The sequence below is a fragment of the Brachybacterium sp. GU-2 genome (genome assembly GCF_030866705.2).
Taxonomy (GTDB): domain Bacteria; phylum Actinomycetota; class Actinomycetes; order Actinomycetales; family Dermabacteraceae; genus Brachybacterium; species Brachybacterium conglomeratum.
Map to the genome: position 1 here is coordinate 1,707,453 of NZ_CP133037.2, position 114,418 is coordinate 1,821,870.

The 114,418-nt window shown below is 71.1% G+C and carries 88 protein-coding genes, 3 rRNA genes and 1 pseudogene (2 of these 92 only partly in view); 38 read left to right on the forward strand and 54 right to left on the reverse strand.

Annotated features, from left to right (window positions below):
- On the forward strand, position 1 holds a 1-nt sliver of the coding sequence (locus tag RBL05_RS07860; protein ID WP_308739983.1) for a rhodanese-like domain-containing protein. The gene continues 590 nt to the left of window position 1, outside the view; a 1-nt sliver of its 591-nt coding sequence is all that appears in the window; the start codon falls outside the window, past its left edge; the stop codon is cut by the window's left edge — 1 of its three bases falls inside, at position 1.
- 143 nt (positions 2-144) lie between these two features.
- The gene (locus RBL05_RS07865) at positions 145-309 is read left to right on the forward strand and encodes a hypothetical protein (protein ID WP_166649429.1); all 165 of its coding nucleotides are present in this window, start codon (positions 145-147) and stop codon (positions 307-309) included.
- A 100-nt stretch (positions 310-409) separates the two neighbouring features.
- Here RBL05_RS07865 and RBL05_RS07870 read toward each other — a convergent pair whose 3' ends face one another.
- From RBL05_RS07870 to RBL05_RS07915, 10 genes are all read right to left on the reverse strand, one after another.
- Complete coding sequence (locus RBL05_RS07870) at positions 410-1,795, reverse strand: plasmid pRiA4b ORF-3 family protein (RefSeq protein ID WP_308739982.1); 1,386 nt, start codon at positions 1,793-1,795, stop codon at positions 410-412.
- Between the two features lie 27 nt (positions 1,796-1,822).
- Positions 1,823-3,406, reverse strand: coding sequence for a homing endonuclease associated repeat-containing protein (locus tag RBL05_RS07875; protein ID WP_308739981.1), 1,584 nt, complete (start codon positions 3,404-3,406; stop codon positions 1,823-1,825).
- Positions 3,407-3,485: 79 nt separating this feature from the next.
- Positions 3,486-4,625, reverse strand: coding sequence for a hypothetical protein (locus tag RBL05_RS07880; protein WP_308739980.1), 1,140 nt, complete (start codon positions 4,623-4,625; stop codon positions 3,486-3,488).
- A gap of 15 nt (positions 4,626-4,640) precedes the next feature.
- Positions 4,641-7,169, reverse strand: coding sequence for a UvrD-helicase domain-containing protein (locus RBL05_RS07885; protein ID WP_308739979.1), 2,529 nt, complete (start codon positions 7,167-7,169; stop codon positions 4,641-4,643).
- Entirely contained in the window at positions 7,166-13,783 is a 6,618-nt protein-coding gene (locus RBL05_RS07890; RefSeq protein ID WP_308739978.1) for a DEAD/DEAH box helicase, read from the reverse strand. The genes RBL05_RS07885 and RBL05_RS07890 overlap by 4 nt, the downstream gene beginning before the upstream one ends.
- The gene (locus RBL05_RS07895) at positions 13,780-18,696 is read right to left on the reverse strand and encodes an Eco57I restriction-modification methylase domain-containing protein (RefSeq protein ID WP_318604265.1); all 4,917 of its coding nucleotides are present in this window, start codon (positions 18,694-18,696) and stop codon (positions 13,780-13,782) included. The genes RBL05_RS07890 and RBL05_RS07895 overlap by 4 nt, the downstream gene beginning before the upstream one ends.
- 11 nt (positions 18,697-18,707) lie before the next feature.
- A complete protein-coding gene (locus RBL05_RS07900) occupies positions 18,708-21,620 on the reverse strand; it encodes a DEAD/DEAH box helicase (RefSeq protein WP_308739976.1) in 2,913 nt (970 codons plus the stop codon).
- 128 nt (positions 21,621-21,748) lie between these two features.
- Positions 21,749-22,213: a hypothetical protein gene (locus RBL05_RS07905; RefSeq protein WP_308739975.1), complete on the reverse strand. Its 465-nt coding sequence runs from the start codon at positions 22,211-22,213 to the stop codon at positions 21,749-21,751.
- A gap of 594 nt (positions 22,214-22,807) precedes the next feature.
- Entirely contained in the window at positions 22,808-23,422 is a 615-nt protein-coding gene (locus tag RBL05_RS07910) for a DUF6642 family protein (RefSeq protein ID WP_308739974.1), read from the reverse strand.
- 169 nt (positions 23,423-23,591) lie between these two features.
- Positions 23,592-24,665: a restriction endonuclease gene (locus RBL05_RS07915; protein WP_308739973.1), complete on the reverse strand. Its 1,074-nt coding sequence runs from the start codon at positions 24,663-24,665 to the stop codon at positions 23,592-23,594.
- 23 nt (positions 24,666-24,688) lie between these two features.
- On the opposite strand from RBL05_RS07915, the gene RBL05_RS07920 reads away from it, so the two are divergent.
- Positions 24,689-25,630: a hypothetical protein gene (locus RBL05_RS07920; RefSeq protein WP_308739972.1), complete on the forward strand. Its 942-nt coding sequence runs from the start codon at positions 24,689-24,691 to the stop codon at positions 25,628-25,630.
- A gap of 11 nt (positions 25,631-25,641) precedes the next feature.
- Here RBL05_RS07920 and RBL05_RS07925 read toward each other — a convergent pair whose 3' ends face one another.
- The 3 genes from RBL05_RS07925 to RBL05_RS07935 are packed head-to-tail and all read right to left on the reverse strand — an operon-like array spanning position 25,642 to position 32,008.
- On the reverse strand, positions 25,642-28,887 hold the full coding sequence (locus tag RBL05_RS07925; RefSeq protein ID WP_318604269.1) for a helicase-related protein: 3,246 nt from the start codon (positions 28,885-28,887) through the stop codon (positions 25,642-25,644).
- Positions 28,884-30,746, reverse strand: a complete 1,863-nt coding sequence (locus RBL05_RS07930; protein ID WP_308739969.1) for a phospholipase D family protein — start codon at positions 30,744-30,746, stop codon at positions 28,884-28,886. Before RBL05_RS07930 ends, RBL05_RS07925 begins: the two co-directional genes overlap by 4 nt.
- Positions 30,746-32,008: a DUF6361 family protein gene (locus RBL05_RS07935; protein WP_308739968.1), complete on the reverse strand. Its 1,263-nt coding sequence runs from the start codon at positions 32,006-32,008 to the stop codon at positions 30,746-30,748. Before RBL05_RS07935 ends, RBL05_RS07930 begins: the two co-directional genes overlap by 1 nt.
- Before the next feature lie 187 nt (positions 32,009-32,195).
- Between RBL05_RS07935 and RBL05_RS07940 the strand changes: the two genes are divergently transcribed.
- On the forward strand, positions 32,196-33,383 hold the full coding sequence (locus RBL05_RS07940; protein WP_308739967.1) for a PD-(D/E)XK nuclease family protein: 1,188 nt from the start codon (positions 32,196-32,198) through the stop codon (positions 33,381-33,383).
- 119 nt (positions 33,384-33,502) lie between these two features.
- Here RBL05_RS07940 and RBL05_RS07945 read toward each other — a convergent pair whose 3' ends face one another.
- The 3 genes from RBL05_RS07945 to RBL05_RS07955 all read right to left on the reverse strand — a co-directional run bounded on the left by RBL05_RS07945 (position 33,503) and on the right by RBL05_RS07955 (position 36,029).
- Complete coding sequence (locus RBL05_RS07945; RefSeq protein ID WP_308739966.1) at positions 33,503-34,594, reverse strand: hypothetical protein; 1,092 nt, start codon at positions 34,592-34,594, stop codon at positions 33,503-33,505.
- 120 nt (positions 34,595-34,714) lie between these two features.
- Positions 34,715-35,380 carry a hypothetical protein gene (locus RBL05_RS07950; protein ID WP_308739965.1) on the reverse strand — a complete coding sequence of 222 codons (666 nt, stop codon included), beginning with the start codon at positions 35,378-35,380 and terminating at the stop codon, positions 34,715-34,717.
- A 385-nt stretch (positions 35,381-35,765) separates the two neighbouring features.
- Positions 35,766-36,029, reverse strand: a complete 264-nt coding sequence (locus RBL05_RS07955) for a hypothetical protein (protein WP_318604272.1) — start codon at positions 36,027-36,029, stop codon at positions 35,766-35,768.
- A gap of 186 nt (positions 36,030-36,215) precedes the next feature.
- On the opposite strand from RBL05_RS07955, the gene RBL05_RS07960 reads away from it, so the two are divergent.
- The 3 genes from RBL05_RS07960 (at position 36,216) to add (ending at position 40,941) form a co-directional block, all read left to right on the forward strand.
- Positions 36,216-37,958, forward strand: coding sequence for a helicase (locus tag RBL05_RS07960; protein WP_308739963.1), 1,743 nt, complete (start codon positions 36,216-36,218; stop codon positions 37,956-37,958).
- A 313-nt stretch (positions 37,959-38,271) separates the two neighbouring features.
- A complete protein-coding gene (locus RBL05_RS07965; RefSeq protein WP_318604273.1) occupies positions 38,272-39,759 on the forward strand; it encodes a C69 family dipeptidase in 1,488 nt (495 codons plus the stop codon).
- A 171-nt stretch (positions 39,760-39,930) separates the two neighbouring features.
- Positions 39,931-40,941: an adenosine deaminase gene (add, locus tag RBL05_RS07970; RefSeq protein ID WP_308739962.1), complete on the forward strand. Its 1,011-nt coding sequence runs from the start codon at positions 39,931-39,933 to the stop codon at positions 40,939-40,941.
- Between the two features lie 36 nt (positions 40,942-40,977).
- Here add and dld read toward each other — a convergent pair whose 3' ends face one another.
- The 3 genes from dld to RBL05_RS07985 form a co-directional block, all read right to left on the reverse strand.
- On the reverse strand, positions 40,978-42,687 hold the full coding sequence (gene dld, locus RBL05_RS07975) for a D-lactate dehydrogenase (protein WP_308739961.1): 1,710 nt from the start codon (positions 42,685-42,687) through the stop codon (positions 40,978-40,980).
- A gap of 159 nt (positions 42,688-42,846) precedes the next feature.
- Positions 42,847-43,248 carry a GNAT family N-acetyltransferase gene (locus RBL05_RS07980; RefSeq protein WP_308739960.1) on the reverse strand — a complete coding sequence of 134 codons (402 nt, stop codon included), beginning with the start codon at positions 43,246-43,248 and terminating at the stop codon, positions 42,847-42,849.
- A 30-nt stretch (positions 43,249-43,278) separates the two neighbouring features.
- Positions 43,279-43,740 carry a carboxymuconolactone decarboxylase family protein gene (locus RBL05_RS07985; RefSeq protein WP_308739959.1) on the reverse strand — a complete coding sequence of 154 codons (462 nt, stop codon included), beginning with the start codon at positions 43,738-43,740 and terminating at the stop codon, positions 43,279-43,281.
- 309 nt (positions 43,741-44,049) lie between these two features.
- Here RBL05_RS07985 and RBL05_RS07990 point away from each other — a divergent pair, with 309 nt between their 5' ends.
- Positions 44,050-45,780, forward strand: coding sequence for a glycoside hydrolase family 32 protein (locus RBL05_RS07990; RefSeq protein WP_308739958.1), 1,731 nt, complete (start codon positions 44,050-44,052; stop codon positions 45,778-45,780).
- A 129-nt stretch (positions 45,781-45,909) separates the two neighbouring features.
- Here the strand turns inward: RBL05_RS07990 and RBL05_RS07995 are convergent, their stop codons facing one another.
- The 6 genes from RBL05_RS07995 to RBL05_RS08020 form a co-directional block, all read right to left on the reverse strand.
- Positions 45,910-47,277, reverse strand: a complete 1,368-nt coding sequence (locus RBL05_RS07995; protein WP_308739957.1) for an 8-oxoguanine deaminase — start codon at positions 47,275-47,277, stop codon at positions 45,910-45,912.
- Between the two features lie 106 nt (positions 47,278-47,383).
- On the reverse strand, positions 47,384-48,319 hold the full coding sequence (locus RBL05_RS08000) for an FAD binding domain-containing protein (protein ID WP_308739956.1): 936 nt from the start codon (positions 48,317-48,319) through the stop codon (positions 47,384-47,386).
- Between the two features lie 4 nt (positions 48,320-48,323).
- A complete protein-coding gene (locus RBL05_RS08005; protein WP_308739955.1) occupies positions 48,324-49,112 on the reverse strand; it encodes an ABC transporter permease in 789 nt (262 codons plus the stop codon).
- The gene (locus RBL05_RS08010; protein ID WP_308739954.1) at positions 49,112-49,978 is read right to left on the reverse strand and encodes an ABC transporter permease; all 867 of its coding nucleotides are present in this window, start codon (positions 49,976-49,978) and stop codon (positions 49,112-49,114) included. Before RBL05_RS08010 ends, RBL05_RS08005 begins: the two co-directional genes overlap by 1 nt.
- 21 nt (positions 49,979-49,999) lie before the next feature.
- The gene (locus tag RBL05_RS08015) at positions 50,000-50,833 is read right to left on the reverse strand and encodes an ABC transporter ATP-binding protein (protein WP_308739953.1); all 834 of its coding nucleotides are present in this window, start codon (positions 50,831-50,833) and stop codon (positions 50,000-50,002) included.
- A 66-nt stretch (positions 50,834-50,899) separates the two neighbouring features.
- Positions 50,900-51,988 carry an ABC transporter substrate-binding protein gene (locus RBL05_RS08020; protein ID WP_308739952.1) on the reverse strand — a complete coding sequence of 363 codons (1,089 nt, stop codon included), beginning with the start codon at positions 51,986-51,988 and terminating at the stop codon, positions 50,900-50,902.
- Between the two features lie 460 nt (positions 51,989-52,448).
- Here RBL05_RS08020 and RBL05_RS08025 point away from each other — a divergent pair, with 460 nt between their 5' ends.
- Entirely contained in the window at positions 52,449-53,105 is a 657-nt protein-coding gene (locus tag RBL05_RS08025; protein WP_308739951.1) for a nucleoside deaminase, read from the forward strand.
- 82 nt (positions 53,106-53,187) lie between these two features.
- Here the strand turns inward: RBL05_RS08025 and RBL05_RS08030 are convergent, their stop codons facing one another.
- The 5 genes from RBL05_RS08030 to uraH are packed head-to-tail and all read right to left on the reverse strand — an operon-like array spanning position 53,188 to position 60,313.
- Positions 53,188-56,220, reverse strand: a complete 3,033-nt coding sequence (locus tag RBL05_RS08030) for a molybdopterin-dependent oxidoreductase (protein WP_308739950.1) — start codon at positions 56,218-56,220, stop codon at positions 53,188-53,190.
- Positions 56,217-57,521: an XdhC family protein gene (locus tag RBL05_RS08035; protein ID WP_308739949.1), complete on the reverse strand. Its 1,305-nt coding sequence runs from the start codon at positions 57,519-57,521 to the stop codon at positions 56,217-56,219. The genes RBL05_RS08030 and RBL05_RS08035 overlap by 4 nt, the downstream gene beginning before the upstream one ends.
- The gene (allB, locus tag RBL05_RS08040) at positions 57,518-58,945 is read right to left on the reverse strand and encodes an allantoinase AllB (protein WP_308739948.1); all 1,428 of its coding nucleotides are present in this window, start codon (positions 58,943-58,945) and stop codon (positions 57,518-57,520) included. The genes RBL05_RS08035 and allB overlap by 4 nt, the downstream gene beginning before the upstream one ends.
- Before the next feature lie 11 nt (positions 58,946-58,956).
- Positions 58,957-59,991, reverse strand: a complete 1,035-nt coding sequence (gene pucL, locus RBL05_RS08045) for a factor-independent urate hydroxylase (RefSeq protein WP_308739947.1) — start codon at positions 59,989-59,991, stop codon at positions 58,957-58,959.
- A 1-nt stretch (position 59,992) separates the two neighbouring features.
- Complete coding sequence (uraH, locus tag RBL05_RS08050; protein WP_308741109.1) at positions 59,993-60,313, reverse strand: hydroxyisourate hydrolase; 321 nt, start codon at positions 60,311-60,313, stop codon at positions 59,993-59,995.
- A 267-nt stretch (positions 60,314-60,580) separates the two neighbouring features.
- Here uraH and RBL05_RS08055 point away from each other — a divergent pair, with 267 nt between their 5' ends.
- Positions 60,581-61,675 carry an ABC transporter substrate-binding protein gene (locus RBL05_RS08055; protein ID WP_308739946.1) on the forward strand — a complete coding sequence of 365 codons (1,095 nt, stop codon included), beginning with the start codon at positions 60,581-60,583 and terminating at the stop codon, positions 61,673-61,675.
- A gap of 173 nt (positions 61,676-61,848) precedes the next feature.
- On the opposite strand, the gene RBL05_RS08060 is transcribed toward RBL05_RS08055, so the two are convergent.
- The 6 genes from RBL05_RS08060 to RBL05_RS08085 form a co-directional block, all read right to left on the reverse strand.
- The gene (locus RBL05_RS08060) at positions 61,849-62,751 is read right to left on the reverse strand and encodes a MurR/RpiR family transcriptional regulator (protein ID WP_308739945.1); all 903 of its coding nucleotides are present in this window, start codon (positions 62,749-62,751) and stop codon (positions 61,849-61,851) included.
- Positions 62,748-64,064 carry an allantoate amidohydrolase gene (locus tag RBL05_RS08065; RefSeq protein ID WP_318604276.1) on the reverse strand — a complete coding sequence of 439 codons (1,317 nt, stop codon included), beginning with the start codon at positions 64,062-64,064 and terminating at the stop codon, positions 62,748-62,750. The genes RBL05_RS08060 and RBL05_RS08065 overlap by 4 nt, the downstream gene beginning before the upstream one ends.
- Complete coding sequence (locus tag RBL05_RS08070) at positions 64,061-65,329, reverse strand: pyridoxal-phosphate-dependent aminotransferase family protein (protein ID WP_308739943.1); 1,269 nt, start codon at positions 65,327-65,329, stop codon at positions 64,061-64,063. Before RBL05_RS08070 ends, RBL05_RS08065 begins: the two co-directional genes overlap by 4 nt.
- 132 nt (positions 65,330-65,461) lie before the next feature.
- Complete coding sequence (locus tag RBL05_RS08075) at positions 65,462-65,959, reverse strand: 2-oxo-4-hydroxy-4-carboxy-5-ureidoimidazoline decarboxylase (protein WP_308739942.1); 498 nt, start codon at positions 65,957-65,959, stop codon at positions 65,462-65,464.
- Positions 65,956-67,731 (reverse strand): AtzH-like domain-containing protein, encoded by a 1,776-nt coding sequence (locus RBL05_RS08080; RefSeq protein ID WP_308739941.1) that lies wholly within the window; start codon positions 67,729-67,731, stop codon positions 65,956-65,958. The genes RBL05_RS08075 and RBL05_RS08080 overlap by 4 nt, the downstream gene beginning before the upstream one ends.
- On the reverse strand, positions 67,728-68,819 hold the full coding sequence (locus RBL05_RS08085) for an acetamidase/formamidase family protein (protein WP_308739940.1): 1,092 nt from the start codon (positions 68,817-68,819) through the stop codon (positions 67,728-67,730). Before RBL05_RS08085 ends, RBL05_RS08080 begins: the two co-directional genes overlap by 4 nt.
- 99 nt (positions 68,820-68,918) lie before the next feature.
- Between RBL05_RS08085 and RBL05_RS08090 the strand changes: the two genes are divergently transcribed.
- Entirely contained in the window at positions 68,919-69,662 is a 744-nt protein-coding gene (locus RBL05_RS08090) for a DUF1275 family protein (RefSeq protein ID WP_308739939.1), read from the forward strand.
- A gap of 35 nt (positions 69,663-69,697) precedes the next feature.
- Here the strand turns inward: RBL05_RS08090 and RBL05_RS08095 are convergent, their stop codons facing one another.
- From RBL05_RS08095 to RBL05_RS08105, 3 genes are all read right to left on the reverse strand, one after another.
- Positions 69,698-70,372, reverse strand: a complete 675-nt coding sequence (locus tag RBL05_RS08095) for an NTP transferase domain-containing protein (RefSeq protein ID WP_308739938.1) — start codon at positions 70,370-70,372, stop codon at positions 69,698-69,700.
- Between the two features lie 11 nt (positions 70,373-70,383).
- Positions 70,384-71,073: a winged helix-turn-helix domain-containing protein gene (locus tag RBL05_RS08100; protein ID WP_412523791.1), complete on the reverse strand. Its 690-nt coding sequence runs from the start codon at positions 71,071-71,073 to the stop codon at positions 70,384-70,386.
- Between the two features lie 456 nt (positions 71,074-71,529).
- Complete coding sequence (locus tag RBL05_RS08105; RefSeq protein ID WP_308739936.1) at positions 71,530-72,294, reverse strand: SDR family NAD(P)-dependent oxidoreductase; 765 nt, start codon at positions 72,292-72,294, stop codon at positions 71,530-71,532.
- A gap of 150 nt (positions 72,295-72,444) precedes the next feature.
- Here RBL05_RS08105 and RBL05_RS08110 point away from each other — a divergent pair, with 150 nt between their 5' ends.
- Positions 72,445-73,233 (forward strand): SDR family oxidoreductase, encoded by a 789-nt coding sequence (locus RBL05_RS08110; RefSeq protein WP_308739935.1) that lies wholly within the window; start codon positions 72,445-72,447, stop codon positions 73,231-73,233.
- Entirely contained in the window at positions 73,230-73,919 is a 690-nt protein-coding gene (locus RBL05_RS08115) for a FadR/GntR family transcriptional regulator (protein ID WP_308739934.1), read from the forward strand. The genes RBL05_RS08110 and RBL05_RS08115 overlap by 4 nt, the downstream gene beginning before the upstream one ends.
- On the opposite strand, the gene RBL05_RS08120 is transcribed toward RBL05_RS08115, so the two are convergent.
- Positions 73,891-74,016 (reverse strand): hypothetical protein, encoded by a 126-nt coding sequence (locus tag RBL05_RS08120; protein ID WP_308739933.1) that lies wholly within the window; start codon positions 74,014-74,016, stop codon positions 73,891-73,893. The genes RBL05_RS08115 and RBL05_RS08120 overlap by 29 nt on opposite strands.
- 227 nt (positions 74,017-74,243) lie before the next feature.
- Between RBL05_RS08120 and RBL05_RS08125 the strand changes: the two genes are divergently transcribed.
- The 6 genes from RBL05_RS08125 (at position 74,244) to RBL05_RS08150 (ending at position 78,484) form a co-directional block, all read left to right on the forward strand.
- Positions 74,244-74,912, forward strand: a complete 669-nt coding sequence (locus RBL05_RS08125) for a DUF4282 domain-containing protein (RefSeq protein ID WP_308739932.1) — start codon at positions 74,244-74,246, stop codon at positions 74,910-74,912.
- Between the two features lie 104 nt (positions 74,913-75,016).
- Positions 75,017-75,688, forward strand: coding sequence for an RNA polymerase sigma factor (locus RBL05_RS08130; protein ID WP_318604278.1), 672 nt, complete (start codon positions 75,017-75,019; stop codon positions 75,686-75,688).
- Entirely contained in the window at positions 75,685-76,116 is a 432-nt protein-coding gene (locus RBL05_RS08135; protein ID WP_308739930.1) for a protein kinase domain-containing protein, read from the forward strand. Before RBL05_RS08130 ends, RBL05_RS08135 begins: the two co-directional genes overlap by 4 nt.
- A gap of 56 nt (positions 76,117-76,172) precedes the next feature.
- Positions 76,173-77,045 carry a hypothetical protein gene (locus tag RBL05_RS08140; RefSeq protein WP_308739929.1) on the forward strand — a complete coding sequence of 291 codons (873 nt, stop codon included), beginning with the start codon at positions 76,173-76,175 and terminating at the stop codon, positions 77,043-77,045.
- 114 nt (positions 77,046-77,159) lie between these two features.
- On the forward strand, positions 77,160-77,846 hold the full coding sequence (locus tag RBL05_RS08145; RefSeq protein ID WP_308739928.1) for a hypothetical protein: 687 nt from the start codon (positions 77,160-77,162) through the stop codon (positions 77,844-77,846).
- A 2-nt stretch (positions 77,847-77,848) separates the two neighbouring features.
- A complete protein-coding gene (locus RBL05_RS08150; RefSeq protein ID WP_308739927.1) occupies positions 77,849-78,484 on the forward strand; it encodes an OmpA family protein in 636 nt (211 codons plus the stop codon).
- A gap of 95 nt (positions 78,485-78,579) precedes the next feature.
- Here RBL05_RS08150 and RBL05_RS08155 read toward each other — a convergent pair whose 3' ends face one another.
- From RBL05_RS08155 to RBL05_RS08170, 4 genes are all read right to left on the reverse strand, one after another.
- Complete coding sequence (locus RBL05_RS08155; protein WP_010552177.1) at positions 78,580-78,810, reverse strand: sulfurtransferase TusA family protein; 231 nt, start codon at positions 78,808-78,810, stop codon at positions 78,580-78,582.
- A 71-nt stretch (positions 78,811-78,881) separates the two neighbouring features.
- Positions 78,882-79,964 carry a YeeE/YedE family protein gene (locus RBL05_RS08160; RefSeq protein ID WP_308739926.1) on the reverse strand — a complete coding sequence of 361 codons (1,083 nt, stop codon included), beginning with the start codon at positions 79,962-79,964 and terminating at the stop codon, positions 78,882-78,884.
- A gap of 79 nt (positions 79,965-80,043) precedes the next feature.
- A complete protein-coding gene (locus RBL05_RS08165) occupies positions 80,044-80,367 on the reverse strand; it encodes a hypothetical protein (protein WP_308739925.1) in 324 nt (107 codons plus the stop codon).
- Between the two features lie 120 nt (positions 80,368-80,487).
- On the reverse strand, positions 80,488-81,378 hold the full coding sequence (locus RBL05_RS08170) for a TolB family protein (RefSeq protein WP_308739924.1): 891 nt from the start codon (positions 81,376-81,378) through the stop codon (positions 80,488-80,490).
- 142 nt (positions 81,379-81,520) lie between these two features.
- Between RBL05_RS08170 and RBL05_RS08175 the strand changes: the two genes are divergently transcribed.
- Positions 81,521-82,771 (forward strand): MFS transporter, encoded by a 1,251-nt coding sequence (locus tag RBL05_RS08175; protein ID WP_318604283.1) that lies wholly within the window; start codon positions 81,521-81,523, stop codon positions 82,769-82,771.
- A gap of 100 nt (positions 82,772-82,871) precedes the next feature.
- Positions 82,872-84,158, forward strand: coding sequence for an IS30 family transposase (locus tag RBL05_RS08180; RefSeq protein WP_318604284.1), 1,287 nt, complete (start codon positions 82,872-82,874; stop codon positions 84,156-84,158).
- A 194-nt stretch (positions 84,159-84,352) separates the two neighbouring features.
- On the opposite strand, the gene RBL05_RS08185 is transcribed toward RBL05_RS08180, so the two are convergent.
- On the reverse strand, positions 84,353-84,634 hold the full coding sequence (locus tag RBL05_RS08185; RefSeq protein ID WP_259880407.1) for a DUF2277 domain-containing protein: 282 nt from the start codon (positions 84,632-84,634) through the stop codon (positions 84,353-84,355).
- A gap of 236 nt (positions 84,635-84,870) precedes the next feature.
- Here RBL05_RS08185 and RBL05_RS08190 point away from each other — a divergent pair, with 236 nt between their 5' ends.
- A complete protein-coding gene (locus RBL05_RS08190) occupies positions 84,871-85,782 on the forward strand; it encodes a PfkB family carbohydrate kinase (protein ID WP_308739922.1) in 912 nt (303 codons plus the stop codon).
- Between the two features lie 137 nt (positions 85,783-85,919).
- Here RBL05_RS08190 and RBL05_RS08195 read toward each other — a convergent pair whose 3' ends face one another.
- The 5 genes from RBL05_RS08195 to RBL05_RS08215 all read right to left on the reverse strand — a co-directional run bounded on the left by RBL05_RS08195 (position 85,920) and on the right by RBL05_RS08215 (position 92,821).
- Positions 85,920-86,717 carry an SDR family oxidoreductase gene (locus RBL05_RS08195; RefSeq protein WP_308739921.1) on the reverse strand — a complete coding sequence of 266 codons (798 nt, stop codon included), beginning with the start codon at positions 86,715-86,717 and terminating at the stop codon, positions 85,920-85,922.
- 127 nt (positions 86,718-86,844) lie between these two features.
- Positions 86,845-87,135, reverse strand: coding sequence for a hypothetical protein (locus RBL05_RS16925; RefSeq protein WP_010552169.1), 291 nt, complete (start codon positions 87,133-87,135; stop codon positions 86,845-86,847).
- A gap of 520 nt (positions 87,136-87,655) precedes the next feature.
- Positions 87,656-87,772, reverse strand: a 5S ribosomal RNA gene (gene rrf, locus RBL05_RS08205).
- Positions 87,773-87,893: 121 nt separating this feature from the next.
- A 23S ribosomal RNA gene (locus tag RBL05_RS08210) occupies positions 87,894-90,961 on the reverse strand.
- Between the two features lie 340 nt (positions 90,962-91,301).
- Positions 91,302-92,821: ribosomal RNA gene (locus RBL05_RS08215) — 16S ribosomal RNA — on the reverse strand.
- Together the 16S, 23S and 5S rRNA genes form the textbook arrangement of a ribosomal RNA operon.
- 1,599 nt (positions 92,822-94,420) lie before the next feature.
- Between RBL05_RS08215 and idi the strand changes: the two genes are divergently transcribed.
- From idi to RBL05_RS08255, 8 genes are all read left to right on the forward strand, one after another.
- A complete protein-coding gene (gene idi / locus RBL05_RS08220; RefSeq protein WP_318604287.1) occupies positions 94,421-95,002 on the forward strand; it encodes an isopentenyl-diphosphate Delta-isomerase in 582 nt (193 codons plus the stop codon).
- The gene (locus tag RBL05_RS08225) at positions 94,999-96,129 is read left to right on the forward strand and encodes a polyprenyl synthetase family protein (protein ID WP_318604288.1); all 1,131 of its coding nucleotides are present in this window, start codon (positions 94,999-95,001) and stop codon (positions 96,127-96,129) included. Before idi ends, RBL05_RS08225 begins: the two co-directional genes overlap by 4 nt.
- A gap of 209 nt (positions 96,130-96,338) precedes the next feature.
- The gene (locus RBL05_RS08230; protein ID WP_318604290.1) at positions 96,339-97,223 is read left to right on the forward strand and encodes a tryptophan-rich sensory protein; all 885 of its coding nucleotides are present in this window, start codon (positions 96,339-96,341) and stop codon (positions 97,221-97,223) included.
- The gene (locus tag RBL05_RS08235; protein ID WP_318604292.1) at positions 97,220-98,098 is read left to right on the forward strand and encodes a phytoene/squalene synthase family protein; all 879 of its coding nucleotides are present in this window, start codon (positions 97,220-97,222) and stop codon (positions 98,096-98,098) included. The genes RBL05_RS08230 and RBL05_RS08235 overlap by 4 nt, the downstream gene beginning before the upstream one ends.
- Positions 98,095-99,747 carry a phytoene desaturase family protein gene (gene crtI, locus RBL05_RS08240; protein WP_318604293.1) on the forward strand — a complete coding sequence of 551 codons (1,653 nt, stop codon included), beginning with the start codon at positions 98,095-98,097 and terminating at the stop codon, positions 99,745-99,747. The genes RBL05_RS08235 and crtI overlap by 4 nt, the downstream gene beginning before the upstream one ends.
- Positions 99,744-100,091, forward strand: coding sequence for a lycopene cyclase domain-containing protein (locus RBL05_RS08245; protein ID WP_308739916.1), 348 nt, complete (start codon positions 99,744-99,746; stop codon positions 100,089-100,091). The genes crtI and RBL05_RS08245 overlap by 4 nt, the downstream gene beginning before the upstream one ends.
- Complete coding sequence (locus RBL05_RS08250; RefSeq protein WP_263312156.1) at positions 100,088-100,396, forward strand: lycopene cyclase domain-containing protein; 309 nt, start codon at positions 100,088-100,090, stop codon at positions 100,394-100,396. The genes RBL05_RS08245 and RBL05_RS08250 overlap by 4 nt, the downstream gene beginning before the upstream one ends.
- A complete protein-coding gene (locus RBL05_RS08255; protein ID WP_308741194.1) occupies positions 100,393-101,280 on the forward strand; it encodes a prenyltransferase in 888 nt (295 codons plus the stop codon). The genes RBL05_RS08250 and RBL05_RS08255 overlap by 4 nt, the downstream gene beginning before the upstream one ends.
- Positions 101,281-101,361: 81 nt before the next feature.
- Here RBL05_RS08255 and RBL05_RS08260 read toward each other — a convergent pair whose 3' ends face one another.
- Complete coding sequence (locus tag RBL05_RS08260) at positions 101,362-102,819, reverse strand: NupC/NupG family nucleoside CNT transporter (RefSeq protein ID WP_308739914.1); 1,458 nt, start codon at positions 102,817-102,819, stop codon at positions 101,362-101,364.
- A 79-nt stretch (positions 102,820-102,898) separates the two neighbouring features.
- Between RBL05_RS08260 and RBL05_RS08265 the strand changes: the two genes are divergently transcribed.
- From RBL05_RS08265 to RBL05_RS08285, 5 genes and pseudogenes are all read left to right on the forward strand, one after another.
- A complete protein-coding gene (locus tag RBL05_RS08265) occupies positions 102,899-103,408 on the forward strand; it encodes an ArsR/SmtB family transcription factor (RefSeq protein WP_308739913.1) in 510 nt (169 codons plus the stop codon).
- Between the two features lie 81 nt (positions 103,409-103,489).
- Positions 103,490-104,632 (forward strand): FecCD family ABC transporter permease, encoded by a 1,143-nt coding sequence (locus RBL05_RS08270; protein ID WP_308739912.1) that lies wholly within the window; start codon positions 103,490-103,492, stop codon positions 104,630-104,632.
- Positions 104,633-104,659: 27 nt separating this feature from the next.
- Positions 104,660-105,739 (forward strand): ABC transporter substrate-binding protein, encoded by a 1,080-nt coding sequence (locus tag RBL05_RS08275; RefSeq protein WP_308739911.1) that lies wholly within the window; start codon positions 104,660-104,662, stop codon positions 105,737-105,739.
- The gene (locus RBL05_RS08280; protein ID WP_308739910.1) at positions 105,736-106,536 is read left to right on the forward strand and encodes an ABC transporter ATP-binding protein; all 801 of its coding nucleotides are present in this window, start codon (positions 105,736-105,738) and stop codon (positions 106,534-106,536) included. The genes RBL05_RS08275 and RBL05_RS08280 overlap by 4 nt, the downstream gene beginning before the upstream one ends.
- Before the next feature lie 84 nt (positions 106,537-106,620).
- Positions 106,621-107,025 (forward strand): annotated as a pseudogene (locus RBL05_RS08285) (class I SAM-dependent methyltransferase); the annotation flags it as partial.
- Positions 107,026-107,443: 418 nt separating this feature from the next.
- On the opposite strand, the gene RBL05_RS08290 reads toward RBL05_RS08285, so the two are convergent.
- The gene (locus RBL05_RS08290) at positions 107,444-108,193 is read right to left on the reverse strand and encodes a TolB family protein (RefSeq protein ID WP_308739908.1); all 750 of its coding nucleotides are present in this window, start codon (positions 108,191-108,193) and stop codon (positions 107,444-107,446) included.
- Between the two features lie 340 nt (positions 108,194-108,533).
- On the reverse strand, positions 108,534-109,019 hold the full coding sequence (locus tag RBL05_RS08295) for a pyridoxamine 5'-phosphate oxidase family protein (RefSeq protein WP_010550703.1): 486 nt from the start codon (positions 109,017-109,019) through the stop codon (positions 108,534-108,536).
- Positions 109,020-109,288: 269 nt separating this feature from the next.
- Here RBL05_RS08295 and RBL05_RS08300 point away from each other — a divergent pair, with 269 nt between their 5' ends.
- From RBL05_RS08300 to RBL05_RS08310, 3 genes are read left to right on the forward strand one after another with little or no spacing between them, the layout of a single operon-like run.
- A complete protein-coding gene (locus RBL05_RS08300) occupies positions 109,289-110,356 on the forward strand; it encodes a pyridoxal-phosphate dependent enzyme (protein WP_308739907.1) in 1,068 nt (355 codons plus the stop codon).
- The gene (locus RBL05_RS08305) at positions 110,349-112,109 is read left to right on the forward strand and encodes an FAD/NAD(P)-binding protein (protein WP_308739906.1); all 1,761 of its coding nucleotides are present in this window, start codon (positions 110,349-110,351) and stop codon (positions 112,107-112,109) included. The genes RBL05_RS08300 and RBL05_RS08305 overlap by 8 nt, the downstream gene beginning before the upstream one ends.
- Entirely contained in the window at positions 112,106-113,635 is a 1,530-nt protein-coding gene (locus tag RBL05_RS08310; protein WP_308739905.1) for an alanine racemase, read from the forward strand. Before RBL05_RS08305 ends, RBL05_RS08310 begins: the two co-directional genes overlap by 4 nt.
- A gap of 124 nt (positions 113,636-113,759) precedes the next feature.
- On the opposite strand, the gene RBL05_RS08315 is transcribed toward RBL05_RS08310, so the two are convergent.
- On the reverse strand, positions 113,760-114,418 hold the 3' portion of the coding sequence (locus RBL05_RS08315; RefSeq protein ID WP_308739904.1) for a helix-turn-helix domain-containing protein. The gene runs 244 nt beyond the window's last position; 659 of the gene's 903 nt are visible here — the last part of the coding sequence; its start codon lies beyond the right edge, outside the window; it ends in the stop codon at positions 113,760-113,762.

Consider the following 114,418-nt stretch of genomic DNA (forward strand, 5'->3'; position numbering starts at 1 on the left):
AGGCCACCCGACGAGGTCTCCCGCCCCGCGCCGGAGCCCGATGCTCCGGTGCCGGGCGGCCTCCCCCTCCGCGGGGCGCGCCGGACCGTGCCCCGCACCCCGCTCACACCCCTCCTCTCTCACCTCTCACCGAAGGAGCACGCCATGTGCCGAGCCACCACCTGCAACACCTGCGGCAAGACCACCTGGGCCGGCTGCGGCCAGCACGTCGACCAGGTCATGAAGGACGTCCGCCCCGCCGACCGCTGCCCCGGCCACGCCGAGGCGGCCCCGGAGAAGGGCTTCTTCGCCCGGCTGCTGGGTCGCTGAGGCCACCACCGCTTCGCCCTCTCGCAGGGCGACCGCGTTCTGGCCGTTGACCTGCATCCACACGATCTGCTTCGCCAGCCCCCTGACCCGACACCGCGGCTCAGCGGGTCAGCGCCTCCCGGGCAAGGGAAGTCGCCTCCGGGGAGAAGCAGAAGCCCCGCTCGCCGAGCCGCGACGTCACGGTGCCGGTGTTGGCGAGCAGATGCCAGGCAGGCAGGTCGAGGATCGCCCCGGTGGTGACGGGGCCGGACTCGTTCGGTCCGATGATCGCAGTGAGGACGCGCGCGATCTCGACCATCGGCAGCGGCAGTCCCGGTTTCGTCGTCGCGACGTAGGTCAGGAGCACCACCTGGGCGAGCTCCTCGGTCTCGTACCTGCTCGGGAAGAGGGTGTCCAGGAAGAGCTCTCGCACGTTACCGGCCCGGTAGTACGCCCTGGCGCGTCGTGTGAGCAGGAGGGCACCCTTGTGCTTCCGCAGGATCCCGGCGCGCTGCAGGGAGGTGCGGAACATCTGCAGCGGGATGGCGTGGACCTCGCGGTTGTTCGTCCCGGGCCAGTCCGCCATCTGGGGCAGGACCGCGCTCGCGGCCTCGACGTCGGCAGGACGGAGGTAGCCGGCGCCGGTCAGCGGGATGCCGCCCTCGGCGTCGGCTCGCTCGAGGAACCAGGTCAGGGCGCGCAAGGCCGACTCGACTGCGCTGTCCGGGAGCGGGGCGAGCGGGGCGCCGAGCAGCAGAGCTCGGTCCATCAGGTCCTGGCCGGCGCGGGCGCGGCCGATCAGGGTCAGCGGCTCGAGGAGGAGCGCAGTCACGACGTCGTCCTCCGGGCCGGCCAACATCGTCGTGCCCGACCACAGCTCCAGGTCCAGGGCCGCGACGTCGAAGAACGCCGGGTCCTCCAGGAGGCTCTTCAGGTCCTCCTCGTCCCGCAGCCCGCCGCAGTCCTCGGGCGGGGCCGCGCGGCTCCCGCCCGTGGCCCGGGCTGGGGCATCACCCGCCTCCGCCTCCCGCACGGACTCGACGACGATCCCGAGGTCCCAGCCGTCGCCGTAGTCGTAGAGGTACTCCAAGGTGTCGCCCTCCGCCTGGAGCAGCTCGCCGAGCGTCACCTCGCCGGCGGGGATACCGTCAGGGTCCTCCCCCTCCTCGACATCGGAGTCGCACAGGAATTGCTGCGCGGCCTCGTCGAACGGGTCGCCGCCCGCGGCGAAGCGCCACAGGTGGTAGCCCGCCCAGTCGAAGGCGGTCTGGAGCACGGTGTGCACGTCCTCGAGGGAGAGGTCGCTGCGGAGCTCAAGACGGCGCCAGATCGGCGGGGTGGAATGGTGGAGGTCGACGCGGACGGTGAGGACCAGGACGGCCGACGGCTGCGAGCGTCGCCGGTCGACGGGTTCGGTCGCGTTGCCGAACACCTCGTGGTCGAGGCCGGCAGTCATCTCACGGAAGCGGGCGAGGATGTCGTCCCCGGCGTCATCGGTGGAGGGCATGGGGTGATCGTAGGGGCCCGGAAGCAGTCAGCGCGGCCGGCAGGACTCGACCGCAGCGCTCCAGGTACCGAAGCGGTCGACGACGGTCGAACGGGAGGGCGCCGCGTTCTCCTTCGACCAGGTGCCGTACTCGACAGCCCCGCCCTCGGGGTGCTCGATGAGGAATCGGGTCATGTGCTCCCCCACCTCCGCGCGACTGCGGTTCTTGATCTTCGATGCATTGGGGGTGCCGCCGGCCTCGGTCAGCAGCTCGGACCAGAGCTTCCCGGTGCGGCGCTGCAGCGTGGCCATCGTGGGGCGGCCCTCGGCGCGGGCCCAGGCGGCGTACCCGGCGGTGGTGATCCGCGGGCCGAGGGCATCGATCGCCGCGCGCACATGCTCGAGGGGGTCGGGCTCGTCGGCCGGGGTGTCCCAGTCGCGGGGCGCGGTGATCTCCTCGACCCAGGCGGGGTCAAAGTCCTCGGGCGTGTGGAGAAGGGCGAGGGCCGTCGCGACCGTCTCGGTCCAGCTGCCTCCCTCGTGGCCGCACAGGCGCTGTCGGATGAGTGCGCCGGACGGTGCGGCAGGGTGCCGGGCGAGCCACTCCTCGACGGCCCGGAAGGTGGTGCCACCGTCCGGGGCCTGCACGGCGGAGAGGACAGCCGCCCAGAGATCTTCGTCGCTGAAGGAGCTGCGCGGTGCGCCCTTGTCCGTGCCGATCCCGGCGGCCTTCAGGGCTTCGTTCCAGGTGCCGAAGCGGATCGCGGCGGTCTGGTGACCGGGGACGTCGTGCTCACGCGCCCAGGTGGTGAAGGCCTGGCAGGTGGTGCGGCCGGTCTCGGCATGGAAGGCGCGGAGGTCCTCGATGATCTCCGCCTCGGTGCGTCGGGTGGCCTCCCGGGGCGCATCGAAGGCGGGCTCGTGCCGGGAGCGTCGGCGGCCCAGGAGCTGACGCATCTGTTCGACGGACAGGCCGAGCGCTGCCGGTGCCTCGGCGAGCGGGGCGGCGGGGTGGACGAGCGACCAGTGCTCCGCGGCGCCGTCGTGCTCGGAGCGGCGCGCCCGCGCAAGAACCTTCGCGGCGGCGCTGAGGTCGGTGCTGGACCAGGGGGTGTCCCGGGAGAGGATTTGACGGATCCGCTCGCGGGTGACGCCGAAGAGGTCGCCGATCTCCTGGAGGGTCGCGCCGAAGGCGTAGAGGCGGGCGCTGCGGCTCGCACGGAGGTCCTTGCATCCGATACCGGCGAGGACCGTGTCGAGGTACCCCGGCTGCCCCGGCGCGACGACCCCGAGCTCTTGGTCTCGCGGAACCCGCACAAGGCGCAGCACATGCGCGTGCGGGATGCCGAACACCGCTTCCGCCTCCCACCAGGCGCTGTCCGCATGTTCGCGCCGCCAGGCACGGAGCCGACGACGAAGCGCCGCGGCGATCACGGCAGACCCGCCCGGCACGGCCTCTTCGATCGCGGTCTCCACCGAGTCGGGGTACACATCGAGGAGCTCCCCGATCTCGCTGGGGACGAAGCCCTGTTGCGCGAGGTCGAGCGCGCGGTGGACCTCCGCCTCGCTGAGAGGCGGGTGCGGAGCGTCGCTCGCGGGAGCGAGCAGGACGTCAAGCGCTGCGATGGACATCGGATCCCCTTCCGGTGGCACTGCACGAGGTGATACGACGAGTGTGTCGGCGGGGTGTGACAGGTGAGCCGGAACAGCGTCAGAACAATCTGCCTTGCCCCATCTGCGCCCCATCGCGAGCCCTCTCTTCCATCCTCGCGAGGTGCTTCGCGCTATTAACGAGTTCCGCGTCTGCCCATCGCGCCGCGACGAACGTCCCCGCGCGAGTGACAAGACCGGTAACCGTCCAGCCCCGGCCAGCAGCCCTGCCCTCCTCTTGAATCTTCTTCGCGTCCCGCCTGATACCGACAACCACCACGGTCCTGGCGATCACGACGACGAGAACCCCCAAGAGAGCCGCAGGTAGCCAGACCGACAGAAGCATGGTCATCACCAGATCCATCGAGTAACTCAACGCGACGAAGACCCAGGAACTCATCACGTCGAGGGGCGTGGGATCAGGCTTTTGCGACGCGCTCGCAAGTATCAGGATGAAGGCCGAGAACGCGCCCACCACCAGGGCGCCTGCAATTGGAATGAAGACCGGCACTGGTCGCACCGTCGGAAGCGGGTCCCACTCGAAGTTCCGGGCAATGACGAACGGAATCACGACGCACACGAGTAGATGTGCCACCCCACAGGCCACCAAGGCAAGGGCAGGATTCACCCTCGGGAGCCCGTCGAGTGTATCTACTCGGTTATCTGCGCGCGTCTTCCGTTTCTGCGCACGCTTCAGTAACAAGGATTCCGGACCTGGCTCGAAAGTGGCGATGAAGACGGCGATCGCCAGCATGGTCAGATATACCGGAACTGCGATGACGAGCGCTGTCCCCGCCTCTGCGGACCGAGTCGCCCCCACCGTCAGAAGGAACATCGCTGGGGTCAGTGCAGTGATGGGGAGGACTCCGAGGGCGAGGAGGAACGAGCGCACATCGGCCTCCTGCTCCTGATCTCCCAGGGCCATCTGGCCTCCTACGATGGCGACCAGGACGCCGAACTGCACCGTAGCGACCACGCCGAAGCCCCAGCCGAGATACTCGGTGATCTGCTCTCCCGCGCGCAGCACCGAGTCGCCGAGGAACGGCTCCGCCGTGCTCGAACGGTCGAACATGAGCGCCACCTTGATGAGGGTAGGCGCCAAGCAGAACACCGCCACCATGGAGACGACGAGCCCAATGGCCGATCTCACGGACGTCCGGGCCGGTGCGAACGACCCCATCACGGCGGCTCTCTTCCCCATGGGCACCCTCTCTCGTCAGCTCAGCGATGTATCACGGGGAGACAGACCAAGTAGCTGGCTCCCCTCCCCAGCCCACGCCACAGCCAACTGATCCCTCGCTCGCGTCGCCCCCACGTACAGCAGCGACCGCTCCTGCAGCTCCGCCGCCTCCCGCGTCTGCTCGTCGTACGCACCTCGCGCCACGTCGACGCTCGAGGAGTCATCCACCCCGAACAGAACCACGTGCGTGAACTCCATGCCCTTGGCCCGGTGGAAGGTCATCACCAGCGGCGCCCCTCCGCGGTAGCTCGTGTTGCGGTCGACGGAGACGACGCGCAGGCCGCGGTCGTCGAGGGCGCGCACCAGGGTGTCGCGGGTCTTGTTGAACCGGGTGAGCACCCCGATGGTCGAGGGGTCCCCTCCCTCGTCGGCGATCGCCTCGGTCCACTGCCGGATCAGGTCGGCGACCTTCTCGATCTCGTCCGCGAGGTCTACCGCCGGCAAGAACGTCACTTCCGGCCCTGTGCGGATCGAGCGGAACGTGCCGCGCTCGGGCCCATGCGCGACCTCGCTGCTCGGCAGGTCGTCGTCCTCCATGGCGGCGATGTCGAAGTCGCCGCCGCGCAGGATCGAGACGGCGAAGTCGAGGTTCTGCGCGGTGGTGCGGTAGTTGAGCTTGAGCCGCCGCGACCGGCCACGGATCGCGATGCCGTACCGGCCGAGCTTCACGGGGTTGGAGTAGATGCGCTGGTGGGAGTCCTCGGCGATGAACATGTCGTCCTCGCCCTCGGCGACCAGAGCCCGGAGCATTTGCCATTGCGTGGGGCGCAGGTCCTGGCCCTCGTCCACCAGCACGTGGTCGGCGACCCGCTCCCCCGTCGCCGCGGCGCGGGCGTCGAGGATCGCGGCGGCGACCGCGGAGGTCTCGTCCCAGTCCAGAGCGGAGTCGCGCTGTCCGCCTTCGCGGTAAGCGGCGATTACCGACCACACCTCGCGTCGCTGGGCACGGCCGAGCCGGGTCCCGCGGCCCGTGCGGGAGACCCGCAGGTAGTCCGCCTCCGTCAGGATCCGATGGGGCAGCACGACCTCTCTGTACTCGTCGATGAGGAAGGCGGCGGTGACATGCGGCTGTGAGCGGTCCCGGAGCGCGCCAGTTGCGTCTGCGGCCTGGATCGCCGCATCCCATTCGCGGGCGTGACGGGAGAACTTCGGGGTCCGCGTGGTCCAGCCGAGCACGTCGGCCATCGGCGTGAGGTCCTGGGCAGAGGTCACGGCGCCGTGGGCGATGCGGTCCACGCCGGTGACATGGATGCCCGGCGCTCCGAGCGCATCCGGGCGCGGGATGCTCGGAGCGAGGGCACGGACCTGCTGCGCGAGCGCGTCGGCGAGGGTGCGCGTGTAGGTGGTGAGGACGATTCGGGCGCTGTCGCCGTTCTCCGCAGCCTTGCGTGCCAGGCGCACAGCGCGATGGACCAGGACCACGGTCTTGCCCGTCCCTGCGCCGCCGGTGACGCGGTAGGGCCCGCGGGTGTTCACCTCGACGTAGGTCTTCTGCTCGGGGTGGAGGAAGATCCGCCACTTCTCGAAGCTGCCGGAGGAGAGCACCTCGGCGAGCGCCGTGTCGTCCTCGATGAGGCGGTAGTTGGCCTGGGATTTCTCGGCACTCAGCGACTGGAGGACGTCCTCGGTGCCCGAGGGGATGCCCACCGCGCTGCCGCCGGTGACGCCGGTGAAGTACGCGGCGCGCACGTCCTCGAGACTGGTCCCGGTGGCGAGATCGAGCAGGGCAGTCCCCTGCCATCCGGTGGTCGACTCGGCGAGCTCGTAGAGAGCGGTGTCGTCGGCGTCCGCCGCCTGCTCAGCGAGGGATGGGTCGAGGCCGAGGTCGTCGATGAGCTGCTGCGCGGTCACCGAGAGCACCGGGCCCGTCGGCACGGCGGGCTCCGTCCGACGGCTCTCCTCGACGTCGAGGGCGAGTTCGTTCTGCGCGGCGGAGCGTGCCGGCGACGACACGGGCTCGGTCCGGTCCTCCGCCGCCCGCTCCGCGCTCCGGGCCCCGGCCTCGCCGTCTCCCGGCGAGCTTGCCTCGACGTCCGCCTCGCGCGCGGCCTCCGCGGCCTGCTGCTCGGCCAGTCGCTCGGCCTCGAGCTGTGCGGCGAGCGCGGCGGCGCGGGAGCGGACCTCCTCCTCGCTGTAGCCGCCTCCGGTCTGCACGGCGTCGTCGTCGGAGCGGATCTCGGTGGTGCCCGAGATCGGATTCATGCGCAGGTAGAGGGTGGGCGCCTTGGCGTAGGCGGCGTCGTGGTTGTAGACGCCCTCGACCAGCCAGACGTTCTGCCCCGACGAGTTCAGGCGGAACACCAGCACCCGGTACTTGCGGTTCACGCGGACGGACCGGATCCGGTCGTCCTTCACGTTCTGGAGCGGCTCGACGTGCAGGCCCGGTGACTCGGGCGTGGTCCGCAGCATCTCGAGGGTGGAGGTGACCTGTCCTGCCACCTCACGAGGCACCTGCTGCAGGGTCGGCAGGAAGGTATCCGAGATGGCGATAATGCCGTCGCTCATGAATCTCCTCCGTCGCTCAGCTCCAGTGCCGCCAGGACAGTCTCGGGGTCCGGTCCGACAATCTCCCACCCATCCTTCTCGAGGGCGGCACGTTCACGGGCCTCGAGCTCCGAGGTGGTGACGCCGACCTTCCGCTCCGGCCAAGCGATCTCCAGCGGGGTGCCGGCGCCGTACTCGTCGCCGATGACGGGCGGTTCGATGTCGTAGCGGGCGAGGACGCCGATGAGCTGCTTCTCGGTCTCGTCGTACGCCTCGTCCAGCGCCTCCTGCCAGGCCGGGGACAGCGGCTCCTCCGCCCCGGTCCCGCGCTCGGGGACGAGGGCGTAGTCGGCAGGGAGCGCGGTCGGGTCCGGCACGGCCTTCGCGTTCGTCGGCCGCGAGTCCTGGGCGCGATCGGCCGCCGACCGCTCCGCGGACGCGGGCGCCGCCGGCGCCTCGGCCGACGGGACGCGCGGAGCGCGCGCCTCGTCCGAGCTCACGTCGATACCCGCCTCGACGAGACTCTTGGTGGTCAGACGCAGGGAGCTGCCGTGCGGCTCCCCCTGGGCGAGGTTCGCCAGGTGCAGCCAAGCCCGCCACAACTCGGCAGAGCTCTCGCGGCGCAGCGCCTCCTCGCGGTCGTCGAGGACGAGGGTGAGGCTCCGACGCGGCGGACCGAGCAGTCCGACGACCGCGAGCTCGTCGCGGCCGCGCACCACGGCAAGGCGCATCGGATCGGTGAACGAGTCGGGCTTCCTCCCGTCGAGGAGGTTCGCGCCGAGGCGCTCGGCGGAGTCCTCACCGGGGGTGGTGAGCGCGGAGCGGTCCGTCGTCGGGACGAGCAGGTACGGCAGCTCCTCGCCGAGGCGCCGCAGGCGGTCGGTCTTCGCCCGTCGGACAACCCGAACCAAGATCTCGAGCGGGGTCGCTCGCAGCATCGGTTCGAGCTCGCGGTACTGGATACCGCCGTCGGCCCACTGCCGGACCATGCCCTCGTCGACGAAGGGCGGCAGGTCGCCGGTGGAGCGGGCGCCCTCCGGGGCGACCTCGCGGGCGGCGTCCTCGTCGAGGTCGGCATCGGTGATCGAGAGGACCATGTACCCGGCACGGCGCACCCGCATCCGCTTGACCGCGTCGTCTGCCACACGGTTCCTCGCTGCGGTGGCGTGGAAGGTGCGTCCGTCGGTGAAGATCGCGATGCCTTGGACGTCGCTGCCCGGCCAGGTGAGGACGAAGTCGGGACGGGCTCCGGCGATGTCAACCTGTGAGGCAAGGGTGAAGGTCTGCCCGCCGTGCCGCACGCTGATGTCGGTGCCGCGGGTGGTGACGTCGGCGCCGTCGATGCCGCGCATGGCCTGGATGAAGGCGTTGCGGAAGCGTCGTTCGAGGGAGGATTCGGTGACGGCGGTCAGCTCGACGTCGCGCTCTTCGACGGCCCACTGCATCGCACCGGGCTGTGCGTCCTCGCCTCCGAGCAGGATATGCAGCGCCTCGATCGCAGTGGTGCGGCGCATGTTCTCGTAGGCGATGGGGCGGACGTACGGCAGCAGGCAGCGGTGGCAGGCGGCGAGGCCCTCATCCTGGCAGGGGCAGGCCTCGAGGGTGCGCAGCCCGGCGATCAGCACGTCCCACGCCGACGGTGCGGAGGCGAGCTCGAAGAGGTATCCGGTGCCGCCGACGATGGTGTCGGAGAGCAGTACGGCCTGGTGCCCGGCCTGGTTCGGGTGAGCGATGACGTCCACCTCGAGGTTGCCGATGCTGCCGCCGAAGCGGGTCTCGATGCCGAGCTGAAGAGCGGCGACGAGGTTGACGAGCAGGTCACCGGCAGCGGCGTCGAGGATCTCCGGCGGGAGGGTGATCAGCACGGTCTCGGTCTGCAGGGTGCGGGAGAGCAGGGCGGGGCGGTTGTCGCCGTCGCGGGCGTAGCGCAGATCGCACCAGGCCTGGTGGTCCTGCGGTTTGTTCCCTCCGGTGTCGGAGTCGTGGTGCCCGCAGCGGGAGCACAGCAGGAATCCGGGGGCCGTGCGCTCCTCACCGGAGATGCGGATCGTCTCGGTGCCGGACTGGGGCCTGCCCAGGTTCAGCCGGGTGAGGGTGGTGCCCCGATCCAGGCGCATCCCGAATCCGGTGCCGACGACGTTCCAGCGGTGGACGGTGCGGGCATCGTGGTAGGAGACCGACAGCGCCTGCTCGAACTGCACCTTCTCTCGATCGTCCTTGGCGTCGCCGATGCGGGTGCGGCTGCGACTCATGGTGGAGTAGACGCGGGTGAGGTCGATGACGTCGCGGTGCTGTCCGGCGTCGGCGATCTCGGCGCTCTGGCAGCTGGGGCAGGCCTGGGGCGGCTGGTCCTGCTCGAACTGGTGCGCGAGGCCGCAGCGGGGGCAGAACGCGGTGGGGCGCAGCGCGGCGCCGTCGATCCCGATGTCGACCGCGTCGACGACGAGCTCACGGCCGTGGGCGTAGAAGTGCGCGCCGGGAGCCAGCTCGGTCAGGGCCGCGGCGCCGGAGCGGGAGTAGCTGACCGGTTCGTGCTTCCAGGTCTCGTCCTCGTCCTTCCAGATGACGGTCGCCTCGAGCTGAACCGCGTCATCGACGAGGGTGAAGTTGGGCAGCAGTCCGTAGCGTTCGAGCACGCCGATCCAGTGGGCGGCATCGAGGGCGGAGACCTCGGCGCTGAGCTGTCCGGCTCTGCCGCGCAGTCGGCGGCGCTCCTTGTCCTGCTCGTCGGCCGACATGCCGGGCTCGGCGCCGATCTCCTCCTGCTCGGCGGAGATCAGGAGGTCCTCGGCGCGGAGAGCGGCCATCGCCTCGGCGCGCTCGTCAGTGACGGGCTGGTTCTCGAGCTGCTCGATGTTGTCCTGGATCCTGGCCCGACGGCGCCGCAGCTCCTCCCGGCTGCGGTTCCACTGTTCGACGGCGCTGCGCAGCGCGGTCTCGAGACCGCTGGGGCCGTCGCCCTGTGGCAGGGCCCAGATGCGCAGTTCCGTGCGAGCGTTCTCGGTGAGACCGTCCCAGGAGTGGGTGACGGTGGTAAAGCGGTCGAGGAACCTTTCGAGGTGTCGTTCGCCGTTGCGCTGGAGCTCCTCGATGACGTGGCCGAGGAAGGTGCCGGGCGCGGCGGAGGCGAGCACCGGGGTGGTTCGCACGGGCGGCGGCACGCGGTCGTCCCCGGCGAGGGTGTCGAGGACGGAGGCGAGCAGCTGGCGGCGCAGGATCTCTAGGGCGGAGAGGTAGGCGCCGGGGGCGCGGACGGTGCCGTTGAGGAGGTCGAGGGGGTCGTAGTAGAGCCCGGCGGCGCGGCCGCGGCCGGCGACGAAGGTGACGTCCAGGGCGTTGCCGGTCTGGCGTCCGGCGCGGCCCACGCGCTGGAGGTAGCTGGCGACGGTCTTCGGGACGGAGGCGAGCAGCACGGTGGAGAGGTCGCCGATGTCGATGCCCATCTCGAGGGTGGGGGTGGCGACGAGGACGTTCGGGGTGCCGGGCGTCTGGGCGCTGTTCTTGAAGCTCGTCTCGTAGTCGAGGCGGTCCTCGGTGTCCAGCAAGGAGGTGTGCTCGCGGGCGACGACGCGGCGCATGTCGCCCTGGTAGAGGCTGCGGTAGTAGGTGGAACTCAGGCTGCTGGGGCCGAGCGTGCCGGGGCAGCGGTGGCGCAGGCACGGCCCGTCCTGCAGCGGGGTGAGGACGGCGTCGGTGCCGGTGACGGTCTCGCGACATTCGTCGCAGACGAGCATCGGAGTGGGGTCTTCGGCGGTGCCGGTGGGGCGGCATGCCTCGATGCGGTCCGGGACGAGGGCGAAGCTGCGCAGGCCGCTGGTGGTCTCGACGACGTCGAGCAGGCCGAGCTCGGTGAGCGCGTCGAGGAGGGGGCGCAGGAAAGTCGAGGCGGTGCCGCGGTCGCGGGCGAGCGCCCTCGCGGTCCAGTCGGCGTACCAGCCGGAGCGGGCGGTCGCGTCCTCGAGCTCGCTCTTAGCCCCCTGTCGGCCGATGCTGGGCAGCTGCGGCAGGGCGCGCCCCGTGGGGAAGGCGGGCATGAGCTCGGGCTCGGGGCGTCCGCCCCAGAGCTTGTAGACAGGCCCGCCTTCGCGGCGGTAAGGCTTCAGCCAGTCGTGGGCGATCGCGCCGTGGGTGCGGAGGCGTTCGAGGATGCCGCGCACCCAGCGGCGGCGCACGGCCGTGTCGTCCCCGTCGAGCTGGCGGGTGCTCGCGCCGAGGGCGCGTTCGGCGGCCTGGTCGAGCTCGTCGTCGGTGGCGCGCACCTGGGCGAGGGCGGAGCCGGTGAGCAGGAGGGTGCGGCCCACCTGGCCGGTCAGGCCCAGTTCGAGGCCGACGTCGAAGGTGAGGCGCTTGACGACGCGAGCCGTGGCGCGTTCCCGGTCCCGGGCGCGGAAGCCACGACGAGGGTCCGCATCCTGGTGCCAGTAGGCGGTGAGCTTGTCGGAGTCGGTGATGGTCGGGTGCAGCAGCCGGTAGCGCTGCTCGTCGGTGGTGGCCTTCGCGAGCATCCGCTCGACGATGGTGCTGATCGGCGCGGGCTCGGTGGTGAGCGCCTCGTGGATCACCGAGCGCATGGTGAGGCTAAAGGAGCGGGCCTCGACGAAGCCGGCGCGGTGGGCGGCGTCCTGGACGGAGTCGGTGAAGACGAGTGCCTTCTTCTCCTGCAGGTCCAGGCCCGGCGTGCCGAACAGGCTGGTGAGGGAGACGGAGAGCAGCGTCGCGAGCCGTGTCCCGAGGAAGCGGATGCCGTCCTTCTCGCCGCAGGCGGGGCAAGTCTGGTCGTTGGCGTGCTTGTCCGCGTCGAGTCCGGCGTGGACGAGCACGCGGAGCACGGCGGCGTCGGGGTCGCCTTCGAGGGGACCATGCCGGTCGAGGGTGGCGGAGGAGAGGTTGAGGTAGCGGCGCCGGGAGGTCTCCTCGGTGGCGACCTCGGGGTCCTCGTCGGTGGTGGTGACGTCGAGGAGGAGGGCACGGAAGCGGCCGGTGCGCTCGGCGGCGTCCTTGCGGATGGTGTCGGGGCGGAGGTCGAGGTCGTCGCCGACGGCGCGGGTGGTGGCGCCCCAGCCGGAGCGGCCGCAGTGGCGGCAGTAGATGGCGGGCAGGGCGAGGTCCTCGTCCTCCTCCAGCGCATCGGACCAGCGGAAGGCGGGGGCGGTGGTCACGGCGCGGTCCACGCGGGTGATCTCGCGCAGCCACAGGTGCGCCTCGAGGTTCGGGAACGAGTTTCGGGGCGCGTCCTCGCGGGCGCGCTCGTGGGAGAGCACGGCGAGCAGGGCGGTGGTGAAGTCCTCGGCGATACGCGGCTGGGTCACCCACGGCAGCACGGTGGCGGCGAGCTCGCGCAGCTCGGTGGCGCGGGAGGTCTCGCGGAGGATCTGGCCGACGAGGGGGTGGGCCAGGAGGAGATCGCGCGGGGTGAGGTCACGCTGCGCGGCGACGGTGCTCGCACGCTCCTCGCCGTCGGCGGTCCAGAGCACGTCGAGGACGTCCGCGGTGAGGGCGTCAGCATCCAGCGGGGTGCCGGGTTCGAGATGGGGGCCGACCGCGGTGGCCATCGAGCCCGCAGCAGGGAACTGCGCGGGGCTGAGCGAGGCCCCGTCCCCCTCCGCATCGCCGGCACGGTCGGCGGTGATCTCTCGGGAGGGGCGCACGAACTGCTCGAGGTCCACGCGGGTCTCGGTGATCACGGCGTCTTCGCCGATGTCGGTGCCGAAGACGGTGCGGGCGAAGTCGAGCATGGCGGTCGCGGCGTCGGCCCCGTCGCCGAGGGTGGCGGAGGTGGCGACGGGGGTGAGGTGCACGCGGCCGGGCGCGATCTGGTCGAGCACAAGTCGCAGGCGGCGCAGCAGCATGCCCACGTCGGTGCCCTGCGCGCCGTCGTAGGTGTGGAACTCGTCGAGCACCAGGTAGCGCAGCGAGGCGGCGGAGGCCTCCCAGAGGGGCCGGTCGGCGCGGCGCAGCAGCAGCTGGTCGAGCATCTTGTAGTTCGTCAGCAGCACGTCCGGGGCGCTGCCGCGGATCATCTCGCGGTCGGTGATGAGGGAGTCCGCGGTGACGACGGTGGAGGGCTCGTGGGAGGCCTCCCCGGTGTAGAGGGCGGCGGTGAGGCCCTGATAGGTGGGGTTCCCGGTGAGCAGCTTCGCGAGGCGGCCGGCCTGGTCGTTCGCGAGCGCGTTTATCGGGTAGAGGATCAGCGCTTTGATCCCGCCGATCCCGGCCTTCTTCGCGCGGGCGGCGTGGGCGAGCACGGGGTAGAGGAAGGACTCGGTCTTGCCGGAGCCGGTGCCGGTGGTGACGATCGTGGGCTGCGGGAGACGGAACCCGACCTCGTCCTGCTCCCCCGGTGCCTGCGGGCTGGTGGTGAGGCGGGAGAAGGCGGCGGCCTGGTGGGCATAGGGCTCGAACCAGTCCGGCAGGCTCGGAACGAGCTCTCGTGCCCAGGCGGCGTCACTGCCACCGGCGAAGGGCAGGCGGGTGCGCAGGTAGGGGCCGAGGAAGATCCCGGAGCGCTCATCGGTGAGGAAGGCGTCCAGCGCGCTCGCAACCGACGGGTCCGCCAGCGAGATCGCCGTGGTCACGTAGTCGATGACCGCGCGGCGCAGATCCGCGGCCTGCCGGGTGGGCAGCAGCTCCGTCATGATCCGTTCTCCTCCATCCGCCGGGTGAACTCGGCGTAGGCCTGGCGCATGTCCGCCTCCCGGTCGAGGATCCGGAACGGCTGCTCGTAGACGATGGTGCGGCCGGTGCCGGTAGCGCTGGGATGTACGGCGGTGCGGTCCTCGAGGGGCAGGCCCGTCTCGGGCCGGCCGGCCTTGTTCCAGGCGGTGCGGACGGAGCTGGGGATCTGGCGACCGTTCGCGTCGAAGATGTACGCCTTCTTCCCCTCACCGCGGTCATAGTCGTTCAGGACCCCGAACTGGGTGCGGTAGATCGTCACCAGATCATCGATCGAGATGCCGGTGACGATCGCCATGATCGCGTCGATCTCCACCAGTGCCTGGCGGCGGTCCTCGTCGATGCGCAGAGGCGAGGCCATCGACCACTCGGGGCCGACGTCGCTGAGGGCGGGGCGATTCAGACGGTCGAGTCCGCCGGTCCATGCATCGAGGCGAAAGCCCTTGTCATACACCGATTCCCGCAGAGATGAATAAGCTCCTGTCAATGAATTCAACCGCATCACCCTCAGCGTCGCCGCCAAGGCCAGCGGATGCAGGTGATCCACAACAGGAAGTCGATATACGACAGAAAGTGAAATATTAGACGCCGTCGACGAGCGGACGACCATATCGGACAGCAAGCTCGACATTGATGCCGCAGCAAGGACCAAATCCGTCAAATCCCCCTCGGGGAGCCCGATCGAATATACAGTCAGGACCTGGGAAGCCTCAGGAGGGAAGAGGGCGGGAAACAAGGTTCTCTCGCCATTGACGGCAGCCATTGCTCGCCACATCAGTCGATAGTGTTCACGCACAGGGGTGACGCGCGCAGTCCCGCCATTGCGTCCCGTACCCAGCGCCCAAGTCCCATAGGACTCGTCATACTTTCGAGGGGAAGCCGCCAGACGAACCGGCTTGTATTCCGTAGCCGGCAGGAAATTAGGGTCGAGCCATTCAATGCCAACGAACGAATAGTCCTGCTGATTAGACATCGACTCATTACGCTCGGCGTATATTGGCGTAGAATTGGAGAACATTGCACCCTGAAGGATCAGGTCACCCCAATCCGTCGGCCGCCCCCACCTTCGCTCTATGTCACCATTTGTGCGAGCCTTAGCCTCATCCCAACCAAGACTAAATTTCGGCTCGAGATCAATCAGCTTCTTAGACTTTGAGAGCTTATTGAGCACGGCTGCGGATGAAGAGTTAACACTAGCGAGCATCCTCGATGACCCGACGCTTACCTTCGGATCCCCCGACTCCATCAAAGCGTGCCAGAGCCCAAGCTCGCGCACAGTATTTCTCTGAATTCTCCGGAGATGGGGAGAGAGATCCCACTTCCCGCTACTGTCTTTAAGTCCAGGCTCAACACCAGTTCCATCGTGAGCGAGGGAGCCTTCAACGACCGATGGATGATAAAGCGCTACCGCACTTATGAAATCTACTACTCGACGCGCGCCGTAAATGTTCACCGAATAGAGCATCTGATCTGAAACTTCGGAGAACAGGCGGAGTTTATTCAGGAATCTCCAATGCCGACGAAGCCTCGGATACAAGGCGGAGCGCATTGAATACCCTCTAGCGTCGGTAAAGTGAGACACCGGATGCACGAGCGCCGCAATTCCCGAGTCGGACGCGTTCCTCCAAGTCAGCGACATGAAGTCTCGGTAGAGATCCGGCCTGGTCCCCTGGAGCTCAGGGTACATCGACGATGCTGCAACAAATTCAGCGATTGCAGAAATGTTTGAAGTTTCGCACGAAATAACCTCAAGAGCCCCTTCGCGTGAGAGCACTCCCTCGCGCCTGATCGCTTTCTCAGCGTTTGATGGCTTACTCGTTATCGCCCACCAGGGATCAAATTCCCCCAGTAGCGCGGCGACCTCTAGGTCCGGCCGGACCCACGGCGGGTTCCCCACCTGCAGGTCGAAGCCGCCGCGGCCGAAGGCGGCGGCGAAGTCGAGCTCCCAGTGGAAGAACCGCTGCTCGGTCGCGATCTCCACGCAGCGCTTGAGCCACTTCGTGTTGTTCACGAGCTGCTCGATGTTCGCGGCGCCACCCGCACCAAACATCATCTCGACCATGTCGAGCTCGTCCCACACGTCGGCGCTGCCGAGGGCGAGCTGACCCGCGCCAGGCCCACCGACCTTCTTCGTGTGCTTCACGACCTCGAGAGATGTGCCGAGGATCTTTTGCACCGTCTCGAGCCACTGGTGGAACGTCGGCGGCGCCACATCGTCGTCAGGGAGGACGGGCCAGAACCACAGCGCGCACCAGGCATTCATCACCAGGCGCAGCCGCTGGTAGGCGGAGTTCGCATCCGCCAACGTCTCCTCGATCTGCTCCCGGGTGACCTCGCCGCCCTCGGCGGTCTCCGCGCCCCACACGGGGATCGCGCGGCGGGAGGCCTCCTCCGCGGCGCGAATGCGGCGCAACGCCAGGCCCCACAGCTCCTCGACCCTCTGCGAGAGCTTCTGCAGCTGCGCCAGCTGAGGCTTCGCGAGCTTGCCCGCCCAGCCCTTCGCGTGATCACGCAGCTCCTTCGCCACGTCCGGCGCGAGCTTCTTGATCTCTGCGTCGGATGCCGCGGCGAGCCACCCCTCCCCCGGTAGGAGGAAGTGGAAGATCGTGCCGTCGACGCCGGCGCGGGTGCCATCAGTCCCCGGTTCGTCATGGACCGTGCAGAGCGGGAGGTTTTCCGGCGCAGTCTCCACCACGGCCTTCAGCCGTGCCTGCGCGAGGGTGTCGGCAGAGTAGACGGCGTGACGGGCACCGATAAGAGAGTTGCCGGCGCGCAAGCGCAGACCGAACCACGGCGCCTTCAGACCCGGCGCCATGGTGTCCAGCCACAAGGAAACCTCGGCGAGCTCCACCGCGGTGGAGTTCAGGTCCACCCCGTACACGTTGTGCAGGGCGATGAAGGCCTTCACCCGCTGCAGCTCCTCCGCGTACTGCTCGGGGTCGATGCGCTGATCGAGCTCGTCCTGGCGGCGGGTGAGGTACTCGGCGGCGAGCTGACGCACCGCTTCGATTGCGAACGCGCCGGAGCCGAGGGCCGGCTCGCAGATCGACATCTCCAGGATCTCCGCGGCGGTGGTGCGCCTGCGGCGGATCGGCTCGTGGTCGAAGTTCTCGTCGTCGAACACGACGGTGCCCTCCGGCAGATCGGTCTCGTCGGTGATGACGGGGTCGAGCAGCTCGGCGAGGCCCTGGGAGACGGTGAAGGACGTGATGACCTCCGGGGAGTAGTAGCTCGCGGACTGCTGGCGGGCACGGCCCGAGAGGCGGAACACGAACTCGCCGTGGCGGTAGGTGCGAGGCACTTTCCGGCCGGTCTCGTCCTCAACCATGACGAGGTGCTGGGTCATGGACTCGTCGACGACGTCCTCCGGCACCACCCAGGAGCCGTCCTTCGGATCGCCGCCCTTGGCGACCTCGACGAGGTCCTGGTCTGCGAAGGAGCCGGTGTAGCTCATCAGGGACTCGTAGACTGCGCCGAGCTGGTTGATGCCGAGAGCGACGTAGCTGATGAACCCGCGGTTTTTCCCCTTCTTCACGCGGGAGAGCAGGAGGTTCTCGAGCACGGCCTGCAGGGCCTGGTTCCCGAGCTTCACCTCGTCGATCAGGGCGGTGCGGTTTTTGCGGAAGAGGTCCGCGTCGAGGTTCTCGAACACCAGGGCGCCGCTGCCGTGCTCGGCCATGCCGTCGGCCTGTGCGCCCGTCGGGTGGTGGCCCTTGTTGATGAGGTCGAAGAGGATCTGCAGAGAGCTGTACAGGTAGGTGCCGTGGGCGGCATCGAGCGGGACCTCGCGCTGGGTGAGGTCGCGCAGGCGATCCACCGAGTAGCCGGCCTGGTACTCCGGGGCGCCGACAGGCAGCACGCCCAGCTCCGGGCTCGCCTCCGCATACAGCAGGAACAGGATCCGGTAGAGGTAGCGCAGGGACTGCAGGGCCAGCGGCTGCGCCTGGTCCTGCGGGAGGGGGTCGAGGCCCTGGGCCTCGCGGCGGCGGATCACCTCGTTGGCGATGATCTCGATGCTCTCGCGCACCCCATCGCGGAGGTCCTCGGAGACGCCCACGGCATTGTCGATCGACTCCTGGACGGTGGCGGTCCACCAGATCTGCGAGTTCGCATCCGGGGCGAGGGAGTCCGCGCTGAGCGCGGCGAGCATCCGCTCCACCTCGCCGCCGCGCCTTTGATCGTTGCGCTCGGCGATGGTCTGGAGATCGGCGACGAGATACCGACCCTGCGGCCACAGCTGGGAGGAGGTGAGCACGGCGAAGCGGCCGGCGAGGACGAGCAGGAACTCCGGGGCGTCCTTGCTGATCGCGAGCGCGGAGAGCACCTGCGGGACGGAGGTGAGGCGCTGCTCGTCCTCGGTGCCCTCGCCGAGGATGACATCGGCCGGGAGATGACCGGCCTGCTTGGCGAGGACGTCCTGCACATCGTCGGCGGCGAGCGCATCGAGCATCGCCAGTGGTGCCTCGTCCACGCCGCGGGTTGCGAAGCGGCGCAGCGGGCCGGTGGTGGTCACGTCCCAGCGACCAGGTGCCGCTTCGTCGCCTGTGTCGTCTGTGTAGCCGAGGATCGTGCGGAGCTCGTCGGCGAGCGCGACAGACCGCTCCCCCAGCAGCTCGCGCCGCTGGTCGGGGCGGGCGGTCTCCGGCAGTGCGGCGGCGTCGGCCTGCAGCTCGAGCAGTCGGCTCACCAGGCCGGTGCGGGCAGAGGTGAATCGCTCGCGCGGGCTGCGCCAGTCCGGATCGTCCTCCCCCGTGCTGCGCCACTCCCGCATCAGCGCCTTGGTGCGGGCGGTGAAGGTCTTCGACGCATCATCGGAGGTGAAGTAGTGCTCGCTGATCCAGTCCTCGACCACGTACAGGGCATCGCTGATCGCCACAGGGAAACTCCTCAGGCCTGGGGACGGGGGACGACGACGAGCAGCGGACGCACGAAGGTGCGGTCCGGAAGCATGTCGTGGACGAGCTTCTTCTCCACCTCGAGCGCGTCGCGGGTGGCGAGCAGCAGAGCGGAGCTGCCGCGAGTGCCCTGGGCGTCGGCCTCCCAGCGCAGCTGCTCGGAGTGCCAGCGCTCGACCCGCGCGTTCGCGGCAGCGGTGATGTCCGGCGCGACCTGCTGCTCCATAAACTCCCGGGCGACCGGCACGGCGGCGCGCAGGAGTGCCTGGTACTGGTCGGGGTCCGCGACGGCGGTGCCGATCGCGTCGGGGCCCAGGCCGATCTCCTGGAACAGGGTGGAGGGGGCGACGTGCGGGAGGGCGCGCGGGGTGCCGTCGTCGTCGGCGATGCCGAGCACGGTGGAGGAGACGATCTGGCCGCGGGCGGTGGTCAGGGTGCCCTGGAAGATGATCCAGGGGCGGTCCACCTGGCCGTGGATCACGAACACCTCGCCGCTGGGGACCCCGGCGAGAACGCGGTCGCTCATCCAGTCCAGGACCGGGTGGAGCGGACCGAGGTAGTGGACGTCGGGCCAGTTGGTGCCTGAGTCGTCGTCGAGCGCCGCGCGCAGGCGGCTGCTGGCGACGTCGGTCCGGGAGGTCAGGCGCAGCGTCTCCTTCACAAGGCGGTCTGCGAGGTAGCTCTGCGGGAGATGGTCGAGGCGTCGGCCGAGGTCCTCGCCGGGGGTGAACTGGATCAGTCCCGTCGGCTCATCGAGCACGAGGTCCACGCCGCCCTGGGCGACGGGGCGGCCCGGCTGGGTATGCAGTTCGGTGAGGCCGGAGACGAGGAAGTCGGCGTCGGAATCGAACAGGCCGGTCTCGAAGGAGGTCTCCTGGGCGGCGCGGTGGCCGTCGGGGCGCCGCGGCTGCGGGGCGGAGTCCTGGGCGAGCAGGCCCTGGAGGAAGGCGTTCATCGGGTGGAGCTGCTCGACCTCGGGGAGCACCTCCTCGACGTCCTTCGCGCTGCGGAGCACGTCGATGAGTGCGCGCTCCTCCGCCTTCGCGTCGTACTTCTGCATGAGCGAGGCGGCGTCTCCGAGCTGCTCGTGCGCTTCCCTCTCGCGGTCCAGGAGGCGGCGCAGCACGTAGATGTCGCCGTCGAAGCCCTCGACCTCGGAGAGGTCCAGGAGCAGGGCGGTGATCTGCGGGGGCGTGCGCTGGCCGTAGCGGTCGATACGGCCGTTGCGCTGCTCGATCCGGATCAGGGACCAGGGGACGTCGAAGTGGATCAGCTCATGGCACTGTGCGTGCAGGTTCACGCCCTCCGAGGCGATGTCGCCGGTGATCAGCACGCGGATCGGCGAGGAGCTCTGCTTGAAGGACTCCACCACGCGCTGCTGCTCCACATCCGTGAGGCCGCCGTGGAGCACCGCGATCTGGTCGTCCCTGAGCCTCAGGTCCTTGAGCAGATGCTCGCGCATCCAGGAGAGGGTCGCGACGCGCTCGGCGAAGACGACCACGCGCTCCGGGGAGGTGCGGGAGACGCCCTTGTCCTTCAGCAGCTCGACGAGGCGGCGGTACTTGCCCGAGCGGGGTGAGCCATCGTTCGGGATGCAGGCGTCGTTCAGCGCCGTGAGGCGGAGAAGGGCGTCGGCCTCTGCGGCGTGGGCGCTGCTGGGCGGGACCTCGGCGAGGTGATCCACCTCCACCATCCCCAGCAGATCCCGGGTGCGGTTCCGGAGCGTCGCCTTCAGCGCGACCGGCGAGGAGAGGAACGCCTTGGCGAGCGTCCACGGGAACAGCTGCGAGCCCCTGCCGGACATCGGTCCGTGGCCGACGGGCGGGTGGGTCCAGGTCTGCGCGATCTCCCGGGCGACCGCGAGCTCCTCCTCGGAGGCCTTCACCGGCAGCATCTCCGGCGGGCGGCGCTCGGCCCAGTTCTCCCCCACCTCGTCCTTCACCGAGTCCGAGTAGCGGTGACGGCGGATCATCAGGCGCTGCGTCGCGCCGTCGGCGATCTCCCGCTTCGGGGACACGGCCGTCGGCTCCAGCAGGCTGATCAGCTGGGCGAAGGAGTCGTTGGAGCCGTTGTGCGGGGTGGCCGAGGCGAGGACCAGCGCGTCCGTGTTCGGCGCGAGCACGTGGGCGAGCTGGTTGTTCTGCGTGGACTGGTTCGTGACGTTGTGCGACTCGTCGATCACGACGGCGTCCCAGCGGTGATGGCGCAGGTCGTGGACGAAGCGGTCCTGCTTGAGGGTGTCCATCGAGATGATCACCTTCTCGAAGAAGGTGAAGGGGTTCCGGGAGGCCGGCAGCTGCTGCTTCACCTGCTGCACGCCCTCGGAGTCCAGGCGCACGAACGGGATCGCGAAGCGGGTCCACAGCTCGTGCTGCATCTGCTCGAGCACGTGGCGGGGGCAGACGATGAGGATGCGCCGGCCGCGGCCGCGTCGGATCAGCTCCGAGAGGATCATGCCGATCTCAAGGGTCTTGCCCAGGCCCACCGCATCCGCGATGAGCAGGCGCGGGCGGATCCGCTCGGGGTCCAGTGCCATCTCGACCGCCTCGCGCTGGTACGGGAGATCATCGGCGAGCATCTGAGTGGAGACGGTGAGCTCGGCGTGGTCGACCGGGACCGGGGTCTTGCGGAGTGTCGACTCGATCCATAGACGGGTGCGGCGGTAGCGCGGGGAGGTGTCCGCGACGACGGTCGCGTCCTCGGGGGCGAGCGCTCGGATCCTGTCGAGCGTGGAGTAGAAGGAGGCGGTGGTGTCCTTGACGAAGTCGCTCACGCCGCGGACGGAGTACAGGGGGCCGTCCGGTGTGTCCTCGACGGAGGTGACGAGCCAGGTCTCGTCGCGGACGACGACCAGGGAGCCTGGGGAGATCACTCCGGAGGTGACCTCGATCTGATGCACGCTCACTGCATACCCTCCTGCTCATCGCATCCTCTGGCGACTCTACGACACCTGTCGACTCGAGCACTGGTCAGAGCGACTGGCTGTACTTCTCGCTAGTTTCTGTTACCGGTCCGGAACCTAAGGCCACGCCGTCACCTGCGCCCTCTCTGAACCATCGATCGTCGGTGCGCATCATTCGCCTCAGAGGCGACCCACAGCGCAGCGAGGGGAACTCCCAGCCCACACGTCAAGAGGTTCCCCACGATGCCGAGGAGAAGCAGGATCGGCGCCATGATCACCGATGAAAGGACGTCCCCGGCGTCCAACTTCGGGCTTGGAACACGCAGCAGGTACCAGCCGATGGCCAACGCCATGCAGAGCGTCGGCACCGAGATCGCCCACAGTGAAAGGAGCGGAGGTATCCACTCGAACTTCGCGTCGACCCACCGGCTGACGGGGAACGAGAGAAGCAGCGCCCACAGACCGCCGAGGACCACCCACCAGTCGAGAGGCTCATCGGCGGATGGCTGCTTCGCCGGAGAGGATGGCGCGAAGGGCCTGCCATCAACTGGCACCGCCAGCCGGACGGCAGAGTCACGATTGGCACCGCTCGCCACTTGCCCCACTGTCCCCCGAGGTCGAGCGCGCAGCGCCCGCTCATAGGCAAATGGCGCTTCTATCGAGGCGCGATAGTCCTTCGCGCTCCGAGGTTGCTCCATACAAGGGTGCAACGGCCAGGGCTTGCCAATCGCGTCGAAATATGCGCAGCCTCCGCGCTTGTTGCGAAAGAACCACACAGGCTGGAAGCAGAGCGGGCACTGAGCGTTGGGCTCTTCAGGCGGAGGGTCCCAATTCTCCGCAATACGAACCCCAGGTACCGTCACACGTACGCGTGTCGGCCACGAGGGCTCCCGGAGACGCTCTCTCCCGATGCGTTGCGGCAAGCGCGCCCGATCGAAGTGCCCGAGGCCGGACCTGCTCCCTCGGACCACTTCGTGACTCGACACCCAATGCATCGCCCCATTCCTGCCACGCCGCCAATGCCCACGACGTCGGTACCTGGCCACCCATCCCCCTCTGACGAATCACGCCCGCACACCGATCTCTCGGCACGGCCTACATCTCGGAGGAGTTTAGTTGAATCGTCAGACAGTCTGCGCAGTCCGTCGAGCTCCCGGCCACGGATCTTCACTCATCACTGGAGAACCCGTTCACTCTGACGCCTTGGTTGCGCGCAGCGCCGTGCGGTACACCTCGTTCTTCGTCGCGACGACGAGCCCGAGGCGCTTAGCGAGCACCGGATGGTCCTCCTGGAGCCGCTTGAAGATCCCGTTGGACTTCACGCGGGTGACGAGCTCCTGCAAGAGCAGCATCTCGAACGCTGCGGCGTCGGACCAGAGAACGTTCTTCCGGTAACCGATGACGGCCCGCGCTCCAGTCCTCTTGGCGAACTGCTGCAGCCGCTTCGGGTCCTCCTTGAGGGTGGAGCACGACGCGAAGTAGATGACCTTGCCGGAGCAGGCTCCCGTAAGCATGTCCTCCAGCTCGTCCATGGTCAGAAATCCGTCCTCGTCGCCGCTCATGCTGATGGCGGCGGAATCACCGTGCATCGCGAGCCAGAGCACAGGGAAGGTCGCGTACTCGTCGGACACCCACTTCTCAAGGTAGTACTGGAATTCGGAGACGGTGGCCACGTCCCGGTGGATCCACTGAGCCACCCCCAGCTGTTCGAGTAGCTCGAGCACCGGCCGCACGCTGAGGCGACGCGTCAGGTCGCTCTCCCACTCGCCTTCGAGGCAGAAGATTCCGGGTTGCTTGTCTTGCATCGCTGAGGGCTCCTTCTGTGGATTTCTGAGCTCACAGTAGACGGCGTTGGGAGCATCTGATCGAGACTTCGTTCAGTTGCTCGACCGCATCGCTCATGCCCCTCACGCTCAACTCGGTCGGACCAACGCATTCCTCGTGAGTCGGGCGGCAGGGCTCTTCGAGGCCGAGTCACTCCTCGAAGAAGTCTTGGTCGACGCTGTAGACGACGAACTTCTGCTGCTCTTGCACGCCCACGCCGTAACGGAGCATCAACGCCGTGAGGCGGATGCCGTCGATCAGCACGATCCGGCCCTGGAACTGGTCCGATGCTTCCCGCGCGGCCTTGGTGAAGCGCGACGTCGTGATGAACACGCCGCGGTCGGCGCCCTGTCGATGCAGCGCGCCGAAGAAGGAGTTGATGTCGGGTGCGCCGATCGAGTTGTCGTCGGCGTAGCGCTTGGCCTGGACGTAGACGTTCTGGAGGCCGAGAGGGTCCTGGCGGATCACGCCGTCGATGCCTCCGTCGTGCGACCGTCCGAGGTGCTGCTTCTCGCCTTGGGCTCCGGCATATCCCATCGCCCACAGGAGCTTCAGCACGGCGTCCTCGAAGAACTTCGGGGATGAGCTCTGCAGTGCGGCTCGAAGCTCCGTCTCCACGCCATCATTGATCGAATCCACCTTGTCCGCGACAGCGGAGAGCGGGTCGTCCCCGGAGTCCTCGAGGGACTCCGTTGTCGTCTGCGAGACGCCTCCGGTCTGCGGAGAATCGTCGTTCCCGGTCGCCTCGGAAGCCTGCCTTGCCTTCCGTTCGGCGAGCTCCTTCACGTAGTCGCGCCACGTCGACCATTCCTGCTGGTCCTGCTCGGAGTATTCGGTCACGCCGCGAGCGTTCACCTGCCGTCCCTGCTCTGTGATGCGGTACCGCCCGTACTGCGGGCGCTCGAGCAGACCGGCGTACTTCATCGACGAGCACGCCCAGCCCACCCTGTTCTCGAGGCGGCCCTGCCCCGAGCTGACCTTTTGCGCCGTCACATCATCGCCCAGCCCCATGAGCTCAGCGACGCCGGAGATGATGTCCTTGAGTGCACGGAGCTCGCCGTCCGCCATGAGACGCAGGACTGCCGGGCGGCAGCCATCGATCGTGGGAACTCCGTCGGCCGCGAACTGCGCCATGTCTCTCCTCGTCATCTGCGGATCTTCACGTCCATCGTGCCACTGCTCTGCAGCGGAGAGTTCGGAAGGTGCCAGCAAGCAGTTCGTCACCGAGTCGCGACCTACCCTGAAGCATGGCCATTCCGAATCGCCTTCGTGAACTCGTCAGCTCTGCACAGCAGCCCCAGGACGTCGTTCAAGACGCCATGATCTGGAGGCCCACGTCGTGGGCTCGTCGCTTCGCCCGGCCTCTTGAAGGTCTCCTGAGCCAGGACTACCAGGCTTTGATCACCGACCTCGAACGCATGACGGAGGGTACGAAGCCGAAGAAGGACCCGCGGATCGACCGGAGTGCGGTAAGCGCGCTCTGCGCACCTGAGGTCCTCGGCACCTCCGGTGGGCACATCGATGACACTGCGGTGGTGAGGGCATTCCTCACCTCCATGATCTGGGGATACGGCCTCGTCGGGTATGGCCCCTACCGCACCGAGCGCATCCTGACCCGCGACTCAGCAGCCCCCGACAGGGAGGCCATCGAACAGCTCGTCGAGATCGCTGGAATCGCGCAGTCCAAGGGCGGCGTGGCAGCGTTCGATCACGTGGCCACGAAGCGCCGCCACGGAATCCCCTACCTGAAGTTTCTCGGGCCAGCTTTCGGCACCAAGTTCCTCTACTTCCTCACCAAGGCCTCGAGCGTTCCAACCACTCCGGTGCTGGACAGCGTCGTCCACGGTTGGCTGCAGCAGCACGTTCCCGAGGCCGGTAGCTTTTCCCTCTCGTGGTGGGATACCTCGAGCTATAAGCGCTACGTCGATCTGCTGCACTCGTGGGTGGCTGAGCTCTCCACCCTCGACGGACGAGCTCTCGACGCCGACGATCTCGAGTTCCTGATGTTCAGCGACGCTCGCGGGCAGGTACCGCTGCTCGCCGAGTCGGAGAACGTCACCGTCGAATCGATGCTCGACGATCTGGGCGCGGAAGCCGACGCCCGTGGGGGCGAGAACGACAAGGTCGGAGCACTTCTGGTCGAGGCTCTCCGCGAGTGGTTCGCCCGTCACCCGCAGACCGACGTATGAGCGCTCGAGCTCTAGAGGACACCGCGCTCCGCTGAGTCAACGCGCGGCGGCCGCAGGTCGATCCGCGGCCAGTCGACGTCCTCCCCCATCAGCTTGATCAGGTCCTCCTGCCGTGGCTGGCCCATCACCGAGCGATATGCCCCGAGCGTCCGCTGGAGCCGGAGATACTGTCGTGATTCGCGGCTGAGCGGCATGGCGGGAACGTAGCGTTCGATCTTGGCGGGACCGTCGTGGAGCCAGAACGGGCTGAGCCCGTCGCTGCCCTCCGGCTCGGCAGCGACAGCGGCGTCGAACATCGCCTGCCACGGGTCGTCGTAGCCCTCGGCGAGCGCCGCACGGCCATGACAGTGGGCGATGTTGCGCCGGATCGCGTGCCCCTTGTAGCGGTGCACGCGGCCCTCGCGCTGCTCGAGGTCCACGGGGTTGCCGGGCAGGTTCCAGTGCACGATGGCGTGGCTGTAGGTGTGGAAGTCGAGCCCCTCCTGTCCCACGGAGGTGCTTGCGAGCACGAAGGGCCAGAACGGCGAGTTGAAGCTGTCGCGCACCGAGGCCTCGCGGTTCTCGGCCGCCTCGGAGCTCAGGGCGCGACCGAACCGGGCGGCGATGTTGGAGTTGAGCTTGTGAGTGCTCACCTCGACCTCCAGCCCGTCGGAGCGGAGCGCGTGGATCTCGTTCGCGGCGCTGCGGGTGCCGGCGGTCGCACGGATCCGCTCGGCAATGGTTGCAGCGCGTTCAACTGGCTCGTCGTGGCGCAGTCCGAGGGAGTCGACGAGGGTGTGGACGTACTCGTCGAGCATCGACTGGAGGTTGCCGTCGAGGCAGTAGCGCAGCACCAGCTGCCAGTACCCTCCCTCCGCGACCTCGCTGCCGCCATCGGTGGACGCGCGGACGGCGGCCATCGTCTCCGGCCGGTTGAACAGAGAGCGCAGGCCCTCGGAGATCTCGAGCGCCGCGCGGCGTACGGGTGCGTCGGCATAGGAGTCCTCTCCCCCAGTCGCGCGACCGACGGCGCGCAGTGCGCACACCCCGGGCCCCGCGATGGCGACCTGGGCGAGGACCGCAGCGAGGTCCTCCGGCGGGGCGCCGAGCACGTCCCAGTCCGGGTCGAGGGCGAAGTCGACGTGATCGCCGAAGCGGGAGCCGACCTCGTCGCCGTCGGTCGCCCCGTAGACGGCGCCGCGGAGGGCCAGGTCCTCGATCCCAAGGGCGCGGTCGAGGAGGTAAGGCGCGACGCCGTACCAGCCGGCGGTCTGCCCCTTCACCTCACGCACAGGCAGGTCGAGCGCGTCCAGGCGCTCCTGGATCCGCTCGGTCACCGCCTCCAGCAGCCGGACGCGATCCAGCGGGAGCTCGTCCCTCGTCTCACGGGCGATGGCGAGGGGGTCGCCGAGCTGTGCAAGGGCGACGGAGGGCTGGAGCAGGGCGAGGTGGGGCAAGTTCTGGAGCTTGCCGTCGGCGACGGTGAAACGCAGCAGCCCTGAGGTGCGCGGGTCGTCGTACAGCGCTGCGGCGCCCGTCCCGTGACGGGGCGCGAACTCGCTGAGCCGTCGGTCGGCCTCGTAGCTGAACAGGGCGGAGATCGCCTTCGGGACCACGCTCCAAGCGGAGAACACGAGGCGCTTGGTGAAGCTCTGCGCTCCCTCGGAAGCGAAGGGGCCGCCCGGCGACATGTATGAGAGCGACGGCGGGAGCCAGGCGAGCTTCCAGACCCCGCGGTCCATCGCAGCGTCGATCATGGCGCGGAGCTTCGGGTTGCCGGGATCGATCTGCCGGAAGTGGCGGATGTCGTCCCAGGAGAGCAGCCCTTGCTGGTGCATGTGCAGCAGTGCCGCGAGGTCCTCGTCGTCGCTGTTCGCGAGCTCGAGGGTGCGGCGCTGGGCCACATAGGCGGAGGGGTCCATGAGGTTCACGGGGTACGGGCTCGAGCGCCAGAACTCGAACATGTCCATGCCGTGGGCACGGCGCCCGATCGCGTCGGCCGCGGTCCAGACCTCAAGGTCCTGCGGCCGCAGCTCGAGGGAGGGCATCTCCATCTCGCGCAGCATCCCGTCGGCCACCGCGGTGGAGCCGAGACGCTCCGTCCGGGACATGACCCGCTGGAGCTCGGCTTCGGCGCGGCGCGTGGCCGCCTCTGCGAGGCGGTGCCCGTCGGCCGTGCCCTCGAGCATCCCCTGCCGCACCTCGGCGAGGTGTTCCTTGACGAGGTCCGCGCGCTCGGGGCCGGCGAGGAAGGCGATGGTGTCGTGAAAGTCCTGGTGGTGGTCCTCGGCGTCGAGCTCGTCGGGCAGGGTGAACATCTTGTAGGGCGTGGCGGAGAGGACGAGCGACTTCGCCGAGCGATGCATGATGATCTTCTGCGCGAGCTTCTGGGCATCCGTGTAGTGCTCGTCGCCGGTGCTGCGGGCGCCGGGGAACAGGTCCTTGAAGCGCTGGAACTCGTCGAGGATCACCAGATCGGGAGCGAGCCGGGTGACAGCGGTGCGGGCCATGGCCATGCGCAGCGCGCCGATCATGCGTCGACGCCGCCACCACATGTCATGAGTGACCTCGTCGTCGGCAAGCCAGGTGTCGAGCTCGTCGAACAGGTCGCTGAGGAGGGTCCCGCCGAAGGGACCGGCCTCGGTGCGGAGGGTGCGGGTGAACTCGTCGACGAGGTCGTCGTCGAGGGTGGGGCGGCTCCAGTTCCATTCCAGTCTGTCGGCGAACCGCTGGAACCCGACGGCGTCACGGAAGTAGTCGATGATTCGGTCCTGCGTGAGCCAGAGCCGATCGATGCTGTGGCTGAGCATCCAGTGCAAGAGCACGCGTTCGCCGACGCGTCCCGTGGCATCGCCCAGGCGGAGCGAAGTGCCGGGGGTGAAGGCGATGAGGTCGACGCCGCCGGGCGCGGCGGAACCCATCGTCTGCGGGAGCATCGTGATCCGATCGGCGTTGGTCTGCGCCTGGCCGCCGGTGAGCTCGCGCAGTCGGTCGAGGTTCTGGCTCGCGATCTGGCTGTTGGAGCAGATGTACACGATGGTCACGGTGCGGTCCGTGGTCTCGCGCAGGTGCGAGATCGCGCGGGCGGCGACGCCCTTGGCGATGAGGGTCTTGCCGAGACCCACCTCGTCGGCGACGAGGAAGCGGCTGACGGGGTCTTTATCGGTCCAGAGGCGTCGGAAGGCGTGGTCGACGGTGGCGCGCTGGAAGGGTTTGAGGCCGGCGAGGAGTGCGTCGACATCCACGGCCGTCGACTCTGCGGGCGGTGTCGGGCTCATGGTCGCCTCCTCGACAACGAGAATCGCAGCACCGTGTCCCACAACTGCAGGAACTCGGCCGGGATCAGCTCGTCGGCCTTCGGCAGCGCCAGGACCGCTTCGACCTGCTTCCGCACCGAGAGGATCCGGTCGATGTCGTTCCCGGCCGCGCGCACCAGCGGCTCGAACAGCACGATCGGGGGTGGGGGCCGACGGTGGTCCGTCGCGGCGATGCCGTCGATCGCGCTGATGAGGGTGTCGAGCTCGGGCTCCTGGGCGTGGGCGGTGGTCGGTTCGTCGAGTCCGAGGAGGAGCGCGAGGTAGCGCAGCACGCGGTCACGGCTGTTCAGCATCGCGGCGAGCGCCCGCTGCTCCCGATCGATCACGTCGCCGACGAGCCGGACCTTGAGGAGGCAGCGCCTGGTGGCCCGGGCGGGGCCGTCGCCGTGCGTCGTCTCCACGGCGAGGAAGGGAGTGATCTCGTCGAGGGAGAGCTCCCAGCAGGTCTGCTCGGCGAGCGTGCGGCGGAGTCGCGGAGTGGTGAGCGGCCAGATCACCGTCTCCCCCGGACAGTCCCCCGGGAGCACGAGAGTGAGCCGCGCAGAGACGGCGTCGTCGCCGATGCGGGTGAGGTCCAGTCGCGGTCTCGGGACGGTCCGGGCGAGGGAGCGATGGAACTCCTCGAGCAGGTAGCCGGTGTCGAGGGAGGGATCCTCGATCGCGTCCGGCGCCGGCGTGAAGGGCTCCATGATGGTGCGCAGGCCCATGGCCCTGCCGCCGTCGCCGAGCACCGCGTCGACGCCGCAGACCCGGGTGGGACCGACGAGCACCGCGTCGAACTCGACGTTCCTGCTCCAGGCCTGCCCGGTGAGGTTGGCGCTGCCGGTGATGACGTCCGACTGCCCGTCGCCGCGATCGACGACAACCGTTTTGGCGTGCAGTCCCGTGAGGTCGAGGAGCGTGGACGGGGCGGGACTCGAGTCCCCATCAGTGGCGTCCTCCACGACGGCGCTGCCCTCCGCGCCCCCGTCGACGGCGGAGTCCAGGACGTTGACGTCCCAGCCGCGCAGGGCGCGGCTGCCGAGCTGATCCGCGGCGGCGGCACGGGTCAGAAGCGTGCTCTCCGGCGCACCGGCTCGGATCCTGGTGAGGGTGTCCGCGGCGAGGAACGGGCTGATCGCGAGGACCTTCCGGGGCCGCTCCCGGAACGGCCACGGGGCGGGGTCGCTGCTGAGTCCGAGTGGGAGGAGTGCGCCTCCGGTGAAGGGCTCCGGGGCCTCGAGGCGCACGTCCCGGAGCGTCCGGGCGAGGTCGAGGATCGCGTCGCGGCGGTCTTCGGCGAGGGGGTCGAGGACCATGCCGGTCACGGCCTCGACGGCGGCGCCGGCGGGGGCGCCGTCAATCGCGCCGTCAGGGCCCTCGTCGAGCACGAGGGCGGTGTCCCAAGAGCTGTCGAGGGTGAGGTTGCGGCTGCCGACGACGACCCGGTGGAAGAGTGCGCCGTCGTGGGGGCGGCGGTAGCGGATCGCCCAGAGCTTCGGGTGGAACAGGGCGTTGTCTGTCGGGGGTTCGACCTCGTGCAGGGAGCCCTCGAGGAAGGTATGGATGCGGCTGTACGAGGCGGGGACGTGGATCCCGGCGGCCTGGCAGAACACGGTGGTCCGGCCCATGAAGCGCTGGACTGCGTCGAGCAGCTGCGCGGGATCGCGGTCGTCGATGCGATGCGAGTCGTCCATCTCGGCGAATGCGAAGGTCATCGGGGCGATCAGCATCGCGGTGAGGTTCAGCGAGAAGGTCGTCGTCACGGCGACGTCGACCTCGTGCTCCGGCGGCGGCCGCAGCGCGTCGGTCAGCAGGACGCTGGTGTCGGGCTCGAGCATCAGGCGCTCTCCTCGGCGTCGTAGAGGTCCTGGAGGAGCGTAGTGACGTTCGGCCAGCGGAAGAGGTTCCGGCCGGCGCCGGACGCGCCGCTCCAGGCGTTCAGGGCCTTGAGGTTCCCCGGCCGCAGCCGGGCGCGGCCCTGCTTCACCAGGCGCTCGCGATCGGTGATCAGCTGGCGTGCGGCGGTGGAGTCCGCGACGGCGTGCGGCGTGCGGGTCTGCTCGCACCAGCTCTCGAGGAAGGTCCTGGTCCTGTCGGTGTAGTTGCGGCGTCTGGCCGCCATCAGCTGTCCGAGGGCCAGGAGGTCCTCGGAGTCGAAGGGGCGGGAGGCCGCGGTCTCGTCCGCCCAGGATGCGAGGCGGTCGCGGTAGTGGGCGACGCGGTCGTCGCGGAAGCGCCCCGGGTCCGAGGAGGTCGCCTCGGCGAGCAGAAGGTTGTAGAGCAGGTTCGCGCCGTGGATGTGGAGGCTGAAGCGCTCGGCGAGGTCGAGCAGGGAGCGCAGCTCCCCATCGGCCCGGTGGCTGAGGAGGTCGAGGATCTCCGGTGCCCACGGGGCCGACGGCACGCTGTCGGTGTCGGTCCATCCGGTCGGCCGTTCCTGCACGAGGCGGGCGATGAGCGTCCCGGGGTTGGTGCGGGTGATCGCCTCCCGGAGGTACTCGACCTCGCCCGGGAGCAGGCGGAAGTCGGCGCTCCTCAGCAGGTGATCGGGTGGTGCGGGGAGTGAAGGGTCGAGGCCGTCGGGGATCCGCTCGGCGGCGAGACCGCCGTCCTCCGCGCGGGGGGCCTCGGCGTCCAGGCGCCGGGCTGCCTCGACCCGCGTGAAGAACTCCCGTGAGGTGAGGCCGCGTTCGAGGATCCCCCACTGTGCGAGCATCCCGCTGTAGACCACCGACGGCACCCGCTGGAGGGTCTTGCCCGCGCGGCGGCCGATGATGCCCGGCTCGTCATCGCTCGTCCCGCGCTCGAGGGCGCCGATGAAGTCGCGTTCGAGGTCGTGGTACCTCGTGGCCATCTCGCCGGCCGTCGGGCGCTTCGAGGCCTCCTGCATCAGCCACGGGATGAACAGGACGTAGCGCAGGCGGGTGTGCAGGGTGGAGGTGCCGGGGAACAGCGTGTCCGAGAAGGCGTCCCGGATCGCGCCGACGCCCAGGTCGTCGATCGTCGTCTCGTCGCGGAACTGGTCCACCGCCTCCATCATCCTGCGGCGCTGCTCGGCGTCGACGGCGAGCCAGGCGAAGGTGGACGGCATGGTGTCCATGGTGCACCTTCGGGGTGCGGACGTGGGCCGGAACCCGGTCCTGGCGTCTCAGCGAGAGCGTAGAGACGTGAACATGGAGCGCTCTCGTCAGGCATTCAGCACGAACTTCATGCGCGCCCCCTCAAACGGGGCGATCTACTCTGCCACGGCAGTCACACGCGTTCCTCGAAGCGGCTAGCCTCGACTAATGGCTGCCCCTCCTGCCATCGCCCCGGAGCTCGTGACCGCACTGGTGCCATCCTTGTCGCGGAGCCTGGCAGAACAGTTCAACGTGTTCCGGGTGATGCACCACGGCACCCACGAGAAGCAGCTGTCGAACGTCTTCGCCTGGCTGCTCGATGCGCAGGGCACCCATGAGCTCGGAGATGCACCGCAGCGACTCTTCCTCGATCTCGTGAACGGTGCGCTCCCCGACGGAACACGACTCCCCGCCACGGGGTACGAAGTCGCTCAGGAGGTCGTCACTCCCGGGCACGAAGCGACCATCGATCCGAAGTCCGCGGACATCGCCGACATCGTGCTGTCCTCGCCGAAAGCGGCCGTCGTCGTGGAGAACTTCGGAACCTCCGACGGGCACGGCCACGACTACCGCCGGTATCTCGCGCTCGGCACAGCGGGTAGTCGAGAGGCCGCGGTCGTGCTCCTGTGCGAGCGCCATGCCCCTCACCTCCAGCGCGATGGCTGGGAACAAGCCATCGTGGTCACCTACACCGAGTACCTCCACTCTCTGCACGCCTACATCGCCGACGATCGCGCCTGGGCCCGGACGCATCCGGACCAACGCTTCTTCATCCGTCAGCTCATCGAGCACTTCGTGGAAGGACCCGCAGCGATGAACACCGAGGACACCCTCGCCTTCCTCACCGCGATGTGCGAGACGGGAGAGTCCGCACGGTACGAGCAGCGACCGCGTGACCGCGTGGCGCAGGAGTTCGGCGACCTCATCGCCGCCCATGCCCGCCGTCAGCTCGAGGACAGCCGCGCCCTTCTCGCCTCGACGAAGCGGGCGCTGCGCGCCTTCGCGAGCACGACGCTCACGGGTCAGGTCAATGACAGGATCGCTGCAGGCCCGATCGAGAAGGTCGTCACCAGGTTCGTCGGTCAGTGGGAGTGGTGCGTCGAGCTGCAGCGCGCTGACGGATTCCCGACCGTCTTCCTCGAGTTCGGCCCCACTGCCGTAGTGGAGAAGGAGCGGGTCCCGCACATGCTCCACGACCCTGACTATTCCCAGGTGTTCATCACCCTGCAGGATGCCGAGGTCGGAGGGATCTCGCGCATCGCGCAGACCGGTGTACGTCTCACCCAGGTCCTGGACGGTCTAACGGCCGACGACGTACGGCTGCGGGATGCGGTGCTGGAGATCGCTGGCGAGTAGCGTCGCTCAACGGTGCATGTCACGGAAGTCCTCAGCCCGCAACCAGGCCGTCGTGTGTCTTCCGTGTCCGCCCCGGAAGACCGCTCAAGACAACACCCGCAGCCGTCGGAGGCGGGCGATCACGAACTGCGCAGCGCCCAGCTCTCCGTGAGGTAGTCCAGCGCATGGCCGAGCAGAGCCACGATGTCCGGTCCCGTCGCCTGCGTGGTGTCGATCCGCACGGACGCCTCGAAGCGCGTGTCGCCATCACGTCGGAAGCCCGGGTTGTAGCGCGAAGCATCGCCGCGCTCGAATCCCTTCTCGACGATCTCCGCCCAGTCCCCTTTCGCTGAGGGACGCCCGGACCCCTTATCAGTAAGGAGCAGACCAGCGCGGTCCGGATCGGTCTCCCGGAGGTAGTCGGAGAAGCTGTCGATTCGGATGGCTTCATCGAGAGTCGTCGCGAGGTGCCACGCAGCTTCTCTCTCAGCTCGCCCGTCCGGGAGTACATGGACCCCGAAGCGGAAATCCATCTTCCTAGCAGCCGGCTGCCACCGCACCTCTGCAATGGCGTTCTGCCCCTCTTGTCTCTGCGGGAAAGCACGCCACGACTGGAGCAGTGCATTGCCTCCTCCCGAGGTGACGCCGGGGTACGCCCGGTCCGCGCCTGCCTTGACGACGGCAGGCTTCAGGGCGCGGGTCAGGACGCGTCCCAGGAACGGGTCGGAGATCGACGAAAGCGACTCCGCCTCCCTGCCGTCGACCCCGACGCTCACAGCGGTGATCAGTGCCGACCACGACTCGAGGATCCTCGTCGCGGCCGCAGCAAGTACCGCAACTTCAGAGTTCGTGGACTCCATCCAGCGGCCTACGAGCGACGGGAGGGGAGCCACGGTCCATTGGGGGTCCAAGGCTGAGTCATGTGGGTCCTCCGGGTCCAGGGACGTGAGGAGCAGCGGGACGTCGGCGGCGAATGTCGACAAGTACCAGTCGGACTGCGCCTCGCTGAGGTGGTGACCGAGCTTCACCTCCACTGCACCGATCGTGTCACCGGCTGCGTCCATAAGAAGGAGGTCCGCACGCTTCTCGGCGCTCGCCCGTCCTTCTCGGATCGCTCGAGCGGGCAGCGCTCCGAGAAGGTCCGACCATGGCGTCGGGTCTTCCTCGGTGAAGTAGGCCAGCAGATCGCTGACGTTCGTCTCGCTCGCGAGAATCCTGCCCAGTCCGTTCATCGTCGATCCCCCGCTCAGTAGTGGTCCGCTTCAGGCTCAAAGAATGCCCGAGTCGCCAGACATTCGCTGGAGCTTCTCGCGCACTCCGCCTCGTCTGTCGCGACTCGCGCGTCCGCCGACCTACCCCCGCATGCTCCGATACGGCGTCCGCCCATCGAGCTCGGCGAGGACGACGGCCAGCTCATAGGTCCTCGCATCAGCGCATCGCGGTTCCGTCGCATGCGCGAGCTCGAGCAGCGCGCCGCTGTCATCGGGCACGTCGCCAGTGAGCGCATTGCGGAGGAACCGCGTCCGCACCGGCTCGAAGGCGGCGCGGGGCTCCGCGCCGAGGAGGAGGGCGAGCAGGGCTGTGGTCAGCGGCTTCGCGTCCGGGAGCTGGTCGAGGACGTCGAAGAACCTGTCTGCCCCGAGGTCACGAAGATTCGCCATGCTGCGCACCGTGCACGGGCTCTCGATGATCTGGCCGACGATGCGCAACGTGCGCAGTGCGAGGCGCCGGTCGAGCACGGCTCCCTCCAGCTCGTCGGCGACCTCGGTGACCGGAAGGGAGGCGAAGGCGTCCAGGTCGTCGATCGCTTCGGGGTGCCGGGAGAGGAAGCTCTGCGCCCATGCCGAGGCGTCGAGATTCCGGGCTCGCTCCTCCGAGGGCACGTCCTCGAGGAGGATCGCGGTGAGGAGCGCCGTGCAGAGCCCGACGTCCGGGTCCATCAGCTCCCTGTCGAAGTAGAACTCGGGGATGCGGGAGACGGCCGTGAGCAGTTCCGCGAGCGTCTCGTCCTCCGCCATCGGGCCGAAGATCTCCGTCGCACGCTCCGCCGCTCCCGGTCCGAGGCTCGCCGCCTCCCAGATACGGACGAACTCGTAGCGATGCGAGGGGGCATCGTCAAGCGCGTGCTCGCTTAGGGTGCGCCGCGCATCATCGACTCGCCCGAGGTCTGCGAGAGGTCTGTTCCGTCCAGCACCCGCGCCTCGTCGACGCCCGCGAGGCTGGCGGCAAGCCGACACGTCTCGTCGATCTCGACCGGCGCTGGCACGAGTGCCAGTCGCCCCCTGCTCGGTGAAGTTGTACGACTAGTCGATTCCGGCCCGCTCCTCGCCGTCCGAGGGACAGCCGGGGCCGATGCGACGCGCACCGCTGTGAGCGATCATCGTCGCTCACAGCGGGCGGGCCTCATGCCTGCGGCGAGTCGCCCCCGGCATGGCGGGAGGCGTCGGACTCCTCCGGCTCGAAGGTGTCCTTCGAGCCGACGGTGCCGCCGACGCCCTCGTCGTTCAGCTGATCGAGATCGGTGTCCGTGGAGTCGGCGTCCTGGGAGGAGCGCGACGCTCCCGCGTCGGCGGGATCCTCCGGGCCACCCTGGTGGGAAATTCCCTGGTCCTCCGGGTGGGGATTCGTCTCGTCGTCATCGGGGTGGTACAGCGGGGTACTGCTCATGTCCGAACCTCCTGAGATGGGGTCGTGCGGACACCCACCTTCTCACCGGCATCTGCCGAGTGCCACGGGAACGCCACGACCGGCGCGTCCTGCAGGAACCGCTCGGTAGCGCGGATCGCCGTCGAGGCGCCCCCGAGCACGCCGAGCAGCGGAGCACCCGCCGCCGCGCCCCGCTAGCCTCGAGCGGTGCCCACCTCCCGCCGCTCCCCCTCCACCCGCCGCCGCAGGTCCTCACGTCGTCGTTCGTCGAGCACCTCGCGCCACGCACCGAAGGAGCTCCCCTTCGTCGGCCCCGGCGAGCGGCTGTGGATCCTCGACGTCCCCTACGGCACACAGGTCGAGGGCGCCTCCTGGCATCCGGCCGTGAAGATGCACGTCCACGTCGGACGCACGCTCCCCGACCATCTCGCGCCCTACTCCCCCGGCCCGCACACGCTGGGCCGCTTCCTGGAGAACCTCCACAACCCCGGCTCCCCCGCCCCGGTGCCCGAGCCGACCGACGGCTTCGAGCCGCGGCAGAACCAGTACGAGGCGGCCGACGCGATCGCGGCCCGCGCGGAGGCGGGCGGGCGGATGTTCCTGCTGGCCGACGAGCCGGGCGTCGGCAAGACGATCTCCGCCGTGCTCGGCGCGTCCGCCGTCGGCGACCTGCGCGGCGCGGAGCAGGTGCTGGTGGTCGCGGACCGGCCGGCGGCGATCACGATCGGGCACTGGTGCCGCACGATCACGGCGCTCGGGGACAGCGGGCTGGAGTGGGTGGTGATCACCTGGGACCGGCTGGAGAAGGTCGCGGACCACGACTGGGACGTGATCATCGCCGATGAGGCCCATGCCCTGCGCCGCACCACCACGAAGCGGTGGAAGCTGTGGTCGCGGATCTCCGGGCACACCCGCTCGCACGATGCGGCGCCGTTCGTCATCGCGACCACCGCCACCCCGGGCCACACCCCGCTCGAGCTGCCCTATCTCGCGCCCGCCTATGCGCAGTCGCACGGCGAGCCGATGACCGCCTGGGCCTCGGCGAAGGAGCCAGCCGCGACGTTCACCTCGGCGCTCGAGCGGCACGGGATCGGCCTGGAGAAGGGCCGCTACGGCGCGACCTGGACGACGGATCCGGCCCGTCGGGCGGAGGACCTCGCGCGGGTGCGCAGTTGGCTCACGGACGACGAGCCCGCCGCGATGCTGCACCGCTCCGCGCCCTGGGGGCCGGTGCCGATCTCCGGGATGCCGGTCGCGCTCACCCCGGCCGAGCGCGAGGCGTACGAGGCGGAGTGGGGCGAGTTCTGCCGCGAGATGGACCTCGCCCGCCGCGGACTCAACACCGCGAAGGGTCGGGCGGCGCTGCTGCGCTTCCGACAGAAGGCGGGGCTGCTCCGCGTCGACTCGACGGTGCAGTGGATCGCGCAGCAGGTCGAGGCGGAGCGGCAGGTGGCCTGCTCGGTCGAGTTCGTGACGACCGCCGCCGACCCGATCACCGAGCGTCTGCAGGACGCGGGGATCGAGGTCGCGACGATCTTTGGCCGGGACCGCTTCGACGTCGAGGCCGAGCGCCTGCGCTTCCAGACCGGGGAGGCGAAGGTCTGCGTGTTCACCACGGTCGCCTCGATCAGCCTCCACGCCGGCGAGACCCTCCCCGGCGTGAAGCAGGCGTCCACGGAGCCGCGGGTCGGGATCTTCCATCAGGCCCGCTTCTCCGGGATCGCGGGCCGGCAGGTCACCGGCCGCACCCACCGCGACCACCAGGTCTCCCCCTGGCACATCGCCTACGCCGAGGACACCGTCGAGGAGCAGGTCTCCAAGGTGATGGTGGAGCGGATCGCCGCCGCCTCCGACACCGTCGGCGGAGACACCGAAGGCCTCACCGACGTCGCGCAGCTGCTCGGCGCGGGCTGGCTGCCGACGGCGAGCCTGACAGAGGGCAGCGCTTGACGGGCGGGCCCGCTGTGCGCACTACCCCGCGACTCTGCGCGCTCAGCTGAACAGGCGCAGGATCAGTAACGGCAGGCGCCACAGGAGCTGCGCCGCGCCCGCGATGAGGTCGAACAGCTCCAGGAACAGGGACGCCCCTTCGCTCCGCGAGAATCGTGCTCGTCCCTTGCGTCCCCGCCTCATCGCTGCTCCGCTCCCCCGCGACAGATCGGCACCGCCGGACGCGGCACCATGGTGCGGGCCAGCCTATGCCGGGAGCAGGTCTACGGTGGAGAGCGCACACCGTCCCCCGCACCCCAGGAGTCACCCGCCCATGCCCTGCACCACCCTTCTCGTCGGCCGCCGTGCGAGCGCCGATGGCTCCCCGCTCGTCGCCCGCACCGAGGACTCCTCGGCCGGCAGCTTCGATCCGAAGCGGGCCGTGGTGGTGCGTCCCGAGGACCAGCCGCGCACCTACACCTCCGTGCTCGGCGGGCGCACGATCGAGCTGCCCGAGAACCCGTTGCGCTACACCGCGATCCCGAACGCCCTGCCCGACGAGGGGATCTGGGGCTGCGCCGGGATCAACGCGGCGAACGTCGCCATGAGCGCGACCGAGACGATCACCTCGAACCCGCGCGTGCTCGCCGCGGACCCGCTGGTCGAGCTCGACGGGGAGACGCCGGGCGGCTTCGGCGAGGAGGACTTCGTGACCCTCGTGCTGCCCTACATTCGCTCGGCCCGCGAGGGCGTGCTCCGGCTCGGCGCTCTCCTCGAGGAGCACGGCACCTACGAGATGAACGGGATCGCGTTCAGCGACGCCGAGGACATCTGGTGGCTCGAGACGGTCGGCGGGCATCACTGGATCGCGCGGCGCGTGCCCGAGGACCACTACGTGACGATGCCGAACCAGCTGGGCATCGACTCCTTCGACCTCGAGGACGCCGAGGGTCCCGGCCGCGACCACCTCGCGAGCCCCGACCTGCGCGCCTTCCTGCGGGAGCACCACCTGGACCTCACCCTGCGCAGCGGCTCCACCGCCGGCGACACGGCGTTCAACCCCCGCGAGGCCTTCGGCTCCCACACCGAGCACGACCACCTCTACAACACGCCCCGCGCCTGGTACATGCAGCGCACCCTCAGTCCCCGCGCCGAGGACTGGGACGCAGGCCGCCCCGGCGCGAGCCCCGACGCCGACGACCTCCCCTGGAGCCGCCGCCCGGAGCGGCTGCTCACCGTCGAGGACGTCAAGGATGTGCTCTCCTCCCACTACCAGGGCACCGTCTTCGACCCCTACTCCCCGCGCGGCACCGACGCGGAGCGGCGCGCCTTCCGCCCCATCGGCATCAACCGCCACAACGCGCTGGCGATCCTGCAGGTCCGCGGCGACCTGCCCGCCTCGCATCGCTCTGTGCAGTGGATCGCCTACGCCTCGCTGCCGTTCACGGCGCTGATCCCGATGTTCACGAACGTCGAGGAGGCCCCCGCCTATCTCTCGACCACCGGCGAGACGGTCTCCACCGACAGCTTCTACTGGACCTCGCGGATGATCGCAGCGCTGGCCGATCCGCACTTCCACCAGGTGATCCCGCTGATCGAGCGCTACCAGCAGCGCACCATGGCGCTCGGCCGCGCCGCCGTCCATCGGGCCGACGGGGAGGCCGCCGGGGCCGGTACGGCGGGCGAGGTGCCGGCCGTGCTCGCCGCAGCGAACAACCGTATCGCCGAGCGGATCCGCAGGGAGACCGACGCGCTGCTCGGCCAGGTGCTGTTCACGGCGAGCGACCGCATGACCAACCGGTTCTCGCGGTCGGACGGGTGAGTGGCGCAGCACGGGTTCGCGCCCATCGCCTCGACGATGCAGACGTCCTGGGACGGACCTGACCGATCGACGGATCGACCCCGTACTGCCGTGATCGCACCGCACTGAAGTGCAGCGAGCCTCCTATCCTGGCGAAGTCCTGCCCTGTGACCTCGAGGAGACCGCCCCGTCATGCCCAGCTACGATCGCCCGTTCATCGATTCCCTGCCGAAGGCAGAGCTCCACCTGCACATCGAGGGCACCCTGGAGCCTGAGCTGAAGCTCGAGCTGGCCCGCCGCAACGGTGTCGACATCGGGCAGAGCACGGTGGAGCAGGTGCGTGCGACGTACGACTTCACCGATCTCACCAGCTTCCTGGCCGTCTACTACCCCGCCATGGAGGTGCTGGTCACCGAGAAGGACTTCCATGACCTGGCCATGGCGTACTTCGAACGCGCCGCCGCCGACGGAGTGGTGCGCGCGGAGATCTTCTTCGACCCGCAGGCCCACACCAGCCGCGGCGTGCCCTTCGCCGCCGTGGTCGACGGGCTCTGGTCGGCTGTGCAGGAGGCACGGGGCCTCGGCGTGGAGGGCGCGCTGATCATGTGCTTCCTGCGTGATCACAGCGTCGAATCAGCCGAGGAGACGCTCGCGGCCTCGCTGCCCTATCGCGACCGGATCCTCGGGGTGGGGCTGGACTCCGACGAGCGCGGCAACCCGCCCGAGAAGTTCGCCGCAGTCTTCGACGCCGCGAAGCAGTCCGGCTACCGCCTGACCATGCACTGCGACATCGACCAGGAGCAGTCGATCGCGAACATCGCCACGGTGCTGCACAGGATCGGCGCGGAGCGCATCGATCACGGGACGAACATCCTCGAGGACGGCTCCCTGGTCGCCGAGGCGAAGGAGCGCGGGATCGGGTTCACCTGCTGCCCGCTGTCGAACTCCTTCGTCACCGAGCAGATGAAGGGTCAGGAGATCACCGACCTCCTGCGTCAGGGGCTGAAGGTCTCGGTCGCCTCGGACGATCCCGCTTATTTCGGCGGGTACGTGGGCGACAACATCGAGGCGCTGGCCATCGCCCAGGAGCTCAGCCGCGAGGAGGTCGTGCAGCTGGCCCGCAACTCGCTCGAGATAAGCTGGGCCGACCCTCAGCGCGTCGACGCGTGGGTGGCTCAGCTCGAGGAGATCGCCGCTCGATGAGAGGAGGGAGGGGCGCGGCCGGTCCGGCCGCGCCGCTCACCCCCACCCCTTCTTCGCCGACGTCTCCCCCACCCCGGCGTTGAACATGTTCAGCGGGTCGAGCTCACGGTAGTGGGCGACCAGATGCTCGGGGGCCGGGTAGATCCGGCCGTAATTGTGCTCGGCGGGGACCGCAGCCCCGCGGTCCACCAGCAGCTGCGTCATCCGCTTCTTCAACGCGACCGGGTCCACGCCCTTCTTCGCCACATGGTCCTGGTGCAGGACGTGGCAGAAGAAATGGCCGAAGTAGGCGCTCTCGAGCAGCTGGTCGGAGATCTCCTCGGGCAGGCGCTCCAGCCAGTCCTCGTCGTCGCGGCGCAGCGCCACGTCGAAGGTGACCATCTCCGAGGCCTCGGCGCGGCGCATGACGAAGCAGCGGCTCGCGGCGCTGGCGACGCCGAAGCGGATCAGGGTCGCGCTCTGGGCCTCGTCGGCGTCGCACTCGAAGAAAGCGCCCTCGTGCTCCGGCTCCGCGAAGAACTCGCGCAGGAGCCGCTCCGTCGCCGCGCGCTCGCTTCCGCTGACCACCAGCAGCAGATGGTGGTCGAAGCGGTCGCGGAAGTCGGTCAGTCGGCGCGGGATCCTCTCCGGCACCAGGGAGAAGAGCTTCTGGGAGATCGCATCGGCGGTGGAGGGTCCGAAGCCGGGCAGCTTCGCGAACACGCCGTTGGCCCAGGCCTTCAGCGCGAACATGCGCACCAGGGTGGCCGAGCCGGCGTGCTTGAGGGAGACGTAGGTGTCCTTGCCGTACTCGGTCGCGAGGTCGAAGGCGTGCGCGCTCATGTACTCGCCGGAGATCGGCAGCGGGCCCTCGGCGGCGAGGATGCGGCGGCGCAGCGCCTCGAGATCGGCAGGGCGGTCGGTGCCGATGTAGAAGGTGGCCTTGTCCTTCTCGAGCGGGAAGGTGCGGGTGCGCACGGCGAACACCATGATCTTGCCGGCGTTGCCGGAGGCCTCGTGGAGGAAGGTCGGGTCGGCGTTGAAGCGCGCCGGGGTGTCGACCAGCTGGCGCACGTGGTCCGCGTAGTCGGTGCCGGTGGAGTCGGGCGGCGGCGGGGTGACGTCGGCGGCGTCCCAGTCCCCGCGCTCGAGCCGGTCGAGGATGTGCGTGGGGTCGGTGCCGAGATCGATCCCGAGGTGGTTCACCAGGTGGATCCGGCCGTCCTCATCGACGCGCGCGAAGATCGCCTGCTCCGTGTAGGCGGGGCCCTTGCGGATCTGGGAGCCGCCGGAGTTGTTCGCGATGCCGCCGACGACGGTCGCGCCGATGGAGCTCGAGCCGATCACCGAGTGAGGCTCGCGATCGTGCGCGGCGAGCTTCTCCTCGAGCGAGAACAGGGTGGCGCCGGCCAGGCTGATCGCCTCGCGGGCATCGTTGATGAGGTGGATCCCGTCGATCCGCAGCGTGGAGAGAATGACGATGTCGCGGTCGTAGTCCTGGTCGCCGGGACCGGAGCCGCCGGTGAGACCCGTGTTCGCGGCCTGCGTGATGACGATCAGATCGTGGTCCACGCACACCTGCAGCGCCCGCCACATGTCCACCAGCGAGCCGGGCCGCAGCACGGCGAGCACGTCACCGGCGCCGAAGCGGCCGCCCGTGGTGAACGGCGCGGTGGCACGCGCCGAGGTGAGCACGTGCTTGCGCCCCATGATCCGGGTGAAGGCCTCGACGGCCTCCGCCGATCGCTGGTTCCTCGGTGTGCGCATTTCCGGCTGCTCCTTCGCCTCGGGTGCTGCGAGCACGCTGCGGTGCTCGGGGCCGTCGCGACCCCCTCGACAGCGTAGTCACCTGCGAGCGTCGCATGCGCGGCGAGCGCGACGACAGCGGCGTTCTCGGGCTGTGAGAGGCGCGGACGGCTGCTCAGTTCATGATGCCGTGCCGTCGGCCTCGGCGTTCGCGGCGCGCACGGCCTCGAGGTGCACGGACTTCACCCGGTCCACGGAGTCCGCGAAGTCGTCGTGGCCGCGGACCCAGCGCGCGACGTACGGGCAGACGGGCACGATCCGCTTGCCCTGCTCGACGCTCGCGGCTAGCGCGCCGCGGGTGAGCACGCCGGCCAGTCCCCGCCCGCCGAAGGCGTCGTCGATGACGGTGTGGTAGAAGATCCGCTGGTCATCGGGGTTCTCAGCCGGGGTGGTGAACATCGCGAAGCCTGCCTGGCGGCCGCCGACGAGGATGTCGAAGCGCTGCTTCCCGGGGTTCTCGCGCACCTCGACGGTCTCGTCGGCCGGGTCGACGGTCTCTGCGGGGGTGGTGTCGTCGGTCATCGGTGGTCCTTCCTGAGGAGGGCGCGGCGGTCAGCGGGCGCCGGGCACGGGGTGGTGGGAGAGCAGGGACAGACGGTTGTACGTGGTCATCAGCACCGCGGACCACTCCAGCGCCGCGAAGGCCTGCTCGCCGAGCACGTCGCGGGCGGTCATCAGGTCGCGGTCGCGGACCATCGGCTCGGGCAGCGTCGCGACCGTCTCGCCCAGCAGCAGCGCGGCGCGCTCGACGGCATCGAAGCTGGGCGAGTCGCGCCAGACGGGCAGCTGCGCGACCTGGTCGTCCGGCGCGCCGGCGCGCACGGCCCGACGGTGGTGGAGGTCCACGCAGAAGGCGCAGCCGTTGAGCTGGGAGATGCGCAGGTACATGAGCTCGAGCGTCGTCGTCGCGATCCCGGCGGACTCGTTCTGCTCGGCGACGGCGCGGCGCACCTCGCCGAGCAGGTCCCAGGCCTCGGGCGCGGCCTTGTCCAGGAACGGCAGCGGCCGTCTCATCACGCGCTCCCTTCGTCGGGTCCGTGCTCGCACACTAGTTCACCGGTGCCCGGGTGCGGGGCGGTTCCGCAGGACAACCGAGAGGACGCCCGGTCCGAGCAGGATGATCGCGTGCGGAGGTTCGGTCTCGACGTGCCCGGGCCGTGACCTCCCCGGCGCGGGCTCCCGGCGGCACCGGGCGAGTCGACGCGGGCACCGCTCTCCCGCGGCTCCTCTCACACCCGATGGAGATGCGCACCGCCCCTTCGCTACCGTCGGATGACCGCGTGATGGGGCGCACCGATCCAGTCGCCATGCCCCGGAGCCGCCATGACCCGCCTCGCCCGCCGATCCGTCCTGAAGCGCACCGCCGCGGGGATGGTCCTCGCCCCGCTCGTGCTGGGCGCGGCCTCCTGCACCGTGGGCGAGGACGATCCGGGGCCCGCCCCCGGCGACCGGACGGACACGCCCGAGGACGGGTCCGAAAGCTTCCGCCCCCGCTTCCATCTCACCCCTCCCACCGGCTGGATCGGCGATCCGCAGCGCCCCGTGCGGATCGGCGACACGCTGCATCTCTACGGGCTGCACCACGGCGAGCACACCGTTCCCGGCCCCACCGCCTGGGCGCACTGGACCAGCACGGACCTGGTCACCTTCACGCACCAGGGCACGGCGCTCGCAGGGTCCGACGGGGTCGACGTGTGGAGCGGCTCCGCGGTGGTGGACGAGCAGGACACCGCCGGCCTCGGCGCCGGGCGCGTGATCGCGCTGGCCACCCGGCCCACGGACGGCCGCGCCGAGCTGCAGGAGCAGTACCTCGCCGTCTCCGAGGACGCCGCGACCTTCGCTCTGGAGCCGGATCCGGTGCTGGCGAACCCCGACGGTCCCGCCGCGCGCACCGAGGAGGAGATCGCCCAGGCCTCCTGGTTCCGTGATCCGAAGCTGCAGCGGGACGAGGAGCGGGAGCAGTGGGTGTGCGCGATCGGCCGCGACCACCGCGTGTCCTTCTGGACCTCCCCGGACCTGCGCTCCTGGGAGCAGCGTGAGGACTTCGCCTACCGCGACTTGGATCCCGACGGCCCGGACCTGGGCGGGGTGGAATGCCCGGACCTGTTCCCCCTCACCGCGGACGACGGCACCGCGCACTGGGTGCTCGGCGCGAGCCTGGACGGCAGCGGCGCCGGCGAGCCGACGAACTACGCGTACTGGGTGGGCGTCTGGGACGGCGAGCGCTTCACCCCCACGGACCCCGCACCGCGCTGGCTCGACCGCGGAGAGGACTGGTACGCCGCGGTGACCTGGCCGTCCGCGGAGGACCCGGAGCACGTGCGCCACGCGATCGGGTGGATGAACAACTGGGCCTACGCGCGTGCGGCCTCTGCGACCGCGGCCTCCGACGGCTACGACGGCCAGTACTCGGTGGTGCGCGAGGTGCGCCTGGTGCGCGACGACGACGGCGCGCTGACCCTCGTCTCGACCCCGGTGCCGACTCTCGCCGCGACGGCGACCGCCGAGCGGGACCTCGCGGACCAGGAGGTCGTCCCCGGGGAGACCGACGGCACCGGATCCGACGACGCAGAGGAGGCCGAGGGGCTCACGGAGCTCGGTGCGCTGGGGCGCGCTGTCGCCCTCGAGATGGACGTGAGCTGGGACGATGCCGCCGAGGCGGCGGTGACCGTGGTCGGCTCCGCAGACGGATCCCGGGGCACCCGGATCACGCTCGGCGGCGGCCAGATGCGGGTGGACCGCAGCGGCAGCGTGCTCATGCAGAGCACGGCCGGCGCGGCCGACGAAGGAGCGGGCGCTGCGGACGATGCCGACCCGGACGGCGCCGCGGAGCCCTTCTCGGGACTGACCGCGGCGATCGCCCCGATCGATCCGACCGCTCGCTCCGCGCACCTGCAGATTCTGGTGGACACGCAGAGCGTGGAGGTGTTCCTCGACGACGGCCGCACCGCGATGTCGATGACCGTCCACCCCTCCCCCGGCGAGGAGCACGTGCGGCTGCACGCGGTGGGCGGAGCCGCCCGTTTCACGGGACTGCGCCTGCGCGAGCACTGAGCCGTCCGGCGTCGCACCCCCTCGGCACCGAATCTGCGCAAACGCTTGACCACCGACCGGCGAGCGTTCTACAGTCCCTGATCAAACGTTTGATCACGAGGGAGTGCGCGTACGCCCGTCGGCCGCCCCTCACCCCAGCGCGGCCGCCTGCAGGCGCTCGGCGGACCGCCGGTGCGCGCGCAGCATCTCGCCGAGCGCGGGCGCGACCGGCTCCCCGTCCCTCACCAGCACCTCTCCGGCCACGAGCGTGTGCCAGGCGCGGGCGGGGCCGGTGCGCAGCCAGCCCTCGACGGGGTCGGTGAGCGCGCCGGCGAGCGCGACGGGGTGGGTCTCCCACACCACGAGGTCGGCGCAGGCGCCGGGGCGCAGGTGCCCGATCTCGTCCTCCCAGCCGAGGCACTGAGCGCTCCCCCGGGTCGCAAGATCCAGCGCGTCGCGGGCCTGCATGGAGGCGGGGCCGTTGCGGAGCCGGCCCAGCAGGAGGGCGTTGCGGGTCTCCATCCACAGCGACGCGCTGTCGGTGGAGGCGGAGCCGTCGCAGCCGAGCCCCACTGTCATCCCGAGCTCCTTCCAGCGCAGGGCGTCCATCGTGCCGTGGCCGATCATCATGTTGGAGCTCGGGCACTGGGTGGCGGAGACGCCCGCGCGGCCGAGCCGCGCGACCTCGTCCTCGCTCGGGTAGATGAAGTGGGCGAGCCAGGTGCGCTCCCCCGCCCAGCCCACCCGCTCGAGGTACTCGACCGGGCGGCAGCCGTACACCTCGGCGCAGTAGTCGTCCTCGTCGTGGTCCTCGGCGAGGTGGGGGTGCAGGCGCACGCCGGTGCGCGCGGACAGCTCGGCGGAGGAGACCATGATCCGCTCGGACACGGAGAACGGGGAGCAGGGCGCGAGCGCGATCCGGACCATCGCACCGGAACTCGGGTCGTGGTGGGCGGCGATGACCGCTTCGGCGTCGGCCATGATCGCATCGTGGTCCTGGACGACGGACGCCGGGGGCAGGCCCCCGTCCTCGACGGAGCGGGTCATGGATCCGCGGGTGGCGACGAACCGCATCCCCACCTCGCGGGCGGCGCGCACCTGCGCGTCGACGAAGCCCGGGCGGGGGTGGACGTAGAGGTGGTCGGAGCTGGTGGTGCAGCCACCCATCAGCAGCTCGATCATCGCGACGTAGGTGGAGATCGCGATGTCGTCGACGTCCAGCTGCGCCCACACCGGGTACAGAGCGGTCAGCCAGTCGAACAGGGACCCGTTGATCGCCGGGGCGTAGGCGCGGGTGAGGTTCTGGTACATGTGGTGGTGGGTGTTGATGAGCCCCGGGGTGACCAGGCGCCCGCCGGCGTCGATCCGCTCGGCCGCCTCGGGCGTCGGCTCATCGGCCGCGCCGACGGCGGCGACCCGCCCGCCGGTGAGCGCGATCCAGCCGCCGGGCAGCTCGCGCCCGCGGTCCACGACCAGGTGCGCGGAGTGGATCAGGATGTCGCAGGGGGCGTGGGGCATGAGGGGTCTCCTGGGAGTCGGGTCATCGGGGGTCGGCCGACGGGGTCGTGCGAGGCCGGAGCGGCGCGGGACGATGCGTGTCGAGGTGCCTCAGGCGCAGACCCGCTCAGCGCAGGTGCCCGCCCGCGCCCTCGAGCGGATGCGCCGCCTCCCGCACCGGGGCGGGAGGGGTGCTGAGCTCGGCGACGATCTCCTGGGCGAGCAGCACGGACATGTCGCGCCGCCACTCGGGCAGGCCGTGGATGTCGTCGTGGACGAGCCGGGCCGGCAGCGCCGCCTCCACCCGCCGAGCCACCTCCGCGTCCCCGGCGCCGAGCGGCACCTCGAGCTGCACGGGCCGCACGGTCGCGGCGGTGATCGTCAGGCGCAGGCGCCCATCGCCCAGTTCGCGGCCGATGAGCAGTGCGCCGGAGCGGCCCAGGTTCGACAGGGACAGCCGCCGGAACGCCGCCCGGGACTCCAGCGACGCGCGCGGGATGAAGAAGGAGCGGATCAGCTCCCCGCGGCCGAGCACGGTGCGGCCGTCGCCGAGCACGAGCTGCGCGACCGGGACGCGACGCTTCCCGCCGCCCGGCGCCCACAGCAGCGCGTCGGCGTCCAGGCCCGCGAGCAGAGAGGTCATGGGCCCGGCCGGCAGGGCGGTGGCGACATTGCCGCCCACGGTGGAGGTGTTCCAGATCTTGAAGGAGGCGACGAACGCGTCGCAGCACGGGCGGATGAGCGCGGTCGCGGGCCACTCCTCGACGCTCGGGAACCCGCCCGCCCGCGCCTGCCGGGCCGTGCCGGGGCGGAGCACGCCGTAGGGCGCCTCGCTGCCGGGGAGCGCGTAGAGCTGGGCGATGGTGCAGGTCGAGGCGATCTCGAGACCGCTCTCCCACAGCTCCCACGGCTCCCAACCGGCCGAGCGCAGATCGAGCAGGCGGCGCAGGCGGTCGCTGCCGTACGAGAACAGGACCGTGCCGCCGCCGAGCCAGGCGTCCCCGGCCCGGAAGTCGTCGGGGTCGGCGGTGGCGAGCACCTCCTCGACGGTCGAGAGGTCCACGGGCTCAGACCGTCTGGCCCATGCGGCGCAGCACGAGCCGCTCGAGCACGGAGACGATGCCGTAGAGGAGCAGGGACGCGGCGGTGACGACCACGACCGACGCCCACACGCTCTCGTAGCGGGCGCGGGAGACGTCCGAGACGATCTGGTAGCCGATGCCCTGACCGGTGGCGAGCCATTCGGCCAGCAGCGCCCCGGTGAGCGCGCCCGGGATGGAGATGCGCAGCGCGGTGAAGAAGGCGGGCAGCGAGGCGGGCAGGGCGACCTTGCGGAACGCGGCGACCTTGGAGCCGCCGAACACGGAGACCACGTCCACCATCGCCGGGGACGCCGAGCGCAGCCCGAGCACGATGGTGACCAGCGCCGGGAACAGCACCACGACCCCGCCCATCGCGGCGACGGTGGCGGTGCCGCGGCCGAAGATGAGGATGAGGATCGGGGCCATGGCGACCAGCGGCACGGAGCGCAGCAGCATCGCGAGGGGCAGCAGGGCGTCCTCCACGCCGCGGATCAGGGTGAACGCCGCGGCGACGACGAGCGCGAGGGCGAGCCCGGCGACGAAGCCGATCGCCGCATCGGCGAGGGTGATGGTGAGGTTGTCCGCGACGGCGGCGCGGTGGGCGGCGGCGTCCTCGTCCAGCGCGAGGTAGCCGAACACGTCCAGCGGGCCCTTGCCGATGAAGCTGGAGACGTCCAGGATCCGCAGGCCGCCGGCCCAGATGGCGAGGACCACGGCCAGGGAGATCGCCACGCCGAGGGTGGAGCGGGAGAGGGACTTCAGGGCGTGGGTCATCAGGACCTGCCTCCTTCGGTGCCGGCGGACCAGGGGGTGGCGAAGCGGGCGATGAGCGCGAGGACGGCGAAGGCGCCGCCGGCGAGGAGCCCGCACACGATGGCCACGCCCCACACGCGCTCGATCTCGAGGGACTGCTGGGCGTTGACCATCGCGGGCCCGAGCCCGCGGTCCACGCCGCCGACGTACTCGCCGAGCACCGCGCCGAGCAGCGCGCCGGGCGCGGCGATCTTCAGGGAGCTCAGGACGCTGGGCAGGGCGGAGATGATCTGGACCTTGCGCAGCTGGGTGAGGCGGGTGCCGCCGTACACGGTGATCACGTCCAGCGCGGCCTTGTCGGCACTGCGGAGGCCCAGGATGGAGCCGACCAGGGTCGTGAAGAACACCGACAGGGCGGCGAGGACCACGGCGGTGCCGGAGGGGGCGCCGGAGGTGGGCGGGCCGAGGACGATGAAGATGATCGGGCCGATCGCGACCAGCGGCAGGCAGTAGCTGATCACGCCGAGCTGGGTGATGATCCGCTCGAGCGCGGGCACCACCATCACCACCCCGGCGAGCAGCAGCGCGAGCGCGTTCCCGGCCAGGTAGCCGAGTCCCGCCTCGGCGAGGGTGACGGACGCGTTGCGGGAGTAGTAGCTCCATCCGTCGGCCGCGAACTGGGCGATGATGGCGCCGGGGGTGGGGATCGCGCCGCCCTGGGCGGCGCCCGCCCCGGACAGGACGGTCGCGGCGAGCAGCCACCACACGGCGATGACGCCGAGCGTGCCGAGCGCGCCGAGCGCCCAGCGGGGCAGGGGCTTGCGCGGCCGACGGGGCGCGGCGGCGGGGGCGGGGATCTTCTCCGCGGCGGCGGTCGAGGTGGTCATGGGGTGAGTCTCCGTCCCGTCTCAGGCGCTCTCGGGGAGTGCGGCGGTCGGGGCGCCGAAGAGGACCTCGGAGGCGTGGTCGCACAGGGCGTGGAACTCGGGGGTGCGCATCATCTCGGGGGTGCGGGGGCGGGGCAGGTCCACGTCGAACACCTCGACGATCCGGCCGGGCCGTGCGCTCATCACGGCGACCTGGTCGGAGAGGAACACGGCCTCGGAGATGCCGTGGGTGACCATGAGGGTGGTGGCGGGCTTCTCGGTCCAGATCCGCAGCAACTCGAGGTTCAGGCGCTGACGGGTCATGTCGTCCAGCGCCCCGAACGGCTCGTCCAGCAGCAGCACCTCGGGCTTGACCACGAGCGCGCGGGCGATGGACACACGCTGGCGCATGCCGCCGGAGAGCTGGCCGGGCTTGGCGTTCTCGAAGGCGCGCAGGCCCACGAGGTCCAGGAGGTCGTCGATGTAGGGCTCGTTCTCAAGCTTCCCGGCGACCTCGAGCGCGAGGCGGATGTTGCCGCGCACGGTGCGCCAGGGCAGCAGGGCCGAGTCCTGGAAGGCGATGCCGAGGCGGGAGCTGGCCCGCAGCTCGGCGGGGCTCATCCCGTCCACGAGGGCGGTGCCGGCGGTGGGGGTCTCGAGACCGGCGAGGATCCGCAGGATCGTGGACTTGCCGCAGCCCGACGGGCCCAGCAGCGACAGGAACGCGCCGCGGTCGGCGGCGAGGTCGGTGTCGGTGAAGGCGGTGACGGGCTTCCGGCCGGAGGTGTAGGTCTTGCTGAGGCCCTGGAGGTCGATGCCGGTGGCGCCGGCCCGGGGCAGCTCGGGGGTGGGGCGGGGCGTGCTCTGCGCGGTCATTCTGGTGCCCTTTCGGGGTGCCGGATCAGGGAGGGGCGGTGCTGGCGGGGCAGTGCGTGGGTGGGGTCAGGCGGGGAGGAGGTCGGGGTTCTCCTCGTAGACCTCCTGCAGCAGGGTCGGGTCGAAGAAGGCGTCCTGGTCGACCTCGTGCCCGGCCAGGGCCAGGAGCTCGATGTTCTTCGCGGCGAGCTCGTCGGAGATGGTGAACAGGCCGTTCGCGTCGGTCTCGTCGCTGACCACGAGCTGGTTCTGGGCCTCGGCCTGGCGCTGCTCCTTCTCGGGGTCGAGCCCCAGGTCCGCGCCGTACTCCTCGTAGGCCAGGCGCGCGGACTCCTCGGGGTCGGCGAGGGCGTCCTTCCAGCCGCGCACGGTGGCGTCGAGGAAGCCCTTCAGCTCCTCGCGCCGCTCGGCGACGTTCTGGAGGGTGGTGACGAAGGCGCCGGAGACGAAGGGCAGGCCGTTGTCGGCCAGCGGCAGGTTCACGGCCTCGAGCCCGGCGAGGGAGACGGTGATCGCCTCGTTGGTCAGGGTGCAGATCTGGCCGTCGACCTCGCCGTTGATCAGCGGCTGGGGGTCGAACTGGACGGTGACCCGCTCGACGTCGGCCGGGTCGATGCCGTTGACCTCGAGGAGCGCATCGAAGAGGACCTCGTTGGTGCCGGTGGCGACGCCGATCCGCTTGCCGACGAGGTCGGCGGGGGTGGTGATGGGGGTGGCGGAGGTGGAGCAGATGGTGAAGGGGTTGCGCTGGAACTTCGCACCGAGCAGCACCAGCGGCGCCTCCTCCCCCGCGACCATCGACCCGGCCGCCAGCGGGGTCGTCATCCCGACCAGTGCCGAGTCGGACAGCACCATCGCCTCCGAGGAGGTGCCGGAGGGGCCGCCGGGGATGAGGGTGACCTCCGTGAAGCCGGCGTCGGTGTAGTAGCCGCGGGAGTCGGCGAAGTACTCGCCGGCGAACTCGGTGGTGCGGATCCAGTTCTGGTTCACCTCGAGGGTGCCGAGGCTGCCGCCCGCGCTCGCGCCGTCGGCCGACCCGGAGCAGCCCGCGAGGGCGAGGGCGGGGGCGGCGAGCGCACCGGCCAGCAGCAGTCGGCGGGAGGGCGCGGCGGTGACTCCGGGGAGCGCGGCGGGGGCGGCAGGACGGCGGTGCATCGAGGGCGCTTCTTTCCACTGGTTCTCGTCCGCGCGGTGGTCCTGCGCGGTATCGGGGACCGTGCGGCGCGTGGGGTCCGGGGCGGCCGACGGGGGCCGGGACCGGGCTGCGCAGGAACTCCTGCGCAGCAGGTGCTCCGCAACAGGTCATCCGATGGCGGCCACGCTATGGAACGGCTGTTTCGTGAGGGGTGCGCTCCTGTTTCGGGGGCGTAACACGGGACCCGGGCAGGTCTCGGCCAGGTCTCGGACGGGTCTCAGCGCGGTCGCGGGATTGACGCGGGATCGACCTGGGCGGAGCTCGCCACGATCTCGTGCCTCACCGAAACACCGTCGACACATCCCGCGCCTAGCCTGGCCGCGGTCGGAGGGACGGATCGGCTCCCGTCACTCCCGCCACCCCACGCACCCACTCACCGGGCCGTCATCGCAACGGCCCGCGCTCCGCCGGGAGGCACCCATGGCCCCGCAGCACCGCTCTGACACCATCTCTCCTGTCACCTCCTTCGGCGCGTCGATGCCGGTATGGGTGGACGAGGAGGTCGCCGCGCTCGGGCACGGCCCGGTCGGGGACGGGCAGGAGGCGCGCACGGTGCTGATGCGGCTGCTGAACCGGCTCGCGGACCGCAACATGCGCGAGGGCGGCGGCGGGCCCTTCGCCGCGCTCGTGCGCGACCCCGCCAGCGGCGAGATCGTCACCGCCGGCGTGAACCGGGTGCTGGCGTCGGGCCTCTCCTCCATGCACGCCGAGGTCACCACCCTGTCCCTCGCCCAGGCGCGGCGCGGGACCTGGGATCTGGGCGCAGCGGGGGCGGCGCCGCTGGAGCTGTGGGTCAACGCCCGCCCGTGCGTCATGTGCTACGGCGCGACCATGTGGTCCGGGGTGAAGCGCCTGGTCATCGCCGTGGACGGACCGGAGGTGGAGGAGCTGACCGGCTTCGACGAGGGCCCCATGCCCGAGGACTGGATCGGCCGCTTCGCCGAGCGCGGCATCGAGGTGGAGACCGGGGTGCTGCGCGAGGAGGCGGTCCAGGTCCTCGCCGACTACCGCGACCTCGTCGCCGGCGGCGACGCGACCCTCTACAACGCCCGCGGCACCGGAGTGCACGCGAGCTGACCGCTCGAGCCCGGTCCACGACGGGCCGACGGGGTTGCCGACGAGGCCGCGCGCGTCGGCCCGTCGGCCGGTCCGGGCTCGCTCAGGCGACGCGGCCGGGGACGACGCCCGCGGCCTTCATCGCGAGGTACAGCCGGTCGCGGCTCATGGGCAGCGAGGTCATCCGCATGCCGACCGCGTCGCGCACGGCGTTGGTGAGGGCGGGGGCGACCGGGGTGTAGGGGCTCTCGCTCATGGACTTCGCGCCGAGCGGGCCGAGGCGGTCGCTGGTGGTCGCGAAGAGCACCTCGGTGCGGGGCACGTCCGCGTAGGTGGGCACGTGGTACTGGCGCAGGATGTCGGTGGTGACCTTCCCGGCGTCGTCCACGATCACCTCCTCGTGCAGCGCCGCGCCGAGGGCCTGCGCGGCGCCGCCCTGCACCTGGCCGCGGCACTGCAGGGGGTTCACGACGAAGCCGGCATCGGCCGCCTGCACGCTCTGCAGGATCCGCAGCTCGCCGGTGCGGCGGTGCACCGCGACCCGCACCCCGTGGACGTTGAAGGCGACGGAGCGGGGCGAGCCGTCCCAGTGCGCCTCGGCCTCGAGAGGCGAGTCCTCGGTGCTGCTCGCGGCGAGGTCCTCCCAGGTGACGAGGGTGCCGGTCGGGCCGTGGCGGAGGCCCGCTGCCTCACCCGCCCAGTCGCCTGCACGGTCGCCGCCGGGATCGCCGCCGCCGGGAGCGTGCGCGCCAGCAGGCGCGAGGCCACCGGCGGCAGCGCTCTCGTCGGCCGTCGCCACCCCGGCGAGCGCCGACGCCCGCTGGGCGAGCAGCCCGAACAGCGTCTGCGCCGCGTGGAGCGTCGCCTTGCCGGCGACGACGGTGCCCGCGGAGCCGTACGCCCCGGTGTCGTGGCCGATCAGCGACGTGTCCGACTGGAGGATCGTGAGCCGGTCGGGGGCGCAGCCGAGTGCGGCGGCGGCGAGCTGGACGTGGACGGTGGTGGTGCCGTTGCCGAACTCGGCCGTGCCGATGCGCACCTCGATCGTGCCGTCGGGGCGGAGCGCCAGGCGGCTGTGGGAGAAGTGGCCGCGCGGCGGGACGGTGTCCAGCATCGACAGCGCCATCCCGGTGCCGACGGCCCAGTCGGGCCCCGGCGCGCCCGCGTCGGCAGCCTCGTCGGCCGCCCGGCCGGCTCCGCCAGGAGCCCCGTCGGCCGGCTCCCCCAGCCCCTCACCAGGCGCGGCGAGCGCCTCCTCGACCAGGTCAAGGCACTGGTCCAGCCCGTAGGAGCCGTACTCGACGTCGGCCGTGGGGGTGGGCGAGGTGGAGATCATGGGGTCGCCCTCGCGGATCACGTTCAGGCGGCGGAAGGCGAAGGGGTCCATGCCGAGCTCGCGGGCGAGGTCGTCCATCGTGGACTCGACGGCGAAGACGGTCTGGCTGAGGCCGTAGCCGCGGAACGCGCCGGAGGGGACGGTGTTGGTGTACACCACCTCGGCGTCCACAGCTTTGACCGGGCTGTTGTAGACGGCGAGGCATTCGCCGGTGCCGTGGAACATGGTGCCGGGGCCATGGTTGCCGTAGGCGCCGGTGTTGGACAGCAGGGTGAGGTGCAGGGCGGTGAGTCGGCCATCGGTGCCGGCGCCGGCGCGGACCTTCAACCGCATGGGGTGGCGCACGGAGGTGGAGGTGAACTGCTCGGTGCGGGTGTGCTCGAGCTGCACGGGCCGCCCGGTGCGCAGGGTCGCGAGCGCCACGAGGTCCTCGGTGAACACCTCCTGCTTCCCGCCGAAGCCGCCGCCGGTGCGCGGCGCGATCACCCGCACCTTCTCCTCGTCCAGGTCGAACAGGCGCACCAGGGTGCGCTTTGCCAGATAGGGCACCTGGGTGCTCGAGCGGACCACGAGCGTCCCGTCCTCGTCGAGGGTCGCGATGGAGGCGTGGGTCTCGAGGCTGACGTGCTGGACGCGCTGGGTCTCGAACTCGCGCTCGACGACCACGGCGGCGCGGGCGAGCCCGTCGTCGAGATCCCCGACGCGGGTGTGCAGGGCGGTGACCAGGTTCGTCGCAGGATCCGCGATGCCGGAGGCGCCGGTCTTCTCGCCGTGCAGGGCCGGGCCGAAGCGGGCGAGGGCCGGGTCGGTGACCGCTTCGAGCACCTCGTAGTCGACCTTCAGGGCGCGCACCCCGGCCTCGGCGGCGGCGACGGTGTCGGCGAGGACGGCGGCGACGCGCTGGCCGACGAAGCGGACCGTGTCGTCCAGGACGCGGGTGTCCAGCGGGTCGTCGGCGAGGTGCTCGTGCTGGCCGGTGGAGAACAGGGTGGCCGGGGCGTCCTCGTGGGTGAGGACGGTGTGCACGCCGGGGATCGCGAGCGCCGCGGCGGTGTCGATGCTGCGGATCCGCGCGTGGGCGTGCGGGGAGCGGAGGATCTTCAGGTGCAGCAGCCCCGGCAGGGTGGCCGGGTCCACATCGAGCGTGTACGGCTCGGTGCCGGTGACGACGCGGCGCGCGGCCGGGGCGCCGAGGCTGCGGCCGGCGGCGGCACCGTCCTCGACGTGGACGTGTCCGCCGATCGCGTCCTCGATCGCGGAGTAGCCGGTGCAGCGGCACAGGTTGCCCTTCAGGGAGCGGGGCAGGTCGGCGCGGTCCCCGTCGGTCAGCGCGGCGGTGGTCATGATCATGCCGGGGGTGCAGAACCCGCACTGGAAGCCCTGCGCCGTGCGGAACGCGCACTGGACGGGGTGCTCGGGCGGGGTGGTGGGGCCGGCCGGGACGGGCGGGGTCGAGTCGGCCGACGGGGCTGCGTCGGCCGACGGGGCTGCGCCACCTGCCGGGATCTCGGTGGATGCAGGGACGGTCGCGGCGAGGCCGTTGATGGTGGTGACGGCGGAGCCGGCGGCGCGCACGGCGGGGACGACGCAGCTGTGCACGGGCTTGCCGTCCAGGTGCACGGTGCAGGCGCCGCAGTCCCCGCCGTCGCAACCCTTCTTCACACCGAGCCGGCCGAGGTCGCGCAGGTAGGTGCGCAGGCACTGGCCGGGGCGGGGCGGGGTCCCGGCGGGGGTGCCGTCGACGATCACGGGGGCTCCGGCCGGGGGTGCGGGGCGGGAGGTCTGCGGGGTGGTGGTCATGCGGGGATGCTTCCGTGCAGGGGGCCGGTGGTGGTGCGCAGCGGTCTCGCGGCGGCGCGGCCGGTGCGCTCGGCGACGACCTCCGCCATGACGGAGAGCGCGAACTCGGCGGGGGTGGAGCCGCCGAGGTCCAGGCCGATCGGCGAGTGCAGGGCCTGGAGCTGGGCGGTGGTGACGCCCCGTTCGAGGAGGCGGCGGATCCGCTCGTGGTGGGTGCGTCGAGAGCCCATCGCGCCGACGTAGGCGACCGGCAGGGAGAGCGCCGTCTCGACCAGGGGATCGTCGATCTTCGGATCATGACCCAGGCACGCGATGACGGTGCGGTGGTCGAGCCGCCCGGCCTCGTCCTCCTCACGGAGGTAGCGGTCGGGGCGGGCGACGACGATCCGGTCCGCGGCGGGGAACCGCTCGCGGGTGAGGAAGGTGCTGCGCGGGTCCACGACCGTGGTGTCGTAGCCGAGGGTGCGGCCCAGGGCGAGCAGCGCCGCGGCGAGGTCGGTGGTGCCGTTGACGATCAGGCGCGCGGCGGGGCGCCTCACGAGGAGGAACAGCTCGGGGGCATCGGGTGCGGGCAGGGCCGGGATGCCCTCGGCGGGCAGACCGCAGTCGACGGGAAGGGCGATGATGCCGGTCTCGCCGGCGGAGGTGCGGGCGGCGAGCTGTGCGGCGAGGCGGCGCACGAGCGCGGGGTCGACGGAGTGCACGGGCTCGCCGGTCGCGCCGGGCCCGCCGGTCGCATCGGCCTCGTCGGTCGCGCCAGGCCCGTCGGCCGTGTCGGCCTCGTCGGTCGCGCCGGGCCCGTCGGCCCCGCCGAGCAGCGCCGCGAGCGGGCCCTCCCACTCCCCCGCCTCGTCGGCGAGCGGGACGGGCAGGGCGAGGCGTCGGCTCGGGTCGTCGAGGCTCCACAGCAGCGCTCCCGGTGCACCGTCGAGCAGCGCGTCGAGTCCCGCGGCGGGGTCCGGGGCGGCGAGGGGCTGGACGAGCACGTCGATGCTGCCGCCGCACATGAGCCCCACCTCCCACGCGGCGGCGTCGGCGTAGCCGTAGGTGCGGCGCTCGGGCACGCCGGTGGCGAGCACCTCGAGACCCTGCTCGATGAGGTCCGACTCGACGCAGCCGCCGGAGAGGGAGCCGCGCACCAGCCCGCCCTCCCCGATCACCATCGTGGTGCCGAGCGGCCGGGGCGCGGAGCCCTCGGTCGCGACGATGGTGGCGATCGCGAGGGGCTTGCCGGCCTCGAGCCAGCGGGTGCAGGCCGCGGCGAGGCCACCCGGGAGCGGCGCGGCGAGGGTGTCGCTCATGCGCCCGCTCCCGCCTGCTCCGCGCCGGGCGCCGTCGCCCCGGGCCCCCTGAGGAACCGGCCGCGCGGGGACGCGTCCTCGTCGGCCGCGAGGATCTGCCCGCGCAGCACCGCATCGACCACCGCGCCCTCGAGCGCGAGGCCGTCGTAGGCGGAGAGCGGGTGACGGTGGGCGAAGCGGTCCGCGCGCAGGGTCTGGGGGCGGGCCGGGTCGTAGAGGATCAGGTCCGCGTCGGCGCCCACCTCGAGGCGGCCCTTGTGGGCGAGGCCCACGAGGTCGGCGGTCGCCCGCGCCATCCAGCCGCTCACCTGCGCGATGTCGATGCCGCGGGTGCGGGCCTCGGCGGCGACGGCGGTGAATCCGGCCTGGAGTCCGGAGATCCCGCCCCAGGCCTGCTGGAGGTCGGGGGCGCCGCGGTGCTTCTCCGCCGAGGAGGACGGCGAGTGGTCGGTGACGATCATGTCGATGAGCCCGGCCTCGAGGCCCTGCCAGAGGGCGTCGCGGTTGCCGGCGTCGCGGATCGGCGGGCAGCACTTGTACTCCGGCGACGCATCCGGCACGGCCTCCGCGGCGAAGCACAGGTAGTGCGGGCAGGTCTCGACCGTGAGCGGCAGACCCTCCGCCTTGGCCTGTTGGATGAGGTCCAGGGCGCGGGCGCTGGAGAGGTGGAGCAGGTGGGTGCGGGCGCCGGTCTCGCGCACCGCCTCGATGAGCCTCGCGATCGCGGTGACCTCGGCGGACTCGGGCCGGGAGGCGACGAAGTCGGTGTACTTCGCGGACGGCACCGCCGGGGCGGCGTCGATGGTGGAGGCGTCCTCGGCGTGGACGATCACGAGCCCGTCGAAGGTGGCGACCTCATGCATCGCCGCGCGCAGCTGGGCGGCGTCGACCGGCGGGAACTCGTCCACCCCCGACGGCAGCAGGAAGCACTTGAAGCCCATCACGCCCGCCTCCCACAGCGGGCGCAGCTGGGCGGTGTTGCCGGGGACGATCCCGCCCCAGAACCCGAGGTCCACCGCGAGTGCGTCGCGGGCGGCGGCCTGCTTCACACGCAGCGATGCCACGTCGATCGTGGGCGGGATGGAGTTCAGCGGCATGTCCACGAGGGTCGTGACCCCGCCGAGCGCGGCGGCGCGGGTGGCGGTCGCGAAACCCTCCCATTCGGTGCGGCCGGGCTCGTTGATGTGCACGTGGGTGTCCACGTTCCCGGGCAGCACCTGCAGACCGTCGGGGACGACGAGGGTGCCGGGCAGGCGCGGTGCCTCGTCCGGGAGCGGGCGGATCGCGGTGATCCGGCCGTCCTCGATGTCGAGCTCGGCCGCGACCAGCCGGTCCCCGAGCAGCATCTCGTGGGCGCGGACGGTGTGCAGCGCGCCGGAGCTCGTCCCGGCTTTCGTCGCGGCCGTCTTCCCTGGTCCTGGCATGTCCCGGGGCCTCAGCAGAATCCGCCGAGCCACTCCCAGGCGGCCGGCTGGTCGGGCTCGCCGGGGCGGGTGACCGCGGCCTGCATGAGGCCGTAGGGGCGGTCCCCGGCGAGGAACACCTCGTTGTCGTTGCCGAGCTCGAAGGGGCTGAGGTCCACGAGGTAGTGGTGCTTGTTGGGCATGACCATGCGAATCTCGGCCAGCTCCGGACGGGCGGCGAGCACGGCCTCGCCGATCGCGAAGAGGGTCTGCTGCAGGGACAGGGAGTGCGTGGTCGCGAAGGTCTCCAGGAGCACCGCGCGCACCGCCGCGAAGGTCTCGTCCGGGTCGACGCCGGAGGTCCCGTCGGCCGTGATGGGCTCACGGAAGCGCCAGCGGGCGGTGACCTCGGTGGCGAGGATGCGGTCGGTGGTCTCGGGCAGGGTCGTGTACCGGTCCCGCGGGAAGCCGTGGAACTCGCTGCCGGTCGACTTCAGGACCACGAGGTCCTTGATCCCGCCGATCACGTGGGCGGCGCCGTCCTGGACGGTGACGGCGGCGGTGCGGACCTCGGGGCCGGTGCGCACGAAGGAGTGGTCGTGCCCCTCACCTGCGGCGGTGATGCGCTCCCAGCCGAACTGCTCGGCCTCCCAGCGCCCGCCGGTCAGCCACGTGCCCTCGGCCATGAAGTGGTCGGCCAGACGCAGCAGGAACCGCTCAGGACCGGCGACGCCGTACTGCTTCGCGAAGGCGTAGACGGTGTTCTTCTGCGTATCGGTGGCGATGACGCGCGCGTTGTCGCCGGTGCGGTAGCAGTCCTCGAAGTCGCCGCGCAGCATCGAGGTGACGTTCAGGTCCGTCAGCGCATGGCGCGGGGTGGAGCGGTCCACGTGGACGAGCCGCACCTCGGCCTTGCCGTACTGGTTCCGGCCCAGCACGGAGGTGGGGGCGGAGTCGGCGGGCGCGGAGCCCACGGGGGCGCACGACGGGGCGGGGGTCTGACCGGCGGGGGTCTGCGGGGCGGGGGTCTGACCGGCGGGGGTCTGCGGGGTGGTGGTCTCGAGCATGTCAGCTGCCTCGGTAGGTGGAGTGGGCGAAGGGGCTCAACAGGAGCGGCACATGGGCGTGGCCCTCGTCGAGGGAGAAGGCCACCTCGACCTCGGGGAAGAACGTGACCTGGCGGCGTTCGGCGTAGTAGGCGCCGGTCGCGAAGCGGAGGCGGTAGGTGCCCGGCACGAGCGCGATCGGGCCGAGGTCGTGCACGCGCCCGTCGGCGTCGGTGACCCCGGTCGCGACCTCGGAGCCGCCTGCATCCAGGAGAGTCACGGCGACGCCGACGGCGGGCCGGCCGGTGCCGGTGTCGAGCACGTGGGTGGTGACGTGGCTGATGACGGCGTCCTTCCTCCGACGGTCGGCGGGTCCCGCGCGCCGCCTGCGACAGGCTGCGCGGCCGGGTCCCGCCCTGGTTCCTCCACGCTAGGAATCGGGTGCGGCCGGACCGTTTCTCCCGTGTAAAACATGTGTTTCGCGGGTCTGCTCTGCAGATGTAACCGCCGTGAAACAGGCCCAGGCACCCGCTGAAACACACGATCCCTAGCGTCGGACTCGCCGCCACTGCCCCGAGGCGCTGCACCCCTTGAGAAGAAGGCGAACGCCATGAAGACCCCTCGCACCTCTGCCTCCGCCCCGACCCGACGCGTCCTGATCGGCACGTCCCTCGCCGCGCTCGGCGCCCTGTCGCTGGCCGCCTGCGGCGGGGCCGACGCCGAGTCCGCCTCCGGCGGCTCCTCCGACGGCGGGGAGGCCGCGGCCGACTACGGCACGCTCGACATCAACCTCTCGTGGATCAAGAACGCGGAGTTCGCCGGCGAGTACATGGCCATCGACCGCGGCTACTTCGAGGAGGCCGGGTTCTCCGAGGTGAACCTCATCGCCGGCGGCCCGTCCGGCACCTCGAGCGAGACGATGGTCCTCTCGGGCTCGGCGATCATGGGCACCACCTCGCCGCTCGGCGTGGCGCCGCTGATCCAGGACGAGGAGGCGCCGCTGAAGATCATCGGCACCACCTACCAGAAGAACCCCTTCACGATCATCTCCCTCGGCGACGCCGCCCCGATCGCCACCCCGGCGGACCTCGTCGGCAAGAGGATCGGCGTGCAGACCGGCGTGAACGAGACCCTGTTCGACGGGTTCCTCTCAGCCAACGGCATCGACGCGGCCGAGCTGGAGAAGGTGCCGGTGCAGTACGACCCGCAGCCGCTCCTGAACGGCGAGGTCGACGGGTTCTTCGGCTACCTCACCAACGAGGCGCTGACCCTGGAGCTCGCCGGCGAGGACGTGGTGAACCTGCCGCTGGCGGACAACGGCCTGCCGTTCATGGCCGAGAGCATCGTGGTCACCCAGGAGTCCATCGAGACCCAGCGCGACCTGCTGAAGGCGGCGCTGGTGGCGCTCATCCGCGGCTGGAAGGACGCGATCGCCGAGCCCGAGGAGGGCGCGCGCCTCGCGGTCGAGGACTACGGCCAGGACCTGGGCCTGGACATGGAGAAGGAGATCCGCCAGGCCGAGGAGCAGGTGGCGCTGGTCAGCACCGACGAGACCGACGCGAACGGTCCGCTGACCATGTCCGACGAGCTCATGCAGCAGAACGTGGACGCGCTGGTCGCGGCCGGCTACGACCTCGCTGTGGAGGACTACTTCGACACCAGCCTGCTCGAGGAGGTCTACGCGGAGAACCCCGACCTGATCTGACCCGGGGGAACCGAGGAAGGGGCGAGCCTGCGGGCTCGCCCCTTCTGCTGTGCGGGGTCGATGTGCTGAGTGTGCTGTGCTGTGCGCGCTGCGCTCTGTGCGGTGTGCGGTGTGCGGTGTGCGGTGTGCGGTGAGGCTGTGTGCGGCGAGGCTGTGTGCGGTGAGCGCTGGGCTCAGCTGTCCTCGAGCTCGCCAAGAAGGTCGTAGGCGGCGGTGATCCGGCTGATGCGGCGCACCCCGTCGGCGCCGCGCCGGTTCAGCACGCCGTTGGCGAGCAGGGACACCAGCGCCGTGGCGGTGGAGTAGCTGTCGAAGGCGCCGTCGGAGTCGATGGGGCATTCGAGCCAGCGGTCGGCCGCGGCGGCGTAGGGGCGGGCGGTGCCGTCCCCGACCAGCAGGCAGCGCGCGGGCGATCGCGCGATCGCGTCGGCGAGGGCGGGGAAGGTCGTCGGCCGACGGCGGAAGCCGATCAGCACCACCGCGTCCTCGTCGGTGAGCCCGGCGAGCTCCTCCCCCACCGCCTGGCCGGGCTGAGGGGCGAGACGCACCTCGTCGCGGGCCTGGATGAGCTGCTGGTGCAGGTGCAGGGCGACGGGGTAGCTGTTGCGCAGACCCACCACGAGGATCCGCCGGGCGCCGGTGAGCAGGGCGGTCGCCTCCTCGAGCGCCCCGCCGGAGAGGACGGTGAGCAGCCGGTCGTGGTTCTCCCGCTCGGCGCGGACATGCGCCTCGAGGCTCGGCCTGAGGCCCGGCACGCCGGTGCGGGTCGGTGCCGCGAGCGGTGTCCCGGCGCGGCGCATGGCGCGGGTGTGCTCCTTGACCTCGCGGAAGTCGGCGAAGTCGAGCTTGCGGAACAGGCGGCTGACGGTCGCCTTGGACACCCCGGTCTCGCGGGAGATGTCCGCGGCGCTGAACACGGCGAGGTCGCCGAGGTGCTCGAGCAGGAAGTCACAGATCCGTCGCTCCTGCGGGGTGAGCTCGGCATACTTCGCGTCGATGCGGGCGTCGATGCGCACCTCGCGGCGCGGCATCTCGCTCAGGCCGGCCGACGGGAGCACGCGGATCGCGGCGTTCATCGGATCCCCGCGGCGGCGAGGGTCGCGGCCTCGAAGGCGTCGAGCGCTGCGGCGACGTCCTCGGTGGTCACGGATTCGTCGGGGTGGTGGCTGATCCCGTCGGCGCAGCGGACGAAGAGCATGCCGATGTCGGTGAGGGCCCCCATGGCCATCGCGTCGTGTCCGGCGCGGGAGAACAGCTCGAGCGGCGCATCATCGCCTCCGGCACCATCGCCGCCAGCACCATCGCCGACCGAGCGGATCCCGGTGCGGACGGCGTCCATGAGGTGCGGTGCGCAGCGCACGGCGGGGGCCTCGTGGATCTGCTCGACCTCGAGGGTGAGGCCGCGCTCGGTGCAGAAGCCGCGGATCGTCCCGAGGGTCTCCTCGAGCACCGCGTCGCGCAGCTCGTCGGTCTCGGCGCGCAGATCCAGGGACATCTCCACGCATCCCGGCACCACGTTCACGCCGCCCGGGTAGGCCTGCAGCCGGCCGACGGTGGCGATCGCGCCGCGCTCGCGGGCGATCTGCTCGATGTCGAGGACGGCGCGGCTCGCCCCGATGAGGGCGTCGCGTCGGCGATCGTAGGGGGTGCCGCCGGCGTGGCGGGCCTCGCCGAGAACGGTGAGGGTGAAGCGTCGGGCACCGGCGATCGAGGTGACGACGCCCAGGGGCCGGTCCGCGGCCTCGAGGTAGGGGCCCTGTTCGATGTGGACCTCGAGGTAGCCGGCGACCTCCTCGGGGCCGAGGGCCGCGTCGTCGATGCGGGCGGGGTCGAGGCCGAAGCGGGTGAACGCCTCGGCCATGGTGATCCCGTCCTCGTCCTCGAGGGCGAACCAGTCCTGCTCCCAGGTGCCGGCGAGCGCGCGGCTGCCCAGCAGCGTCGCGCCGAAGCGGGTGCCCTCCTCGTCGGCGAAGGCGACGACCTCGAGGGCGACGGGGAGCTCGCTCGCGCGGTCCTTCAGCCTCGCGACGGTCTCGATGGCGAGGAGCACCCCGAGGATCCCGTCGTAGCGGCCGGCGTCGGGGACGGTGTCGAGGTGGGAGGCGAGGACCAGGGCGGGCAGGCCCGGGCGGGAGCCTTCGAGGCGTCCGCGCTGGTTCCCGGCGGCGTCCTGCCAGGTGCGCATCCCGGCGGCGGTCATGAGCTCGGCGGCGACTGCGTTGTGGCGAGCGTGCTCGGGGGTGAGGTAGGTGCGCTCGATGCCGTCCTCGAGGGCGGAGATCGCGGCGAGCCGGTCGCAGTCGGCCATGATGCGCGCGGCCGCCTCGAGGGTCGCGGCGGAGAGCGCGGGGGTGGTGGGGCTCGCAGGGGTGGTGGCGTCGGCGGTCATCGCGCGGCCCCCGCGACGGCTGCGGCAGCCCCGTCGGCCGCACCCTCCCTCGCGCCCTCGTAGTGCTCGCGGGCCGCGCCGACGCCGCCACCGGCGACGACGTCCGCCCCGCCCGCGCGGAGCACCTGCTCCAGCGCCGCGAGGGTGAGGAGCACGGCGTCGCGGCGGGCGTTGTAGCCCATGGTGCCGATCCGCCAGACCTTCCCGTGCAGGGGTCCGAAGCTGGTGCCGATCTCGATGCCGTAGTCCTCCAGCATCGCGGCGCGGGCGGCGTCGGCGTCGATGCCGTCCGGGATCTCGACGGCGAGGACGTTGTGCATGCGGTGGGCATGGTCGCCGAAGAGGGTGAGTCCCAGGCCCTCGATGCCGGCGGCCATGGCGGCGCCGTGGAGGCGGTGGCGGGCGACGGCGGCGTCCATCCCCTCCTCGACCAGCAGGCTCGCGCACTCGCGGGCGGCGTAGAGCATGCTCGTCGCCTCGGTGTGGTGGTTCAGGCGCTGCTCGCCCCAGTAGTCCAGGATCATCGCGAGGTCGAAGTAGTTCGAGCGGATGCGGGTGCCGCGCCCGGCGGTGCCGTCGGCGATCCCGGCCTCGACGTGGCGTCGCGCCCCGATCACCTCGACCGCGCGATCGGAGAGGGTCAGCGGTGAGCTGCCGGAGGGGCCGGCGAGGCACTTCTGCAGGCCCGCGGTCGCGGCGTCGATCCCCCACTCGTCGACCAGCAGGTCGTTCCCGCCGAGGGAGGCGGTCGCGTCGGTGTACAGCAGCGCGCCGTGCCTGGCGGCGATCGCACCGAGCTCGTCGAGGGGCTGGTTCATGGTGGTGGAGGTGTCGCCCTGGACGACGGCGAGGAGCTTCGGGCGGACCGTGCGGACCGCGTCCTCGATGGCGGAGGCGGGGAAGACCTGCCCCCATTCGGTCTCGAGCGTGTGGACCTCGGCGCCGCAGCGCTCGGCGATCTCGACCAGGAGGTGGCCGAAACGGCCGAAGATCGGGACCAGGACCTTGTCGCCGGGTTCGAGGAGGGAGACGAGCACGGCCTCGATGCCGGCGCGGGAGGTGGCGTCCACCAGGAGCGTCGCCTCGTTGCGGGTGCGGAACACCTCGCGGAAGAGGCCCTGGGTCTCGGTCATCAGCGTCGTCATCGCGGGGTCGAACTGGCCCAGCAGCGAGGCGGACATGGCCCGCAGCACGCGGGGGTCGGCGCTGATGGGGCCGGGGCCCATCAGCAGCCGCGGCGGCGGGGCGATCTGCGAGGTGCGCATCAAGGAGGTTCCGTTCTGGGGACGTGCAAGCAGTGCTGGGACGTTCATCGGTTCTGGTCCCAGTGAATGCAACAGACGTTTCAGGGGTGTTTCCGTCGCGGATCGAGGACGGGAAGCCTGCGAGGTGGCGGGTCAGTCCGCGAGCAGGGCCTCGAGGCGGCGCAGGGCGATCTGGCGCAGCTGCTCGGCGCGCTCCTTCTGCTCATCCTGTTCGTCGAGGAGCAGGCGCCGCTCGAGCTCGGCGAGCATCTCGGCCTGGGTGCGGCCGGCGGCGCGGATGAGGAACACGGTCCCGAAACGCTCCTCGTAGCGGGCGTTCGCGCGCGCCCACTCCCCCGGGTCCTCCACCCCCGCCTGCTCGGCGGCGGAGTGCGCGGTCTCCGCAGCCCCCAGGCCCTTCGCCTTCTCCCCGATGCGGGGATGGTGGGCGAGCGCCCCGTGGACCTCATCGGGGGTCCAGCGTCGGGCGCGGTCCGAGGCCTCGGCGAGCATCGACTCGGCGCAGGGGTAGGGGCGGGCGGCGATGAGATGGCGCACCCAGGACTCGATCGGGGCGCAGGCGCGCAGCTGCTCGGCGAGCGCGGCGGGCGGTGCGGTGTTCAGGCGCTGGAGGGCGGGCGGGGTGCTCATGCGGGGATCTTCCTCGGCGCAGTGCCGATGGTGGGTGCGGCGTCCGTGGTGGCGGCCGTGCCCGGCGCGGGGCCGAGGGGAGGGGCGGTGTCCTCCTCGAGCCGGGTGGCGAGGTCGATGAGGGCGAGGTCGCTGCCGGGCGGGCCCACGAGGGTCACGGCCGTCGGCAGACCGCTCGCGGTCACGAGCGGCACCGCCACCGCCGGCAGACCGGCCAGGCCCGCCAGGCACGTCAGCCGCATGGTCCGTGCGCGCTGGGCCTCGATCGCGGGGCCGCCCGCGGCCGCGTCCCGCACGAGCGGCGCGATGGACGAGGCTGCGGGGACCACGAGCACCCCCTCGCCGAGGCGGCGTCGGATCTGGCCGACGGCGCGGGTGCGGGCCTGCTGCGCGTCGGCGGCCTCGTCGGCCGTGACCTGGGCAGCCGCGTCGAAGCGGGCACCGACGTCGGGCGCGAGCTCGCTGCGGTGCGCGCTCACCCACTCGCCGTGGGCGGCCCAGGCCTCGCGGGCCTGGAGGAGGCGGAAGGTCTCGGCGAAGCCGGTGAGCTCGTCGGCGTCAAGCGGGTCCGCCTCCTCGATCTCGATCGCGGTGCGCCAGCGCGCGAGGGCGGTGTCGAGGGCGTCTGCGACCTCCGGGTTCAGCAGCGTCTCGAGCCCGGGGACGGTGCGCAGCGCGGGCTCCTCGAGCCCTTCCTGCACCTCGGGCAGGAGCACGGCGGCGGCGCGGGCGAGGAGGTCCGGCGTGCGGGTGAGCAGGCCGACCGTGTCGAAGCTCGGCGCGAGGGGCAGCACCCCGTCGCACGGCACGGCGCCGTGGGTGGGGCGCAGCGCCCACAGTCCCTGGTAGGCGGCGGGGACCCGGAGGGAGCCGCCGGTGTCGGTGCCGAGCCCGATGCTCGCGTGCCCCAGCGACACGGCCGACGCGGGGCCGGAGGTGGAGCCGCCGCTGATCCGGTGCGGGGCGCGGGGGTTCGGCGGGGTGCCGTAGTGGGTGTTGGTGCCGGCGAGGCTGTAGGCGAGCTCGTCGGTCGCGGCGATGCCGGTGATCTCGGCGCCCGCGTCCAGCAGCAGCTCCACCGCGTCGGCGTGACGGGGCTCGGGGAGGGCGCCCGCGAGCAGGGCGGGGCTGCCGCCGCCGATCCTCTGCCCGGCCACCGCGATCACGTCCTTGACCGCGATCCTCTCCCCGGTGAGGGGGCCCGGTGCCTCGTCGGCCGATCCCCCGCCGGCGCTGAGAGAGGCCGGGACGAGCGGGGCGCCGAGGACCCGCCAGATCCGGCGGTCCATCGCGGGCGGGGCCACGGCGACGTGGGCGACGGCGACCTTCCAGCCGTCCTCGCCGCGCCGCCACACCTGGGTCTGCTGGCCGCGGCCGCCGCGCAGCAGCTCGGTGATCGCGACGACCGCCGCGTGGTCCTCGCCGAGCGCCCGCACCTCGACCTCGACGATGCGGCGCTTCGGGGCGCCGCCGCGCCCGCCGCGGAAGGTGCTGATCGCGTCGTGTCCGCGCAGCAGCCCCGCCGCGTCGCCGCGCAGGGTGTCCGGGCCGGGGGCGAACAGGGCGTCGAGCGCCGGGAGGTCGTCGGCCATGAGCGCGCGCTCGTACTCCCAGAACGCCTCGAGCAGCCCGGGGATCTCGGGGCCGTTCGCGACGGGACGGGCGCGGTCCGCGAGGACGTCGGCAGCAGAGACGGAGCCCGGCGATTCGGAGCCCTGCGAGACAGCTCCCGAAGGGATCGTGATCTGCGCCTCGGCGCTGGTGGTGCTCATGGGCGGACCTCCGCGAAGTCGGCCGTGCGGATGCGGGCGTGGACGCCCTTGACGACGTCGACGACCTGCGAGATGTCGAAGTCGGTGGCGGCGCTGAGGTAGGCGAGCGCATGCTCGGGATCCAGGCCCCAGCGGGCCTGGAGCAGCGCGATCGCGTGGCGCACGCAGTCCTTCACGGCGAGGTCGAGATCCTCGTCCATTCCGGTGGGGATGAGGTACTCGGTGGTCTCGGCGAGGGGACCGGCCACCTCGCCGAACTGCGCGATCGCGTCCTCGCGGGCGATCACGTCGAACCGGAGCCGGCTGCGCAGGCTCGCCTCCATCGCGGTCAGCGCCACCTCCCCGTCGCCCTGGGCGAAGTGCGGGTCACCGACGCAGGCGAGGGCGCCCTCGACCTGGACGGGCAGGTAGAGGGAGGTCCCGGCGGTGAGGAGGTTGATGTCGATGTTGCCGCCGTGTCGGCCGGGCGGCACCGAGTGGGGGCGCTCCGTGCCGGGCACGGCCACACCCATGATCCCGAGGAACGGGCGCAGCGGGAAGCGGAGCGTCCGCTCGGCGCCGGCGCGCGGGGCCATGGTGCCGACGGGCCCGTTCGGAGTGTGCTCGACCCCGGCGAAGACGCTGACGGTGCCGGGACCGGCCGGGTACTCACCGGGCAGGGCGCCGCGGCCGTGGCGGTTGGAGACCACGCCGTAGGGCACACGCATCTCGTGCTCGAGGATCGTCATCTTCAGCAGGTCGCCGGGGCGGGCACCGGCGACGTGGATCGGGCCGGTGACCACATGGGGACCGTCCGTCGCCCGGTCGCGACCGGAATGGCCCGCGGCGAGCGCGATCGCGTCGGGCAGCACTTGCTCAGGCTCGACGCCGTGGGCGCCGAAGAAGGCGCGCGGGTCCCGGCCCTGGTCCTCGAGGATCCCCTCGTGGCTGAGGGTGTCGATGACCGCCTCATCGCCGGGCTCGAGGCGCAGCACAGGGGCGTCGGCCGCGCAGGGCAGTCGGCCCCACAGGCTCGTCCCCTCCTCCACGGGGAGGTGGGCGACTCCGGCCGGCACCTTCTCGCCCGCTCGCAGGATGTCCGTCAGCATGGTCCTCCTCAGCTCACGATCCACGCTAGGGGCGGGGTTTTACGTCCTTGTTACACGGCCGTGCCGCCCGGGTTTCAGGAGGTCCGTAGCCTCCCGGCCATGACCGGAACCCCTGCCGCCGACACCGCCTCCGCCACCGCCACCGCGAGCGACCCTGCCGCCCCTAAGACGAGCGCCGCGCCCGCGGCCGACCTGCGCCCGCGGCACCTGCGCTCCATGCTCGGCCTCACCTTCGCCACCGGCATCGTCGACGCGGTCGGCTACCTGGGGCTGGACCGGGTGTTCACCGCGAACATGACCGGCAACGTCGTCATCCTCGGCATGGCGCTGACCGGCGCGGACGACCTGCCCGTGGTCGGCCCGGTGCTGGCGCTGGCAGGCTTCGTGCTCGGTGCGATCCTCGCCGGCCGCGCCCTCGGCGGGCGCAGCGGCGCCTGGACCGGCGCGACCACCGCCCTGCTCTGCGCGGTCGCGGCCGTGGTGATCGCCGCCGGCGCGATGCTGCTTGTGTGGGAGGGCGCCCCGCACACGGCGCTGCTCGGCGTGACCGGAGCGCTGGGCCTGGCGATGGGGGCGCAGGCCGCGACCGCCCGCGCCCTCGCCGTGAAGGACGTGACGACCGTGGTCATCACCTCCACCATCACGGGCCTGGCGATGGACTCGCGACTGGCCGGCGGGACCGGGGCGCTGTGGCCGCGCCGACTGCTCGCGGTGCTGCTCATGCTCACCGGCGCCGCCGTCGGCGCGCTGCTGCTGCAGGTGCACGCGGGGGCGGGGCTGCTGCTCGCCGGGGCGCTCTGCGCGGCGGTCGCGCTGGTCGGCCACGCGCGCGCCCGGGGGTGAGGGCGCGGCCGACGGGGCCGGCCGGCGCTCGCGGGTCAGCGGCGGGCGAGGCGGGAGAGGTCGGCGACGGTGTCGAGGTCGCCGCCGTCGTCGAGGGCCCCGCAGTCCACCAGGTCCACGCGCTCCCGATTGCGGTGCAGCCAGTCGCGGGCGCCGCGATCGCCATGGGCCTCCGCGGCGGCGGCGCGAGCGTCGGCCGCCTCGAGCAGCACGGGGTGGCGGCGCAGGAGCCGACCGTCGGGCCCCGGGTAGGAGGCGGCGGTCGCACGGCCGGGCCGGTGCGCGCCGAGCACCCGGCGCACCAGCGCGGGGCTCAGCCCCACGTGGTCGACCAGGGCGAGCATGAGGTGCGGGGCATCGGCCGCCGCGACCCCGACCCGCAGGGAGACGGCCATGCCGGTGCGCCACAGAGGGCTCTCGGCGACCCGCGCCCCGGCCTCGCGCGCGACCGCGCCGACCTCGTCGGCGTAGGCGCCGGTGACGACCAGGACGTCCCGGCAGCCGCCCGCGAGCAGGCGCCGGGTCAGCACCGCGACCAGGGGCTCCCCGCCGAGCGGCAGCAGCGCCTTCGGGCCGCGGCCCAGGCGCCGCCCCTCCCCCGCGGCGAGGAGGACTGCTGTCGTGTCGGGCAGGACTGCGGTCTCCGGCAGAACCGCGGTCTCGGGCAGGGTGAGGTGCGCCGGCGACGGTGACGGGTCGGGCTGGGTCATGACGGGGTTCCTCAGGCGCTCTGCAGCTCCGGGACCGCCTCGGAGACGACGAGGTCGAAGCGGTAGCCGACGTTGCGGACCGTGTGGATCGCGGACTCGATGCCGGCGCCGAGCTTGGCGCGCAGGCGCCGCACGTGCACGTCCACGGTGCGGGTTCCGCCGAAGTAGTCGTAGCCCCACACCTCCTGCAGCAGCTGGGCGCGGGTGAACACGCGGCCCGGGTGCTGGGCGAGGTACTTCAGCAGCTCGAACTCCTTGAAGGTCAGCTCCAGCGCCTGCCCGTGCAGGGTCGCGGTGTACCTGGACTCGTCGATCACGAGACCGCCCGCGGTGATCAGATCCGGGCCGAGGTCCGGTGCGGGGGCGAAGCGCAGCGCGAGACGGAGGCGGGCGTCGACCTCCGCGGGGCCGGAGGTGGGCAGGAGGTAGTCCGCGGCGCCCCAGTCCGGGTTCGCGGCGGCCAGTCCGTTCTCGGCCATGATCAGCACCAGCGGCAGGTGCAGGCGCGCCGCCTCGAGGCGGGCGGCCATGTGCGGGGCCCAGGTGAGGTCCGAGGTCGCATCGAACACCGCGACGTCGCACTCGGGGGCGCGGCGCAGCTCGGCGAGGTCCGCGCCGCTGTAGTGCACGGTGTGCGGGAGGATCGCCAGCGCCCCCAGGGCGGGGCGGCGCAGGGCGAGGGGTGCCGGGGAGATGTGCAGGACGCGGAGCGTGGAGTGCAGGGTTCGGCTCACCGGGGGACCACCTTCTTGATCTGGCCGGGATGCTGGGCGGAACGCATCTCGTGGTCCCCCCACCTCACCGCAACACTTGTTTCACGCCTGTGCCAGAGAGGCGTCGTGATCGAAACGAGACCATTGCGTCCAGGGCACGGGACTGGGGCTGGGGTGGGCGGCCCGACGGCGCGGGACAGATGCAAGGACCCCTCGAGCACTCCGCCGCGTCCACCTCCTCGATCATCCGGGCCCTACCCCCGGTTCGTGGACACGGGGGTCGCGGTGAAGGACTCCGCCATCGGCGCCGAGGCGCGGTCCCGGCAACGAGACGGCCACCGCACACAGCCGATTCCGTTCTCGGCGCGCCGGCCCGCTCTGGAGTCCCCTACGTCGCCGATGAGCTCCGCAGGCACATCCCCCTCAGGTGACGCGCCGCACCCCTCACCGCCCGTGCGCCACCGCCGGGATCTGCGTGGCGAGCTTCCCGCCGGAGACGTCCACGAGGGTCCCGGTGATGTACGCGGCCTGGTCGCTGGCGAGGAAGATCAGCAGGTCGGCGACGTCGTCGGGGCTCTCCCAGCGGCGCAGCGAGAGGGTGTCCAGCAGGCGATCCTGCCGCTCGGCGGGCAGCTCGGCGAAGCCGTTCATGGAGGTGGGGACCATGCCGGGGGCGTAGGCGTTGACGGTGATGTCGTGGGGGCCGAGCTCGGAGGCGAGCACGCGGGTCAGCTGCACCACGGCGGCCTTCGAGGCGGCGTAGGCGGCGCTGCCCACGCTCGGCACGATCGCGGCGAACGAGGCGGCGTTGAGGATCCGCCCACGCCCGACCCTCTGCATGTGCGGGGCCACTTCCCGGCACATGAGGAAGGTGCCGCCGGTGTTCACGTCGAAGCACTTCTGCCAGGTCGCCCAGTCGGTCTCGACCACGGTCGAGTCCGCGACGATCCCGGCGTTGTTCACGAGCACGTCGATCGTGCCGTGGCGCTCTACGACGGCCTCGACCGCGCGGTGCACGGAGTCGGGGTCGGCGACGTCGCAGACCACCTGGTCCACGGTCGGCGCACCCTCCGCCACCTCGTCCGGGAAGGCGAGGTCGAGCGCGACCACGCGCGAGCCCTCCTCGGCGAAGCGTGCGGCGATGGCCGCGCCGATCCCGCGCGCCGCCCCGGTCACCACGACCACCCTGTCCCGCAGATCCAGCTCCATCGCCCTGTCCTCTCCTGCGGCTCCCGTGCCGCGCTCGGTGTGCGGCCCGTCGGCCGCGCTCAATAGTCATACTATTGGGTGACGACGGCCCGTGGGGCCACGAGATCGCCGCGGAGAACCGGACGGCGAGGACGCCCGAGGAGGAGCGAGATGACGACGGACGGGACGACGGCGAGCGGACGAGGCGCGCAGGACGAGCCGCCGCGCGGCGCGAGCACGGCCGGCCCTCGCACGGTGTGGATCACCGGCGCGGGCAGCGGCATGGGGCGCGCGACGGCGCTGCGGGCGGCGCGCTCGGGCTGGACGGTCGCGCTGAGCGGCCGGCGCCGCGAGGTGCTCGAGCAGCTCGCGGCCGAGATCCGCGAGGAAGGCGGCAGCGTGCTGGTCGCACCGCTGGACGTCCAGGACCGGAAGGCCGTGCGGAGCACCGCCGAGCGGATCGCCGAACGCCTCGGCGGGATCGACGCACTCGTGCTCGCCGCCGGCCTGAACGCGCCGAAGCGGCGCTGGGACGATCAGGACCTGACGGAGTTCGACGCGATCGTCGCCACGAACCTCACCGCGGTCGCGAGCACCGTCGACGCCGCCCTCCCCCACCTGCGCGAGCGCGGCGGGCAGGTCGTGGTGATCTCCTCCTATGCGGGCTGGTCCTTCCAGCCCGGTGCGGGGGTCGCCTACTCGGCGAGCAAGACGGCGCTCGGCTCCCTGGTGCGCACGCTGAACCAGCAGGAGGCCGCGCACGGGGTGCGGGCGTGTCATCTGTGCCCGGGCGATGTCGCCACCGACTTCCTCGACCAGCGCCCCTCCGTGCCCGACGCCGGGGCCCGCGCCCGGATGCTCACCGCGGAGGACATCGCCCGCACCGCCTGCTTCGTGCTCGACTCCCCCGCGCACGTGCGCATCGACGAGCTGGTCGTCTCCCCCGTCTCCCAGGCATGACCGCCGGCGCGAGCGCCTTCGAGCAGGCGCTGGACCAGCTCGGCGCCGCGATCGTCGGCGGCGAGCTGGAGGCCGGCGCCGCGGACACGATCGAGGGGTTCATCGCCCGCACCGGCGCCTCCCGCAGCGTGGTCCGCGAGGTCACGCGAGTGCTCGGAGGACTCGGGATGCTGAGCGCCGGCCGACGGGTCGGCCTGCGCATCCTCCCGATCGACGAGTGGGACCTGCTGGATCCACGGGTGATCCGCTGGCGCCTCGAGGGCCCGGACCACGCGCGGCAGCACGCGGAGCTGCGCTCCCTGCGCCACGCTGTCGAGCCCGCGGCGGCAGCGGCCGCGGCCCGCGAGGTCCGCGACCGGCGCGGGAGCACCCGCGCGCTCGATACCGCCGCGGAGTCGATGCTCGAGGCGGCCGAAGGCCCCGAGTCCGGCGCCTTCCTCGCCGCCGACCGGGCCTTCCACGCCGAGGTCCTCGCCCTCTCCGGCAACGCGATGCTGGGCCGGCTGCGGGCCGTGATCGAGGAGGGCCTGCGCCACCGCGCGACGGTCGAGCGGGGCGAGCAGGCCCCTGACCGGCACGACCTCGGACTGCATCAGGAGGTCGCCGCGGCGATCGGCGCCGGCGACGAGGCGCGTGCCGCGGCGCGGATGCGGGAGATCATCGAGCGGGCGACGGCGGCACGCTGAGCAGTCCGGCGACGGAGCTGACCGCGGCGGAGCCTGCGGTCTCGGAGCTGAGCAGCTGCTGCAGGGCGCGGCCGAGCGGCGGAACCCGGTCGGTCATGATCTCCATGGTGCGGTGGGCCCGCCGAGCTTCGCATCCGCACGCGATGCCATTGGGAGGGGGCCGCGGGCGTCCTCCGGTCGGAGCGCCAGGGCCGACTCCGCTCCGCAGACACCTCCCCATCGCCGTCGCCCGCGGGCTACGGTGAGCGTCGGGGTGGGAACGGCGGCGCGGGGGCGCCGACGACCTCCTCCTCGTCCATCAGATCTCGCAGAAGGAGTCGCACCATGTCGCAGCCGCCCGAGGGAAGCAACCCGCTCGACCCGCAGCACGGACAGGGCTCCTCGCCCGAGCCGACGAGCAGCGGATACGGCGCCCAGGACCCCGCCGCCGCGAGCAGCGGTGCCGGGCAGGATCCCTACGGCGCCTCGTCGTCGGACCCCTACGGCCAGCAGTCCGCCGCCGCGTCCGGCCAGCAGGACGCCTGGGGAGCACAGAGCGCGCCGTCGGCCCCGCAGCCGTCCGCCCAGGACCAGGCCTGGGGCTCCGCGCAGAGCCCCGCGGCCGCGCCCTACCCCGCCACCGGCGGCGGCGCCTCCGGGGACGGCCGCTTCGGCGAGGCAGGCTTCTTCAAGGCGCTGTTCGACTTCAAGTTCGAGCACTTCATCACCGTGAAGTTCTCGTCGTTCCTCTACGTCATCGCGTTCGTCGTCGCGGCGCTGATGTGGCTGAGCAACATCGTCAGCGGGATCGTGTTCGGATTCGCCTGGGGAAGCATGAACAGCTACTTCGGCGAGCCGAGCTTCAGCCCGGTCCCGCTGATCCTCTCGATCCTGTTCGGCTGGATCCCCTCGGTGATCGCGCTGATCGCGATGCGCCTCGGGCTCGAGTTCGCGGTCGCGACCGTGCGCACGGCCCAGAACACCGGCCGCATCGCGGAGTCCTCGCAGCGCTGAGCGCGCTCCGGGCTCGTCCGGCCCGGACCGGCCCAGTCCTCGCACTGTCCAGGACGGGGCGTCCGCCGCTCGGCGGGCGCCCCGTTCGCGATAGGCTCGCGAGCATGGGGACGGAGTGGGGACCGCCGCCGGGGACGACGGCGCGACACGGCGATGAGCTGGCACGACATCTGCAGGCAGGGCGCCTGGACGCCGCTCGCCGCTCGGCCGACGAGCTGCTCGCGGCCGACGGCCAGGACGAAGCGCTCGCTCTCCTCGCCGAGCACGCCGGATCGAGCCCCGCCGCGCTCGAGCTCTTCGTCGAGGTGCTCGACGGCACCGGCGTGGTGCGCCGCTTCGCCGGGGCCGCGCTGCTGGATCCCGGGGCGGTCGAGGACGTCGCCCAGGACTCGCTGATCTCGATCGCGGAGTCGATCCACCGCTTCGACGGCCGCTCCAAGGTCACCACCTGGGCGCACTCCATCGTCCGACGCCGCGTCGCGGACCATCTGCGCCGCCTGCGGGCCACGGTCGAGCTCGAGGAGCAGCACCGGCCCGCCGAGCGGATGAGCTCGATGATCGCCGAGCGAATCAGCGTGCGGCAGGTGCTCGCGGATCTCCCGGACCTCTACCGCGTCCCCCTCGAGCTGCGCGACCTCGAGCAGCTGCCCTACGCGCAGATCGCCGCGCAGCTGGACCGCGCCGAGGGCACCGTGAAGTCGCAGGTCAGCCGCGGCCGGGCGATGCTCGCCGGTCGGCTGGGCGCGGGCGATCCCGTGCCCGGGGCTCCCGCGTGACGGCGCTCGGCGAGCGCTACCGCCTGGGCGGGGTGATCGGCGCGGGCTCCTTCGCGACCGTGCACCGGGCGCGGGACGAGCGGCTGGACGCGGACGTCGCGGTGAAGGTGCTCGCGGAGAACCACAGCCTGAACCCGGAGATCCGCGAGCGGTTCATCGCCGAGGGCCGCAGCCTGCGCCGGGTCGGCGGGCGCCACCTCGTCTCCGTCCACGACATCGACCAGAACGAGCGTCAGCAGCCCTACCTGGTGCTCGAGCTCGCCGACCGCGGCTCCCTGCGCCGCCGGGTCGAGGAGCTGCGCGCGGGCGGCTGGCGCGCCACCGCCGCCGACGTGCTCGCCGTGGCGAGGCCCCTCGCCGCGGCGGTCGCCGCCGTGCACCGCGCCGGCTCGTCCACCGCGACCTCAGCCCCGGGAACCTGCTGCTGACCAGCACCAGCGGCGAGGCGGCGCGCGCCGTCGGCATCGAGTCCTCGCCCTCGGCCGTGGTGCGCGCCGACGAGCGGCTCCTCGTCGCCGACCTCGGGATGTGCAAGGACCTCGCCCGCAGCTCGGGCCTGACCGTCGCGGCGGGCACCGACGGGTTCCGCCCGCCGGAGCAGTCGAGGCCCGGCACCGTCGACATCCGCGCCGACATCTGGGCGATGTCCGCGCTGCTGCGCTGGCTGATCGACGACGCCGAGATGCCGGAGGCGCTGCAGGACGTCCTCGCCCGGGGCCTCTCCGAGGATCCCGGTGCGCGCCAGGCTGAGGCGACGGAGTGGATCGCCGAGGTCGAGGAGTCGCTGGCTCCTCCCCCGCCCGCGCAACCGGCGGGCGGCACCGCTCCCGAAGCAGTCGGCGGCTCGGCCGAGAACGGCCCGGCCGGCGCCGCCGACGGCTCGCCGGGAGCCGATGGCGATTCGGAGGCCCGCTCCAGCGGGGCCGACGGGACCACCACGCACACGACGGCCTCTCAGGCCACGCACGACCCCGACGGCTCCCGCGCGAACACTCCCACCCGCAGCCCGCGCCGCCGCGCCCTCCTCGTCGCGCTGCCGGTGCTCGCGCTCGGCGTCGGCCTCGGGGCAGGGAGCCTGCTCGGGCTGGACGCGTCCGCCCCGTCGGCCGCCGTCGACTCCTCCCTCGCGATCGCCGGGCCGGACGAGATCCGCGTGGGCGAGCAGGCGGTGTTCACCGCCGAGGTGCAGGGCGTCGACTCGTGGGTGTGGACGCTGCCCACCGGCGAGCACCTCGTCGACGAGCAGCAGGCGACGCTGACCGCCTCGGGGCCGGGACGCGCCGAGCTGGTGCTGCGCGCCCGCACCCCGGAGGGGCAGGAGCTCGAGGCACAGCGCGTGGTGAGGGTCCACGCGTGACCGCTCGAAGAATTGGTCGAGATCCGATGCAACCGATCCGCTCCGGCCGACGACATACACCGTGAGAGAACATCCCCGGCGGCCGCGCAGCGGCCCGAGAGAAGGAGTCCGACCATGACCGCTCACCGCATCCGTCCCACCACCCGGCGCGGAGCCCTCCTGGCCCTCGCCTCGCTCGGCACGTTCTCGCTCGCGGCCTGCTCCACCGGCGGCGACGCCGAGTTCGAGGAGTCCGGCGGGAACGGGGCCGGCGACGGCGGCTCCGACAGCGGCTCGGACGGCAAGGAGCAGCCGGCCGCCTCCGACGGCGGCGGCGAGGAGGACTCCGCGGGCGGTGCGGACGATGCGCAGGCGGCCTCCGCGGTCGATCCGGCCGACGCGATCGCCACGCTCGAGTACCCCATCGCCTCCGACGAGGTGGAGGGGACGATGACCGTGGGTCTGCACCATCTGCGCCGGCGCGGCGAGACCCTCGAGCTGCTGCTCACCTTCACCCCGGAGTTCACCGAGCCCGGCGCCTTCACGCTCTGGGACCTGCACGGCGGCGACCACTCCGTGGTGGCGCCGGCCCTCGTGGACCGTGCGAACCTCACCCGCTACGACATCCTGACCACCAACGGGGCCTATGACGGCCCGACGATGTGGAACAGCAAGCAGGCGGCGGTCGAGCTCGCCTCCGGCGACACCCAGGCGTACTGGGCGAACTTCGCCGCCCCGATCGACGACATCACCGCGATCGACGTCCTGATGGGCGCGGGCCCCTCCTTCGAGAACGTGCAGATCGAGGCCGAGGAGGGATGAGGATGCACCGCACGACTCCGCAGCCCGAGCCGTCCGCGGGCCGCGCCGCCGGCCGACGCGCCACGGCCGCCGCCTCGCTCGCGGCATCCGCCCTGCTGCTGGCCCTCGGCACGCCAGCGGCCCTCGCCGAGGGCGAGACGGAGGGCCCGCCCGAGCAGCCCTTCGAGATCACCGACGAGATCCTTCAGCGCTCGATCACGGTCTACGACCCGGCGAGGTCGATCACCGAGTACGACCCGTCCCGCTCGATCACCGAGCTCGGCGGCAGCGAGCAGACCGAGGACGAGGTGATCGTGCTCGAGGCCGACATCCTGTTCGCCTCCAATGCCTGGGACCTCTCCGGCGGGGCCGCGGCCCGCATCGTCGAGCTCGCCGCGGAGATCCCCGAGGGTGCGACCGTGCAGGTGGGCGGGCACACCGACTCGCTGCCGGTGGACCGCTCGACGTACGACTTCGACAACCAGCAGCTCTCGGAGAACCGGGCCCAGGCGGTCGCCGACGCGCTCGCGGCCGAGCGCCCCGATCTCACCCTCGAGGTCACCGGGCACGGCGACACGAAGCCGTCTGCCTCCGGAGGCGGGGGCGATGACGCCGGCAATGCGGCGGACCGCCGCGTCGAGCTGCGTTACGGCGACTGACCAGGTCGACAGCGGGACCGGCAAGAGTCGAACGGCCGACGGGCCCCGCCGCGAGTGCTCTCGCAGCGGGGCCCGTCGGCCCGTCGGCCGGGCTCTCAGGCGCCCTTGCGGACCGTGATCGTCCAGCCGGCCTCGCCGGTACGGTCGAAGGCGACGACCTCGTGGCCGTCCGTCGCCGCCCACTGGGGCAGGGAGTCGGTGGCCTGGGTGCAGTCGAAGTCGATGATCAGGTCATCGCCCGTGCTCAGCTGCTGCATCGCGTTCTTCGCGTCGATCAGCGGGAACGGGCAGACGGAGCCGTTGGTCTGGAGAGTGTAGGCGGCCATGGGAGCGGTCCTTCCGAAGGGGGGTCGGGGCAAGTTCTGGGTGCTGTTCGGTGAGCTGGTGAGCGGGGCGGTCAGGAGGCGGGGGTGAGCACCGGGGCGGGGCGGTTGGCCTCGGCGGCGCGCTGCGGGCGCTGCAGGAAGAACCAGGCCGCGCCCCAGGTGCCGAGCATGATCGCGACCAGCGAGACCCAGCCCTGGTAGCTGAACAGGCTGGTCTCCACCAGGGAGTTGCCGATGGTGCAGCCGCCGGCGAGCGCGGCACCGACGCCCATCGCGACGCCGCCGCCGGCGCTGCGCAGGATGGTCTGGGAGTCCGGGACGCGCCAGCGGAACTCGCCGGAGAGCTTCGCAGCGACGAAGGAGCCGACGAGGATGCCGAGCACGAGCATCACCGACCAGTCCACGAGGGTCACGTCGCCCGTGGTCAGGAAAGTGGCGATCTTGGCCGACGGGGTGGTGATGCCGAGCCCGCCGTTGCGGCCCGCGGCGGTGGAGAGCAGCCAGGCGGCGATCGCGATCAGGCCCAGCAGCACGCCGCCCACCCAGGGGCTCCAGGGGATGTCGGCGAGGTAGTGGCCGAGGCCGGTGCGCCGAGCCGGGAGCTTCACCGACGGGCGGCCGGAAGCGGCACGGACCTTGGCGGCGCGGTGCCGGCGCACGACGAGCACGGTGACGATCGCGCTGAACACGAGGGTGGGGACCCAGACGCTCACGCCGAGGGTCTCGTGGATCGTGGAGTCGGCGACGGTGCGGGCGCGGGCGGCCTCGGTGAAGCCGCCGAGCGGGCCGTACTTCATCACGGCCGCGAACAGGGCGTAGAAGATCAGCGCCACCCAGGAGCCGATGAGGCCCTCGCCGGCGCGGTAGTAGGTGCCGGTCGCGCAGCCGCCGGCCATGATGATGCCGATGCCGAAGATCAGTCCGCCGCCGATCACGGCGAGCGGCGCGAAGGAAGCGGGCTCCGCGGCGAGCATGCCCATGCCGGTCAGCGCGGCGACGCCGACGGCCTGGATCGCGATGGCCAGGAGGAAGGGGGTGAAGTAGCGAGTGGAGCGGCTGAGGTAGAGGTCGCGGAACGCGCCGGTCACGCAGAACCGGGAGCGCTGCAGGACGTAGCCGAGCACGGCGCCGAGGAGGAGGCCGGTGAGGATCATGCGCACCAGGCTAGCTAATGGGCGGCATAAGGGAAACCGTGGGCCTGGCGCGCAGCGGGGGCTCGGCGACCGTCGGACGTCAGCCGATGCGCCCGCCGTAGCCGCGCTGGGCAGCCTTGTCCTTCAGATCAGCGAAGACCTTGCCGAGGCCGGTGGGCTCGGGCTCGTCCTCCGAGGGCAGCTCGATGTACTCCACGATCGAGCGCATCGTCGCGACGTCGATGCTGGGCATCCCGCCTGCCAGGAGAGTGCCGATCCGCTCGCCGACCAGGGTCTCGAGCCTGTCGGCCGCGCCGGCCCCGCGCTTCTCGCGGGTCTCCTCGAGGCGCTCGCGCAGCATGCGCGCAGCGACGGGCGAGGCAGGGATCGGCTCGGGGTGTCCGGCGACGGTGATCTGTTCCATGGCGCTCCGCATCGGGTCGAGGGGCCGGGCGGCTGCGACCGGCTCCGAGCAGGGTACCGGGAGGCGCGGGGAGCGGCCCGGGGAGTCTGCAGAGCAGCGGTCGCAGCAGGCCGCGCCCTCTCAGTCGTGCAGCACGTCCACGGGGTAGTCCACATAGGCGATCGAGCGGCCGTCCGGGGACCAGCTGTGCACGTTCATCGTGCCCTGGCCGCCGAACACCTGGGCGAGGTCGCGGATCCCCGTCCCGTCCGCCGCGCACAGCCGCACGATCACGTCCCTGTCCGCGGGATGCCCCTCGGTGCCGGGCGGGAAGCTGACATAGGCGAGGCGGCTGGAGTCGGGCGAGACGTGCGGGAACCAGTTCACGCGCTCGTCGGAGGTGAGCTGCTCGATGCCGGTGCCGTCGGGGCGCATGCGGAACAGCTGGGCGTGGCCGGGGACGGTCCGCGCCCGCTCGGAGTTGAAGTAGATCCACCGCCCGTCGGGCGAGTACTCGGAGCCGTCGTCGCGGAACTCGTCGTCGGTGAGCGGCACGTCCTCGCCGCCTGCGGCAGGGATCGTGAAGACGTTCGGCGGGGGCCAGTTCCCCTCCGCGTCGGCGGTCCGCCCGATGTAGGCGAGGGTCGTGCCGTCGGGGCTGACGCCGTGGAGGAAGTGGAGGCGGCCGTCGTCGTTCGTGATCCGTCGGGGGGTGCCGCCGGCGAGCGGGGCCCGGTAGATGTGCCAGTCCATGCAGGAGACGAAGATGTGCTCCCCGTCGGGGTCCAAAACGTGGTCGTTGTTGAGCTCGGGGAGATCGCCGAGGTCGATCCGCTCCGGCACGGAGCCCGGGCCGACGGGGAGGCGGAAGAGGTGGCCGTCGCCGTTGACGTACAGCGAGGCGCCGTCCAGGGACCAGTTCGGGGCCTCGTAGAGGGTGACCGCGGACTCGTGGACGAGGGCCCGCTCGCCGCTGTCGACGTCGAGGGTCCAGATGCGGGAGCGTTGGCCGGGAGCGAGAGCGCGTGCCATGGAGGGATTCTGCCTGACCCCGTTCCATCCCTCACCCCGCCCTGGCCCCGGCCCCTCGCCCGCGTTTAGGATCGACGGGTCCCCCTCCGCTTCCAGCGTCGGCAGCGAGTCCCCGCCCCGTCCCGCCGCTGGAGGTCCCCCGATGACGCAGCCGCACGCTCCCCAGGCGCCGCTCTCCCCCGGACGTCTGCGCCTGGTGATCCTCGCGATGGCGCTCGGCGCCTTCGCGATCGGCACCACCGAGTTCGCCTCGATGGGGCTCCTGCCGCAGATCGCGCGGGACCTCGAGGTCTCGACCCCGCAGGCCGGGATGCTGATCACCCTGTACGCGCTCGGCGTGGTGATCGGCGCGCCGCTGGTGACGATCGCGGCGGTGAGGATGCCGCGCGCGAAGCTGCTGGTGCTGCTCATCGCGCTGATCGGACTGGGGAACCTGCTCTCCGCCATGGCGCCGAGCTTCTCGGTGCTGGCCGCCGCGCGCTTCGTCGCGGGCCTTCCCCACGGCGCGTTCTTCGGCGTCGCCTCGCTGGTCGCGGCGCGCCTGTCCCCGCCCGGACGACGCGCCCGCTCCGTCTCGCTGGTGATGCTGGGCCTGACGATCGCGACGATGCTGGGCGTGCCCGCCTCCACCGCCTTCGGGCAGGTCGTCGGCTGGCGCTCCGCCTACGTGATCGTCGTGGTCGTCGCCGCTCTCAGCACGATCGCGATCTGGCGCCTGGTGCCCGAGCCCGAGGGCGCCGGGGTCACCGGCTCGATCCGCGGCGAGCTGCGGGCGCTGCGCCGGGCGCAGGTGTGGTTCGCGCTCGGCATCGGCTCGATCGGCTTCGGCGGAATGTTCGCGGTGTACAGCTACATCGGCGAGATCGTGCCCGGCGTGATGGGCCTCGGCGAACGGGCGGTGCCGGTGGCGCTGTTCGTGTTCGGCGTCGGCATGACGATGGGCAACGTGCTCGCCGGCCGCGCCGCGGACCGCAGCCTCTACGGCACGATCTTCACCGGTCTGATCGGCATGACCGCGAGCCTCACGGTCTTCGCCCTCGTGGCCGGGAACGCGATCGCCGGGATGATCCTGCTGTTCGCCCTCGCGATCACCTCGCAGTTCATGGGCCCGTCCCTGCAGCTGTTCCTGCTGGACGCCTCTCCGGATGCGCCCTCGCTCGCCGCGGCCCTGCACCACTCGGCGCTGAACATCGGCAACTCCCTCGGCGCGGCACTCGGCGCGGCCGTGCTCGCCGCCGGCTGGGGCCTGCTCGCCCCGGCCTGGACGGGCGTGGCCCTCGCGATCGCCGGGCTCGGCATCGCCGGCTGGTCCTTCGCCGTCTACCGACGCCAGCAGGCGCGGGCCGCCGTCGAGGCACCGACGACGACCGACGGGGTCCCCGCGGTCTGCTGACACGGCACGGGCCGGGGAGACCGGGCTCCTGTCGTTGGCCATCCGTGCACATCGAGTGGCAGATCTCGACCGGCATCGGATAGGCCGCTTCAATGGGTGAGTGCGACTCCCGAGGAGGGAGTTGCCGATGTTGTCTGCGTCGTTTCGAGCGGAGGTCATCGAGACAGTCATAGCGGGGAAGCCGGCGATGGTCGCTGCGCGAGAAGCAGGTATGAGCTGTTCCCGGCTGAGGAAGTGGCTGCGGCAGGCTGGGGTGATGCTCAAACGCGGAATGCCCAGCAGTCACGCCTCGTCCTCGGTCATCCTCCCTCCGTCTGCGGAGAGTTTCGGCGCGGCATCGGGGCATGGGCGTAGGCTCCAGCTCGCTGACCGGGTGCTCATCGAGCTGGGCATCGTCCAGGGCCGCAGTTCTGGCGAGATCGCGTCTGGCCTGCGGGTGCATCGCTCGACCGTGTTCCGCGAGATCGCTCGTCACAGCCTGATCGCGGAGGACGGCCGGTGGGGCCATGACGATGCTCATTACAGTGCCGCGCTGGCACAGTTCTGGGCTGATCAGGCCCGGGCGCGTCCGAAGGCGTTCAAGCTCGAGACCCTGCCGTTGCTGCGCCGGGTGGTCGTGGCGCTGCTGGATCAGAAGCTGTCTCCGCAGCAGGTGAGCGTGCGTCTGCGGCGGTTGTTCCCGAACGATGAGGACATGCAGATCAGCCACGAGACCCTCTACCAGGCTCTTTACGTCCAGGGCGCGGGCGCGCTGCGTCACGAGCTGACGGTCGAGGGCGCGATCCGTTCCGGTCGCAAGGGCCGTATCCCGTCCTCGAAGCTGCCGGCCCGGAACAAGCGCCGCTGGCTGGACGGGCACCGGCTGGCCGATCGAGAGGAGAAGCTCGCGGCCGAGCACGCGGGCAGGAAGATTCCCGGCCACTGGGAGGGAGACCTGGTCGTGGGGCCGAACAACTCCGGGATCATCACGCTGGTCGAACGGGCCTCCCGGTTCACGCTCCTGGGACGACTGCCCGGGACTCGTGACTCCGCCACCGTGATCGACGTGCTCACCAGCATGGTCGAGGACCTGCCCGAGGCGGTGAAACGCTCGATCACCTGGGACCAGGGAACCGAGATGGCCCAGCACTCCCGGTTCACCGTGGCCACGGGCTGCCCGGTGTTCTTCTGCGATCCTCATTCGCCCTGGCAGCGTCCCACGAACGAGAACCTCAACGGCCAGCTCCGCTGGGAATACCCCAAGGGCACCGACTTCAACCACGTCACCGACGACGAACTCCGCACCGTTCAGGACATGCTCAACGCAAGACCCCGAGTGGTCCTCGACGGGGCTACTCCCAGTGAGACACTCGACGAACTGATCACCACAGTCGCACTCACCGACTGAACCGGCCATACCGATACCGGTCGAGATCCGCCACTGGATCTCCGGAGGCCCGCCCTGGTCTGGCCCGTCCTCAGCCGCTGGCCGGGACCGGCCTGCGCAAAGGGGACTCCCGCGGCACGGCGTGGAGCTGAGCTCCGCGGCGTGCCGCGGGAGTCCCTCTTCTGCAAACGCCGCCGAGTGCAGCCCCCCTCCGCTCAGGACGCGGCGGGCGTCCCGAACCGCTTCGCGCTGCGGGCCCGGGCTTTCTCCCGCTCGACCTCGCGGTCCTTCGGCGGGGCGGAGGTGACGAGGTCGGCGAGCAGGTGCTCGGTGGCGTGCGCGATCTCCGCGACGGCCCGCTCGAACACCTCGGCGTTGGCCTGCGAGGGCCTGGTCATCCCGCTGACCTTGCGCACGTACTGCAGCGCGGCGTCGTGCACCTCCTGCGAGGTGGCCTCGGGCTCGAAGTTGTGGAGGGGGCGGATGTTGCGGCACATGTCCTCAGGCTGGCACGCGGCGGGTGAGCCGTCGAGCTGTCTGCACGAGGGGGCGGAAGGTGGCAGGCGCTGTCGACGTGCGTCGCGGCGTGCCGCTGGACACCCGGTGGTGCCGGAGACCTGCTCGGACCGCCCGTCCGTGACACCGAGCCGCCCCTGCCGTCCGGATCCTGCGCGGGACGATCGACCGGTCCGTGACGCTTCCCCCGCATGCCGACCCCGTGGTACCACGGGGCATGGCCACCACCGATCCCTCCACCGGCGTCCTCGTCATCGGCCAGATCGCCCGGGATCTGGTGTTGCGCGTCGAGGACTGGCCACCGGCCGGCGACAGCGCGCGCGTGGCCGGGCGACAGGAGATGCTCGGCGGCAAGGGCGCCAATCAGGCGGTCGCGCTGCGGCAGCTCGGGTCGCCGGTGATCCTGCTCGGCGTGGCCGGGACCGACGCGGTGGGCGAGACCGTGCTCGCCCAGGCCCGCCGCGATGACCTGGATCTCTCCTTGGTCGTGCGCCGCGGGGAGACCGCGCTGCTGGTGGACGTCGTGGACGGGGAGGGCACGCGGCGCCTGCTCGAGCACGTGCCCGAGCAGTCGCTGCTCACCGTGCAGGACGTGCAGGAGGCGGCCGTCGCCGCGGACCGGGTCGACACGGTCTGCCTGCAGCTGCAGCAGCCCGCACCAGTCCTGCTCGCCGGGGCGGAGCTGGCCGCGGACCGCGGACTGCGGCTCGTCCTGGACGGCGCCGTCGACGGCGCCGCCCGCGACCGGCTGCTCGCGGCGGCCGACGTGGTGCGGATGGACGCCGCGGAGACGCGTCTGATGACCGGCATCGAGCCGGCTGATCACGAGGCGGGCCGCCTCGCGGCCCGGCGCGTCCTCGACGCCGGGGCCGGGCTCGTCGCGCTCTCCGTCCCCGACGGCGACCTCGTGGTGTGGCCGGAGGGCGAGCAGCTCGTGCCGCACGGCACCGAGCAGGTCGCCGATCCGACCGGTGCCGGCGACGCCTTCCTCGCGGGCCTCACCATCGGCCTGCGCCGGGGCGAGCCCCCGGAGCTGGCCGCACGGCGGGCGGGTGCGGCGGCCACGTCGACCGTGCGACGGCTGGGTGGGCGGCCCGACCTGCGCGCCCAGCGACCGGCGGACGGCTGAACCGGTCGGAGCACCGCAGCCGGGACTCCTGGACGACCTGCCGGCGGCGCTGCCGGGAAGGATGTCCTGTCGAGCAGGGCGAGCAGGGCGGCGCAAGCCCGCTCACCGTTCCGCCGCCATCACGGACCCGCCCGGTCTCAGGGGCGACGCCAGGCGTCGTCGACCGTCGCCGCCGCGCCCTGCGGCCCCATCTGCAGCATCCCGCCGTCCACGGCCCAGGAGGCTCCCGTGACGTAGGAGGCCTGGGGCGAGGCGAGGAAGGCGATGACGGCCGCGACCTCGCGGGCGTCCCCGGGCCGCCGCAGCGGCACGCCGGGGCGCTCCTCGGTGCGGGGATCCTGATCGGTCTGCCCGGTCATGGGGGTCGCGATCTCCCCGGGCGCGACGGCGTTGGCCGTGATGCCGTGCTCGCCCAGTTCGAGGGCGATGGTCTTCAGCAGCCCGCCGAGACCGTGCTTGGCGGCGTCGTAGGCGGAGGATCCGACCTTCGGCTGGTGCTCGTGCACGCTGGTGACGCCGATGAGCCGTCCGCCGTTCCCGGCCTGGACGAGGTGGCGGGCGGCGGCCTGCAGGCAGACGAACGCGCCGTCGAGGTCGACGGCCATGACGTCGCGCCAGGTCTCCAGCGGCGTGTCCAGGAACAGCGTGCTGTGGCCGGCGCCCGAGCACTGCACGAACACATCGAGCCCACCGAGCTGCGCGACGAGCCGGTCCACGACGCCCCCGGCCCTCTCGAGGTCGGAGGTGTCGAGGTGGGCGACGACGGCCTCGCGGCCGTGGCTGCGGACCTCCTCGGCCGTGCCCTCGGCGCCCTGCCAGTCGGTGTTGAAGGTGATGCCCACGTCCATCCCGGCCTCGGCCAGGGCGACCGCGGTGGCCCTGCCGATCCCGGAGTCGGAGCCGACGACGACAGCACGGGTGGGGGCGAAGGACATGGGATGCTCCTGTGGGTCGGGTCGGGTCACGCGGTCGAGGCGGGGAAGGTGCGCGTAGCGGAGGGGGACGGCCGTCCGGCCGTCCCCCTCCACGTTCACGGGGCGCAGGAGCTGAGCCCCACGGGCCTCAGGAGCTCTGGCCGCCCTTGCGGCCGGCCTCGCTGGGGTCGGCGGAGTTCTTCTCGCCGAAGCTGCCCGAGCTCTCCTGGCCGCCCTGGCGACCGGCCTGGCTCGGATCGGCCGAGTTCTTCTCGCCGAAGCTGCCCGAGGACTCCTGGCCGCCCTGCTGGCCGGCCTGGCTCGGATCGGCCGAGTTCTTCTCGCCGAAGCTGCCGGTGCTGGCCTCGCCGCCCTTCTGGGCCTGCTGCTCGGTGTCGTTCCGGTTGCCGAACTGTCCGGAGTTGTTCTGATCAGCCATGATGGAACTCCCTTCCTGTTCGCCGGTCAGTGTGCCCGGCTGAGCCATCTGCTCGTGGCAACGACGCTAGGACTCTCTCTCGGTGCCTGGCAACGTAACGACCCGTCCGGTCGACCGCCTTGCAAGTCCGTGCCGGGGGGCCGACCATACGCGCGACACGTACGGAGCATCGTCCGACTCACCGCGAAGCCACCGCCACGAGCTCCCGTCGAGAGCTCTCCGCTGCGGGACGTGCCGAGCGGATCGTCAGTCGTCGGGGAGACGTAGCCCTTCGGTTCGGTGCATCGGTGCACGTGACGCAGCACCGAGGAGTCCCTCATGGCGGAAGCACTCGACACCGGACCATCCGCGCCCATCACTGCACCCCGCCGCTGCGCCAGGCGTCGGAAATGTTTCTGACCGTGCCCGCGAGGAGCGAGAACGCGCGCCATAGTGCGCACAGATCCCGGGCGTGAAAAAGGGAGTGGAGGAGGCGAACACCCGCAAGGGGTTCAAGCACTCCTCCACTCCCAGTGAAGATGTCCGGCGGCGACCTACTCTCCCACACCCTCCCGAGTGCAGTACCATCGGCGCGATCGAGCTTAGCTTCCGGGTTCGGAATGGAACCGGGCGTTTCCTCGACGCTATGACCGCCGTAACACGATGAGGCACAACCAGCCGCCCACCCACACCAAAAAAAATGCCGGCAGCAGGGTTGTTCCCCAAGAACCGCACAGTGGACGCGAACACACACAGCAAACAACCAACGCAAAGAATGTTGTTGTAAGTCATCGGCCATTAGTACCAGTCAGCTCCACACATTGCTGTGCTTCCACATCTGGCCTATCAACCCAGTCATCTACTGGGGGCCTCACACACCTCAAGGGTGCAAGGATATCTCATCTCGAAGCAGGCTTCCCGCTTAGATGCTTTCAGCGGTTATCCCTTCCCGACGTAGCCAACCAGCCATGCCCTTGGCAGAACAACTGGCACACCAGAGGTCAGTCCATCCCGGTCCTCTCGTACTAGGGACAGGACTTCTCAAATATCCAACGCGCGCAGCGGATAGGGACCGAACTGTCTCACGACGTTCTAAACCCAGCTCGCGTACCGCTTTAATAGGCGAACAGCCTAACCCTTGGGACCAACTCCAGCCCCAGGATGCGACGAGCCGACATCGAGGTGCCAAACCATGCCGTCGATATGAGCTCTTGGGCAAGATCAGCCTGTTATCCCCGGGGTACCTTTTATCCGTTGAGCGACACCCATTCCACAATGAGGTGCCGGATCACTAGTTCCTGCTTTCGCACCTGCCCGACATGTCTGTCTCGCAGTCAAGCTCCCTTGTGCACTTACACTCAACACCTGATTGCCAACCAGGCTGAGGGAACCTTTGAGCGCCTCCGTTACTCTTTAGGAGGCAACCGCCCCAGTTAAACTACCCATCAGACACTGTCCCTGATCCGGATCACGGACCGAGGTTAGGAATCCAGAACGACCAGAGTGGTATTTCAACGACGACTCCACACTCACTGGCGTGAATGCTTCCCAGTCTCCCACCTATCCTACACAAGCCGTCCCGAACACCAATATCAAACTATAGTAAAGGTCCCGGGGTCTTTCCGTCCTGCTGCGCGTAACGAGCATCTTTACTCGTAATGCAATTTCGCCGAGTTCGCGGTTGAGACAGTGGAGAAGTCGTTACGCCATTCGTGCAGGTCGGAACTTACCCGACAAGGAATTTCGCTACCTTAGGATGGTTATAGTTACCACCGCCGTTTACTGGGGCTTAAATTCTCAGCTTCGAACTCCGAAAAGCTCTAACCGGTCCTCTTAACCTTCCAGCACCGGGCAGGCGTCAGTCCGTATACAGCGTCTTACGACTTCGCACGGACCTGTGTTTTTAATAAACAGTCGCTTCTCCCTGGTCTCTGCGGCCCTCTCCGCTCTCACGGATCGGGCCCCCCTTCTCCCGAAGTTACGGGGGCATTTTGCCGAGTTCCTTAACCACGATTCTCTCGAACGCCTCGGTATTCTCTACCTGATCACCTGAGTCGGTTTAGGGTACGGGCGACCGTATTCGTCACGCCGGAACTTTTCTAGGCAGTACAGGATCACTCACCTACGCCCATACGGGATCCCCATCACGTCTCACCCTCATGGCCCCAGCATTACCCGGGGCCGGGCTGCACGCTTAGACGGACTATTCCATTAAGTCCGCGGAAGCTACCTCTCTGCGTCATCCCACGCGCTGACCTACTACGACCTTGGTTCCCAGCCTCACCACCATCCACACCCCGAAGGGTGCGGTGACAGCTCGGGTGGTTAGCATCAGCCGCCTCGGTATGGGTCCTCCTACGATCGGTTCGGGAATATCAACCCGATGTCCATCGACTACGCCTGTCGGCCTCGCCTTAGGTCCCGACTAACCCAGGGCGGATAAACCTGGCCCTGGAACCCTTGATCAATCGGCGGACGGGTTTCTCACCCGTCTTTCGCTACTCATGCCTGCATTCTCACTCGTACAGCCTCCACCACTGGGTTCCCCCGCAGCTTCACCGGCTGTACGACGCTCCCCTACCCACCCCAACAAAAGTTGGAGTGACACAGCTTCGGCGGTGTGCTTGAGCCCCGCTACATTGTCGGCGCAGAATCACTTGACCAGTGAGCTATTACGCACTCTTTCAAGGGTGGCTGCTTCTAAGCCAACCTCCTGGTTGTCTCAGCAACTCCACATCCTTTTCCACTTAGCACACGCTTAGGGGCCTTAGCTGATGTTCTGGGCTGTTTCCCTCTCGACCATGAAGCTTATCCCCCACAGTCTCACTGCTGCGCTCTCACGTACCGGCATTCGGAGTTTGGCTAAGGTCAGTAACCCGGTGGGGCCCATCGCCTATCCAGTGCTCTACCTCCGGCACGAAACACGCAACGCTGCACCTAAATGCATTTCGGGGAGAACCAGCTATCACGAAGTTTGATTGGCCTTTCACCCCTATCCACAGGTCATCCCCTCCATTTTCAACTGAAGTGGGTTCGCGCCTCCACGCGGTCTTACCCGCGCTTCACACTGCCCATGGATAGATCACTTCGCTTCGGGTCTAGAGCCGGCGACTGAACGCCCCGTTCAGACTCGCTTTCGCTACGGCTACCCCACACGGGTTAACCTCGCCACCGACCACTAACTCGCAGGCTCATTCTTCAAAAGGCACGCCGTCACCCCTCAAGGCTCCGACGGATTGTAAGCGCACGGTTTCAGGTACTATTTCACTCCCCTCCCGGGGTGCTTTTCACCTTTCCCTCACGGTACTTGTCCGCTATCGGTCACAAGGTAGTATTCAGGCTTACCAGGTGGTCCTGGCAGATTCACACCGGATTTCACGGGCCCGGTGCTACTCGGGAACAGCGTCACGCCACGCACTGGTTTCGTCTACGGGGGTCACACCCTCTACGCCACCGCACTCACCACGGCTTCGACTACCACTGCGCGTACACGTCGCAAGGCCGGCAGACCCCACAGACACGTCCCACAACCCCTGACCTGCAACCCCTGCCGGGTATCACACAGACCAGGTTTAGCCTCCTCCGCTTTCGCTCGCCACTACTCACGGAATCACTATTTGTTTTCTCTTCCTGCGGGTACTGAGATGTTTCACTTCCCCGCGTTCCCTCCACACTGCCTATACATTCAGCAGCGGGTACCACGACATGACTCGTGGTGGGTTTCCCCATTCGGACATCCTCGGATCACAGTTCGGTTGTCAACTCCCCGAGGCTTAACGCAGACTCCCACGTCCTTCGTCGGCTCCTTGTGCCAAGGCATCCACCGTGCGCCCTTTAAAACTTACGGCAACACAAAGACACTTTGCGCTTAAAAATTGCTTACAAGATGCTCGCGTCCACTATACAGTTCTCAAGAAACAACCCCACACCCACCACCACCATCCAACGGACAGTCATGGCCGGGGGGACCAGCCACACACCCCCACAAACGGGGGCTGCGTGCAGCCTCACAACCCAATAGCGTGTCTCCACCTCGAACCCGCTGCCCTCACACGTTCCATCCCGAAGGAGTACTAGCGATCAGCGCAGCAGATGAAGTGCCCATCCATCGATGTTCCACCCTTGAGCAACCACCCGCCTGACACTCGCAGACGACGATGGCCACCAATACTGGTGATGCTCCTTAGAAAGGAGGTGATCCAGCCGCACCTTCCGGTACGGCTACCTTGTTACGACTTAGTCCCAATCACCGATCCCACCTTCGACAGCTCCCTCACGAGGATGGGCCACTGGCTTCGGGTGTTACCGACTTTCGTGACTTGACGGGCGGTGTGTACAAGGCCCGGGAACGTATTCACCGCAGCGTTGCTGATCTGCGATTACTAGCGACTCCGACTTCATGGGGTCGAGTTGCAGACCCCAATCCGAACTGAGGCCGGCTTTTTGGGATTCGCTCCACCTCACAGTTTCGCAACCCATTGTACCGACCATTGTAGCATGCTTGAAGCCCAAGACATAAGGGGCATGATGATTTGACGTCGTCCCCACCTTCCTCCGAGTTGACCCCGGCAGTCTCCTATGAGTCCCCACCATCACGTGCTGGCAACATAGAACAAGGGTTGCGCTCGTTGCGGGACTTAACCCAACATCTCACGACACGAGCTGACGACAACCATGCACCACCTGTGCACCAGTCCAAAGAAAGCCACATTTCTGCAGCCGTCCAGTGCATGTCAAGCCTTGGTAAGGTTCTTCGCGTTGCATCGAATTAATCAGCATGCTCCGCCGCTTGTGCGGGCCCCCGTCAATTCCTTTGAGTTTTAGCCTTGCGGCCGTACTCCCCAGGCGGGGCACTTAATGCGTTAGCTACGGCGCGGAAAACGTGGAATGTCCCCCACACCTAGTGCCCAACGTTTACGGCATGGACTACCAGGGTATCTAATCCTGTTCGCTACCCATGCTTTCGCTTCTCAGTGTCAGTAATGGCCCAGAGACCTGCCTTCGCCATCGGTGTTCTTCCTGATATCTGCGCATTTCACCGCTACACCAGGAGTTCCAGTCTCCCCTACCACACTCTAGCCTGCCCGTACCCACCGCACGCCCGAGGTTGAGCCTCGGGTTTTCACGGCAGACGCGACAAGCCACCTACAAGCTCTTTACGCCCAATAATTCCGGACAACGCTTGCGCCCTACGTATTACCGCGGCTGCTGGCACGTAGTTAGCCGGCGCTTCTTCTGCAGGTACCGTCACTCTCGCTTCTTCCCTACTGAAAGGGGTTTACAACCCGAAGGCCGTCATCCCCCACGCGGCGTCGCTGCATCAGGCTTTCGCCCATTGTGCAATATTCCCCACTGCTGCCTCCCGTAGGAGTCTGGGCCGTGTCTCAGTCCCAGTGTGGCCGGTCGCCCTCTCAGGCCGGCTACCCGTCATCGTCTTGGTGAGCCATCACCTCACCAACAAACTGATAGGCCGCGAGTCCATCCCCCACCGATAAATCTTTCAAGCACCCACCATGCGATGAGTGCTCGTATCCGGTATTAGCCACGATTTCCCGAGGTTATCCCGAAGTGGGGGGCAGGTTACTCACGTGTTACTCACCCGTTCGCCACTAATCAGGTGGTGCAAGCACCACCGTCATCGTTCGACTTGCATGTGTTAAGCACGCCGCCAGCGTTCGTCCTGAGCCAGGATCAAACTCTCCATGAAAATCATGAAAAACTATAAACCTGACAAAATAAACAAACAACCAGCATTTAACTGCTGTATCATCCGTTATAATCTGCCATTCAAAATAATGGCATCGATAAACAGACACGCTATTGAGATATCAAGCAACACGCGCACTCAGCGTTCGGAACCTTTTCAAGTTCTTCGCCCTGAGGCAACCCGTCTAACTTAGGACTTCCGCTCCCCCGAGTCAAATCGCTGCGGTGTGATCCGCGCCGCGATCCTCTTCCGAGAACCTTCCGCCCCAGGTCAGGACCAGTTCCAAGTTCTCGACCATGGGCCGATCCGCTGTCCCGATCTCCTGGGCACGAGGAAGAACATTACGGGGGTTCAGAGACCCCGTCAAGCCAGAACGACCCTTTTCGAGGTGGCCTCCACCACATTGGCCAGAACGCCCTCCGGAAGGCTCCCACTGCGCCTCGGTCGCGGCCTCGGGATGCGGCCCGCATGCTCCCGGGAGTCCGCTACATGCTGCGCCTGCCGACCGCTTCGCTCCCCTGTTCGCCGGATGTACTCGATCCTCGTCCTCTCGTCGGGCCCTCGAGCCGGCACGACGAACGCCTCCTCCTGCGCCCATCGAGGCGCCCCCTTCCCCCTGTCGGCCCGTGCGTCTCACCGTTCTCCTCTTCCGATGCCGAGGGCACGTCCTGCAGCACCCCTCCGCCCGTCCCCGTTTCCCCTGCACCACCCGACTCGGCATGGTCCTGCGAGCGCGCTCGCCGGCACGGACCGTCCACCGTCGGCGTCGCTCCGTCCACCGGCGCCGCTGCCGTCACACATCTGCCTGTCGGTGCGTGCGCGGACCGCGCGCCCCTCCCACTGCTCGTCGGCCCGAGCGATCAGCTCCTCCGACCCGAGGCTCGGCGCACCGGGCACCAGCTCTCCCCGCACAGGAGTTCCCGCCGGTCTCCGTGCCCGCACGGGCTGCGGCCCATGACCGCCCCGCATCGGAGCGGATCGTGACCCACCCGTGAGTCACCCCTTTGACATGGCCAGATCACTCGACCCCGTACTCTTCACCCCCGCTGCGACGTCATCGCTGCCCGCATCCCCTGCCGCAACAGCTGCCAGCTGATTCCCGCAGGGTTCTTCTCCTACACGCTGTGGCAGCCCCGCACGGCGGGCGGCGCGGTCACCGAGGCCCCCACACGGAGCCCCGCAACGCAGCGCCCGGCACCACCCGCATATCCCTGCTCCGCATGCCGCGCAGCACTCGCGGCACGGTCACTCCTCTCCTCCGCAGGATCTCGAACAAAGCAGTTCAGCCCCGCCGCACGGCAGGTCGCGAGAGGAGGCACGATCGGCCGCACCCCTCTGGACGAGGGCGTCGGCCTCCGCGGCTCAGGCTGCGGCCCCATCCGGGGCTCGGTCTCCACCGACACCGGAACGATCCTCGCCCGCCCGGAGGGCGCCGCCCCGGGAGTCGGCGAGGGGATGCTGGGCTTCCTGGGCTCCGTCAGCAGGTTCGTCCGCATTCTCTTCGGGTCGGTGACATCGCCGCACTATGCTCTGGGCGAATGCTAGGGTCGAAGTCGATAGCCTGGCTACGTACGTCACGACGGACAACGGGAGGTCGCCGTGATCGGCACCGCTGCGACACGAACGGCCGGGACGGCCGACGAGGACCATGTGATCCTGCTGAACTCCGACGGCTCCCCCCTCGGGTTGGCGCCGCGCGCCACCGTCCACTCCGTCGACACACCGCTCCATCTGGCCTTCTCCTGCCACCTGGTGCGCGAGGACGGGGCCGTGCTGCTCACGCGCCGGGCGCTCTCGAAGCGCACCTGGCCCGGAGTGTGGACCAACGCGTTCTGCGGCCACCCACGCCAGGGTGAGTCCCTCGAGGAGGCGATCTCCCGCCACGCCTCCGGCGAGCTCGGCCTCCAGGTGCGGGAGGTGCGGCCGGCCCTGCCCGACTTCCGGTATCGCGCCGTCGACCCCTCCGGCATCGTCGAGAACGAGGTATGCCCCGTCTTCACCGCGATCCCCCAGGGCGAGCCCGTGCCCTCACCCGAGGAGGTCATGGATCTGCGGTGGGTGACGGCGGACGAGCTCGCCGCGCTCGCACGCCTGGCGCCTTGGACGCTCAGCCCCTGGGCCGTCGCGCAGCTCGAGCAGCTGGGCGACCGGCTCGGACGTCTTCCGGCAGAGACCTCATGAGCATCCCCTGCCCTCCTGGCGTCGACCACGAGATCAGACGTCTCCTCCGTCGTGGCACCGCGCTCGGGGGCGCAGCGGCCTCCGCGGACCACCATCTGCTGTGGAACGCGCTCGGCGAGGCCACCGAGGGCGGCAGGAGGTTCCGGCCCGCCCTCCTGCTGGCCACCCACGACTCCCTGGGAGGCTCACGGCACGAGGCCGCGATCCAGGTCGCGGCGGCGGTCGAGATCCTGCACACGGCTTTCGTGGTCCAGGACGACGTGATCGACGGCGACCAGATGCGGCGCGGCGCCCCGAGCCTGCCCGCCTCCGTGGCCGCGACAGTGCGCCGCGGGGGTACTACCGCGCACACCGCACGCCGGGTCGGCGATGCTGCCGGGATCCTCGCAGGCGACCTCGGCCTGATCACGGCCCTGCGCGCGGTGGCCGGATGCTCGGCGCCTGCCCCCGTGGTCGCCGCTCTCCTGGACCTGATGGAGAGCTCGCTGCACGCCACGGCCGCCGGGGAGATCGCCGATGTGCAGCTGCCGCTCCGGCCCGCCGAGCGGCCGGAGACGCTCCAGGAGGCGCTGACGGTCGCCGAGCTGAAGACGGCGGTGTACTCCTTCCAGCTCCCCCTCCACGCCGCCGGACTGCTCGCCGAGGCGTCGCCGGACCGTCTCGAGGCGCTCGACGCGATCGGTGCTCTGCTCGGCATCGGCTTCCAGCTGGTCGACGATCTCCTCGGCGTCTTCGGCGACGAGGAGCGCACCGGCAAGAGCGCGCTGGGGGACCTGCGCGAGGGCAAGCGCACCGCCCTCGTCGCCCACGCCGCGACCACGGCTCACTGGTCGCAGCTGAGAACGCTGCTGGGGCGCGAGGACCTCACCGACGAGGAGGCGCGCAGCGCCCGTGACCTGCTCGCCGCGAGCGGATCCCGCGACTGGGTCGAAGAACTTGCCCGATGGCATCTGTCCAGCGCAGTCGACGCCGCTGCACGCCACGACCTCCCGCCCGCGTTCAGCGAGGCTCTCGCTGCCACACGCCGGCCTCGAGCTGCTGCTGCCGTCGGACGTGTCGGAAGGAGAGCCGACCGGGCCCGATCCCGTCGCGGCCGCCTGCTCGCAGAGCTCCGCCGCACAGCGTGACGCCGCCTCGCAGCGGGCCAGCGCATGAACGGCTCCGCCGGTCCCGAGGCCCCGCTGGTGCTCGTCACCGGCGCGAGCGGGTACATCGGCGGCCGGCTAGTGCCGGCAGCGACTGAAGCCACCGCGGTGTCAGCCGGGACCGGGGCCCCCGCGCCCTCCCACGCAGTGCCCGGCGCCGCTTCACCCACCGTCGACGACGAGGAGTCCGCATGACCGCCGCGAGCACCCCCGACCATTCGGCCGCCGCGCATCGCCGCCGGGAGGGCCGACGGCGCACCGGCCCCCGCCCGCTGGGCCGGCACCTCGCGGTGACCCTGGCCTTCCTGCTCGCGATGGTGGGCACGGCCGTGGGTGTCGGCGCCTTCGGCGGAGCACCGATCGACGAGGCCGCCGGCGGCCTGCTCTCCGCCGATGCGACCCACCTCGCTCCCGCGACCCCCGCCTTCCGGATCTGGTCGGTGATCTACCTGGGGCTCGGCGCGTACACGCTGTGGCAGTGGTGGGACCGGCACGACCACCGCGGGATCGCCGGCCTCACGATCGCCTCGCTGCTGCTGAACGCCGCCTGGATCCTCGTTGTCCAGGCCGGAGCGGTCGCGCTGAGCGTGCTGGTGATCCTGGTGCTGCTGATCGTGCTCGGCGCTCTGTTCCGTCGTCTCACGGCCAGTCCTCCTGCCGGGGCGGTCGAGCGGGTCGTCGTCGACGGCACCTTCGGCCTGTATCTGGGCTGGGTGAGCGTCGCGACCTGCGCGAACATCGCGGCGGCGCTCAAAGGCGCGGGCTTCTCGGGCTTCGGGGCTCCCGAGGTCCTCGCCGTGCTGGTGCTGCTCGCGGTGGCCGTGGTCGGCGTGGCGCTGACCCGGGCCGGTCGCCGCCCGGTCGCCGCGCCCGCGGCGGTGGTCTGGGGTCTGCTCTGGATCGCGGTCGGCCGCGCGACCGATGCGCCCTCGTCGCCGGTGGTCGCGACCGCCGCGGCGACTGTCGCGGCGGTGATCGTCCTGGCGACCCTGTTCGCCGTGCTGCGGCCGCCCCGGCGCCTCGAGGACGCGCACGGTCCCGCCGGGGTGCGGCCCTCCGACGGTGGTGCGCGATGAGCACGCAGCACCTCGCCCCGGACGCCCTGACCCTCTACGACCGGGTCGCGCAGCGCAGCGCCGGCTGCGTGATCGCCGGCTACTCGACCTCTTTCGGCTGGGCGACGCGCCTGCTCGAGGAACCCGTGCGCACCCACGTTCGCAGCCTGTACGCCCTGGTCCGCCTGGCCGACGAGATCGTCGACGACCCCGACTCGGGTCTCGAGCCGGCCGCCAGGGCACGCGCCCTCGAGGAGCTCGCCGCCGAGACCGCTCGTGCGGTCGACGGCACCCGCTCCACGAACCTCGTCGTGCAGGCCTTCGCCATCACCGCACGCCGCCACGGCATCGGTCCGGAGCTCATCGACCCCTTCTTCGACTCGATGCGTGCGGACCTCACCGTCACCGCCCACGACCCTGAGAGCCTCGCGCAGTACGTGCACGGGTCGGCCGAGGTGGTGGGCCTCATGTGCCTGCGAGTCTTCGTCGACGGTGACGAGGCGGCAGCTGCGCGCCTCGCCCCCGCGGCGAGCGCGCTCGGCGCCGCCTTCCAGAAGGTGAACTTCCTGCGCGACCTCGCCGAGGATCACGACGGCCTGGGCCGCGACTACGTTCCCGGGGTGGACGTGGACCGCCTCGACGACGCGCAGCGGGACCTGCTGCTCGACGACATCGACGCCGACCTCGCCCGCGCCGCGACCGCGCTGCCCCATCTCCCCTCCTCGAGCCGCGCCGCTGTCACCGCCGCGCACGGCCTCTACTCGGCGCTGTCCCGTCGACTGCGCCGCACCCCCGCGGCCCGGATCCGCCGCACCCGGGTGCGGGTGCCGGAGCCGGAGAAGGCCCTCGTCATCGCCCGCGCCGTACTCGCGGCGCGCCGTGGAGCGGCCCGATGAACCGGCGGACGACGAATCCCGGCACCGGGTCCCGCCCGTCGGCCGTGATCATCGGCGGCGGCATCTCGGGCCTCGCCACCGCGGCGCTCCTGGCCCGGGACGGCCACGAGGTGGACCTGGTCGAGGCGCGGGAGGAGCTCGGCGGCCGCGCCGGCAGCTGGGAGCGCGACGGGTTCCGCTTCGACACCGGACCGTCGTGGTACCTGATGCCGGAGGTGTTCGACCATTTCCTGCGCCTGCTGGGCACCTCCGCCGCGGAGGAGCTCGACCTGCGCCCTCTCGACCCGGCGTATCGCGTCCTGTGCGAGGGGTACGAGGAGCCGTTGGACCTGAGCGCCTCCGCCGCCCGCAATGCCGACCTGTTCGAGCGGATCGAGCCCGGGGCGGGCCTGGGCCTGGCCCGCTATCTCGACTCCGCCGCGAGCACCTACGACATGGCTCTCGAGCGCTTCCTGTACACCTCGTTCACCTCGCCGCGGTCGCTGCTCCACCCCGCTGTGCTCGCCCGCGGCCCGCAGCTGCTGCGCCTGCTGGCCGAGCCGCTGGACCGCTTCGTCGCGCGCCGTTTCCGCGACCCCCGCCTGCGACAGGTGCTCGGTTACCCGGCTGTCTTCCTCGGCTCCTCCCCGGACCGCACTCCGAGCATGTACCACCTGATGAGCGCCCTGGACCTCACCGGCGGGGTGCAGTACCCGCAGGGCGGTTTCACTGAGCTCGTCGACGTGGTCGCGCGGCTCGCGGTCCGTCACGGCGCACGCTTGCACACCGGCACCCGAGCCACCCGGGTCCTCACCGAGGACCACCGCGGCGGGCGCCGGCGCGGTGCGCACCTCGGCGGAGGGCCGGGCCGCCGCGCCGCGGCCCGCGGGGTCGAGATCCGCACGACCGACGGGGAGGTGCGCGAGCTGCGCGCCGACGTGGTCGTCGCGACCGCCGACCTCCACCACGTCGAGACCGCGCTGCTGCCGCGGCGCCTTCAGACCTACCCCGCCTCCTGGTGGAGCCGCCGCACTCCCGGCCCCGGCGCGGTGCTGGTGCTGCTGGGCGTGCGCGGGGCCCTGCCCGAGCTCGCCCATCACACGCTGCTGTTCACCCGGGACTGGGACGAGAACTTCGGGGCGCTGCGGGAGGGGCGGGTGCCCTCCCCTGCCTCCAGCTACGTATGCCGCCCCTCCGCGACGGATCCCTCGGTCGCCCCGCCCGGCCACGAGAACCTCTTCGTGCTCGTCCCCGTCCCGGCCGATGCGTCGCTGGGCCGCGGCGGCGTGGACGGCACCGGTGATCCCGCGATCGAGGCGATCGCCGAGGAGGCGATCGAACGGCTCGCAGAGGAGGCCGGGATCCCCGATCTCGCCGAGCGGATCGTGGTGCGCCGCACGATCGGCCCTGGGGAGTTCGCGGAGGACCTCGGCGCCTGGTCCGGGAGCATGCTCGGTCCCGCCCACACCCTGCGCCAGAGCGCCTTCTTCCGGGCCCGCAACGCCTCGCGGCGGGTGGAGGGGCTGCTGTACGCCGGCTCCAGCACGCTGCCCGGGATCGGACTGCCGATGTGCCTGATCAGCGCCGAGCTGGTCGCGAAGCGACTGCGCGGCGACCGCTCGTCGGCGCCGCTGCCCGAACCCGACCGCGACGCGGGGGCGCACGCATGAGCGGGGTCGTGTACCTGTTGTGCCTGCTGACGGTGCTGGGCTGCATGGTGCTGCTGGACCGGCGCTTCCGCCTGGTGCTGTGGCGGGCGACGCGCCGCGGCGCGATCGTGCTCGCCGCCGGGATCGCGCTGTTCCTGGCCTGGGACCTGGCGGCGATCGCGTCGGGCCACTACCGGATGGGCGGCAGTCCGCTGATGAGCGGGATCCTCCTGGGTCCCGAGCTGCCGCTCGAGGAGCTCGTGTTCCTCACCTTTCTCTGCTATGTCACGCTCGTAGTGTGGGGGCTCATGGATCTGCTGCTCGGTCGACGACGGCAGGCCCCGGCCCGATGGGAGGAACCATGAGCTACGCCGCCCTGGCCGGGCTCTTCCTGCTTCCCGTGCTGCTGGTGACGGTGCTGGCCGCCGTGCGGCGCCGGCCCGGACCGCGCTGGTGGCTGACCACCGGCGCGACCGTCGCGGCGCTGCTGGCGCTCACGATCGTGTTCGACTCGCTGATGATCGCGGCGGACCTGTTCCGCTACGCCGAGGAGGACCTGCTGGGCGTGCGGCTCCTGCTCACCCCGCTCGAGGACCTCGCCTGGCCGCTCGCGGCAGGGCTCCTGCTCCCCTCGCTGTGGCTGCTGCTGACCCCGCAGGAGGAACGATGAGCGTCCTGTCCGCCCCGCGCCCGGGCACGCTGTCCCAGCTGCTGGGCACCTCGCGCCCGCTGAGCTGGATCAACACCGCCTACCCCTTCGCCGCCGCGTACCTGCTGGCCGGCGGCGGCGTCGACGCGGCGCTGCTGGTGGGCACGGTGTTCTTCCTCGTCCCGTACAACCTGCTGATGTACGGGGTGAACGACGTCTTCGACCACGAGTCCGACCTGCGCAATCCCCGCAAAGGCGGGGTGGAGGGGATCGTGCTGGACCGACGCGTCCACCGCGCGACCCTGTGGGCGGCGGGCCTCAGCTCGCTGCCCTTCGTCGTGGCGCTGCTGGTGCTGGGCAGTCTCGCCTCCGGGGCGGTGCTGCTGGTGGTGCTCGCCGCGGTGGTGGGGTACTCCGCCCCCGGGATCCGGCTCAAGGAGCGGCCGGGGCTGGACTCGCTGACCTCCGCGATCCACTTCGTGGGCCCGGCGGCGTTCGGCCTGATGCTGGCCGGCGGCCCGGTGGGCGCGACAGCCGTCGCCGCGCTGTCCGCGTTCCTGCTGTGGGGCATGGCCTCGCATGCCCTCGGCGCGGTGCAGGACATCCGCCCGGATCGCGAGGCGGGGATCGGCTCGATCGCGACCGTCCTGGGTGCGACGCGCACGGTGCGCCTGGTGCTGTGCCTCTATGCCGCGGCCGGCGCGCTGATGCTGGTCACGGGATGGCCGGCCGCGCTCGCGGGGCTGCTGGTGCTGCCGTATCTCGCGAGCGCCTGGCCCTTCCGCTCCCTGTCCGATGCCGACTCGGAGCGCGCCCACGCCGCCTGGCGCCGCTTCCTGCGCCTGAACCTGCTCAGCGGCTTCCTGCTCACGCAGCTCCTGCTCGTGATCGCGCTGACCGGCTGAGCCGAGGCGGGCCAGGCACCGGCACAGCGTCGGCGCCGGCGCCGACGCCGGCGCAGCATCGACGCCGACGGCCGACGGCGATCAGCCGAGCATGATCCCCGCGATCGTGGCGCTCATCAGGTTCGCGAGCGTGCCCGCGAGGATCGCCTTCAGGCCGAGCTGGGCGATCTCGGGGCGACGCTCGGGGGCGAGGCCGCCGAGGCCGCCCAGCAGGATCCCCAGCGAGGAGAGGTTCGCGAAGCCGGTGAGCGCGAAGCTCGTGATCGCGGCGGTCTTGGGGCTGAACGTGTCGATCTCGGGGCCGAAGCCGGCGAAGGCCACGAACTCGTTGACCACGATCTTCTGCCCCACGAAGCTGCCCGAGGCGACGGCCTCGTCCAGCGGCACCCCGATCATCACCATGATCGGTGCGAACACCCAGCCGAGGATCTGCTGGAAGGTGAGGTCGTCGGCGCCGAACCAGCCGCCGACCGTGCCGATCAGCAGGTTGATCAGCGCGATCAGGGAGATGAAGGCGAGCAGCATCGCGCCCACGGTCAGGGCGAGCCGCAGCCCGTCGGCCGCTCCGCCGGCGGCGGCGTCGATGACGTTGCTGTAGGAGAGGGTGTCCTCCTCCTTCTCGTCGTCCTCCGCCGACGTCGCGGCCGAGGAGGTGCCCCCGGTGGGGGCGGGCACGCCGGACGGCGCGGCGGCGGCGGAGCTCACGGCGGGGTCGACGGCGGTCGCGGAGATCGGCGCGGTCCCCTCGGCCGCGGCAGTCCCGGCCCCCGCAGCGGTGCCGCCGGCCGCGGCGGTCGCGTCGGCCGACGGCGCCATGGCCTTGCCCTTCCTGCGGGTGGTCGCGGCGACCAGCTCCGCCTCGCGGGCGACGGCCTCGGGATCGTCCTCGGGCAGGAGGATCTTGGCCATCAGCAGGGCGCCGGGAGCGGCCATGAAGCTCGCGGCGATCAGGTACTCCAGCGGGGCGCCGAGCAGGGAATAGCCCACCAGCACGGAGCCCGCGACGGTGGAGAGACCGCCCACCATCACCGCGAACAGGCCCGAGCGGGAGAGGCTGCCGAGATAGGGGCGGATGACCAGGGGCGCCTCGGTCTGCCCCAGGAAGATGTTCGCGGCCGTGTTCACGGACTCGCCGTAGCCGGTGCCGAGCAGCCTGCCGAGGGCGCCGCCGAGCAGCTGGACGATCCACGGCAGGATCCGCCAGTGGTAGAGCACCGCGGTGAGCGAGGCGAAGAAGATGATCACCGGCAGCACCTGCAGCGCGAAGATCGTCCCCTCGCCCTCGGCCGGCAGCAGCCCGCCGAAGAGGAAGGAGATGCCCTCGGAGGAGGTGTCGATGACCGCCTGGAATCCGGCGCTCACCTGCTGCAGCGCCCATCGGCCGGGGCCCCAGTACAGGACGATCACCCCCAGCACGAGCTGCAGCGCGAAGGCTCCCACGACGGTGCGCGGGCGGATGGCACGGCGGTTGCTGGACAGGGCGAAGGCGATGAGCAGGAGGCCTGCCATCCCTCCGGTGCCCCAGAGGACGTCGAGCATCGCAGCACCTCGCAGAGAGTCGGGGACAGGGGCGCGGTCGACGGCGACAGTGTAGGGGGCGCCCGGTACCGTGTGCGCCATGAGCCCCGGCCGCCCCGCCCACGTGCGGACCTCCTCCGAGGTCCTCGACGACGAGCAGCTGGTCGAGGAGCTGCGCAGACTGCTCGCCGAGGAGGACGGCTTCGGCGAGCTCGCCGCGCGCATGGCGCTGCTGGCCGACGAGCGTCGCCTGCGGATCCTGTTCTGCCTGCACGCCCATCCCCTGATCCGCAGCTCGGACCTCGCCCGGGCGATCGGAGCGCACGAGTCCACCACCTCCCACGCCCTCGCGCTGCTGCGGGAGGCCGGCTGGGTGCATGCCGTGCGGACCGGGCGCGTGGTGCGCTACGAGCTCGCGAGCGGCTTCGCCCACGACCTGCTGCACGAGCTCGGCTCCAGGCACCTCGACGACGTCGACCACCCGCACCACCGCGCGCACGCCGGGCACCCCGGGCACGACGGGCACCATGGCCACGACGGGCCCGATGGGCACCACGCGCCCGGCGGACCGAGCGCGGACGACGGCTCCGGTCGGCGCACCGGCGCCTGACGCCGCACGCCGCTCAGCGAGCCCGGGCAACCGCGGGCACGGCCAGCCCGGTCCCCCCTCAATACTTGTAGGCTCGTGCAAGTGACGTCCTCTGTCCCTGCCTCGGCGACCCCGGCGAACGCGCCGTCCGGCATCTTGCCGGCCGCCCGCCACGCGACCGGCCGTGCTCCCGATGCGCTCGGGGTCCGCTCGCGCGCCCGGCGGTCCGCGCTGCTCCTCGCCGTGCTGGCCGTCGCGAGCCTGGCGAGCATCGTGCTGTGCGTCGGGATCGGCCCGGTGCCGATCCCCTCGGGGACGACCGTGCAGGTCATCGCGCACCATCTGGGACTGCCCGGCCCGGTGGCCCGGGAGGCCTCGGTCGACTCGATCGTCTGGGACGTGCGCGTGCCGCGGGTGCTGATGGGGGCCGCCGTCGGCGCCTGCCTCGCGCTCTCCGGCGCGGCGCTGCAGGCGATGGTGCGCAACATGCTCGCCGACCCGTACATCCTCGGCGTCTCCGGCGGCGCCTCCACCGGGGCCGCGGCCGCGATCCTCTTCGGCGTCGGCGCGGCGCTGGGGGACTACGCGCAGTCGGTGCTCGCCTTCCTCGGCGCGCTCGGCGCGGCGCTGCTGGTGTTCCTCATCGCCCGGGCCGGCGGCCGTGTCACCTCGCTGCGCCTGCTGCTCTCCGGCGTCGCGGTCGGCTATGCGCTCACGGCGCTGACGAACCTGCTGATCTTCTCCTCCGACTCCGCCGAGGGCTCCCGCTCGGTGGTGTTCTGGATGCTCGGCTCCCTCTCCCTCGCCCGCTGGAACGCCTTCCTGTGGGTCGCGCTGATCGCGGCGGTGCTCGGCGTGATCGTGCTCCTCGCGGGCGCCCGCGTGCTCGATGCGCTGAGCGCCGGCGACGAGATCGCCCACGGCCTCGGGATCCACCCCGACCGCGCCCGCGTCGGCTTCCTGCTGGTCGTCTCGCTGTGCACCGCCGCCGCGGTCGCGGGCGCAGGATCGATCGGCTTCGTGGGCCTGGTGATCCCGCACCTCGCCCGCCGCCTCGTCGGTGCCCGCCACCGCGTGCTGATCCCCGCCTCCGCGCTGCTGGGCGGGCTGTTCCTGCTCTGGGCCGATGCCTTCGCCCGCGTGGTCATGCAGCCGCGCGAGCTGCCGATCGGCGTGCTCACCGCCGCGATAGGCGCCCCCTTCCTGCTGATCCTCGTGCGCCGGCTCCACGCCCGGCAGCGCTGACCCCTCTCCCCCGCTCGAAGGAGCACGATGCCTCGCACGTCCCTCCCCCAGGCCGACGCCCCCGGGCCCGTCGGCCACGGCCCCAGGTCCGCGCCGCTGCGTCGCCGCACCCTGATGGCAGGTCTGTTCGGCGCCGTCGGCCTCACCGCCGCCTGCGGCTCCTCGGACGGGAGCACGGGCGACGGAGGCTCCGACGGCGGGGGCGGATCGGCGGAGGGCTTCCCGCTCGAGCTCGCGAACTGCGAGGCGACGCTCACCTTCGACGCCCCGCCCGAGCGGATCGTGCTGCTGGAGTCGGCGCCGGTGACGACGCTGGACGGCATCGGGGTGCTGGACCGGGTGGTCTCGCGAGCCGGGGCCTTCCCGCCCGGCTGCTACGACGAGGACCTCGCCGCACGCATCGGGGCGATCCCGACGCTCAGTGACGAGATCGACGCCTCCGGTCATCTGCAGATCTCCCAGGAGATGGTGATCGCGCAGGAGCCCGATATCGTCTTCGGCCTGCCGGACGGCGTCACGCGTGAGGCGATGGCGGATGCGGGCGCGCAGGTCGTGGTGCAGAACGTCTACTGCGCGACCGGGGGGCACCGCTCGAGCTTCGAGACGCTGCGCGAGCAGATCGACGCCTACGGGCGGATCTTCGACCGCGGCGAGCAGGCCGAGCAGCTCTCCACCTCCCTGCAGGAGCGGATCGATGCCGTCTCCGAGTCCGCGAAGGACCTCGCCACCGCCACCGCCGCTGTGCTCTATCCCTCCGTGGGCGGCGGGCCTCTGTACGCCTACGGCGCCGCCTCGATGGTGACCGCGCAGCTGGACTCCCTCGGGATCGAGAACGTCTTCGCCGACACCGAGGAGCGCGTGTTCGAGATCAGCGCCGAGCCGCTGCTGGCCGCCGACCCGGACGTGCTGATCGTGCTCCACCAGACCAATGGTGACGGCTCGGACGTCGCCGAGGAGATGATCTCCGAGGACCAGCTGGGCAGCCTCCGCGCCGTGCAGGACCGGGCGCTGCTGCCGCTGCTGTTCAACTTCGCCGAGCCCGCCTCCCCGCTGGTCGTCGACGGGCTCGAGCGGATCCACGAGTGGCTCGTGGAGCTCGAGGGATGACCGGGCCGGGGCTTGCCGCGCCCGTGCTGTCCGCGCACGGGCTGCGCCACTCCTACGGCGCCTCGCCCGTGCTCGACGGGATCGATCTCGAGGTGCACGACGGGGAGGTGCTCGGCCTCGTAGGCCCCAACGGCAGCGGGAAGACCACCGCGCTGCGGATCCTGCACCGCTCGCTGGTGCCGGAGGCCGGGCAGGTGCTGCTGGACGGCCGCGATCTCGCCGAGCTGCCTGGCCGCGAGCGCGCCCGGTCGATCGCGGTGATGGCGCAGGAGCTCAGCGGCGAGGTGCCCCTGACCGTCGCCGATGTGGTGCTGCTGGGCAGGATCCCGCACTCCGGCGCGTTCGGAGGGACCGGCGAGGCGGACCTCGAGATCGCGACCGAGGCCCTGGAGAGCTCCGGCGCCCTGCATCTGGCGCGACGGGAGTTCGGCCTGCTCTCCGGCGGGGAGAAGCAGCGGGTGCTGATCGCCCGCGCCCTCGCCCAGCAGCCCCGTGTGCTGCTGATGGACGAGCCGACGAACCACCTCGACATCGGCTCCCAGCACCATGTGCTCGAGGTGGTGCGCGCGCGGGGTCTCGCGACCGTGGTGGTGCTGCACGACCTGAACCTCGCCGCCCGCTACTGCGACCGCGTGACCGTGCTGGACGGGGGCCGGGCGCGCGCCGAGGGCCCGCCCGCCGAGGCGCTCGAGGTGGGGCTCGTCGGCGCGACCTACGCCGTCGCCGCCGAACGGGCTCTCGCCGCCGACGGCACCACCCAGTTCCTCTTCCGCGGCCCGGACGACGGCCACCGCTGACCCGTCGGCCCCATCTCTCCGACGACCACCGCCCTGGCACCCCCGGGGCGCCGCAGCTGACCGACCACCCCTGGAGCCGCCCCGATGACCCGCACCGCCGCCGAGGACCAGCAGGCCTGGAACCGCTACTGGACCCGCTGGGCCGCCGAGTACGACGAGCACCAGCTCTCGCGCCTCTCCCTGCCCGGCGAGCGCGAGGCCTGGTCGAGGGCCTTCGGCGATACGCTGCCGCCCGGCACGCGCGAGGTGCTCGACCTCGGCACGGGCAGCGGGAACGTCGCCCTGCTCCTCGCGGCCGACGGATACGACGTCACCGGCATCGACCTCTCCTCCGGGATGCTCGCGCAGGCGCGCGCGAAGGTCGAGAGCCATCCGCACCCTCCGACCTTCCTGGAGGCCGACGCCGCGGATCCGCCGTTCCCGCGCGGCAGCATGGATGCGATCGTCTCCCGCTATCTGCTGTGGACGCTGCGGGACGCCCCCACGGCGCTGCGGCGCTGGCACGAGCTGCTGCGCCCGGGCGGCGTGCTGGTCGCGGTCGACGGGCAGTGGTTCGAGCCCGAGGACGACGGGGGTGCGGCGTCAGCGACCGCGCGCCAGGAGCACTTCGCCGAGGCCTACGACAAGGCGGCCGTTGACCACCTCGACTTCGCCCGCGCCGGGGGGAGCGGATCTGCACGGTCTGGGAGGAGGCGGGCTTCGTCGACGTGCGCGCGGACCCGCTGCCCGAGCTGCTGGAGCTCGACCGCACCCACGGCGTGGCACCTGGGCACTCCCCGCAGCTGCTGCACCGCTTCTCCGCGCGCCGAGCAGGCTGAGCACCGCTCACGCCCTTCCGGACCCCGAACGACATCGTTCACCTGCCACCACTGTGCGCCACACACCTTGATGCTCTGCCCGTCGGGGATCAGTCCGCCGGGGACCAGTCCGCCCGTGGATGATCGAGGCAGACCACGCGGAGGGAGTCCGGGGACCAGCAGTGCCCGCCCGCGGCCCCCGGCACGCCGCGGAGACGGGCGAGATCGCGCCCTCCCGACCCGTCGACCGCACACAGCCGCAGGAGCGGGTCGGCACCGCCGGCACCCTGCTCCCCCGGCGGGTGGCTGACGTAGGCGACCAGCCGGCCGTCCGGGGAGACCTGCGGGAGGCGGTTCACGCGCTCGTCGTGGGTGAGCTGCTCGATCCCGGTGCCGTCGGGTCGCATGCGGAACAGCTGCGCATGTCCCGGCACGGCGGGGTCGCTCTCCGCGTCGACGACGACCCAGCCGCCGCCGTGCGCTTCGCCCGGCGGGTCAGGGGCCGCTCCGCGATCGCGACCGCGGTCGGCCGGAGCGGCCGGGACCCCTCCGGCGCCGGGGACGCGGACGACCCGCGGGGGGATCCAGGTGCCGTCCGCGAGCCGGCACGCGCCGACGCGGGTGAGGACGACCTCGTCGAGCCCGCCCCCTGCGGCCCCGGTCGCTCCGTCGACGGGGTCCGCCGGGGCCGGGGCGGGGCCGAGCCGCTGCGGCTCCCCTCCCCCGACGGGGATGCCCCACTGCGTGCCGCCTGCGTTCACGATCAACGTCTCTCCCCCGCCGGGCCAGCTCACGGACTCGAGGAGCAGCTCGGAGGACTCGTAGACGACGGTGGCGCGGCCGGTCTCGACGTCGAGCACCCGGAGCCGGGAGCGCTGGCCCGGAACGCGGGACGAGGGGACCGGGTGTCGCGCCTCATGGCCGGGACTTGCCGGGCCATGCGTCGACGCCATGCCGTCCGAGCCATCAGCCATGGCGCCTCCCTCGTCGTCGAGCCTGAAGGCCCGCATGCTATGCCCGGCCCCGGGGACGAGAGCAGGTATCCGACCGGTCGGACCGGCGGGGCGATCACTGCTCGGGCTCCCGGCGGTCGTGCGCGGACCGCCCGATGGCTCGGGGTGGGGCCGCCCGGGCCGAACACCCCGCCGCCCGTGTCGACACCTCCCGCTCCGAGGACGCCACGGCTCGGTCTCTCAGCGCTCAGAGATCTGTGGTCGCGGTGCCGCCGGCAGGTCGGTCACCGGTCAGTCGCGCCCTCACGATCTGTGCGACCGCGGCGACCTTCCCACCCGGCACGCCCCAGTACTGCGCGGAGTCCCCGGAGAACCGCAGCAGGCCCAGGTTCTCGTCCTCGGGACCTTCCGGGAAGTAGGCCTCGGCTGCATCGGTCCAGAGAGCCCGGATCCGAGCGCGGTCGTCCTCGAAAACGGCCTTCCCGGCCACCGAGAGCCAGGTCCCTCCCTCTGCCACCGCGAGGTTCACGGCCGATCCCTGCCTCAGCGCCTCGGCATGCCCGCTGTCGAGGCCCACGAAGAACAGCACGTCCACGTCGTCGCTCACCTCCTGGATCGTCATCGGATGGGAGACCAGCGCACCGTCTCGGAGCGCGGTGGTCAGCATGACCAGCTCCGTCCCTCGCAGGATGCGCACGACGTCGCTCTGCCCGAATTCCTCGATGCCGTTCATTGCGTTCCTTCCGTTCGTGGTGGCTGCGCCATCGCGGCCGTTCACCGCATGACGACTCGCGACCACTGCAACGTACCCATCTCCGCGACGGGAGGAGGGATGCCGACCGTTCGGTTCCTCGCCGACTCCTCGCGATACCGGTTCGTCGTGCGTCCCGCCACCGCTCCGAGCTGGGTCGATGCAGTGTCCGGGGGGTGCCGCCCGATCCGGTGGAGCGCACCTGGCCGAAAGAGCGCTCGGTCGGTGCGAGGTGCCGTAACGTGCAGCGAATGAGCACCACACTCGAAGGCTCCGGCGCGTGGCACCCTCAGACGACGGGCCGCGAGTCGATCGCGGTCGGGGTCTCCGCCGCGATCGGCCGCACGCCGCTGGTCCGCCTGGACCGGCTCTTCCCGGAGTCCGGCATCGAGATCCTCGCCAAGCTGGAATCCGCCAATCCGGGAGGCAGCACCAAGGACCGGCCTGCGCTGGCGATGGTGCGCGATGCCGTGGCCTCGGGCAGACTGCGCCCAGGCGGCACGGTCGTCGAGTCCAGCTCGGGGAATCTCGGTGTGGCCCTGGCGCGAGTGTGCCTGGAGCACGCTGTGCGCTTCGTCTGCGTGGTCGACTCGCGCACGAACGGAACCGCCGTCGCGGCGATCCGGGCCCTCGGAGGACGCATCGAGATGGTGACGGACCCCGATCCGGAGACCGGCGACCTCCTCACGGCTCGACTGCGTCGCGTCGAACGACTCCTCTCGGAGATCCCGGGGGCCGTGAACCTCCACCAGTACGGCAACCCTGCGAACCCGGCCGCCCATGAGGACGGGACCATGCGGGAGATCGCCGAAGCCACCGGTCACCGGCTCGACGTGCTGATGGCCGCGGTGAGCACCACCGGCACCCTCGCCGGATGCAGCGCCTACCTCCGACGCACCTCGATGGACACGACCACGGTCGCCGTGGACGCGGAAGGGAGCGTGCTGTTCGGAGGGACCGCAGCCCCTCGCCCTCTGCCCGGTCTCGGCGCCGGAGTGGTCACGGACATCTCCCGCACGGTCGACCCGGATCGAGTCATCCGCGTCAGCGGGCTCGACTGCGTGGTCGGCGCGCGACTTCTCGCCGAGCGCGAGGGCATCCTCGCCGGCGCCTCGACGGGAGGCATCGTGCACGCGCTGGGAACCCTCGTGTCGGACCTCGCCCCTGGGAGCCGGGTCGCCCTGATCGTCCACGACAGCGGCGTCCCCTACCTCGGCACCGTCTACGACGACAGCTGGGTGCGCACGACGCTGCACGCCGGTCCCTCCGACATCGCCACCGCGACCACGGCCCTGCGGACCCTCGCCCGCCGTGGTTGAGGGCGCTCCGGCGAGCGATCGGCCGCTCTCCCTGGCCGTCGTCGGCGACGGCCCCAAGGCGCTGTTCGCGCTCGAGGAGCTGTGCGCCCAGCTCAGCGACGCCGCATGCCACGACTCCCTCCGAGCCCTCGAGATCACCGTGGTCGCTCCGGGTCCGGTCGAGGGGACCGGCGCCGCCTATGACGTCACCCAGCCGCACTCCCTGCGACTCAACGTCGACGCCGCTCTGCTGGACGTCCCGGCGACCGGGACGAGCCCGTCGTTCCGCGACTGGCTCGCCGCAGCGCATCCCACCCTCGTCTCCGCGACCTACCCGCCGCGCGCCGTGGTCGGCGAGTACCTCCATGCGCGGTGGCGCCGGGTGCTGGCGGACATGGCCCGGACCGGGGTGACGGCGAGGACCGTGAGCGATCGCGCGGTGTCGCTCCGGCGCACGGCCGGGGCTTGGGAGATCGTGACCGCGAGCCACGGCGCGCTCCCGCCGGTGGAGGAGATCCTGCTCGCCACCGGACATGCCGCGGAACACTCCGGTGCCCTGGCCCGCACCTGGTCCTCGACCATCCCGCTGCGTCCGGCGGTGCTGCCCGCCGCGGAGATGCTGGGTTCTCATGACGTCCCGCCCGGCGCGCGGGTGGCGCTGCGCGGCAGCGCCCTGACGTTCATCGACGCCGCCCTCGTGCTCACCCTCGAGCGCGGCGGGCGCTTCACCCCGCGCGCCGACGGCGTCCCCGGCCTCGTCCACCGGCGCGGCTCCGAGGAGCCGCTGGTCCTCCTGCCCACGGCGCGCCACGGCCGCCTCCTGGACGCGAAGCCCGACCCTCGGCTCCCCTTGCCGGCCGGGCTGAGCCGTGCCGTCGCCGAGGGAGTTCGACGCCTGGGCCCCACCGAACGGACCGACGTCGGCCCCGACGCCGTGATCGACCTCGTCCTGGACGTCGCCACGGCCGCCCTCGCTGCGACGGGGGCGGATCCCCACTTCGGGCGAGAGGCGGTCGAAGGCGCACTGGCCTCGGGATCCGACCCGGATCTGCACCGCGGACCGGGCCGCGCCGAGGACGCCCTGCGACGGAGCGTGGAGATCGGCCGAGGCGGACGGGCCCCCGGCCCCGCATGGATCCTCGGACGCGTCTGGGCGGGGCTCTACCGCCCCCTCACGCTCGCGGTCCGCGGTTCCGCGGCCCCCGCCGAGGAATGGGCTCGCTTCCGTCGGGCCTCCCAGGTGCTCGAGAGGTTCGCGTTCGGCCCTCCCCTCGAGGTCGCGGAGATGCTGCTGGCCATGATCGGGTCCGGGGCGCTGGACCTCTCCTGGGTGGATGCCGGGACCCGGATCACGGCGTCGGGAGTCGAGGGCGCCCCGTCCGGTCACGCCCCGCCGGACGTCGTGGTCGATGCCGTGCTGGCGCCGCCGGGGATCGTGGGGATCCTCGACCCGCTCTCGCGAGCATTGGTGGAACAGGGGCTGGTGGAGGTGCGACCGGCACGCCGCGGCGCGGCCGTGGACCACGACGGCACTGCGCTCGCCGGGGGCCGTCCCGGCGGCCGGAGCCAGCGGCAGGAGGGTCTCGCCCTGCTCGGGCGCCCGACGGAGGACCACGTCATCGGGCACGACACCCTGAACCGGCACCTCCACGACGAGCCGCGTCTCTGGGCGGCGCGGATCATCTCGAGACTGCGTCGCACCGACGCCGAGCCCTCGGCCCCTCCCTGCCCGACCACGACCACCACCCCCGAGCGGAGAATCGGTTCGCGATGACCAGACCTGCCCTCTCTTCCTCGACCGCTGCGGACCCCACCGCCGATCATCCGCCGGGCGACACCGAGGCCCTGCGACGCCGCTGCGGCGGGCTCCCCCCGCTCAGCGGCCGTCTCGAGCCGTGGATGCGAGAGCTGCTGGCGGATCGTCGAGCCTGCTCCGCACTGATCGAGGAGTACGGCAGCCCGGTGAACGTCCACGAGTTCTCGGCCCTGGCCCGCAACGCCTCCGAGCTGGAGTCCGCGGCCGCCCGTCACGGCGTGCCGCTGAGGATCTTCGTCGCGCGCAAGGCGAACAAGACCCTGGGCCTGGTCGAGTCCGCGAGACGCGCCGGTCACGGGGTGGACGTCGGGAGCCACCGGGAGCTGTCCCAGGTGCTCGACCAGGGGTACGCGCCCGAGGACGTCGTGGTGACCGCCGCTGTGAAGCCACCGGAGCTGCTGCGCCTCGCCCGCGACACCGGTGTCGTGCTGGTGCTCGACAACCTCGACGAGGCCGAGGCTTTCCTGCAGGTCGCAGCGGAGAACACGACCGGTGGGCCGCAGCCGGTCGCGCTCCGCCTCGCCCCGACCCCGGCCAGCGGCGTCGCCCCCACACGGTTCGGGGAGTCCGCGGCGACCTGGCAGCGCTGGGCCGATCACGCCCGGACCTCCGCCGCCGACCTCAGGATCGACGGAGTCCATTTCCATCTCCACGGCTATGCCGCGCAGCACCGCGCCCTGGCCCTCGACGAGGCGCTCCGTCTCGGCGATGCGCTCCGCGACCTCGGCCACGACCTTCGGTTCATCGACATCGGCGGGGGTGTCCCGATGTCCTATCTCGACGACGCCGGTCAGTGGGACGCGTTCTGGACAGCGCACGATGCGTCGACGAGCGACCGCGTCGACGCGGTCACGTGGCGCGGGGAGCCCCTGCGCCAGGTCTATCCGTACCACCAGGAACCGGTGCGCGGGGAGTGGCTCGAACAGGTGCTGGGCACACGGCTCTCCACCGGGGAGACCGCAGCCGTCGCGCTGAGGGAGCGGGGCCTGGAGCTGCGCTGCGAACCCGGCAGGTCGCTGCTCGACGGATGCGGCCTGACGCTGTCCCGCGTCGTGCAGCGCACCACGACGAGCGATGGGGTGCCGCTCGTCGGGCTCGAGATGAATCGGACCCAGTGCCGGTCCACGTCGGACGACTTCCTCGTCGATCCGCTGCTGGTCCCCGGGGACGGTCCACGCTCTGCGCCGCTGCACGCGTTCGTCGTCGGGGCGTACTGCATCGAGGCGGAGCTGATCCTGCGTCGACGACTCGACTTCCCGCAGGGTGTCGCGATCGGTGACCTCCTCGCCTTCCCGAACACTGCCGGGTACCTGATGCACATCCTCGAGAGCGCGTCCCACCAGATCCCGCTGGCCTCGAACGTCGTCCTCGGTCCCCGAGGCCCCCGCCGCGACGCCATCGATGCCGTCTCGCCGCTGCGGCCCTGGGTGCAGGAGCCCGCCCCCGCAGCCGAGCGGGCATCCGGATCCGCCGCGGCCGACTGACTCGTCACGCGGCGCGGCTCAGCGGCCGGCCGGTGACTCTTCACGCCGGCCGCCGGGGCGGATGCCGTACTCGCAGGTGAGCGCGCCGCTGACGCTAGGACGCTCGAGGAGCCCACCTGGCGGGCTACGCCTCCTGCTCGTCCCGCGCAGGCCGCGGATCCTGCTCCGATGCCGCCCAGCTCGCGAGCAGGCGCAGCCGCTCGGCGCTGGTCGAGCCGGGCTCGGCGGTGTAGACGAGCATGACCCGGCCGGGCTCGGCGGTCACCGCCAGCTCCTCGTAGGCGAGCTCGACCTCTCCCACCACGGGGTGGACGAAGCGCTTGGTGCCCGCGCCGTGCGTGCGCACGTCGTGCGCGCCCCAGAGCCGCCGGAAGGTCTCCGAACGGGTGGACAGCTCTCCCACCAGCTCCTGCATCACGGGGTCGTGGGGATCGCGCCCGGCCTCGGCGCGCATGATCCCCACGCACATCTCGGCGAACCACTCCCAGTCCGGGTAGAAGTCTCGCGAGGCGGGATCGAGGAACTGGAAGCGGGCGAGGTTCGGCACCCGCCCGCCGGCACCCTCCTCGCCCAGCAGTGGGGAGTAGAAGGCGCGGCCCAGCGCGTTGACCGCGACCATGTTCTGGTGCTGGTCGCGCACGAAGGCGATCGCCCCGGTCAGCGAGTCCATCATCCAGCGGGTGCTCTCCCGGACGGGCGCGACCCCGCAGCTGCGGGGCCTGCGGGCCCGGCCCGAGGTGGGGATCCCATCGGCCGCGCGGGCGAGGTCGAGCAGGTGGCGGC

What these genes read in the sequence shown, in the direction of transcription:
- RBL05_RS08030 (WP_308739950.1), bottom strand. Translation starts at nt 56,220, where the DNA reads ATGACCACCACCCCGCAGACCTCCCGCCCCGCACCCCCGGCCGGAGCC.
- RBL05_RS08165 (WP_308739925.1), bottom strand. Translation starts at nt 80,367, where the DNA reads ATGGAACAGATCACCGTCGCCGGACACCCCGAGCCGATCCCTGCCTCG.
- RBL05_RS07955 (WP_318604272.1), bottom strand. Translation starts at nt 36,029, where the DNA reads ATGAGCAGTACCCCGCTGTACCACCCCGATGACGACGAGACGAATCCC.
- RBL05_RS08075 (WP_308739942.1), bottom strand. Translation starts at nt 65,959, where the DNA reads ATGAGCACCCCGCCCGCCCTCCAGCGCCTGAACACCGCACCGCCCGCC.
- RBL05_RS07965 (WP_318604273.1), top strand. Translation starts at nt 38,272, where the DNA reads ATGCCCTGCACCACCCTTCTCGTCGGCCGCCGTGCGAGCGCCGATGGC.
- RBL05_RS08070 (WP_308739943.1), bottom strand. Translation starts at nt 65,329, where the DNA reads ATGCGCACCTCGCAGATCGCCCCGCCGCCGCGGCTGCTGATGGGCCCC.
- RBL05_RS08080 (WP_308739941.1), bottom strand. Translation starts at nt 67,731, where the DNA reads ATGAGCACCACCAGCGCCGAGGCGCAGATCACGATCCCTTCGGGAGCT.
- RBL05_RS08265 (WP_308739913.1), top strand. Translation starts at nt 102,899, where the DNA reads ATGAGCCCCGGCCGCCCCGCCCACGTGCGGACCTCCTCCGAGGTCCTC.
- RBL05_RS08160 (WP_308739926.1), bottom strand. Translation starts at nt 79,964, where the DNA reads ATGATCCTCACCGGCCTCCTCCTCGGCGCCGTGCTCGGCTACGTCCTG.
- RBL05_RS08150 (WP_308739927.1), top strand. Translation starts at nt 77,849, where the DNA reads ATGCACCGCACGACTCCGCAGCCCGAGCCGTCCGCGGGCCGCGCCGCC.
- RBL05_RS08235 (WP_318604292.1), top strand. Translation starts at nt 97,220, where the DNA reads ATGAGCACGCAGCACCTCGCCCCGGACGCCCTGACCCTCTACGACCGG.
- RBL05_RS08275 (WP_308739911.1), top strand. Translation starts at nt 104,660, where the DNA reads ATGCCTCGCACGTCCCTCCCCCAGGCCGACGCCCCCGGGCCCGTCGGC.
- RBL05_RS07880 (WP_308739980.1), bottom strand. Translation starts at nt 4,625, where the DNA reads ATGGGGAAGAGAGCCGCCGTGATGGGGTCGTTCGCACCGGCCCGGACG.
- RBL05_RS07925 (WP_318604269.1), bottom strand. Translation starts at nt 28,887, where the DNA reads ATGAGCCCGACACCGCCCGCAGAGTCGACGGCCGTGGATGTCGACGCA.
- RBL05_RS08035 (WP_308739949.1), bottom strand. Translation starts at nt 57,521, where the DNA reads ATGAGCGACACCCTCGCCGCGCCGCTCCCGGGTGGCCTCGCCGCGGCC.
- RBL05_RS08025 (WP_308739951.1), top strand. Translation starts at nt 52,449, where the DNA reads ATGGCCCCGCAGCACCGCTCTGACACCATCTCTCCTGTCACCTCCTTC.
- RBL05_RS07995 (WP_308739957.1), bottom strand. Translation starts at nt 47,277, where the DNA reads ATGCCCCACGCCCCCTGCGACATCCTGATCCACTCCGCGCACCTGGTC.
- RBL05_RS08195 (WP_308739921.1), bottom strand. Translation starts at nt 86,717, where the DNA reads ATGTCCTTCGCCCCCACCCGTGCTGTCGTCGTCGGCTCCGACTCCGGG.
- RBL05_RS07985 (WP_308739959.1), bottom strand. Translation starts at nt 43,740, where the DNA reads ATGAGACGGCCGCTGCCGTTCCTGGACAAGGCCGCGCCCGAGGCCTGG.
- RBL05_RS08185 (WP_259880407.1), bottom strand. Translation starts at nt 84,634, where the DNA reads ATGTGCCGCAACATCCGCCCCCTCCACAACTTCGAGCCCGAGGCCACC.
- RBL05_RS08095 (WP_308739938.1), bottom strand. Translation starts at nt 70,372, where the DNA reads ATGACCCAGCCCGACCCGTCACCGTCGCCGGCGCACCTCACCCTGCCC.
- RBL05_RS08300 (WP_308739907.1), top strand. Translation starts at nt 109,289, where the DNA reads ATGAGCACCACACTCGAAGGCTCCGGCGCGTGGCACCCTCAGACGACG.
- RBL05_RS08105 (WP_308739936.1), bottom strand. Translation starts at nt 72,294, where the DNA reads ATGGAGCTGGATCTGCGGGACAGGGTGGTCGTGGTGACCGGGGCGGCG.
- RBL05_RS08055 (WP_308739946.1), top strand. Translation starts at nt 60,581, where the DNA reads ATGAAGACCCCTCGCACCTCTGCCTCCGCCCCGACCCGACGCGTCCTG.
- RBL05_RS07870 (WP_308739982.1), bottom strand. Translation starts at nt 1,795, where the DNA reads ATGCCCTCCACCGATGACGCCGGGGACGACATCCTCGCCCGCTTCCGT.
- pucL (WP_308739947.1), bottom strand. Translation starts at nt 59,991, where the DNA reads ATGCTCGAGACCACCACCCCGCAGACCCCCGCCGGTCAGACCCCCGCC.
- RBL05_RS08065 (WP_318604276.1), bottom strand. Translation starts at nt 64,064, where the DNA reads ATGACCGCCGACGCCACCACCCCTGCGAGCCCCACCACCCCCGCGCTC.
- RBL05_RS08225 (WP_318604288.1), top strand. Translation starts at nt 94,999, where the DNA reads ATGAGCATCCCCTGCCCTCCTGGCGTCGACCACGAGATCAGACGTCTC.
- RBL05_RS07885 (WP_308739979.1), bottom strand. Translation starts at nt 7,169, where the DNA reads ATGAGCGACGGCATTATCGCCATCTCGGATACCTTCCTGCCGACCCTG.
- RBL05_RS07865 (WP_166649429.1), top strand. Translation starts at nt 145, where the DNA reads ATGTGCCGAGCCACCACCTGCAACACCTGCGGCAAGACCACCTGGGCC.
- RBL05_RS08245 (WP_308739916.1), top strand. Translation starts at nt 99,744, where the DNA reads ATGAGCGGGGTCGTGTACCTGTTGTGCCTGCTGACGGTGCTGGGCTGC.
- RBL05_RS07935 (WP_308739968.1), bottom strand. Translation starts at nt 32,008, where the DNA reads ATGGACACCATGCCGTCCACCTTCGCCTGGCTCGCCGTCGACGCCGAG.
- RBL05_RS08015 (WP_308739953.1), bottom strand. Translation starts at nt 50,833, where the DNA reads ATGACCGCGCAGAGCACGCCCCGCCCCACCCCCGAGCTGCCCCGGGCC.
- RBL05_RS07910 (WP_308739974.1), bottom strand. Translation starts at nt 23,422, where the DNA reads ATGCAAGACAAGCAACCCGGAATCTTCTGCCTCGAAGGCGAGTGGGAG.
- RBL05_RS08190 (WP_308739922.1), top strand. Translation starts at nt 84,871, where the DNA reads ATGGCCACCACCGATCCCTCCACCGGCGTCCTCGTCATCGGCCAGATC.
- RBL05_RS08005 (WP_308739955.1), bottom strand. Translation starts at nt 49,112, where the DNA reads ATGACCCACGCCCTGAAGTCCCTCTCCCGCTCCACCCTCGGCGTGGCG.
- allB (WP_308739948.1), bottom strand. Translation starts at nt 58,945, where the DNA reads ATGCCAGGACCAGGGAAGACGGCCGCGACGAAAGCCGGGACGAGCTCC.
- RBL05_RS08085 (WP_308739940.1), bottom strand. Translation starts at nt 68,819, where the DNA reads ATGCTGACGGACATCCTGCGAGCGGGCGAGAAGGTGCCGGCCGGAGTC.
- RBL05_RS08260 (WP_308739914.1), bottom strand. Translation starts at nt 102,819, where the DNA reads ATGCTCGACGTCCTCTGGGGCACCGGAGGGATGGCAGGCCTCCTGCTC.
- RBL05_RS07920 (WP_308739972.1), top strand. Translation starts at nt 24,689, where the DNA reads ATGGCCATTCCGAATCGCCTTCGTGAACTCGTCAGCTCTGCACAGCAG.
- RBL05_RS07890 (WP_308739978.1), bottom strand. Translation starts at nt 13,783, where the DNA reads ATGACGGAGCTGCTGCCCACCCGGCAGGCCGCGGATCTGCGCCGCGCG.
- RBL05_RS08090 (WP_308739939.1), top strand. Translation starts at nt 68,919, where the DNA reads ATGACCGGAACCCCTGCCGCCGACACCGCCTCCGCCACCGCCACCGCG.
- dld (WP_308739961.1), bottom strand. Translation starts at nt 42,687, where the DNA reads ATGCGCACACCGAGGAACCAGCGATCGGCGGAGGCCGTCGAGGCCTTC.
- RBL05_RS08130 (WP_318604278.1), top strand. Translation starts at nt 75,017, where the DNA reads ATGGGGACGGAGTGGGGACCGCCGCCGGGGACGACGGCGCGACACGGC.
- RBL05_RS08120 (WP_308739933.1), bottom strand. Translation starts at nt 74,016, where the DNA reads ATGACCGACCGGGTTCCGCCGCTCGGCCGCGCCCTGCAGCAGCTGCTC.
- RBL05_RS07940 (WP_308739967.1), top strand. Translation starts at nt 32,196, where the DNA reads ATGGCTGCCCCTCCTGCCATCGCCCCGGAGCTCGTGACCGCACTGGTG.
- RBL05_RS08125 (WP_308739932.1), top strand. Translation starts at nt 74,244, where the DNA reads ATGTCGCAGCCGCCCGAGGGAAGCAACCCGCTCGACCCGCAGCACGGA.
- RBL05_RS08250 (WP_263312156.1), top strand. Translation starts at nt 100,088, where the DNA reads ATGAGCTACGCCGCCCTGGCCGGGCTCTTCCTGCTTCCCGTGCTGCTG.
- RBL05_RS08280 (WP_308739910.1), top strand. Translation starts at nt 105,736, where the DNA reads ATGACCGGGCCGGGGCTTGCCGCGCCCGTGCTGTCCGCGCACGGGCTG.
- crtI (WP_318604293.1), top strand. Translation starts at nt 98,095, where the DNA reads ATGAACCGGCGGACGACGAATCCCGGCACCGGGTCCCGCCCGTCGGCC.
- RBL05_RS08230 (WP_318604290.1), top strand. Translation starts at nt 96,339, where the DNA reads ATGACCGCCGCGAGCACCCCCGACCATTCGGCCGCCGCGCATCGCCGC.
- RBL05_RS07945 (WP_308739966.1), bottom strand. Translation starts at nt 34,594, where the DNA reads ATGAACGGACTGGGCAGGATTCTCGCGAGCGAGACGAACGTCAGCGAT.
- RBL05_RS08010 (WP_308739954.1), bottom strand. Translation starts at nt 49,978, where the DNA reads ATGACCACCTCGACCGCCGCCGCGGAGAAGATCCCCGCCCCCGCCGCC.
- RBL05_RS07950 (WP_308739965.1), bottom strand. Translation starts at nt 35,380, where the DNA reads ATGGCGGAGGACGAGACGCTCGCGGAACTGCTCACGGCCGTCTCCCGC.
- RBL05_RS07980 (WP_308739960.1), bottom strand. Translation starts at nt 43,248, where the DNA reads ATGACCGACGACACCACCCCCGCAGAGACCGTCGACCCGGCCGACGAG.
- RBL05_RS08155 (WP_010552177.1), bottom strand. Translation starts at nt 78,810, where the DNA reads ATGGCCGCCTACACTCTCCAGACCAACGGCTCCGTCTGCCCGTTCCCG.
- RBL05_RS08310 (WP_308739905.1), top strand. Translation starts at nt 112,106, where the DNA reads ATGACCAGACCTGCCCTCTCTTCCTCGACCGCTGCGGACCCCACCGCC.
- RBL05_RS08170 (WP_308739924.1), bottom strand. Translation starts at nt 81,378, where the DNA reads ATGGCACGCGCTCTCGCTCCCGGCCAACGCTCCCGCATCTGGACCCTC.
- RBL05_RS07990 (WP_308739958.1), top strand. Translation starts at nt 44,050, where the DNA reads ATGACCCGCCTCGCCCGCCGATCCGTCCTGAAGCGCACCGCCGCGGGG.
- RBL05_RS08255 (WP_308741194.1), top strand. Translation starts at nt 100,393, where the DNA reads ATGAGCGTCCTGTCCGCCCCGCGCCCGGGCACGCTGTCCCAGCTGCTG.
- RBL05_RS08295 (WP_010550703.1), bottom strand. Translation starts at nt 109,019, where the DNA reads ATGAACGGCATCGAGGAATTCGGGCAGAGCGACGTCGTGCGCATCCTG.
- RBL05_RS07930 (WP_308739969.1), bottom strand. Translation starts at nt 30,746, where the DNA reads ATGCTCGAGCCCGACACCAGCGTCCTGCTGACCGACGCGCTGCGGCCG.
- RBL05_RS08060 (WP_308739945.1), bottom strand. Translation starts at nt 62,751, where the DNA reads ATGAACGCCGCGATCCGCGTGCTCCCGTCGGCCGGCCTGAGCGAGATG.
- RBL05_RS16925 (WP_010552169.1), bottom strand. Translation starts at nt 87,135, where the DNA reads ATGGCTGATCAGAACAACTCCGGACAGTTCGGCAACCGGAACGACACC.
- RBL05_RS08020 (WP_308739952.1), bottom strand. Translation starts at nt 51,988, where the DNA reads ATGCACCGCCGTCCTGCCGCCCCCGCCGCGCTCCCCGGAGTCACCGCC.
- add (WP_308739962.1), top strand. Translation starts at nt 39,931, where the DNA reads ATGCCCAGCTACGATCGCCCGTTCATCGATTCCCTGCCGAAGGCAGAG.
- RBL05_RS08175 (WP_318604283.1), top strand. Translation starts at nt 81,521, where the DNA reads ATGACGCAGCCGCACGCTCCCCAGGCGCCGCTCTCCCCCGGACGTCTG.
- RBL05_RS07875 (WP_308739981.1), bottom strand. Translation starts at nt 3,406, where the DNA reads ATGTCCATCGCAGCGCTTGACGTCCTGCTCGCTCCCGCGAGCGACGCT.
- RBL05_RS08145 (WP_308739928.1), top strand. Translation starts at nt 77,160, where the DNA reads ATGACCGCTCACCGCATCCGTCCCACCACCCGGCGCGGAGCCCTCCTG.
- RBL05_RS08110 (WP_308739935.1), top strand. Translation starts at nt 72,445, where the DNA reads ATGACGACGGACGGGACGACGGCGAGCGGACGAGGCGCGCAGGACGAG.
- RBL05_RS08115 (WP_308739934.1), top strand. Translation starts at nt 73,230, where the DNA reads ATGACCGCCGGCGCGAGCGCCTTCGAGCAGGCGCTGGACCAGCTCGGC.